Raw genomic sequence first — 113,916 nt, forward strand, 5'->3', positions numbered from 1 at the left:
GCCTTGTAGCCCCGAAACCTGACGATCGGAGGGGCGCCACGGCGGCCTCCGGACGCCGCCGCCGACTCCCTTGAGCCCTCCCCGGTCAGAGCTCATACGGCGCGTACGTGGACGCCGAACCCATTGGCGCAGCCCTCGGCAGCGGCAATGGCGGCTGCCGCCTCGGCCCGCCACAGCCGGCCCGCCACAGCCGGCGCGGCGCAGTACAGGCCGAACAAGCCGATCGCCGACCCGGTGCTGCCCGGTCTCCGTGGCCGTCGAGGCCGCGGCGCCGTCAGCCGCGATGGGCCGATCGCGGCTGGGGCGTGTCCCGGTCCGGTGCCGCGGGACCCGGACCGGCGAACCACCGGACCGGTCTCGTGGTGGACGCCCGCAGTGCCTCGGCCACGTGCGTCATCGGCCGGGCGCCCAGACGCACCACGGCGTATGCCACGGCGGCGCCGAGGAGCAGCCCCACGAGCACGTCGTGCGGATAGTGGACGCCCACGAAAACCCGTGAGTACGCCATCAGCAGCGCCATCGGGAAGGCGAGCCGGGCGAGACCGCGCCAGGCGAGCGTCAGTGCCACCGCCGCGGCGCCCGCGATCGACGCGTGGTTGCTCGGGAACGACCAGTCGCCGTGGGGCGGACAGGCCATGAGCGAGGCGGGGGCGCCGGCCACGGCGCGGCACGGACGCACCTCGTCCACCGCGGACTTGACCAACTCGCTGCACACAGACGCCACCGCGGTCGCGAGCGGCGCGAGAACCGCGACGGCCAGCGCGTAGGGCCCGCCGCGCCGCGCCCGCCACCACGCGGCGGCGAACAGCACGCCGAACAGCAGCAGTCCGGCCTCCGTCCATGCCTCGACGAGGTGCTGCACCCACACCGGGGTGTCATGCGCGAAGTCGCTGATGCCGCGGTACAGACCGGAGTCGATGTCCTGCATGAGCAAGGACAGTACGCAATAAGTCGGCACATCACATGATGCGATGGTTCAGTCCCGTATCTGCCGAAAGGCAGGGGCGGCGGAGCGGTGGAGGGGTGTGAACGGGCTGCGCGGCCGTGATGATGATCCGCAAAAGTTGCGGCGCGGGGCGGCGGGTGGGGCAGGATAACCCGCTGATCTCTCGTACAGTTTGCGCCGTGGGATCTCTGCGCAATCCTGTCGGGCCGCTTCCCTCCAGCATCTACTGGCGACGGAGGGCCGTTCTGCTGTCCATGGTCGCCCTGCTGGCACTGCTCGTCGTATGGGTCGTCAGTTCCGGTGGCGGCGGCAACAACAACGCCGGCGACTCCGACGGCAAGAACCCCGCGCCCTCGATCACGCCGGGTCCCTCCGGATCCGGGCCTGCGATCAGCGAAAACCCGGGCGGCCGCGACGAGTCGGGCGGCAGCGGCGACGGCTCTGGGGACGGTGACGGATCGGGGGACGGTGAGGGCTCCGGCGAGACGGGAAGCTCCGGCGGTTCGGGCGGCGAGGGCGGCACGGCTTCCCCGGACGGCGCCACGGGCGGCGGTGGCTCGGGCGACCGTGTTCCGGCCGGGTCCAGCCTGCCCAACTGCGCTGCCGGTGCGGTCAAGTTCACGGTACGCAGCGTCCGCAACACGTACGAGCCCGGTGAGAAGCCGGAGTTCGAGCTGATCGCGCAGAACACGTCGGGCACCGCCTGCAAGGTGGATCTCGGGCCGAAGGAGGCCGTGCTGACGATCACGCTGACCGGGAGTGACGACGCGTTCTGGACGTCGTCGGACTGCCCGGAGGGCAGCGGGAGCCTGCTGCTGCGGGTGCCGGCGGACGGGAGCGTCACGCAGACCGTGGTGTGGGATCGGCACGCGAGTGCACCTCAGTGCGCGACGCCGGCGGCCGGCTCGGCGAAGGCGGGTACGTACCTTGTCGAGGCGAAGGCCTCCGGCCTCGGAACGGCACGGACGTCCTTTGTCCTGGAGAACGATTAGCCCTTGGCGGGCCGACCGCGGGCACTCCAAGAACAGCGGGCACTCCAAGAACAGCGGGCACTGCAAGAACATGGGCACTGCAAGAACAACGGCGCCCGAGAACCGCAGCCCGCCGGAGGTTAGACGTAGCGCTCGAGGATCGAGGACTCCGCCAGCCGCGACAGCCCCTCCCGAACGCTGCGCGCCCGGGCCTCCCCGACCCCGTCCACCGTCTGCAGGTCGTCGACGCTCGCGGCGAGCAGCTTCTGCAGGCCGCCGAAGTGCTCCACGAGGCGGTCGATGATGGCGCCCGGCAGCCGCGGCACCTTCGCAAGGAGTCGGAACCCCCGCGGCGACACCGCCGAGTCCAGCGTCTCCGGTGACCCGGTGTAGCCCAAGGCTCTTGCCACCACGGGAAGTTCGAGAAGCTCGGTGTGCGTCAGAGAGTCGAGTTCGGCCAGCGCCTCCTCGACCGTACGGGACCGCTTCGCGGTCGGCTCCGGTACGTAGTCCCGGACGACGAGCTCCCGCTCCGGCTCCACGCCCGCGATCAACTCCTCGAGTTGGAGGGCGAGAAGCCGCCCGTCCGTGCCGAGCTCCACCACGTACTCGGCGATCTCGGTGGCGATGCGCCGCACCATCTCCAGGCGCTGGGCGACGGCCGAGACGTCCCGGACCGTCACCAGGTCCTCGATCTCCAGCGCCGACAGCGTGCCCGCGACCTCGTCGAGCCGCAGCTTGTACCGCTCCAGGGTCGCCAGGGCCTGGTTCGCCCGGGAGAGGATCGCGGCCGAGTCCTCCAGGACCCGCCGCTGTCCGTCCACGTACAACGCGATGAGCCGCATGGACTGGGACACCGACACGACCGGGAAGCCGACCTGCTTGCTCACGCGGTCCGCGGTGCGGTGCCGCGTGCCGGTCTCCTCGGTCGGGATCGTCGGGTCCGGCACGAGCTGGACACCCGCCCGAAGGATCTTGGTGAGGTCCTTGTCGAGGACGATGCCGCCGTCGAGCTTGCACAGCTCGCGCAGCCGCGTCGCCGTGAACTCGACATCAAGGACAAAACCGCCCGTACACATGGCCTCGACGGTCTTGTCGGAGCCGAGGACGATCAGTCCTCCGGTGTTGCCGCGGAGGACGCGCTCCAGGCCGTCACGCAGCGCCGTACCCGGCGCGACAGCGCTCAGAGAGGCGCGCATGAGCCCATCGGCACCGGAGCTCCCACCGGACTTTCCGGGAGCTGCTGCCCGGTCGTTGGCTGCCACTGCACTCCTCCGGTCGCAGGTTCTGGGGCGCCCTCGGTTCGTACGGATGGGCGAGACCGGGGCAAAGTCTACCGGCGGTCCTCCTCCTCCCGTGGGGCCTCTCGCCGACGCGACCTCGGCAGCACACGCAGAGCGTCCCCTATGTCGGCGACTTCCAGGACCTTCATACCGGCCGGGACCTTGCCGGGATCCGTCGGTACGAGGGCGTGCGTGAAGCCGAGGCGGTGGGCCTCCGCGAGCCTGCGCTGGACGCCGGTGACCCGTCTGACCTCGCCCGCGAGGCCCACCTCGCCGATCGCGACGAGGTTCTTCGGCAGCGGGGTGTCGCTCGCGGCGCTGGCGAGCGCGAGCGCGACGGCCAGGTCCGCCGCGGGCTCGGAGAGCTTCACGCCGCCGACCGTCGCGGAGTAGATGTCGCGCTTGCCGAGCGCGCTGATCCGGCCGCGCTGCTCGAGGACGGCGAGCATCATCGAGACGCGGGACGTCTCCAGGCCGGAGGTGGTGCGCCGGGGTGAGGGGATCTGCGAGTCGACGGTGAGCGCCTGGACCTCGGCGACGAGCGGGCGGCGGCCCTCCAGCGTCACGGTCAGGCACGTGCCCGGAACGGGCTCGGCACGGCGGGTGAGGAAGAGGCCGCTGGGGTCGGCGAGACCGGTGATGCCCTCGTCGTGCAGCTCGAAGCAGCCGACCTCGTCCGTCGTCCCGTACCGGTTCTTGACGCCGCGGACCAGCCGCAGGCGCGCGTGCCGGTCGCCCTCGAAATGCAGCACGACGTCCACGAGGTGCTCGAGCAGCCGCGGGCCCGCGATCGCGCCGTCCTTCGTGACATGGCCGACCAGGAGCGTCGCCATGCCGCGCTCCTTGGAGGCGCGGATGAGGGCCCCGGCGACCTCGCGGACCTGGGCCATGCCGCCGGGCGCCCCGTCGATCTCCGGCGAGGCCACGGTCTGTACGGAGTCGAGGATCAGCAGTGAGGGCTTGACCGCGTCCAGATGACCGAGGACGGCGGCCAGGTCGGTCTCGGCCGCCAGATACAGGTGGTCGTCGATGGCCTCGATGCGGTCCGCGCGCAGCCGCACCTGGCTCGCGGACTCCTCACCTGTCACATAGAGCGTGCGGTGCTCGTCGCTGGCCGACTTGGCCGCCACGTCCAGCAGGAGCGTGGACTTGCCGACGCCCGGCTCGCCCGCGACGAGGACCACGGCGCCGGGGACCAGCCCGCCGCCGAGCACGCGGTCCAGCTCGGGCACGCCGGTCGTGCGAGCCGTGGCCTGGCGGCCGTCGACCTGGCCGATCGGCACGGCCGTGGTGGTGACGCGGCCGGGCGTCGTCGTACGGACCGCGGGCGCGCCGTACTCCTCGACCGTGCCCCATGCCTGGCACTCGGGGCAGCGGCCGAGCCACTTGGCCGTCTGCCAGCCGCACTCGGTGCAGCGGTAGGACGGCCGGTCCTTGCCGGTTTTCGTACGGGCAGCCATGGACGAAACCGTAGCGGTGCCCACCGACAACCCGACCCCCGGCCGCCGACTGCGGCTGCTCGCCGGATATCGCGGCGCCCGGCTGTCGGCCGCCATCCGCGCCCGCCGGCGCCGAGCGACGCCCGAGCCCACGAGTGCCGAGCGCCATCCGCGCCCGCCGGGCGCCGCGCGCCACCCGAGCCCGCCCCGCGCCCCGGTCCCTGTAACGCTCGCATCGCGGAATGACGGGTTCCTGTCCCCTTTTGAGGGATCTGTTCACCCGTAAGGATTAAATGTGCGCGACGGTGAGGAGGGCCCCACCGCCACCCGCCTACGGTCGCACGGGTGACGAGCAGTAGGCCGCAGCACTCCAGACAGACCCCCGGAGCCCGCCGGGCGCATCGTGATGCGCGGCACCGCGGGGCGGCGCACCGCACGCTGGTCCAGCGGCCGCCCGCGCGCTACGAGCCGTATCTCGACGGCCTGTTCACGTACTGCCTGTCCGTGCTGTGCGACCACGACGCCGCGACCGCCGCACTGGGTGAAGCCCTCGCGTGTGCCGAGCGCCGCGGCTCGCGCGGGCCGGACTCCGAGAGCGACCGCAAGGCCTGGCTGTACGCGCTCGCACGCTGGTCGTGTCTGCGCAAGCTCGCCGAGGCCAAGCGGAAGCGGCAGAGCTCGCGTGCCGCCGGGCGGCATGCCGACCGGACGGCCGCCGCCCCGGTCTCGGCGGAGAGCGACCGGAGCCCCGCCCCCTCGGTCTCGGCGGAGAACGACCGGACCACCGGCCCCTCGGTCTCCGCGGAGATCGAGCAGGAGCGCCGGCGCGAACTGGCGCTGCTGGCCTGGCCGGAGGCCGCCGGGACGACCCCCGAACAGCGAGAGGCGCTCGAACTCGCCGTACGCCACCACCTCGCCGCCCACGAGGTCGCCGCGGTCCTCGGCATGGACCTCGCGTCGACCCGGGAACTCCTGGCCACCGCGGCCTGCGAGGTGGAGCGCACCCGTGCTGCGCTCGCCGTCGTCGAGACCGGCACCTGTCCTGCCGTCGCCCGCCTCACCGGCGACAACCAGCTGCTCCTCGGCGCGGCCCTGCGCAGCGAGCTCGTCCGGCACGTCGACGACTGCCCCCGCTGCCGCCGTACCGCCGAGCGCGCCGGGGCCGCGTGGCCCGGCACCAGCGTCACCCCGGCCGCGCTGCCCGTGATCGAGGCCCCGCGCCCCGCCCTGCATGCCGCGATGACGCATGCCCCCCGCGCGCGGGACAGCGCACCGCGCTTCGACCGGCGCGGCTTCCCGATGGACCCCAGGGACCGTGCCGCCCGCCGCGGTCGGCTACGCGCGCGTGCCGTGGCGACGACCGTCGTCGCCACGGTCGTCGCGGCCCCGGTGCTCGCCCTCTGGGCCGCCTACCGCGGCGCGCCTCTCACCGGCGAGGGCCAGGACGGCCGCTCCATCTCCGTCAGCGAGGCGGACGGCCCCGGCGGGCTCGGGGGCGACCACGCGGGCGGCTACGAGAACGCCGGCAACGCCAGCCCCGAGCCCGACGCGCGCTTCACCGCCGGCAGCCGCACACCCGACGTGTCCGTGGAGGTGATCAGCCCGGGAGCACCGCCGTCCCACAGCGCGGTCGGCCCCGGCAGGCTCACGGTGGAGGCGCAGCCGAGCGGCGGCGACACGACACTGATCACGCTGCGGGCATCGGGGGGCGCACCGGTGCACTGGTCGGCGCGCGCGGACGCCCCGTGGCTCTACTTCAGCCAGTCCTCGGGAACGCTCACGCCGGGCGAGTCGCTCACGATCGAGGTGTACGTCGATCACCATCGCGAGCCTCCCGGCCACTGGCGCGCACAGATCGTGATCGATCCGTCGGGTGCGGTGATCGCCCTCGAGGGGTACGGAGAGTCGTCCCCGCCACCCTCCAGCCCGCCTTCGTCCAGCCCGCCGTCGTCCTCGCCCGGTCACCCGTCCCCGTCCGATCCGGGGCCGGCGCCGAGCGACCCGCCCTCGTCGGATCCGCCCCCGTCGTCCGACCCACCGCCGTCGTCCGATCCGCCCCCGTCAGGGCAGGATCCCGCCCCGAGCGACCCGTCGCCCTCCGACCCGGACCCCGCGCCCAGCGACAGCGCCCCTTCCGACTCGCCGGCCCCGTCGGACCCGGGGGACTCGTCGCCGCCGCCGAGCGACGGGGGAGGGGCGAGCCCCAGCTGAGGGACGTAGGCGGGCGGCCCGCCCGCAGGACGACGACGCTCCTGCTGTCGACGGCGGGTGCTTCTGACAGTGACCGATGGGCCAAAGGCCGGGCGGGGCGTCGGCTCCGGAACGGCCCCGCCTCAGCCCGCGGGGTCGGCGGGGTGCGGCGCCACCAGAGGCAGCTGCGACGCCAGCCGGGCCTCGCACAGCTCGACCAGCCGGTCGTATCCCGCCTTGCCCATCAGCTCGGTGAGCTCCGGCCGGTACGAGACGTACACCGGCTCGCCCGCTCCGTGCGCCGAGGTCGCCGACGTACACCACCAGTGCAGATCGTGGCCGCCCGGACCCCAGCCCCGGCGGTCGTACTCGCCGATCGACACCTGCAGGACGCGGGTGTCGTCGGGCCGGTCGATCCACTCGTACGTCCGGCGGATCGGCAGCTGCCAGCAGACGTCCGGCTTGGTCTCCAGCGGCTCACGCCCCTCGCGCAGCGCCAGGATGTGCAGCGAGCAGCCTGCGCCGCCCCCGAAACCGGGCCGGTTCTGGAAGATGCAGGAGCCCTCGAAACGGCGGGTCTGGCGCTCGCCGTCCTCGTCCTCCTGGACCCAGCCGGTCTGCGTGCCCACGTCGTGGTGCTGCCAGATCTCGGGAGTGAGCCTCGCCACATGTCCGGCGACGCGCTTCTCGTCGTCCTCCTCGGAGAAGTGCGCGCCCAGCGTGCAGCACCCGTCGTCCGCGCGGCCGGCCTGGATGCCCTGGCAGCCGCTTCCGAAGATGCAGTTCCAACGGGAGGTAAGCCATGTCAGATCGCAGCGGAATACCTGTTCGTCGTCCGCCGGATCAGGGAACTCGACCCATGCGCGGGCGAAGTCCAGGCCCTTCTCGTCGGGTACCGGCTGCTGCTCCTGCACCGATCCCCTCGATCCCTTCGACTGCTTCGGCGGCTTCGACTGCCTCTGCTCCGACGGCCTCGGCTCCGGCTCCTGCGCCTTCGAGGAACCCTTGGCGGATTTGTCGGTCTTCGCCTTTTTCGTCTTTGGCACGCCTCCAGGGTATGCGGGTGGAACCCCGCCCCGGGACTTCCGTCCGGCCCACGCGCAGTAGCGTTCCGTATATGAGACTCGGTGTCCTCGACGTGGGTTCGAACACGGTGCATCTGCTCGTGGTGGATGCGCACCCGGGCGCACGCCCGCTGCCCGCGCACTCGCACAAGGCGGAACTGCGGCTTGCTGAACTCCTCGACGGCGACGGAGCCATCGGACCCGACGGCGTCGGCAAACTGATCGGCACCGTCCACGAAGCGCTGCAGGCGGCCGAGGACAAGGGCGTCGAGGACCTGCTGCCGTTCGCCACCTCCGCGGTCCGCGAGGCCAGCAACGCCGACGACGTACTGGCCCGCGTCAAGGACGAGACCGGTGTCGAGCTGCAGGTGCTGACCGGTGAGGAGGAGGCCCGTCTGACCTTCCTCGCCGCCCGCCGCTGGTTCGGCTGGTCGGCCGGAAAGCTGCTGGTCCTTGACATCGGCGGCGGTTCGCTGGAGATCGCGTACGGCATGGACGAGGAGCCGGACGCCGCCGTCTCGCTGCCGCTGGGCGCAGGACGTCTGACCGCGAGCTGGCTGCCGGGCGACCCGCCGGACCCGGCGGACGTGAAGGCGCTGCGGCGGCATGTGCGGGCGCAGATCGCGCGGACCGTCGGGGAGTTCAGCCGCCTCGGCACCCCGGACCATGTGGTCGCCACCTCCAAGACGTTCCGGCAGCTCGCCCGTATCGCGGGCGCCGCCCGCTCGGCCGACGGCCTCTACGTCCAGCGGGAGCTCAAGCGCAGGTCCCTGGAGGACTGGGTGCCGCGGCTCATCGAGATGACGGCCGAGGAGCGCGCCGAGCTCCCCGGCGTCTCCGAGGGCCGCTCCGGTCAGCTCCTCGCCGGCGCACTCGTCGCGGAGGGCGCGATGGACCTGTTCGGCGTGGAGTCGGTGGAGATCTGCCCCTGGGCGCTCCGCGAGGGCGTGATCCTGCGCAGGCTGGACCACATGTCGAGCACGTAGAGGTGCCGGGTCGCCCCCGCTGCGGAGGGTGGGCACTGGGGTATCTCCCAGCGTGCGACTGGGGGGAACCCCGACACCGGGACATCCCTCAGCCGGACGGCAACCACGTTGTACGTGGGGAGCGTCCCTGTTGGGGCGGCACCGCCGGGGGACGGCCCCGTCGCGGGGACCTTGCCCCGTACCCTGTCCCTCGTGGCAGAACCAGTGGTGCGCATCCCGGATGCGAAGGTCGCGCTGTCGACGGCCTCGGTCTATCCGGAGTCGACGGCGACGGCCTTCGAGATCGCCGCGCGCCTTGGGTACGACGGTCTCGAGATCATGGTCTGGAACGACCCCGTCAGCCAGGACATCGCGGCGCTGCGCCGCCTGAGCGACTACCACCGCATCCCGATCCTCGCCGTCCACGCCCCCTGTCTGCTGATCACGCAGCGGGTGTGGTCCACCGACCCCTGGGTCAAGCTCCAGCGCGCGAAGTCCGCCGCCGAGCAGCTGGGCGCCTCCACGGTCGTCGTGCATCCGCCCTTCCGCTGGCAGCGGCAGTACGCCCGGGACTTCGTCCGCGGCATCTGGCGCATGGCCGACGAGACGGACGTACGGTTCGCCGTCGAGAACATGTATCCGTGGCGCTACCGGGACCGCGAGATGCTCGCGTATGCCCCGGAGTGGGACGTCACCAAGGACGACTACCGGCACTACACGATCGACCTCTCGCACACGGCGACCGCCCGCACCGACGCGCTGCAGATGATCGACCGCATGGGCGACCGGCTCGGCCACGTCCACCTCGCCGACGGCAGCGGATCCGGAAAGGACGAGCACCTGGTCCCCGGCCGCGGCACACAGCCCTGCGCAGAGGTCCTGGAACGGCTGGCGCTGAACGGCTTCGACGGCCATGTCGTCCTGGAGGTCAACACACGGCGGGCCATGTCCAGCGCCGAGCGCGAGGCCGATCTGGCGGAGGCCCTGGCCTTCACCCGGCTCCATCTGGCGTCCGCGGTGAGGGTGCAGAGATCATGACCGACACGGCTCCGCGGCGCAGGGGACGCCCCTCGCGTACGCAGGCGGGGGAGGGCCCCGCGGCGCGCGAGCGCATTCTGCAGTCGGCCCGCGAGGAGTTCTCCGAGAGGGGCTACGACAAGACGTCCGTGCGCAGCATCGCCAAGGGAGCGGGCGTCGACCCGGCGCTGGTCCACCACTACTTCGGCACCAAGGAACAGGTCTTCGAGGCGGCGATCGAGGTCGTCTTCGCGCCGGCCCTGAAGGCGCCGGACACGATCATCGAGGGTCCGCTCGACGGGGTCGGTGAGCGGTTCTCCCGGTTCCTCTTCGGTGTCTGGGAGAACCCGGTCACCCGTACGCCCCTGCTTGCCGTGGTCCGGTCGGCCATGAACAACGAGGCGGCCGCCGCGGTCTTCCGCCGGCTCGTCACCACACAGCTGCTGCGCAGGGTCGCGGGCCATGTGGGCACGCCCGACGCAGAGCTGCGGGCCGAGCTGGCGGCGGCCCAGCTGGTCGGGGTCGCGATGCTGCGGTACGTGATCAAGCTGGAGCCGCTGGCCTCGGCGGACGTCGAGCAGATCATCGTCCGGGTGGCGCCGGTGGTGCAGGGTCATCTGACCGGGCCCTGATCCCGGTGCAGGTGCGGGTGCATGTGACCGGCCCTTGAGCCCGGTACAAGGTCACCTGACCGCCCCTGGGCCCGTTCGTGGCCCGGCCGGGTGCCGGTGACCGAGACGGGCGTCCCGCATTCCGGACGAGCTGTCCAGATCTTGGAGTAGCGGCGTAGGCTCGACTGCAGTCATCCCTGCCTGCGTCCGCCAGCCGTACGGACAACGCCGCGAGAGCCCGGCGACGACCGTGCCGCAGGCAGCCGTAGGCATCTGCCTGAAGGAGCGAGCGACGATGCCCGAGCTGAGGTCCCGCACTGTCACCCACGGCCGCAACATGGCGGGCGCCCGCGCCCTTATGCGCGCCTCCGGTGTAGCGAGCGAGGACATCGGCAAGCCGATCATCGCGGTTGCCAACTCCTTCACCGAGTTCGTGCCCGGCCACACGCACCTGCAGCCCGTCGGCCGGATCGTCAGCGAGGCGATCAAGGCCGCGGGCGCGGTGCCGCGCGAGTTCAACACGATCGCGGTCGACGACGGCATCGCGATGGGCCACGGCGGAATGCTGTACTCGCTGCCGTCCCGCGACCTGATCGCGGACTCGGTCGAGTACATGGTCGAGGCCCACTGCGCCGACGCCCTGATCTGCATCTCCAACTGCGACAAGATCACCCCGGGCATGCTGATGGCGGCCCTCCGCCTCAACATCCCCACGGTCTTCGTCTCCGGCGGCCCGATGGAGGCCGGCCGCGCGACGCTCGTCGACGGCACGGTCCGCACGCTCGACCTGATCGACGCGATCTCCGACGCCGTCAACGACAAGATCTCGGACGAGGACATCCTCCGCATCGAGGAGAACGCCTGCCCGACCTGCGGTTCCTGTTCCGGTATGTTCACCGCCAACTCGATGAACTGCCTGACCGAGGCGATCGGCCTCTCCCTGCCCGGCAACGGCTCGGTGCTCGCCACGCACACCGCGCGCAAGGCCCTCTACGAGAACGCGGGCGCCACGGTCGTCGAGCTGGCCAAGCGCTACTACGAGCAGGACGACGCCTCGGTCCTCCCGCGCAACATCGCCACCCACGCCGCCTTCGAGAACGCCATGGCCCTCGACATCGCCATGGGCGGCTCCACGAATACGATCCTGCACCTGCTGGCCGCCGCTCAGGAGGCCGAGGTCGGCTACGACCTGACCGACATCGACGCCGTCTCGCGCCGCGTCCCGTGCCTGGCCAAGGTCGCGCCCAACGTGGCGCCGACGCGGACGTACTACATGGAGGACGTGCACCGCGCGGGCGGCATCCCCGCGATCCTCGGCGAGCTGTACCGCGGCGGTCTGCTCAACGAGGACGTGCACACCGTCCACAGCCCCTCCATCAAGGAGTGGCTGGACGACTGGGACATCCGCAGCGGTTCGGCGATCGACGAGGCCGTCGAGCTGTGGCACGCGGCCCCCGGCTGCAAGCGCTCCGCCGAGGCCTTCTCGCAGTCCGAGCGCTGGGAGGAGCTGGACACCGACGCGGCGAACGGCTGCATCCGCGACGTCGCCCACGCGTACTCGAAGGACGGCGGCCTCGCGGTCCTCAAGGGCAACCTCGCCGAGGACGGCTGCGTCGTGAAGACGGCGGGCGTCGACGCGTCGATCTGGACCTTCGAGGGCCCGGCCGTCGTCTGCGAGTCGCAGGAAGAGGCGGTCGACAAGATCCTCACGAAGCAGGTCAAGGAGGGCGACGTCGTCGTCATCCGCTACGAGGGCCCCAAGGGCGGCCCCGGCATGCAGGAGATGCTCTACCCGACCTCGTTCCTGAAGGGCCGCGGCCTCGGCAAGGCCTGCGCCCTGGTGACGGACGGCCGCTTCTCCGGCGGCACGTCGGGCCTGTCCATCGGCCACGCCTCCCCCGAGGCGGCCTCCGGCGGCACGATCGCCCTGGTCGAGGACGGCGACCGCATCCGCATCGACATCCCGAACCGCACGATCGAACTCCTCGTCGACGACGCGACGCTGGAGGCCCGCCGCGAGGCCCTCGCCGGCGCGTACGCCCCGAAGTCCCGCGACCGCAAGGTCTCTGCGGCGCTGCGGGCTTACGCGGCGATGGCGACGAGCGCGGACAAGGGGGCTGTGCGGGACGTGACGAAGCTGGGCTGAGGCTTTCGCGTCCGTACTGCGCGTTGTGTGGGCCGTTCCTGCGGGGGCGGCCCTTTCGCGTACGTGCCTGCGCCCACTCGGTGCGTACTACCAGTCCGCAGGATCACGTCCGTCGACGGCGAACAGCGACCCGTCGGGAGCCCCGGAGTACACCTTGCCGTCGGCCGGGACCGGCGCGGACAGCCCGGAGACCAGCCACTGCTGTTCGCCGCCCAGCCGCGTCTTGGTCTCGCCCAGCAGCGTGCCCTCCACGGTGTCCATGGCGAGGAGTCGGCCGTCCGCCGCCGTGAAGTACAGCCGTCGCCCGGACACCACGGGCGGAGAGGAGAACGTGACGGAGGTTTCCAGTCGCCAGAGCTGCTTGGAGGTCCGGGTGTCGATGGCCATGACCGTGCCGCCCGTCGCCAGGAGATAGACCGTGTCCTTCTCGACGACGGCCTGGGTTCCCTCTGGGGAGAGGGGGAGCGCGATACGGCGGGTGGTGCGGCTCGCGGTGTCGTAGCGCACGACGGCGTCCGTGGACGAGTCGATGGCGGTCGAGGTGAACCAGAGCGTCCCGTCACGGGCGCCCACCAGGGTGAGCGCACCGTCCAGGCGCCGCTGCCAGCGCGTGGCGCCTGTCTCCGGGTCGACGGCGGTCACCCGCGTCCCTGATCCGGCCGTACCCACCGCGTAAGCGAGCCCGTCCCCGTACGACCAGAAGTTCGGAAGCGGCTGCCCCGGTATCGCGTGGTGCCACTTCTCCTCGCCGGTGGAGGCGTCCAGCGCGGTGACCTTCGAGTCGGCGCCGGTGAGCAGCACGACACCTCCGGCGTGGGTGACGAGGCCGCGGTACCGCTTGATGTCGTGGCTCCAGCGGGTCTTTCCGGTCGTGGGATCGAGCGCCGTCAGCCGCTCGCCGTCCTGGCTGACGACCTGCAGGAGTCCGCCCGACAGCACGGGCGCCGTCACAGCGTCGCTGCCGCGCTGCCCGGCGTATCCCCGCGACCACAGGACTTTGCCGTCGGCCGGATCGACGGCGGCGGCCAGGACACCGGAGCGGGCGCAGTACAACGTGTGGGGTGCGTACGAGCATTGAGGCATGCCGGAGGCGTTGGCGCCCTGTGCCCTAAGATCGATGGCCCACGGCTGGAAGCCACTCTTGGACGGCTTCCCGGCGGTGTGGTTGGCCGGGGACTCGGCGCCCGAGTCGAGGAGGACGAAGGCACCCGCGACGATCGCGGATGCGGTGAAGGCGACGACGGCGGGGAGCCACAGGCGGCGCGCAAGGCTCTTCGTGGCGGCGGCGTTCTTCTCGGCGCCGGGGATTTCCGGAGCGCTTCCGTCGACACCCGGGGTGCCGTCGGAGACGCCCTTCGGCCGCCGGGCGGCGCTGTGCGTGGCATCGTGGCCGTCGGCCGCGGCTCTTCGGCGCGCCGACTCCCCATCGCTCCCGCCGCGCTGTTCGGGGATGAATGCCTGGGTGTCGTAGGAGGCCGACACGGATCGCAGTGCCGTCATCAGCTCGTCCGGGGTGGGCCGGTCTGCCGGCTCCTTGGCGAGACAGCGGGCGACGAGCGGGGCCAGCTCCATCGGCACGCCTGTCAAGTCTGGTTCGTCATGAACGACTTGATATGCCACCAGGTACGGGCTGTCCGAGTCGAAGGGCCCGCTTCCGGTCGCCGCGTGGACGATGACGGACCCGAGCGCGAATATGTCGGCGGCCGGTCCGACCTCGCGTGGCCTGCGGAACTGCTCCGGAGCCATGAAGGGAGGGGTGCCGATCAACTTGCCGGTCTCGGTCCGCAGTTCGCTGTCAGATGGCCGGGATATGCCGAAGTCGATGACCTTCGGGCCGTCCTCGGCCAGGAGCACATTGCTCGGCTTGAGATCGCGGTGAACGACACCGGCGCGGTGAATGTCCCGCACCCCCTCCGCCAGCCCCGCCATCAGCTGTCGCACCCGTGCCGCGGGTAGCGCGCCATTCCGCTTCACGTGTTCGGCGAGGGTCGGGCCGGGGATGAACAGGGTTGCCATCCAAGGGCGTCCGGCGTCGGGATCGGCGTCGACGACGGGCGCGGTGAAGGCACCGCTGACCCGCCGCGCAGCGGCGATCTCCTGCCTGAATCGCCCCCGAAACTCGGGGTCTTGGGCAAACTCGGCGTGCACGACCTTGACAGCCAGCCGCAACCCGGAGGCGGACCGGGCCAGATGCACGACGCCCATTCCGCCAGAGCCGAGCTGCGCCTCCAGCAGGTACTGCCCGGCATACCGCGGACGTTCCGCTTCCGGGTCCGTACCGGCGCTGCGCTGTGGCGGCATCACTCACCCCCGTGCGTCCGTCCGCATGCGCGACGCGCAGAGCCTAGTCGATGATTCGTACGAAACCTCGGCGGCTTGCTAGCCTCGGCGCTCCGCACCTATTTGGCGTGAACTATTCAACGGGGGAGCCGGCATGGCTACGGAGGACATCGAAACCCCACCCGCGGGGGAGACGGCGGCGGCCGGGACAGGCGAGACCAGCACCACCCACCAAACCGCCACAAAGACCGGGAACGTCACCTCGCTGAGCGCGACGGCGACCCGCACGTACTCGGTGGCACCGGGCGTCCGCCTCAACGTCCGAAGCGGCCCGGGCACGACCTACGGCATCGTCCGCGTCCTGCCCGAGGGCGCGAGCGTGCCGATCTACTGTCAGCGCCCGGGAGAGACGATCAGCGGCCCGTACGGCACGACGAACCTGTGGGACTGCATCGCCAACGCCCAGTACGTCTCGGACGCGTACGTGTACACGGGCAGTGACGGGTACGTGGCACCGCGCTGCTCCTGATGCCGCACGAGGGCAGCACGGCCGAGCGGACGGCTGCCCGAGCCCGCAGCGGCCTGGCGCGACCTATCGCCTCATCCGCGTCCTCCCGGAAGGGGCACACGTGCAGATCTTCTGCCGGCGTCCGGGAGAGACGATCACTGGTCCGTACGGCACGAGGAACCTCTGGGACAACATCGCCGTCGGCGAGTACGTCTCCGGCGCCTACGTGTACACCGGCAGCGACGGCTTCATCAGGCCGCGCTGCGCCTGATGAAGGGGATGGGATCACCATGAAGCTCTTGGCCGGCAGACGCACCAGGATGGCGGCAGGCGCCACCGTCGCGGCCTTCGCACTGACGCTGGGTGCCGCGGCGGAGGCCTCGGCGCTCAGGTACTACTCGGTCGCGCCCGGCTACCGCGTGAACGTGCGCAGCGGCCCCAGCACCAGCTATGGCATCGTCCGCATCCTGCCCGATGGCGCCAAGGTGCCGATCTTCTGCCAGACGCCAGGCCAGACGATCACCGGCCCGTACGGCACGACGAACCTCTGGGACAACATCGCCGACGGCGAGTACATCTCGGACGCATACGTGTACACGGGCAGCGACGGGTACGTGGCACCGCGCTGCGGCTGACGCCTCGGGGGTGGCCTCGCCCGCACGACCGGTGGGGCCACCCCTAGGAGCGGAAGAGGAGTGCCAGCAGGGATCACGGCGGGCCGGACCGATAATCGACGCGTGAGCGACGAGAAGGACGACAAGACCGGCACCCCGGCCACCCCCGCGGGCCCCCGCCCCGAACCCATCCGATTCTTCGGCACGACCTGGGTGAACCACGACGGCGGCTACGCGGCGCGCCGCGCGGCCGTAGCCGCCGGTTCGCTCGCCGCGGCGGCCGTGTCGTGCCTCGTCCTGCGCTTCGCGTACGAGGGTCTCGAGATCGCTGCCATCGGAGGTCTGGCGACCGTCCTGGTCGTCGTGATGTTCGCGGTCTGCAGCGCGCTCGCGTTCCGTCACACCTGGGACGGCTTCAGCAAGCGTCCCGACCCCGACCGCCAGGCCTCCCTCCGAGGTCTCCTCGCCATCGGCTTCGTCGGCTCCCTCCTCGCCTACTTCCTCCGCACCCTCACCGAGGCCCCCGGCGAGAAGCTGTACCGCGAGGAGTACGAGGCGGCACGCGAGCAGTACGAACGCCGTGCGGCACGCCGCGCGGGCAACCCGTCGAAGCGGAAACGGAAAGGCTGAGGCCGCCGCCCACCGACCGACCGCACCTGACAGCCGCTCGCCAGGTACCTGTCTGCCGGCAACTGCTCGCCAGGTACCTGCCTGCCGGCAACTGCTCGCCAGGTACTGGTGGAACATCCCCGACCCGGACGTGCCCTGGTGCGCCGAGCAGGAGCGACGACTGCAGGCCCGCCTGCCCGGGTACCACGCGCACGGCATCACCGGCGAGGCGCCGCAGATCATCGACCGGCTGGTCCCCGGCCTGGGTCCGGCGCACCGCCGTCTCCACTGGACCCGCCGCGTCCCCGTCGACGTCCATCTCGCCCACTTCGGCAGCCGCTCGTACTTCGCAGCCCTGGGCCCTGAGGAGTCCGCACCCGTACTGGCCGACGAGCGGCGCCACCTGCTGCGGCACTTCCCGGACGGCCTGGTCGAGGAGGCGTACGCCGTGGATCTCACGGTCGTACGCAGGCCCGGCCGCCTCGCATGACAGCCGCGCATCACACCACCGGAAACCGCCCGTTCCTCCCGCGGGGGTTCACAGGGGTTCACCCACCTTGACGCCACTACCCACCACGCGCATTATTCACCGCATGATGAATTTCGCTTCCGGACCCCCCGTCCGGGAAGGGACCCCCGCCGAGCCCCCACCCGCCATCAAAGCCGCCGCTCTCACCGTCGTACGAGGCACGCGCACCGTCCTCCGCAGCCTCGACTTCGCCGTCCCCCGCGGCCAGATCACCGGCCTTCTCGGCCCCTCCGGCTGCGGCAAGTCGACCCTCATGCGGGCGGTCGTCGGTACGCAGGCCAAGGTCACCGGCACCCTCGACGTACTCGGCCGCCCCGCCGGCGACCCCACCCTCCGGTCCCGCGTCGGATACGTGACCCAGGCACCCTCCGTCTACGACGACCTGACGATCCGCCAGAACCTGGAGTACTTCGCGGCCGTCCTGGACCCCGGCCGCGCTGCCGCCGACCGCCGCCACGAACACGTCACCCGCGCAATCGCCGACGTCGACCTCACCTCGCACAGCGACGCCCTCGCCGGCAATCTCTCCGGCGGACAGCGCAGCCGCGTCTCCCTCGCCGTCGCCCTGCTCGGCGCCCCCGAACTCCTCGTACTCGACGAACCCACCGTCGGCCTCGATCCCGTACTCCGCCGCGACCTGTGGAACCTCTTCCACTCCATCGCCGCCGAGCGCGGAGCCACGATCCTCGTCTCCTCGCACGTCATGGACGAGGCCGAACGCTGCCACCGTCTGCTCCTTATGCGCGAGGGCGAGATCCTCGCGGACGACACTCCCGACGCCCTGCGCGAGCGCACGCACTCGGAGACCGTCGAAGCGGCCTTCCTCCACCTCGTCGACGAGGCCGTCGAAGCCGCCGCGGCAGATGCCCGCGCCGACACCCGCGGCAACGCCCGCAAGGAGACCGCCCGATGACCACGACGAGCACACACCCCGCACGCCCCGCGGCTGTCGCACCCCGCCCCACCGCGATCAACGCGTCCCGCACCCTCGCCACCGCCGCCCGCGTCCTGCGCCAGCTCCGCCACGACCCGCGATCCATCGCGCTGATGATCCTCGTCCCGTGCGTGATGCTCTTCCTGCTCCGCTACGTCTTCGACGGCAGCCCGCAGACCTTCGACGCGATCGGCGCCTCGCTGCTCGGCATCTTCCCGCTGATCACGATGTTCCTGGTCACCTCCATCGCCACCCTGCGCGAACGCACCTCCGGCACCCTCGAACGCCTCCTCGCCATGCCGCTCGGCAAGGCCGACCTGATCGCGGGCTACGCCCTCGCCTTCGGCACCCTGGCCATCGTCCAGTCGGCCCTGGCCACCGGCCTCGCCCTGTGGGTCCTGGGCCTCGACGTGACCGGCTCCCCCTGGCTGCTGCTCCTCGTCGCCCTGCTCGACGCCCTGCTCGGCACGGCCCTCGGCCTCTTCGTCTCGGCCTTCGCGGCCTCGGAGTTCCAGGCGGTGCAGTTCATGCCGGCGGTGATCTTCCCCCAGCTCCTCCTCTGCGGCCTCTTCACCGACCGCTCCAACATGCACCCGGTCCTCGAAGGGATCTCCAACGTCCTCCCCATGTCCTACGCCGTGGACGGCATGAACGAGGTCCTCAGGCACACGGACATGACGGCGAACTTCGTACGGGATGCGCTGGTCGTGGCCGGGTGCGCGCTGCTGGTGCTGAGCTTGGGCGCGGCGACGCTACGCCGCCGTACCGCGTGATCGACCCATTCAGCCCGTCTGGGGGCACCTCCCAGCGTTAGCTGGGGGAGCTTGAGGACGAGGCCGTCCAGGCCGAAAGGGGGTCTGGGGGCCCAGCCCCCAGGGACGGGAAGGGAAGGGGCGGCGGGGGCGAAAACCCCTGCAAGGCAAACCCGCCACCCGACGTCCGCCCACCGGACAACCAAGCCACCCCCACGCCCCCGGTGCGAGGATGAACCCGGACGACGCAACCCCCCGGAGGGCACCCCAGCCATGACCCAGAAAGTCGCAGTCCTCGGCACCGGCAAGATCGGCGAAGCCCTGCTCAGCGGAATGATCCGAGCCGGCTGGGCCCCGGCCGACCTCCTGGTCACCGCCCGCCGCCGCGAACGCGCCGAAGAGCTCCGGACCCGCTACGGGGTCACGCCCGTCTCGAACACCGAAGCGGCCAAGATCGCCGACACCCTCATCCTCACGGTCAAGCCGCAGGACATGGGCACCCTCCTCGACGAGCTCGCCCCGCACGTCCCCGCCGGCCGCCTGATCATCAGCGGCGCGGCGGGCATCCCCACGACGTACTTCGAGGACCGGCTGCCGACAGGCACCCCGGTCGTCCGCGTCATGACCAACACCCCCGCCCTCGTCGACGAGGCCATGTCCGTCATCTCCGCGGGCACCCACGCCACCGCCGAGCACCTCGCCCACGCCGAAGAGATCTTCGGCGCCGTCGGCAAGACGCTCCGCGTCCCCGAGTCGCAGCAGGACGCCTGCACCGCCCTCTCCGGCTCCGGCCCGGCGTACTTCTTCTACCTGGTCGAAGCCATGACCGACGCCGGCATCCTCCTCGGCCTGCCCCGCGACAAGGCCCACGACCTGATCGTCCAGTCCGCGATCGGCGCCGCCACCATGCTCCGCGACAGCGGCGAGCACCCGGTCAGGCTCCGCGAGAACGTGACATCGCCGGCCGGCACCACCATCAGCGCCATCCGTGAGCTCGAGAACCACGGCGTACGCGCGGCCCTCATCGCCGCCCTCGAAGCGGCACGCGACCGCAGCCGCGAACTGGCCTCCGGCAAGAACACCTGACGCGCCGCCCGGCGCGGCGGCCGGCCCGACCGACCGCCGCGCCCATCGGTCACGAAGGCGGCAGCAGCCCGATCGCCCGATAGGCCGCATCCACCGTCGGCCTGGCCATTCCCCTGGCCCTCTCCGCCCCCTCCTTCAACACCCCGTCCACATAGGCAGGATCGGCAACAAGCTCCCTGTGCCTTTCCTGCAGTGGCTTGAGCACCTCCACCACGGCGTCGGCGGTGTCCTTCTTCAAGGCCCCGTACGACGTGTACGCACCACTCAGCTTCTCGGGCTCCCCATCCGTACAAGCCGCGAGAATCTCGAGCAGATTCGAGATCCCCGGCTTGGCCTCCCGGTCGTACTCGACCTCCTGCCCACTGTCGGTCACCGCCCGCATGATCTTCTTCCGCACCACATCCGGCTCGTCGAGCAGATAGACGATCCCGGCTCCGGCATCGTGCGACTTCCCCATCTTCGACGTCGGCTCCTGCAGATCCATGACCCGAGCCGCCACCACGGGATGCGTCGCGCGAGGCGTCACGAACGTGTGGCCGTACCGCTGGTTGAACCGCACCGCCAGATCCCGCGTCAGCTCGACGTGCTGTCTCTGGTCATCCCCGACCGGCACCTCGTCGGCCCCGTACGCCAGGATGTCCGCCGCCATCAGCACGGGATACGTCAGCAGCGAGAGCCGCACACTCCCGCCACGCGCCCGCTCGCGCGCGGACTTCTCCTTGTACTGGATCATCCGCCGCATCTCGCCGTCGGTTGCGACGCACTCGAGCAGATACGACAGACGCGCGTGCTCGTCCACATGACTCTGTACGAACACGGTGCACTGGGCCGGCTCGAGTCCAGCCGCCAGCAGCAGCGTCGCCGCCTGGCGGCTGAGCCTGCACACGCGCCCCGGATCATGCTCCACCGTCAGGGCGTGCAGGTCGACGATGCAGAACAACGCATCAGCACGGTGCTGGTCGACTTCCGCCCACTGCCGTACGGCCCCTAGATAGTTCCCCAGCGTCAGATGCCCCGTCGGCTTGACCCCGCTGAAGATCCGCGTCATCTCTCCACCTCCTGGTCGCCGGCCGCCGCTGCCCGCCGGCCGGCTCAGGTTCCTCCAGGAGGGAGATACGCGAACGGCCGCCGGAGCGGCGGCCGTTGAGTGCATGCGTAAGTACGGCCGCCGTCAGGCGGCCCACCACTGCTGGGTGAACGCATGCTTGGACATGCCCACAAGAGTACGCCCCCCGGCGCCGAGTTGACATGACCGGCCGACATACGTAGTGTTCTCCGAGTTGTCCGACGTGAGCACCGACTCCGGTCGGCCCCGGACAGCCATTCCGCAAGAACCATCCAAACGAACGACGACTCGTCGTCGGCTCGTTTTCATGCGTGTTTGCGAAATGAGGAATCAGCGTTCGAAAGGGCGCGACCCCCGATTAGCTCGGGAGGCAGGATTCCGCTAAAGTCTCACTCGTCGGAACGGCCCAACAGCCGGGAAGACAAACCCGCCGACTGGGAATCAGGCCCGAAAGGATCTGATAGAGTCGGAACCGCCGGAAAGGGAAACGCGAAAGCGAGAACCTGGAAAGCACCGAGGAAATCGGATCGGAAAACGATCTGATAGAGTCGGAAACGCAAGACCGAAGGGAAGCGCCCGGAGGAAAGCCTGAGAGAGTCTTTCGGGTGAGTACAAAGGAAGCGTCCGTTCCTTGAGAACTCAACAGCGTGCCAAAAATCAACGCCAGATATGTTGATACCCCGTCTCCGGCCGGTTCGGCTGGGGCGAGGTTCCTTTGAAATAACACAGCGAGGACGCTGTGAACGGCCGGGCTTATTCCGCCTGGCTGTTCCGCTCTCGTGGTGTCGGCCCGCAGCCTTTAATTAGGCGCAGTCGGGAAAACATTCACGGAGAGTTTGATCCTGGCTCAGGACGAACGCTGGCGGCGTGCTTAACACATGCAAGTCGAACGATGAAGCCCTTCGGGGTGGATTAGTGGCGAACGGGTGAGTAACACGTGGGCAATCTGCCCTGCACTCTGGGACAAGCCCTGGAAACGGGGTCTAATACCGGATAACACTCTCACGGGCATCTGTGAGGGTTGAAAGCTCCGGCGGTGCAGGATGAGCCCGCGGCCTATCAGCTTGTTGGTGAGGTAGTGGCTCACCAAGGCGACGACGGGTAGCCGGCCTGAGAGGGCGACCGGCCACACTGGGACTGAGACACGGCCCAGACTCCTACGGGAGGCAGCAGTGGGGAATATTGCACAATGGGCGAAAGCCTGATGCAGCGACGCCGCGTGAGGGATGACGGCCTTCGGGTTGTAAACCTCTTTCAGCAGGGAAGAAGCGAAAGTGACGGTACCTGCAGAAGAAGCGCCGGCTAACTACGTGCCAGCAGCCGCGGTAATACGTAGGGCGCAAGCGTTGTCCGGAATTATTGGGCGTAAAGAGCTCGTAGGCGGTCTGTCACGTCGGATGTGAAAGCCCGGGGCTTAACCCCGGGTCTGCATTCGATACGGGCAGACTAGAGTGTGGTAGGGGAGATCGGAATTCCTGGTGTAGCGGTGAAATGCGCAGATATCAGGAGGAACACCGGTGGCGAAGGCGGATCTCTGGGCCATTACTGACGCTGAGGAGCGAAAGCGTGGGGAGCGAACAGGATTAGATACCCTGGTAGTCCACGCCGTAAACGGTGGGAACTAGGTGTTGGCGACATTCCACGTCGTCGGTGCCGCAGCTAACGCATTAAGTTCCCCGCCTGGGGAGTACGGCCGCAAGGCTAAAACTCAAAGGAATTGACGGGGGCCCGCACAAGCAGCGGAGCATGTGGCTTAATTCGACGCAACGCGAAGAACCTTACCAAGGCTTGACATATACCGGAAACGGCCAGAGATGGTCGCCCCCTTGTGGTCGGTATACAGGTGGTGCATGGCTGTCGTCAGCTCGTGTCGTGAGATGTTGGGTTAAGTCCCGCAACGAGCGCAACCCTTGTTCTGTGTTGCCAGCATGCCCTTCGGGGTGATGGGGACTCACAGGAGACTGCCGGGGTCAACTCGGAGGAAGGTGGGGACGACGTCAAGTCATCATGCCCCTTATGTCTTGGGCTGCACACGTGCTACAATGGCAGGTACAATGAGCTGCGAAACCGTGAGGTGGAGCGAATCTCAAAAAGCCTGTCTCAGTTCGGATTGGGGTCTGCAACTCGACCCCATGAAGTCGGAGTTGCTAGTAATCGCAGATCAGCATTGCTGCGGTGAATACGTTCCCGGGCCTTGTACACACCGCCCGTCACGTCACGAAAGTCGGTAACACCCGAAGCCGGTGGCCCAACCCCTTGTGGGAGGGAGCTGTCGAAGGTGGGACTGGCGATTGGGACGAAGTCGTAACAAGGTAGCCGTACCGGAAGGTGCGGCTGGATCACCTCCTTTCTAAGGAGCATCTAGGCCGCCAAGCTTGCTTGGTGGTCCAGAGCCACTACGTCGGCGAACGATCGACGGTGGTTAGCTCATGGGTGGAACGTTGATTATTCGGCACACTTGATCGTCTTCTCCTTCCAGTACTGCTCTTTTGAGCGTGGAACGTTGAGGGGAGCCGGGGAGTGTGTCGGGCACGCTGTTGGGTGTCTGAAGGTGCGGCCGTATGGCCGGGAAGCCTTCGATGCCGACCCCAGTGCACTCACTGGATCTCCAGTGGGGTGATGGGTGGTTGGTCGTTGTTTGAGAACTGCACAGTGGACGCGAGCATCTGTGGCCAAGTTTTTAAGGGCGCACGGTGGATGCCTTGGCACCAGGAACCGATGAAGGACGTGGGAGGCCACGATAGTCCCCGGGGAGTCGTCAACCAGACTTTGATCCGGGGGTTTCCGAATGGGGAAACCCGGCAGTCGTCATGGGCTGTCACCCATGCCTGAACACATAGGGCATGTGGAGGGAACGCGGGGAAGTGAAACATCTCAGTACCCGCAGGAAGAGAAAACAACCGTGATTCCGGGAGTAGTGGCGAGCGAAACTGGATGAGGCTAAACCTTGTATGTGTGAGACCCGGCAGGGGTTGCATGCAGGGGGTTGTGGGATCTCTTTTCTACGGTCTGCCGGCCGTGGGACGAGTCAGAAACCGTTGATGTAGGCGAAGGACATGCGAAAGGTCCGGCGTAGAGGGTAAGACCCCCGTAGTCGAAACATCAGCGGCTCGTTTAAGAGACACCCAAGTAGCACGGGGCCCGAGAAATCCCGTGTGAATCTGGCGGGACCACCCGCTAAGCCTAAATATTCCCTGGTGACCGATAGCGGATAGTACCGTGAGGGAATGGTGAAAAGTACCCCGGGAGGGGAGTGAAATAGTACCTGAAACCGTGTGCCTACAAGCCGTGGGAGCGTCGGGTAGGAACTTGTTCCTACCTCGTGACTGCGTGCCTTTTGAAGAATGAGCCTGCGAGTTTGCGGTGTGTTGCGAGGTTAACCCGTGTGGGGAAGCCGTAGCGAAAGCGAGTCCGAATAGGGCGGTTTAGTAGCGCGCTCAAGACCCGAAGCGGAGTGATCTAGCCATGGGCAGGTTGAAGCGGCTGTAAGAGGTCGTGGAGGACCGAACCCACCAGGGTTGAAAACCTGGGGGATGACCTGTGGTTAGGGGTGAAAGGCCAATCAAACTCCGTGATAGCTGGTTCTCCCCGAAATGCATTTAGGTGCAGCGTCGTGTGTTTCTTGCCGGAGGTAGAGCACTGGATAGGCGATGGGCCCTACCGGGTTACTGACCTTAGCCAAACTCCGAATGCCGGTAAGTGAGAGCGCGGCAGTGAGACTGTGGGGGATAAGCTCCATGGTCGAGAGGGAAACAGCCCAGAGCATCGACTAAGGCCCCTAAGCGTACGCTAAGTGGGAAAGGATGTGGAGTCGCAGAGACAACCAGGAGGTTGGCTTAGAAGCAGCCACCCTTGAAAGAGTGCGTAATAGCTCACTGGTCTAGTGATTCCGCGCCGACAATGTAGCGGGGCTCAAGCGTACCGCCGAAGTCGTGTCATTGCAGCATAAGGGCCAACGCCCGCTGTGATGGGTAGGGGAGCGTCGTGTGCCGGGTGAAGCCGCGCCGGAAGGCAGTGGTGGACGGTTCACGAGTGAGAATGCAGGCATGAGTAGCGATACACACGTGGGAAACGTGTGCGCCGATTGACTAAGGGTTCCTGGGTCAAGCTGATCTGCCCAGGGTAAGTCGGGACCTAAGGCGAGGCCGACAGGCGTAGTCGATGGATAACCGGTTGATATTCCGGTACCCGCTGTGAAGCGTCAAACATCGAATCCAGTGATGCTAAGCCCGTGAAGCCGCCCTGATCTCTTCGGAGTTGAGGGGAGTGGTGGAGCCGGTGACCCGAGCTGGTAGTAGGTGAGTGATGGGGTGACGCAGGAAGGTAGTCCATCCCGGGCGGTGGTTGTCCCGGGGTAAGGGTGTAGGACGTCAGGTAGGTAAATCCGCCTGGCACATAGTCTGAGACCTGATGCCGAGCCGATTGTGGTGAAGTGGATGATCCTATGCTGTCGAGAAAAGCCTCTAGCGAGTTTCATGGCGGCCCGTACCCTAAACCGACTCAGGTGGTCAGGTAGAGAATACCGAGGCGTTCGGGTGAACTATGGTTAAGGAACTCGGCAAAATGCCCCCGTAACTTCGGGAGAAGGGGGGCCACGCTTGGTGAGAGGACTTGCTCCTCGAGCTGGGGGTGGCCGCAGAGACCAGCGAGAAGCGACTGTTTACTAAAAACACAGGTCCGTGCGAAGCCGTAAGGCGATGTATACGGACTGACGCCTGCCCGGTGCTGGAACGTTAAGGGGACCGGTTAGTCATGATTCGTCATGGCGAAGCTGAGAACTTAAGCGCCAGTAAACGGCGGTGGTAACTATAACCATCCTAAGGTAGCGAAATTCCTTGTCGGGTAAGTTCCGACCTGCACGAATGGCGTAACGACTTCTCGACTGTCTCAACCATAGGCCCGGTGAAATTGCACTACGAGTAAAGATGCTCGTTTCGCGCAGCAGGACGGAAAGACCCCGGGACCTTTACTACAGTTTGATATTGGTGTTCGGTTCGGCTTGTGTAGGATAGCTGGGAGACTTTGAAGCGGCCACGCCAGTGGTTGTGGAGTCGTCGTTGAAATACCAGTCTGGTCGTGCTGGATGTCTAACCTGGGTCCGTGATCCGGATCAGGGACAGTGTCTGATGGGTAGTTTAACTGGGGCGGTTGCCTCCTAAAGAGTAACGGAGGCGCCCAAAGGTTCCCTCAGCCTGGTTGGCAATCAGGTGTTGAGTGTAAGTGCACAAGGGAGCTTGACTGTGAGACCGACGGGTCGAGCAGGGACGAAAGTCGGGACTAGTGATCCGGCGGTGGCTTGTGGAAGCGCCGTCGCTCAACGGATAAAAGGTACCCCGGGGATAACAGGCTGATCTTCCCCAAGAGTCCATATCGACGGGATGGTTTGGCACCTCGATGTCGGCTCGTCGCATCCTGGGGCTGGAGTCGGTCCCAAGGGTTGGGCTGTTCGCCCATTAAAGCGGTACGCGAGCTGGGTTTAGAACGTCGTGAGACAGTTCGGTCCCTATCCGCTGTGCGCGTAGGAGTCTTGAGAAGGGCTGTCCCTAGTACGAGAGGACCGGGACGGACGAACCTCTGGTGTGCCAGTTGTTCTGCCAAGGGCATGGCTGGTTGGCTACGTTCGGGAGGGATAACCGCTGAAAGCATCTAAGCGGGAAGCCTGCTTCGAGATGAGGACTCCCACCCACTTGATGGGGTAAGGCTCCCAGTAGACGACTGGGTTGATAGGCCAGATATGGAAGCCCAGTAATGGGTGGAGTTGACTGGTACTAATAGGCCGAGGGCTTGTCCTCAGTTGCTCGCGTCCACTGTGTTGGTTCTGAAACCACGAACAACCCCGCGTTGCGTTGCGCAGCGTGGTGCGGTTGAGAGTTTCATAGTGTTTCGGTGGTCATAGCGTGAGGGAAACGCCCGGTTACATTCCGAACCCGGAAGCTAAGCCTCACAGCGCCGATGGTACTGCAGGGGGGACCCTGTGGGAGAGTAGGACGCCGCCGAACAATTCTTGAGAAAAGCCCCACACCGTATGGTGTGGGGCTTTTCTGCGTTCGGCTCGTTTAGGCTCGGCGTTATGCGCTACGACCTCGTGATCTTCGACAATGACGGCGTCCTCGTCGACAGCGAGCCCCTGTCCAACACGGTTCTCGCCGCTTATCTCACCGAGTTGGGGCACCCCACGACGTACGAGGACTCCATACGCGACTACATGGGCGGCTCCATCCATCGCGTTCACGACACCATCCGTGAGCGGTACGGCAAGGAACTGCCCGGCGAATTCGATGGAGAGGTCCTGGCTCGGACTCTCGCCGCCTTTGAGAGGGATCTGAAGCCCGTGGCCGGCGTCGTCGACGTACTCGAATGGCTCCAGGTCGATGGTGTGCCGTACTGCGTAGCCTCCTCCGGGCGGCATGCACGGATCCGGTTCTCCCACCGGACGACCGGACTTGACGACTGGTTCGACGAGACGAGGCTCTTCAGCGCCGAGGACGTCGGACGGGGCAAGCCCGCACCCGACCTCTTCCTGCACGCCGCCGCCTCGATGGGGGTCGCCCCCGAGCGCTGCGTCGTGATCGAGGACAGTCCGCTCGGCGTACAGGCGGCTCTGGCGGCCGGCATGGACGTCTACGGTTACACCGCCATGACGCCCGCCCACCGGCTCACAGGCGCCACGCAACTCTTCCCGGACATGGGCGTCTTGGTCGACCTCCTCAAGAGCTGAGCGAAATTCATGTTCTGATCCGCTACCCACGGGTATCCCGGGGCCCTACGCTCCCGCCATGACAGAAGTGCTGCGGCGCGGTAGGGCGTCTCTGGCGTTCAGCTTCTTTGCACAGGGTGTCGCGTTCGCCCTGCTGGTGACGCGCATACCCGCGATCCAGGACCGCTACGGGATATCCGACGGGCTGCTGCCCGCATTCCTCGCCGCCGTGCCGATACTCGCCGGAGTCGGCAGCGTGGCCACAGAGTGGCTGGTGAAGCGGGTGCGGCCGAGCCGCGTGCTGCGCTGGTCGCAGCCTGTCGTGCTGCTCGCACTGCTCGGGGTCGCGGCCGGCGACAGTATGTGGGAACTGGCCCTGGCCCTCTCCGCGTTCGGGCTTGCCGTCGGGGCACTGGACGCGTCGATGAACATGCTGGGTGTGAGTCTGCAGCGGTCCTACGGACGCAGCATCATGCTCGGGTTTCACGCCGCGTACAGCCTGGGCGGGATCGCGGGAGCGTCTCTGGCCTGGGCGGGCGCGCACTGGGAGCTCGAGCTCTTGCTGTCATACCTGCCGGTGGTCGTCGTGCTGTTGCCGGCGGCGCTTGTCGGCAGTCGGTGGTACGTCGACTCGGGCGCCCTCGCAAGCCCGGTCGCCGAAGGCCCCTTGCCCGAAGGCCCCTTGTCCGAAGGCGCGGTGGAACCGACCGCCGAAGCCGGCCCCGTCGTTTTCAGAATGCTGCTGCCTCTGTGCCTGGTGATGACCTTCGCGTACATCGGTGACTCGACCGTCTCCAACTGGAGCGCGAAGTATCTGCAGGATGTGCTGGGGAGTTCGGAGCAGGTGGCGACCGTTCCGTACAACGTCTACATGGTGACCACTCTGATCGGGCGGTCGCTGGGGGATCTCGGGGTGCGGCGATTCGGTGCCGTCGCCGTCGTACGCGGCGGGGCGCTGGTGGCCGCGCTCGGGTTCGCCGTCGTGGCGGCCGCGCCGGGGGCGTGGGTCGGCATGCTCGGCTTCACGCTGGTCGGGCTGGGGCTGTGCGTGATCGTGCCGCAGACTTTCGCGGCGGCAGGGCGGCACGCTTTTGAAAGTCACAGCCCCGGGGCATCCGACACGGCGATCGCGCGGCTCAATGTTTTCAACTACGTGGGCTTCCTGATCGGCTCCCCGCTCGTCGGCGCGCTCGGGGACGCGTGGAACTACCGGGGGGCGATGCTCGTCCCCATGGTGCTCGTGCTTGTGACGTTGCTGTATGCCAAGTCGTTCAGCGCTGGACCACACCGATACGGTGACGGGCATGAGCGGCCGCGCACAGCTGATGTGGGACGAAGCAGTAACGGGCTATGACTTCGGTCCGGACCACCCCATGGATCCGGTCCGACTGGCGCTGACCAGGCGACTCGTCGCCGCGTTCGGGCTGGACAGCGCGGTGGACGTGGTGGCGGCCAAGCGGGCGGGTGACTCGACGCTGCGGCTCGTCCACCGTGAGGACTACATCGAGGCGGTGAAGGCCGCCTCCGCCGATCCGGATGCCGCGGACGGCACGTACGGGCTCGGGACGATGGACGATCCGGCGTTCGCCGGCATGCACGAGGTGTCGGCCCTGATCGCCGGGCAGTCGGTGGGCGCGGCCGAGGCGGTGTGGCGCGGCGATGCGCTGCACGCGGTGAACTTCGCGGGCGGGCTGCACCATGCCATGCCCGGGGGCGCCGCGGGATTCTGTATCTACAACGACGCGTCGCTGGCGATCGCGCGTCTGCTGGAGCTGGGCGCGGAGCGCGTCGCGTACGTCGATGTGGACGTGCACCACGGTGACGGCGTACAGGCGGCGTTCTGGGAGGACCCCCGGGTGCTCACGATCTCGCTGCACGAGCATCCGCGGATGCTGTTTCCGGGGACAGGGTGGCCGGAGGAGACGGGCGCCGACTCGGCGGAGGGATCGGCGGCCAATGTGGCGCTGCCGCCCGGAACCGGGGACGCGGGCTGGTTGCGGGCGTTCCACTCGGTCGTACCGGAACTGCTCGCGGACTTCCGGCCGCAGGTCCTGGTGACCCAGCACGGCGCGGACACGCACTTCGAGGACCCGCTGGCGCATCTCGCGGTGTCGCTGGACGCACAGCGGGCGGTGCAGGTCGCGTGCCATGACCTCGCCCATGAGTACGCCGGCGGGCGGTGGGTCGCGCTCGGCGGCGGCGGTTACGCGGTGGTGGACGTGGTGCCCCGGTCGTGGACGCATCTGGTGGCGATCGCGGCGGGACGGCCCATCGAGCCGGAGACCCAGATCCCCGAGGAGTGGCGGCAGGAAGTCTATGCGCGGACACGGCAGTTGGCGCCGGCGCGTATGACGGACGGGCGGTGGCCCGCCTCCTGGAAGGGATGGGAGGACGGATACGACCCGGCCGACCGCCTGGACCAGGCGGTCCTCGCCGCGCGTCGTGCCGTGTTCCCGCTGCGGGGACTCCTGCCCTAGGCCCGTGGCGCGGCGCCAACACGGGCCCTGATCCGCGCCCACGGCCGCGCCCTGGCTCGCGGGCCTTCACCGCGCAGCAGCCACGAGCTGGCCCGCAGCGGCGTCACAGGGTTCGCGTTAGCGGATCGCAGGGCTCGGACAAGTGGTGTTACGCCAACTGTGCGGTCTTTCCCCGGTTTTCGAGGTCCGGCCGGTGCCGGTGCGCCAGCATCGGGGCGTGTTGAGCACCGGAGCGTTGCGTGCGCATCTCCTGGCGGCCAGACTGGCCGGGCCCGTGGCCACCTCGCGCGAGGAGAGCCTGCGGAGTTACCGGCTCTTCGCCGCCCGGGATCCGCGGGTGCTGCTCGGACTCGACCCCGAGTGGAGCTGGGGCCAGCGGGATGTGATCGCGCTCATGGCCGACAAGTGCGGTGTATCGGCCGATCCCCTGCACACGACAGGGCATGACGTGATCGATCCCGAGCGGACTCTGGCGGGGCTCGACGCCTTCGCGAAGCGGCTCGGCGAGGCGGCGCGGCGCTGCGAACCCGTGCTCCTGGGGACGGGTCACCCGCATCGGCTCCTTGACTTCTACGCCGCTTTGGCCGGTGCGCTGTCAGCGGCCGGCTGTCCCGTTCTCACCCCGGCGCAGGGTCGTCGTGTCGACATAACGACCCGGTTCGGTCTACGTACGTACAACCTCGACTACGTACGAGGAGTCGCGTTGGTGCGGGAAGCAGGCGCCCAGGGCGCCGGTTGTGACACCGGCGCACACACTCACTCGCCACTCCCGGTTCGCACCGCCCTGGCGGCCGCCGCCGATGCCGGCGGCCCTCTGCCGGTGCTCGTTGTCGGAGACCACGGATGGGCCTGCGGGGCAGGTCAGCTCGGTATTGACACCATCGGGGTGGCCGACACGGACGATCCGGCGCTGTTCGTGGGGGAGGCGGAGGGGCGGGTGTCCGTCGTCGTTCCGCTTGATGACGCTGTGCGGTCTGATTACTACCGACCGCTTACTCGCTATGTACTCAATCGAGCGTGTCTGTCACAGTAAGCAGCCGATGGCTGCTCCTCTTCCCCACTCGCATCACCCGCCCCTAGTCTGGGGAGTGAGCGCACAGCGACGAGGAGTCACCGGAGGGGAAGCCGGTGCCCGTCATGTGTGGAAGGTTCAGGTGTGTCATGGCTGCTGGCGAGAGGCCTCTGAATGAGGTTCAGTTCCTGACCGTGGCGGAAGTCGCCTCGGTGATGCGAGTGTCGAAGATGACCGTGTACCGGCTGGTGCACAGCGGTCATCTGCCCGCGATCCGGGTGGGGAGGTCCTTCCGAGTCCCGGAGCAAGCGGTTCACGAGTACCTTCGCGAGTCGTATGTGGGGGTGGAAACGGCCTGACGGCGTCCTCCGGGACCCTCGATTACAGATGCGGAGCTCGGGCGGGGTAGGCTAACCCCTCGTAGGTCGTGTGGGCCCAAGTCAGCCCCGCACCGAGTGATTGTCCCCGCCCCCGCGGGGGTTGTCCGAGAAGTGAGCGAGGGTAGTCGTGGGCTCTGTTATCAAGAAGCGGCGTAAGCGGATGGCGAAGAAGAAGCACCGCAAGCTGCTGAAGCGCACCCGCGTGCAGCGCCGCAACAAGAAGTAGGCGGCCGCTGCATCAAGCGCGCTCTGTGGCCCTTCCACCGCACGGTGGGAGGGCCACAGTCCGTTCACCGGAAATCAGTCGCCTTTTCAGGGCATGCAGGGCGCAGGTCTTTTCCCCTGTCGCATGCGCGGTCGTACGCTGGCCCGGGAGAGCTTGGTCCCTGCGCGGATCTGTACGTAGGTCTGCGCAAGCTGTGCACATGGTCTGTACGTACATCTGTGGCTGTCGTCACTTCCTGCATCGAGTGGTCATCACAGCGCAACATCCAGCCGCTAACGTGGCGCGCAGGAGCGGCAGGACAGGGCGCGACGAGGGCTGGGAAGGTAGGCGCTGATCTTGGGCAAGGTCGTGCTCGTGACGGGGGTGGCCCGTCAGCTGGGAGGCCGGTTCGTACGGCGGATCCAGCGCGATCCCGAAGTGGAGCGGGTGGTCGCCGTGGACGCGGTGCCGCCCGAGCATCATCTGGGGGGCGCCGACTTCGTGCGGGCCGACATCCGGCAGCCGACGATCGCCCGCGTGCTCGCCGAGCACGCCGTCGACACGGTCGTCCACCTGGATGTCACGGGTTACCCGCTGGGCGGAGGCAGCCGGGCCTCGGTCAAGGAGACCAACGTCATCGGCACCATGCAGCTGCTCGGTGCCTGCCAGAAGTCGCCGAGCGTCAAGCGCCTGGTCGTGAAGTCCAGTACGAACGTGTACGGGTCGGCGCCGCGTGATCCCGCCGTCTTCACCGAGACGACGCCGCCCAAGTCGCTGCCCAGCGGTGGCTTCGCCAAGGACACCGTCGAGGTCGAGGGGTATGTGCGCGGCTTCGCGCGGCGCCGCCCCGATGTGGCCGTGTGCGTGCTGCGCTTCGCCAACATCCTCGGCCCCACCGCGGACTCGCCGCTCGCCGACTACTTCTCGCTGCCCATACTGCCGACCGTGTTCGGCTACGACCCCCGGCTGCAGTTCGTGCACGAGGACGATGTGATCGACGTGCTGCGGATCGCCTCGCACGAGCCGGCACGCGGCACGCTCAACAGCGGCACGTTCAACATCGCCGGTGACGGCGTGCTGCTGCTCTCGCAGTGCGCGCGCCGTCTGGGCCGCCCGACCGTGCCCGTGCTGCTGCCCGCCGTCAGCTGGGTCGGTACGGCGTTGCGCACGCTGGGCATGACCGACTTCTCGCCCGAGCAGCTCCGGCTGCTCACGCATGGCCGGGTCGTGTCGACCCATCAGATGCGCGAGACACTGGGGTTCCAGCCGAAGTACACGACCGCGGAGACGTTCGCGGACTTCGTACGCAGCCGCGGCCCGGGACTGCTGCCGCCGGAGGCCCTTGCAGGGGCCGTCGACCGGATCGCCGCGCTGCCCGTCCTGGGCAGCGGCCACCCCCCGACGCAGAGCGCCACATGAGGAGCGCATCAACGATGGCGGACGCCAAGGTCATTCCGTTCGACGACGATCGCTCGCGCGGGGGTGCGCAGCGCCCGCCACGCCGCCGGGCCCCGGCCCGGCGGAAGGCGGAGCCGGTGGGCGCCCGCGAGGTCCAGGTCCTGCCGGGACCGTATGCACAGGAGCAGGGCGGTGCGCCGATGACGCGTGAGCCTGAGGAACCGCACGAGCCCCGGCGGGAGCCGGCCACAGCCGGCTGGGACCGGCGGATCGCGGGCGGCCTGGCCTTCCTGCGGCGGCGGCTGACCGGCGACTACGAAATCGACGACTTCGGGTACGACCAGGAGCTCACCGACCAGGTCCTGATGTCGCTGCTGCGGCCGCTCTACGAGAATTACTTCCGCGTCGAGGTGAAGGGCATCGAGAACATCCCCTCGGACGGTGGGGCGCTGATCGTCGCCAACCACTCGGGGACGCTGCCGCTCGACGGCCTGATGATGCAGGTCGCCGTGCACGACAACCACCCCGAAGGCCGGCATCTGCGGCTGCTCGCCGCGGATCTGGTGTTCGTGCTGCCGGTCGTCAACGAGCTGGCGCGCAAGGCCGGGCACACCCTGGCGTGCGCGGAGGACGCCGAGCGGCTGCTGCAGCGGGGCGAGCTGGTCGGGGTGATGCCGGAGGGCTTCAAGGGCATCGGAAAGCCGTTCAGCGAGCGTTACAAGCTGCAGCGCTTCGGGCGGGGCGGCTTCGTCCAGACCGCGCTGCGGGCCGGGACCCCGATCGTGCCGTGCTCGATCGTCGGTGCTGAGGAGATCTACCCGATGATCGGCAACGCGAAGACGCTCGCGCGGCTGCTCGGGTTCCCGTACTTCCCGATCACGCCGACGTTCCCGTGGCTCGGCCCGCTGGGCGCGGTGCCGCTGCCCACGAAGTGGACGATCCAGTTCGGCGAGCCGATCCCGACGGACGGCTATCCGCCGGAGGCGGCCGAGGACCCGATGCTGATGTTCAACCTGACGGACCAGGTACGCGAACAGATCCAGCACACGCTGTACAAGTTGCTCGTGCAGCGGCGGTCTGTGTTCTTCTGACCTGTTCTTCTGTGGTCTTCTGACGTCGGAGGTCTTGTGGGTTCGTCTGACGTCGGACTCGCAGCTGCCGCGCATACGTTGATGGGGCGCCCCCCGATTGGGGGCGCCCCATCAACGTATGCCGGGGACGGGACGGGTTCCTACGTGTCCTCGCCGCCGATGCCCAGGCCCGGAAGGAAGGGCAGCAGCGGGGGGACCGTGATGTCCGGCTCCGGGGACGCGCTGGCCTCGCCGGACGGGTTCGGGCTGGTCTCTTCCACGGGCGGGTCGAACAGGCCGCCCGTATTGCCGCCGAGGAGGCCCTCGTCCTCGCTGGCGCCGGAGGTGGAGGGCTCCGGCGAGCCGGTGCCGCTCGTGCTGCCCGCCGACGACCCGGATGTCGTGGGCGACGGACGGTCGGAACCGGAGGAGCCGGTGGACTCCTGGCCGGTGCCCGGCTGGGTGGTTCCGTCTCCCGAGGAAGGGGATCCCGGCAGCATCGACCGCAGCGGATCGACCTCTTGGTCTATGGCGTCGAAGACCGAGCTGACCTCCTGGCTCACGTCGCCGAGCTGGACGGGCAGCCGCTCGCGCAGGGTCGTCCAGGTGTCGCGGTTCGACTGGGAGAACGACGACAGCGCCTGGATCGGGCCGAGCGAGCCGTCACGCTCGTATGCCGAGTGCAGCAGGCGGTGGCCCTCGCCGGCGTCGTGCCGCATGCCGGAGAGTGCGCGCCTCATCTCGGAGACGGACTCGTGGTCGAGATCGCCGGAGCGACCCCGCTCCATGAGCCGGCGGGCCTCGTTCAGCCGGGTCGCCGCCTGGTCCAGATAGAGCCGGCCGCGGTCCGATTCGCCGGCGGCCATGCCCAGCTTGAGATCCTCCATGCCGCGCTTGAGCCCGTACAGCGAATCGCCGGGCAGGGCGTCGGTGCTGGCGGCGGCCACTCCGCCCAGTGCCCCGGCGGCCACGCCGACGGTCAGCCCGCCCGCGGCGATGCTCTTGGACAGACGGGAGCGCGACCGCAGCTTGCGCAGCGGACTCGCCCGGTGCGCGCCGCGGCGGGACCGCTGTTCCGGCACCGGGGGACCCGCGCCCTCGCTGCCCGCCTCCGTGCCTTCGAGCACCATGGCTTCCATGGCTGCCACGAGCCGCGCCCGCTGGACGACCTTGACGTCGGCGTCCAGCTCCGGCTTCGGCATCCTGCCGAGACCGGCCGCCAGGGCCAACATCCTTTGCTTCTCGGCCTCTTCGGCCGACTCGCCGGGCTGCTCGGCCGCCGTGACCCTGTCGGAATGCTCCTCCAGGGTCTGGGCGAAGGCGTTCGCCCGCCGGTGCGCCGATACATTCGCGATCACTGGCGGCACCTCCTCTCGTCATGACGGTCGACTCCCCAGGGGTTCCTGAGGGTTGCACGCCTTGAGCACATCCACACGATCGAGTGAGCGGTGGCGGTCAGGGTGTGACCACAGGGAGCCTGTATCCCGCACAACGAGCGGCTCGGCACTTGGGTTACGGACGGAGCATGAGCAGACCGTGCAGCCAACGCGCTTTCACCGAACGTGAGTTGAAGGTCGCGCTGAGTGCATCCGGGTCTGTGGTCGCTCAGCGGGCATCGTCCGGGAGGAGACGGGCCAGGGTGCGCACGGCCCGGTACTGGAGGGTCTTGATGGCGCCTTCGTTCTTGTCCATCACGCGGGCGGTCTCGGCGACCGAGAGGCCCTGGAGGAAGCGCAGGGTCACGCACTCCTGCTGCTGGGGGTTGAGGCGGCGTACGGCGTCGAGGAGCGCGGCGTTCGAGAGGGACTCCAGAACGGAGTCCTCGGGGCTTCGCTCGACCTCGTTGGCGTCGAGCATTTCGCCGGTGGTCACTTCGAGACGGAAACGGCTCGACTTGAAGTGGTCGGCGACCAGATTGCGGGCGATCGTGACCAGCCAGGCGCCGAAGTCGCGGCCCTGCCAGGTGAACGTGCCGATACGGCGCAGGGCGCGGAGAAAGGTCTCGCTCGTGAGGTCCTCGGCCGTCGCCTTGCCGCCCACGCGGTAGTAGATGTACCGGTACACGGTGTCGCTGTACTGGTCGTAGAGCCGGCCGAACGCCTCGGCTTCGCCGCCCTGGGCGCGCTCCACGAGGTCCATCATCCGGGCGCTGTCGCTGTCCGCCGCGGGGCGCCGTGCAGTGGGGGTGGTCGCGCCCGCGCGACCCCGTCTCGCGACCCCCCGCCCGTCGCCCGACCGCCGCCCCTCGACGACGGAGCTCCGCGCCGGCCCCTTGTCGATGCCGTCCGTCAGGGCATAGCAGGGGCCCGCGGGGCCGCTGGTGGCGATGCGCGGCGCGGCGATAGCGGGGACGGGATACGCGGTGGGGACGAAGCCGCGCAAGTGGTCGACGACCACTGCGCGCAGCGTAGCCAGGCCCGAGGCGTCAACCCCGACGTATGGGTACACGGGACTCCCAGAGGCAGAGCTTCCATCACGTGCAGTACGGGACCGTTCACTCGTCGTGGCGACGCGTGGGTACCGATTTGCGTCTGAGGAGAATAACGCTTCGTACAGGCAGCGCTACACCCAGTTGCTCAAATCACCGATTCCGTCGCTTCTGTTACTGATCGACGGCCGATCAAGTACCAGGACGTGAACGGTTGTTGATCGGATTAGTTCGCGTTGCGTTCGAGCGGGGGGCGTGTTGTGCGCGTAGGCGTGGCCGACTCGTTGTGGGCAGGCGGTTCTCCCTCAGCTACCGCTGGGGGTGCCCCCAGGAGGTGCCCCCAGGCCATGGGGATCCCTTCCATGCCCGTGAGGCAATGGGGGGGGGAGGGTGGGCAAGCCACGGCGTGCGGTCCCTTGCACGTGTGGGTGCTCTGTACTGCAGAGGGTTGCCCCGCGTCGTGGTCGCCCGGGGGTGCGAGTGCGTTGCCCTGCGCGGAGGGGGCCGCTGTGCCCTACCCGTGCCGCCCTGGGCGCAGATCCCAGGCCCAATGAGGCACTGGAGGAGGCGCGACTGTCCACAGCGGCCAGGCGGCGCGTGTGTCAGCGGCGGCGGCGGTGGATGGCGATGGCGGCTGCTGTGCCGCCGGCCACGGCGCCGACGCCTGCCGCGGCCGGGATGCCGACCTTCGCGGCCTTGCGGCCCGTGCGGTAGTCCCGCAGGCGCCAGTCCCGGTCGCGTGCGTGCTTGCGTAGCTTGGTGTCCGGGTTGATCGCGTACGGGTGGCCGACGAGCGACAGCATCGGGATGTCGTTGTGCGAGTCGCTGTACGCCGCGCAGCGGGAGAGGTCCAGGCCCTCGGCCGCCGCAAGCGCGCGTACCGCCTCGGCCTTCGCGGGGCCGTGCAGCGGTTCGCCGACGAGCTTGCCGGTGTAGACGCCGTCGACGGACTCGGCGACCGTGCCGAGCGCGCCGGTCAGGCCGAGCCGGCGGGCGATGATCGTCGCTGTCTCCACGGGTGCGGCCGTGACCAGCCACACCTTCTGGCCCGCGTCCAGGTGGGCCTGCGCCAACGCGCGCGTGCCGGGCCAGATGCGCTCGGCCATGTACTCGTCGTAGATCTCCTCGCCGATGGACATGAGCTCGGCGACGCGGTGGCCCTTGACGATGGACAGGGCGGACTCGCGTACGTCCTGCATGTGATCCGGGTCCTCGACGCCCGCGATCCGGAACCATGTCTGCTGCCAGGCGAACTTCGCCAGCTCGCGGCGCTGGAAGAACTTCCGCTTGTAGAGGCCCCGGCCGAAGTGGAAGATCGCGGCGCCCTGCATCACGGTGTTGTCGAGGTCGAAGAACGCGGCGGCCTTGTGGTCACCGGCGACCGGGAACTCCGGCTCCTCCGCGACCTTCCCGGGCGCGGGGGCCGGGGCGAGCTCCTCCAGCTCCTGGGAGGTCTTGCGCGCTGCCTCCGCCGAGGCCTCGCCCGCCAGCACGCTGCGGGCCGTGGCGGAGCGCCTACGAGGGGTGAGCCATGCGAGAGCGGCCATGGCGTGAGCATAGCCAGTTCGCCCTGTGGTTCCGGAGTCAGGAGGATTCAGCGCTGTGAACTCTCTGCGACCGCGCAGTTAAAGGAGTGATCCGATGCCGGTCCCGTCCGCGCGTCGCGCAGGGGCGGCGGGCGCTGGGGAGGTCTGGTGCAGTGGGGTTCCGATGTCCGCCGGCCGGGCGAGAATGGCCCGTATGAGTCCCATTTTTCGGCGGGCCGACCGCCGTACGGAGAAGAAGGTGCCGCAGGACCGCCTCGTCACGCTGATCGGCAAGCCGGGTTGTCACCTGTGCGACGACGCCCGCGCGGTGATCGAGAAGGTCTGCGGTGAGCTGGGGGCCGCGTGGGAAGAGAGGGACATCACCCAGGACGAGGAGCTGCACCGCAAGTACTGGGAGCAGATCCCGGTGGTGCTCGTGGACGGCGCCCAGCACGACTTCTGGCGCGTGGACGAAGACCGTCTCCGCCGGGCCCTCACCGAGTGACCCCGGCAGCCGGGCGAAACTCCATGATCACTACAACGACACCCTCCGGCCAGGGACGAATGCGCTGCGGGGTCAGTTCCCGGAACACTCGCCGGAGCCGCGTGACCCCGGTCACTTTGGCCGGGCAAATCGGACACCATCTTTGTGCACGCGTTCACAAAGACATAGCCTGCTTCCGACGGGGCGGTCCTGGGACGTACGACCGCCCGCAGCCCCGCTCTACCCGCAGGAGCACCGTGGCAACTGGCCGAACTCACCGACCGGCGACCCGCAGCCGAGGGATTCCCGAGGCCACCGTCGCCCGTCTTCCGCTGTACCTCCGAGCACTCACCGCACTGTCCGAGCGCTCGGTACCCACGGTCTCCTCGGAGGAGCTCGCCGCGGCGGCGGGGGTCAACTCCGCGAAGCTCCGCAAGGACTTCTCGTACCTCGGTTCCTACGGGACGCGCGGCGTCGGCTACGACGTCGAGTACCTCGTCTACCAGATCTCCCGCGAACTCGGCCTCACCCAGGACTGGCCGGTCGTCATCGTCGGTATCGGTAACCTCGGCGCCGCCCTCGCCAACTACGGCGGATTCGCCTCGCGTGGCTTCCGTGTCGCGGCGCTCATCGACGCGGACCCGGCGATGGCCGGCAAGCCGGTCGCGGGGATCCCGGTGCAGCACACCGACGATCTCGAGAAGATCATCAAGGACAACGGCGTGTCGATCGGCGTCATCGCGACCCCGGCCGGTGCGGCCCAGCAGGTCTGCGACCGGCTCGTCGGCGCCGGTGTCACCTCCATCCTGAACTTCGCGCCGACGGTGCTGTCCGTGCCGGACGGCGTCGACGTACGCAAGGTCGACCTCTCCATCGAGCTGCAGATCCTCGCCTTCCACGAGCAGCGGAAGGCCGGCGAGGAGACTGCGGGCGAAGAGGCCGTCACCGCCTCCGTACCGAAGAACACGCCGAAGGGACCCGACGGGGACGTACCCGTCGTGATGCCGGCATGAGTCTTCTCGTCGTCGGGCTGAGTCACCGCACCGCTCCGGTGAGCGTCCTTGAGCGTGCCGCGCTGTCCGCGGACGCGCAGGCCAAGCTGCTCCAGGACACGCTGGCCGCGGAGCCGGCCGCCGAGGCCGCGGTGCTCGCCACCTGCAACCGGATCGAGCTCTACGCCGACGTGGACAAGTTCCACGCGGGTGTCGCCGAGCTCTCCACGCTGCTCGCGCAGCACAGCGGAGTCGGGCTCGAGGAGCTGACTCCGTACCTCTACGTGCACTACGAGGACCGGGCCGTCCACCACCTGTTCTCCGTGGCCTGCGGCCTGGAGTCCATGGTGGTCGGCGAGGGCCAGATCCTCGGTCAGATCAAGGACGCGCTGGCGACGGCGCAGGAGCTGCACACCGCGGGCCGCCTGCTGAACGACCTGTTCCAGCAGGCGCTGCGGGTCGGCAAGCGAGCGCACTCGGAGACGGGCATCGACCGTGCCGGGCAGTCCCTGGTCACCTTCGGCCTGGAGCAGCTCGCGGTCGGTACGCCGGTCGGGGAGTGGGCCCGGGGCAAGCGCGCGCTGGTCATCGGCGCCGGTTCGATGTCCTCGCTGGCCGCGGCGACGCTCGCGCGGGCCGGGGTGGCCGAGGTGGTCATCGCCAACCGCACGCTGGAGCGCGCCGAGCGGCTCGCCCAGATCCTCGCGGAGCAGGACGACACGGAGGTGACCGCCCGCGCGGTCCCGGTCGACGCGATGGCCCAGGAGCTGACACGTGCCGACGTGGTGGTGTCCTGTACCGGCGCGACCGGTCTGGTCCTGACCGCGGACGCGGTGGCGGACGCCATCTCGGGCCGGGCGCCAGAGGGCTTTGGCTCCGGCTTCGGAGCGGACGCTTCCGGTCCGCTCCCGGCCGGCCGTGCGGACCGGTCGGCCGCCGCGCACCGCGGCGAGGGCGCGGCCGTGCTCAAGGGCGACGACGTATGCCCGGTGGACCTGTCCCCCATGCAGGGGGCCACGGGCTTCTCCGTCATGGGCGAAGCAGCAGTGGCAGGGATGGACGCGGCCACGCTGGAGCAGCACGGAGCCTGGGTCGACAACGCCACGGCGGACCGTCGCGAGAGCCGCACCGCGGCGCCGGACCCGGGTGCCGACGCTGAGGCGATCGCCGCACTGGCCGCTGCCGCGGCCGCCGCGGGGCGGGTGCCCGAGCGTCGCGGACCTGCCGCCGTCGCCGCGCCCGCACACCCGGTCGTCCTGTCGCTTCTCGACCTCGCCATGCCCCGTGACATCGATGCCGCCTCGCACCGGATCGCCGGGGTGCGGCTCGTCGACATCGAGTCGCTCGCCGAGGCCTCGGCCGACGCTCCGATGGCGGCCGATGTGGACATGGTGCGCGGGATCGTCTCCGCCGAGGTGGCCGCGTTCGGTGCCGCCCAGCGGGCCGCGCACATCACGCCGACCGTGGTCGCCCTGCGCACCATGGCCGCCGATGTGGTGGCGAGCGAGATCGCGCGCCTCGAAGGGCGCCTGCCCGGCCTCGACGACAAGGAGCGCGGTGAGATCACGCAGACCGTGCGGCGCGTCGTCGACAAGCTGCTGCACGCGCCCACCGTGCGGGTCAAGCAGCTCGCGGCCGAGCCCGGCGGCGCCGGGTACGCGGACGCGCTGCGGACCCTCTTCGATCTCGACCCGGAGACGGTTGCCTCAGTCTCCCGGGCCGACATGAACGACGCCGACGTCACGAGCGTCAACAGCGTCCAGAACGTCAAGAACCGAGGGCTGTCATGACCGAGAAGGCACTACGACTCGGGACCAGGCGCAGCAAGCTCGCCATGGCCCAGTCCGGACAGGTGGCGGAGGCGGTGCGCCAGGTGACCGGACGGGACGTCGAGCTCGTCGAGATCACCACGTACGGCGACACCTCGCGCGAGAACCTGGCGCAGATCGGCGGCACCGGCGTGTTCGTCACCGCGCTGCGCGACGCCCTGCTGCGCGGCGAGATCGACTTCGCCGTGCACTCCCTCAAGGACCTGCCGACGGCGCAGCCGGACGACCTCGTCCTCGCGGCCGTACCGCAGCGCGAGGACCCCCGCGACGTGCTGGTCGCCCGCGACGGGCTCACCTTCACGCGGCTCCCGAAGGGAGCACGCATCGGCACCGGTTCGCCGCGCCGCATGGCGCAGCTCAACGCGTACGCCCGCGCGCACGGCATGGAGATCGAGACCGTCGCCATCCGCGGCAACGTCGACACCCGCATCGGATACGTCCGCAGCGGGGAGCTCGACGCCGTCGTGCTCGCCGCCGCCGGCCTCAACCGCATCGGCAGGATCGATGAGGTGACCGACTTCCTGTCGGTCGACACCGTTTTGCCCGCCCCCGGCCAGGGGGCACTGGCAGTCGAATGCGCCGCGGACAACGCGTCGCTGGCTGCCGCGCTCGCCGAGCTCGACGACCCGTACACCCGGGCCGCCGTGACCGCCGAGCGGTCCCTGCTCGCCGCCCTGGAGGCCGGCTGCAGCGCACCCGTGGGTGCACTCGCCGACCTTCTGGCCGACGGGCAGATTGTCAAGGAAATGCGCCTGCGCGGCGTCGTCGGGACCACCGACGGCTCAACGCTGGTGCAGCTGTCCACCACCGGTCCCGTGCCCGAGACAGACGACCAGGCAGTGGCGCTCGGTCGCGAACTCGCCACCGAGATGCTTGCCAAGGGCGCGGCCGGTCTGATGGGGGAGCGAGCACATTGAGCCCCACCACCTCGAACCACCCAGCCGTTCCCGCACACGGGCACGTCACCTTCCTCGGTGCCGGGCCCGGGGATCCCGGGCTGCTGACACTCCGCGCCGTTGAAGCGCTGGCCGGAGCGGACGTCCTGATCGCCGAGCCGGAAGTGCTCGACGTGGTCCGCACCCACGCCCAGCCGGGCGTGGCCGTCGTGGACACAGGCACGCCCCAGCTGACGGTAGTTGACGAGGCGTCAACAACCGTCGTACCCCCGGAACCGAGGGATGCGGCCAATCTTGTCATGGAGGCTGCGCGGGGCGGCAAGCGGGTCGTCCGTGCCGTCTCGGGCGATCCGGGGCTCGATGCGTACGCCGCCGGGGAGATGCTGAAGTGCGCCTCGGAAGGCATCACCTTCGAGGTGGTGCCGGGCATCGCCGCAGGCGTGGGCGTGCCCGCGTACGCGGGTGTGCCGCTGCGGGACGCGGAGGGCGCGGACGTGCGGTTCGTCGACGCCCGTACGGCGTCGGACCGCTGCTGGACCGAGGTCGGCACGTCCGACGGCACGGTCGTCGTCTCCACGACGCTCGACTCGGTGGCCGCGGCCGCGGCTGAACTGGTGTCCGCCGGACGTAAGCCGGACACCCCGCTGACGGTCACCGTCGCCGGTACGACGACGCGGCAGCGCACCTGGTCGGCGACGCTCGGCAGCATCGCGCAGACCCTGAAGCAGGCGAAGGTGCTGCCGTCGCCGGAGGGCCACCGACCCGTTATAGCCGTGGTCGGTGAGCGCTCCGCGGCTGCCCAGCGCGACCAGCTGTCGTGGTTCGAGTCCAAGCCGCTGTTCGGCTGGAAGGTCCTCGTGCCGCGCACGAAGGAGCAGGCGGCCTCGCTCTCCGACCAGCTGCGTTCGTACGGCGCCGTGCCGTCCGAGGTGCCGACCATCGCGGTCGAGCCGCCGCGTACGCCCCAGCAGATGGAGCGGGCGGTCAAGGGCCTGGTCACAGGACGGTACGAGTGGATCGCCTTCACCTCGGTGAACGCGGTCAAGGCCGTCCGGGAGAAGTTCGAGGAGTACGGGCTCGACGCGCGCGCGTTCGCCGGGATCAAGGTCGCGGCGGTGGGCGAGCAGACCGCCAAGGCGCTCATCGCCTTCGGCGTGAAGCCGGACCTCGTGCCGAGCGGCGAGCAGTCGGCCGCCGGTCTCCTCGAGGACTGGCCGCCGTACGACCCGGTCTTCGACCCGATCGACCGGGTGTTCCTGCCGCGTGCCGACATCGCCACGGAGACGCTGGTCGCGGGCCTGATCGAGCTCGGCTGGGAGGTCGACGACGTCACGGCCTACCGGACCGTGCGCGCCTCGCCTCCGCCGGCCGAGACCCGTGAGGCGATCAAGGGCGGCGGCTTCGACGCGGTGCTGTTCACGTCGTCGTCGACCGTGCGGAACCTGGTCGGCATCGCGGGCAAGCCGCACAACGTGACGGTGATCGCGTGTATCGGCCCTGCCACGGCGAAGACGGCCGAGGAGCACGGACTGCGCGTGGACGTGATGGCTCCGGAGCCGTCCGTGCACAAGCTGGCCGAGGCGCTGGCCGACTTCGGCGCGGCCCGCCGGACGGCGGCGCTCGACGCGGGCGATCCGGTGACGCGGCCGAGCGAGCGGCGTCCGGGCGCGCGGCGTCGCCGGACCACGACGTAGCGGCTCGGCACCATGGGAGGCGGTGCCCCACGACGTGGGGCACCGCACGTCCACCGGAGCACCCCGGCACCGGTGCACGACTGGGCCGTATCCGGCCGACAACGCGTCGGCAAAGGTGCCCTTGAGGCAGGCGTAGCGTATTCGGCATGACGAAGTACGGTTCCTTCCCCGGTACGCGTCCCCGTCGGCTGCGCACCACCCCCGCCATGCGCCGCATGGTCGCCGAGACCCGCCTGCACCCGGCCGACTTCATCCTGCCCGCCTTCGTGCGGGATGGCGTGAGCGAGCCCGTGCCGATCGGGGCGATGCCCGGGGTCGTGCAGCACACCCGCGACAGCCTGAAGAAGGCGGCCGCGGAGGCGGTGGAGGCCGGGATCTCCGGGATCATGCTCTTCGGCGTGCCGGAGGAGTCGAAGAAGGACGCCGTCGGGACGCCGGGAACGGACCCCGACGGGATCCTGCAGGTCGCCATCCGCGACGTACGGGCAGAGGTCGGGGACGACCTGCTCGTCATGTCGGACCTGTGCCTCGACGAGACGACGGACCACGGGCACTGCGGTGTGCTCGACGAGCAGGGCCGTGTCGACAATGACGCCACGCTCGAGCGCTACGCCGAGATGGCCCAGGTCCAGGCCGACGCGGGCGCCCATGTGGTCGGCCCCAGCGGCATGATGGACGGCCAGATCGGCGTCATCCGCGACGCGCTCGACCAGATCGGCCGCGAGGACGTCGCCATCCTCGCCTACACCGCCAAGTACTCCTCCGCCTTCTACGGTCCCTTCCGCGAGGCCGTCGCCTCGTCCCTGAAGGGCGACCGGAAGACGTACCAGCAGGACCCCGCCAACGTACGGGAGTCCCTGCGCGAGTTGGCCCTCGACCTGGAGGAGGGGGCCGACATGGTGATGGTGAAGCCGGCGGGACCGTACCTGGACATCCTGGCGCGCGTCGCGGACGCCGTGGACGTGCCGGTGGCCGCGTACCAGATCTCCGGTGAGTACTCGATGATCGAGGCAGCGGCGGAGAAGGGCTGGATCGACCGGGACAAGGCGATCCTGGAGAGCCTCACGGGCATCAAGCGGGCCGGGGCGCAGAACATCCTCACGTACTGGGCAGTCGAGGTGGCCCGGCAGCTGCGTTGAGTCGTACGACGTGCATGCCCCCGGCCGGAAGAGTCCCGGCCGGGGGCGTTTTCATGTCGTGACAGGTCAGAGGCGCTCGGGCGTCCTGATGCCCAGCAGCGCCATCCCCTGGTGCAGCGTGCGCGCCGTGATGTCGCACAGGAACAGGCGGTTCTCGACCTGGGCCGGGCTGTCCGCCTTGAGGACCGGGCACTTGTCGTAGAACGTCGTGTACAGGGACGCCAGCTGGTACAGGTACGCCGCCAGCTTGTGCGGTGCGTACTCCGCGGCGGTCTCCGCGACCGTCTCCGCGAACTGGTCCACGTGCAGGCCGAGGGACCGCTCCGCTTCGGTCAGTTCGAGCTCCGGGTGGGCGGCGGGGCGGGCGTCGCCGGCCTTGCGGATGATCGACCGGATACGGGCGTACGCGTACTGCAGGTAGACGCTCGTGTCGCCGTTCAGGGACACCATCTGGTCCAGGTCGAACTTGTAGTCGCGGTTCGCGGACGTCGACAGGTCCGCGTACTTCACCGCGCCGATACCGACCTGGGTGCCCCGCTCGGCGATCTCCTCCTCGGACAGGTCCTGGGCCTTCTCGCGGACCACCGCCGAGGCGCGGTCGATCGCCTCGTCCAGCAGGTCCACCAGCCGCACCGTCTCGCCCTCACGGGTCTTGAACGGCTTGCCGTCCTTGCCGAGGACCGTGCCGAAGGCGAGCTGCAGCGCCTTCGTGTCGCCGTTCAGCCAGCCGGCCCGCCGCGCCGTCTCGAAGACCATCTTGAAGTGCAGCGACTGCCGGGCGTCCACCACGTACAGCAGGGTGTTCGCCTTGAGGTTGAAGACGCGGTCGCGGATCGCGGAGAGGTCGGTCGCCGCGTAGCCGTAGCCGCCGTCCGACTTCCGCACGATCAGCGGCACCGGCTTGCCGTCCGGGCCCTTGATGTCGTCGAAGAAGACGCAGAGGGCGCCTTCGGAGCGGACCGCCACGCCCGACTCCTCGAGCAGGCGGCACGTCTCGTCCAGCATGTCGTTGTAGCCGGACTCGCCGACGATGTCCGGGTCCCGGATCTCCATGTCCAGCTTCTCGAAGACCGAGTAGAAGTAGATCTTCGACTCGTCGACGAACCGCTGCCACAGGGCGAGGGTCTCCGGGTCGCCCGCCTGGAGGTCGACCACCCGGCGCCGCGCCCGCGTCTTGAACTCCTCGTCGGAGTCGAAGAGCGTCCGGGAGGCCTTGTACAGCCGGTTGAGGTTCGACATGGCCTCTTCGCCGGACGTGGCGGTGTCCTCGGTGGCGGCCTTGTGGTCCAGCTCGTGCGGGTGCTCGATCAGGTACTGGATGAGCATGCCGAACTGGGTGCCCCAGTCGCCGATGTGGTGGCGCCGGACCACCGTCTCGCCGGTGAACTCCAGGATCTGGACGACCGCGTCGCCGATGACGGCGGACCGGAGGTGGCCGACGTGCATCTCCTTGGCCACGTTCGGCTGGGCGTAGTCGATCACCGTCGTGCCCGGCTCGTCCGCCAACGGCACGCCGAGGCGGCCCTCGGCGTCCGCGGCCCGCGCCGCCAGGTTCTCGGTGATCGCCTTGTCGGTGACCGTGATGTTCAGGAAGCCGGGCCCGGAGACCTCGATCTCCTTGATCACGTCACCCGTGGTGACCTCGGAAACCACCTGAGTGGCCAGCTCCCGCGGGTTGGCCTTCGCCTTCTTCGCGAGCGCCAGGATGCCGTTGGCCTGGAAGTCGGCCCGGTCGCTGCGTCGCAGCAGCGGGTCCGCGGTGCCCGCCTCCGGCAGGGCTGCCGAGAGGGCGTCCGCGAGGCGCTGGTGGACGGAAGCGGTGAGGGACGTGACCGAGGCCATGGAGTGGGAGCCGTTCTCCTCGAGGTTCTGATAGACCCGGCCAGTATCCCACGCGCGGAAATGCGGTTGAAAAGCGGTTTTCGCTCCAGCGGCCGGAGCTGGGAGAATGGAGCGGTCAGCTGTACTGGCTGTATCCCCGGTCAGCTTGTACTTGCGTATCAGGGCGTACGAGAAAGAAGGACGTGCCGATCGTGGCTCAGAGCACAGAGACCACCGACTGGGTCTCCCGTTTCGCGGATGAGGTCATCGCCGAGTCGGAGAGTCGCGCGCCTGGCAAAGCTGTCGTCGTCGCGTCCGGACTGTCCCCCTCCGGCCCGATCCACCTCGGCAACCTCCGCGAGGTCATGACCCCGCACCTGGTCGCCGACGAGATCCGCCGCCGCGGGTACACCGTGCGCCATCTGCTCTCCTGGGACGACTACGACCGCTACCGCAAGGTGCCGTTCGGCGTCCCCGGCGTCGACGAGTCCTGGGCCGAGCACATCGGCAAGCCGCTCACCTCGGTCCCGGCCCCCAAGGGCTCCGCGTACCCGAACTGGGCCGAGCACTTCAAGGCCGCGATGACCGCCTCGCTCGCCGAGCTGGGCGTGGAGTACGACGGGATCAGCCAGACGGAGCAGTACACGTCGGGTGTCTACCGTGAGCAGATCCTGTTCGCGATGAAGCACCGCGCCGACATCGACGCCGTGCTCGCCCAGTACCGGACCAAGAAGGCCCCCGCGAAGAAGTCCCAGAAGCCGGTCGACGAGGCCGAGCTCGAGGCCGCCGAGGGCTCGGGCGCCGCGGCCGAGGACGACGGCAGCAGCTCCGCCGGCTACTTCCCGTACAAGCCGTACTGCGGCCAGTGCGAGAAGGACTTCACCACGGTCACGGCGTACGACGACGAGACGACCGAGCTGACCTATGTGTGCCAGTGCGGGCACTCCGAGACGGTCCGGCTGTCCGAGTACAACCGCGGCAAGCTGGTCTGGAAGGTCGACTGGCCGATGCGCTGGGCGTACGAAGGGGTGATCTTCGAGCCGTCCGGCGTCGACCACTCGTCGCCCGGTTCGTCGTTCCAGGTCGGCGGGCAGATCGTCGGGATCTTCGGCGGCAAGCAGCCGATCGGCCCCATGTACGCGTTCGTGGGCATCAGCGGCATGGCCAAGATGTCGTCCAGCAAGGGTGGCGTGCCTACCCCGGCCGACGCGCTGCAGATCATGGAGCCCCAGCTGCTGCGCTGGCTGTACGCGCGCCGCCGCCCCAACCAGTCGTTCAAGATCGCCTTCGACCAGGAGATCCAGCGGCTGTACGACGAGTGGGACAAGCTCGCCGCGAAGGTCGCCGACGGCTCGGTGCTGCCCGCCGACGCCGCCGCGTACGCGCGTGCGGTCGGCACGGCGGCCGGTGAACTGCCGCGGACGCCGCGTCCGCTGCCGTACCGGACGCTGGCCTCTGTCGCGGACATCACCGCGGGCCACCAGGACCAGGCGCTGCGCATCCTGTCCGACCTGGACCCGGAGAACCCGCTGACGTCGCTCGACGAGGCGCGTCCGCGCTACGACAAGGCCGAGACGTGGATCAACACGCAGGTCCCGGCCGAGCAGCGCACGGTCGTCCGCGACGAGCCCGACAAGGAGCTGCTCGCCTCGCTCGACGACCAGGGGCGTGAGTCGCTGCGGCTGCTCATCGAGGGCCTCGACTCGCACTGGTCGCTGGACGGGCTCACCCACCTCGTCTACGGCGTGCCCAAGGTCCAGGCCGGCTTCTCCGCCGACGCCACGCCCAAGGAGCTGCCGCCGGAGATCAAGACCGCTCAGCGGACGTTCTTCGCTCTCCTGTACCACCTGCTCGTGGGGCGTGACACGGGGCCGCGGCTGCCGACGCTCCTGCTCGCGGTGGGGGCGGATCGGGTGCGGAAGCTTCTGGGCGCGTAAGGGTTGTACGAGGAAGGGGGTGCCCCGGTTTTCCGGGGCACCCCCTTCGTGCGTCTGCTCGGTGCGCTTACGCGATGTGCTCCGCGTCCAGTTCCTGCTGGTAGCGGGTGCGGAAGTCGCGGACGTACGGGCGGAGCGTGCTCTCCGTGAGCGGGCCGCCCGACTGGCCCGTCACGCCGTACAGGTCCATCAGGTACAGGCCGAACTGGCGGGTGTTGGGGAAGTCCATGTGCTCGTTGACGTACTTCCGGAAAGCGGCGAAGTACGCCTCCTCGCGCGACACGTCGTCCGGCAGGGCCGGGCCCTGGACGACCGCGTCCGCATCCGGGTCCGGGTTCGCGGAGTCCTCGTCCGTCTCCATCGGCTGCTGTTCGGCGCGGGGGGACGGGATCGCCACCTGGTGAGTGGCAGCGCCTGGTGCCGCGCCGCCCAGAGGGCGGGTGCGGTTGGGGCCCGACGGGATCTGGATGCCGGACTCCTGCGGGGGCGCCTCGGCGGCGGGCTGCCGCTGCTGGTCCTCGTACCACTCCTCGTACTGTTCCTCGGGGACGTACGGGGGGTCGTAGGAGCCGTTTGCGTACGTCGGGCCGTAGTCGCCCTGGTATGCGGCGTGTTGTGGGGGTGCGAACCAGGGGTTGTCCGCGTTCTCGGTCGCCAACTCTTCGAGGTGCTGTGCGTCGTGGCTGCCCGGGAGTTGGACCGGCTGCCCGCCGTCGTGGGGTGCCGCCGCTGTGCCCACCCTCCCCCGAGCTCTCGACTCCGCTCGAGCAGGGGGCACCCCCATCGCCCCAGCGGCACGATTGCCCACAGCGGGGGCGGCACCGCTGCCCACAGCGGGGGCTGCGCCGCCGGCCACAGCGGGGGGTTCCGGTGCGCCCGGCTCCAGCTCCCGGTAGTCCTGCACCGGGGCCGGGGCCGGGGCCGGGGCCGGGGTCGGTGCCGGAGGCAGCAACGCCGGTTCGATGCCTGCTGCGGCCAGGCCTGCCGGGGCCGTTTCCGCGAGTGGGACGCCGTAGCGGGCCAGGCGCAGTGGCATCAGGGACTCCACCGGTGCCTTGCGGCGCCAGGCGCGGCCGAAACGCGAGCGCAGCCGGGCCTGGTAGACCAGCCGCTCCTGCTCCAGCTTGATCACCTGCTCGTAGGAGCGCAGTTCCCACAGCTTCATCCGGCGCCAGAGGAGGAAGGTGGGGACGGGGGAGAGCAGCCAGCGGGTGATGCGGACGCCCTCCATGTGCTTGTCGGCGGTGATGTCCGCGATGCGGCCGATCGCATGCCGCGCCGCCTCGACCGAGACGACGAAGAGGATCGGGATGACGCCGTGCATGCCGACACCGAGCGGGTCGGGCCAGGCGGCCGCGCCGTTGAACGCGATCGTCGCCGCCGTCAGCAGCCACGCCGTCTGACGCAGCATGGGGAACGGGATACGAATCCAGGTCAGCAGCAGGTCCAGGGCCAGCAGGACGCAGATGCCCGCGTCGATGCCGATCGGGAAGACGTAGCTGAACTTCCCGAAGCCCTTCTCGATCGCGAGCTCGCGGACAGCCGCGTACGAGCCGGCGAAGCCGATACCGGCGATGATGACGGCACCGGTGACCACGACTGCGATCAGTATCCGGTGCGTACGTGTCAGCTGAATGGGCGCGGCCACCCGCACTCCCCTCCCTGCTCCACTCTTCGGCCTGTTGTGCGGAAGACTGTTCGGCCTCTTGCGCGGAACAGCCTGGCACATGGATGCGAACGGCGGGTTTCCGGTACGGCAGGAGCCCGGTCACCGCACGGTACCGGGCTCCGCCGAAGGCTCTGAATGAGCAAGTGTTTTCGGGCGCCGTCAGCTGCTGCTCTTGGACGCCTTGGGCGTCGCCGACTCCTTGGACGTGCCGGACGTGGCCTTGTCCGACGAGCCGTCACCGGGCTTCGCGGACGACGTGCCGTTGGCCGCGACCACGGCCTCCACGGCCTGCTCCGCGGCCTTCTGAGCGTCCTTCATCAGCTCGGTGGCGCTCGGCGTCTTCTCGCCCGCGAGCCCCGCACCGTTGTAGTCCAGCGTCACGACGACGTTCTCGACGCGGGCCACCACGGTCTGCTGCTTGAAGGTGCCCTCCTTCTTCTTCAGGTCGTAGCGCACGCCTGTCGCCTCGTCGCCCACGCCCTGCACCGGCGCCGACTTGACGTTCTTCGCGTCCTGCGTGCCCTGGGCTTCCTTCACCTGCTTGTCGAAGTACGCCTGCGCGAGCTTGTCGCCGCTGCCGCGGGTCGCGTCCGACTCGAAGCGCAGCAGCGACACATTGAGCCAGCGGAACTGCGAGCCCTTGACGCCGTTGTTGTCGAGGCTGGTCCACGCACACGTGCCGCGAAGGGAGGTGTCGTCCGACTTGCCTTCCTTGCCCGACTTGTCTTCCCGCTTCGGAACGAGCTCGTCGAGCGTCTTCTTCGTCAGCACCTTGCAGGGCTCGGGAAGGGAGTCGAACGCCGCCGCCTTCACGCTCGCTGCCGCGTCGCCCGCCGACGCCGACGCCGAGGCCTTCGCACCCGACTCCTTCGCCCCGTCGTCCCCGGAGCCGGAGTCGGAGGAGCAGCCGGAGGCGGCAAGGATCACCGGTACGGCGGCTGCGCAGGCAAGTATGCGGATGAGTCGCTGTGCTGGTCGGTGCATGGTTCCTTCACTCTGGAGATACCTCCCGGCGCGGGCCGGGGGAGCTCGATCGTGCTGTCGGGCAGTCGGTCCGGTGGGCCACGGTACGCCGAACGCGGCTGGGGGTGCTGCCCTTCACGTGAGCCGCGGCACCTGGCCCGGACGCCCGGAGCGGCCGTCAGTCGCTGAGCCGCTCGGCGAGCTTCTGCGCCAGTTTCTGTGCTCTGTCCTGCATTTCCCTGCTGTCCGGGACATCCATGATGGAGGCCGGCTGCTCGTCGTACTCGATCGTCACGATCACGTTCGACGTGCGGAATGCCACAGTCACGGTGCGGTGCCGGGCCGTCGAGGTGGACGCGGTGAGGACGTCGTCGAGGAACGCCTCGTCCCCCAGATCGTCGAGGAAGCGCGGCTCGAGCCCGTCGGTCGCGGAGCCGTCGTCGGAGGAAGAGGGCGCGGACGAGGGCGCGGACGAGGATGCGGAGCCCGAGGCCGAGTCGGACCCCGCGTCGGGCGAGGCGGAGTCGGCGTCCACCGTGGAGGCCGAGGGCGAGGAACTCGCCTTCTCCTCACGGGGATCGGCGGGCTCCGGAAGGTTCGCCGCATCCTCCTTCGTGGCGAAGACCGCCTGGGCGCGGGTGTCGTCGCTGACGGTCGCGTCGTACGACACGACACGCTCGAAGTCGACGTGGAGATGGTGGGTGGCGTCGGCCGACTCCACCTTCCAGCGGCAGCCCACGCGCCGGTCGGTGTCGTACGTCACCGTGGCCGTGCCGTCGTAGGCCTTCTCCTGCTGCTCCTCGTCCGTCATCTCCTTGATGCCGGGCAGCAGCGAGTCCAGCGTGCCGTGGTCGAGCGCACCGCATGGCTCGGGAAGCGTGCGGTACTTGCCGGGCCGGGCGGCCGAGGCCGAGGTGCCCGTCGCGCCCGGCTTCGAGTCGGTGGCCTCCTCGCCGCTGCCGGAGCTGCTGGTGCAGCCGGCGAGCAGTGCCGCGAGGAGCGCGGCGACACCCGGTACGTACGCCTTCCGCTGCACGTGGTGGCTCCTCTCGACACGGCTGTGAACCGGATATTGGGTTGCCGCCCCTGGGCGGCCGGTGAACACAATGTGTATCGCACGCACCGCCGTGAACGCCGGTCCGGTATCCCTTTTGCCGACCTTGGCTCCGGTATTTGCGATTAATGGACTTCTTTTGCTTTTGCTCAACTACGGGGGAATGAGGACGATATGTCGTATGTAGAGGTTCCGGGTGCGAAGGTACCCATTCGGATGTGGACGGACCCGGCCTCGGTCGAGGGTGTCGCACTCCAGCAGCTCCAGAACGTCGCCACGCTTCCGTGGATCAAGGGCCTCGCCGTCATGCCGGACGTCCACTACGGCAAGGGTGCGACCGTCGGCTCGGTCATCGCAATGCGCGACGCGGTGTGCCCGGCGGCGGTCGGTGTGGACATCGGCTGCGGGATGTCGGCGGTCCGTACCTCGCTGACGGCCAACGACCTGCCGGGCGACCTGTCGCGGCTGCGGTCGAAGATCGAGCAGGCGATTCCCGTCGGGCGGGGCATGCATGACGACCCGGTGGATCCGGGCCGGCTGCACGGGTTCGCCACCGCGGGGTGGGACGACTTCTGGGAGCGGTTCGGCGGGGTCGCCGAGGCGGTGAGGTTCCGCCAGGAGCGGGCGGCCAAGCAGATGGGTTCGCTTGGCTCGGGCAATCACTACATCGAACTTTTGCTCGATTCCAATGGTTCTGTGTGGCTCACGCTGCACTCCGGATCTCGGAACATCGGCAAGGAGCTCGCCGAGCACCACATCGGTGTGGCCCAGAAGCTGCCGCACAATCAGGGCCTGGTCGACCGCGACCTCGCCGTCTTCGTCGCGGACACCCCTCAGATGGCGGCTTACCGCAACGACCTGTTCTGGGCCCAGGAGTACGCGAAGTACAACCGCACGATCATGATGGCGCTCCTGAAAGACGTGGTCCGCAGGGAGTTCAAGAAGGCGAAGGTCACGTTCGAGCCGGAGATCTCCTGCCACCACAACTACGTGGCGGAGGAGCGGTACGACGGCATGGACCTGCTCGTGACCCGCAAGGGCGCGATCCGCGCCGGCTCCGGCGAATATGGGATCATTCCCGGCTCGATGGGCACCAGCTCCTACATCGTGAAGGGCCTTGGCAATGAGAAGGCTTTCAACTCGGCCTCGCACGGCGCAGGGCGGCGGATGAGCCGCAACGCGGCCAAGCGGCGCTTCTCGACGAAGGACCTGGAGGAGCAGACGCGGGGCGTCGAGTGCCGTAAGGACTCCGGCGTGGTGGACGAGATCCCGGGCGCGTACAAGCCGATCGAGCAGGTCATCGACCAGCAGAAGGACCTGGTGCAGGTCGTCGCGAAGCTCAAGCAGGTCATCTGCGTGAAGGGCTGACGTCCAGCACCACGTGACCGACGGGACCCGGACTCTGCAGTCCGGGGCCTTGCTGCGAGCTCGGGGTGTCAGAGCTGGTTGCAAAGCGGCACGGTAGGGATACGTGAGCGCTCTGGAGCTCGATCGAGTCAGCCCATGCCCAGGCGAGGCCGCGAGGCTATGGCCGGCTCAGGAGACGATGCCGGGGCTCAGGAGACGATGCCGGCCGTCCCGCCGCCGCCGGTGGCGACTCCGCCGCGCGGCCTGGGTGCGGAGAAGGGGAGCGCGTCCGGTCGGCATGTTGCTCCGGCCGGAGGGAGGGTGCCGTCGATGAAGTAGCGGCTTTCGTACTCGTTGACGCAGCTGCTGGGGTTGAGCAGTGCGGAATGCCCGTACCCGTTGTTGGTGAGCAGGCGGGCGTTGGCCAGTTCTCTGACCATGGCCTGCGCGCCCGAGTAGGGAGTTGCGGGGTCGTAGGTGGTGCCGACCACCAGGACGGGGTGCGCCGTCGGCTTGTTCCACGGGCCGCGGTAACGGTCGGCGGCGACCGCCGGCCAGGTGGCACACGGCTCCGCGGCCCAGGTCCAGAAGCGTCCGGTGTCGCCCGCGCGGATGGCGCCGGCCTCCTCCAGGGCGTGATAGACCCCTGGGTCACGCGGATTGGGGCTGTCGGAGCAGAGCACGGCACTCGCCTGTTCATCGCCGGTGTACGGATTCGGGACCGGCGGTTCCGGGAGGGGGGAGGGCTGCTGCGGGACGCGGCCCTGCCACAGGTCCTGCAGCCTGCCGGCGAGCTCCGTCCATCCCGGGTGGACGACGTCGAGGCCGCTCACTGCGTCGCCAACCGTCCTGCCGTAGGTCCACGCGCCGACCGGATGCTCCCGGAGGCGCTGCATCAGCTGGTCGAACTTGTCCCGGGTCGCTTTCGGGCTGCCGGCGGAGAAGGCGCAGCGGGCGGTGGTCGTGGAGCCGCACAGGGCGAGGAACTGGTCCAGGATCGCGGCGGCGCCGAGGTCTGCGCCCATGCGCAGGAATATCGGGAGCCGGGGGTCGTCGTTGGACGCGTGGTTCGTCCAGGCCTGCGGGTCGACGTTGCTGTCGAGGGTCATGGCGCGGACCTTGCCGGGGAAGAGGTTGGCGTAGGTGGCGCCGAGGAACGAGCCGTACGAGATCCCGAGGTAGGTGAGTTGTGCGTCGCCCACCGCCTGGCGGAGCTGGTCGAGGTCGCGAGCGGTGTCGGCGGTCGACACATGGCGCAGAAGCTCAGGGTCGCGTTGCCGGCAGAGGCGGGCCAGATCCTTGAATGCGGCGATCCAGGTCTTCCGCTCCTGTTCGCCGACCGGGAAGCCGGCCGGTTTGCCCGCAACCCAGGCGTCGGCATCCTCGGGACTCTCGAAGCAGTTCACCGCGGTGCTGTTGCCGACCCCGCGGGGGTCCCAGCTGACGATGTCGAACCGCTCCCGTACCTCCCGCGGGAAGAACTCGTAATTCTGCGGCATCTGGACCGTTCCCGGCCCGCCGGGTCCGCCGGGGTTGAAGAACAGGGTGCCGATACGCCGTCCGGGGCCGGTTGCCTTCCGTTTCACGACCGCCAGTTCGATGGTGCGGCCGCGGGGGTTGCGGTAGTCCAGCGGCACCTTCGCGGTCGCGCAGTCGAACTGTCTGCCCTGAACGCAGGGTTTCCAGTCCAGCTTCGAGGCGGGCACCGAAGGTGTCGGTGTACCGCCGGCCGCGGCGATGTGAGGCCCGGTCAGTGCCGTCGAGCACATCACCACTGCGGCGATGACCGCGGCACACCTCCGACGGCCCGCTATCGGACCAGGTATGTGCATGCCTTGTCCTTTCACGGCTGAGAGCCCGACGCCCCCCCCATGCGCTGGGCGTCGGCACGCATCCGTGTCAACAACACCGCGGTCCGGGAACGCGCGCGAGCCAACCGCAGCCGAATGGCAACAGAGAGGGTCCGGGGCGCCTTCTCAGCGACCGGCTGACGGTGGCATCGAAGGGCCCCGGAACGCTTGCCGTTCCGGGGGCCCTTTCGTCTGCGGAGCTCTGCGCGGGATCTACCAGGTCACGGGCAGCTCGATCGGGAAGCGCCGGATGGTCTCCGTGTCCCAGCGCACCTCCTCGGCGGGCACGGCAAGGCGCAGGTCCGGGAAGCGCTCCACCAGCCGTCCGATGGTCACCTCCAGCTCCGCCATCGCCAGTGGTGCGGCGATGCAGCGGTGGCCGCCCCAGCCGAAGGTCATGTGCGGTGTGGGCGGCCGGTTCGGGTCGATGGTGTCGGGGTCCGTGAACCGCTTGGGATCGCGGTTCGCCGTCAGATACGACACATGGACGAAGTCGCCCTTCCGGATCCGCACTCCGCCCATCTCGACGTCCTCCAGCGCCACCCGGGGAATGCCGACGCCCTTGCGGAACGGGATGTAGCGCAGCAGCTCGTCGAGGACGGCCGTCAGGGTCTCCGGCCGGCTCCTGAGCTGCTCCATCAGCTCGGGGCGGGTGAGGAGGAGATAGGAGATGTCGCTGATCTGGCAGGTGGCCGTGTCGTGCCCGCTGAGCATCAGCGTCAGCGCCATGACGGCCAGTTCCTGGTCGTCGAGTGCGTCCTCGCCGTCCTTGGCCGCGGCCAGCGCGCTGATCAGGTCGTCGCCCGGGTTCTTCCGCCGCTCGGCGACCAGCCCGCCGAAGTACTCGCGCAGCTCCGCCTTGGCGGTCGCCGCGGTCTCACGGCTGTCCGGACCGGTGGAGAGCAGCTGATGCGCGTACTCCTGCATCCGGGGCCGGTCCTCCGGAGCGATTCCGAGCACCTCGCAGATGGTGTGCTGGGGGAGCCGGTCCGAGAGATGGCGTACCAGATCCGCCGGCGGTCCCTGCTGGGCCATCTCGTCGAGCAGGGTGTCCACGAGCCCCAGGATCGACTGGCGCATCCGCTCCACATGCCGGTTGGTGAAGGCCTGTGAGGCGAGATGCCGCAGCCGGGTGCTGCGGGGTGGGTCGATCACGTTGATCGACTCCGGGGAGACGATCGGCTCCGGCGTCAGCCGCGGATAGTCGTACCCCATGATCCCCGCCCGGCTGAACCGGTTGTCGGTGGTCACCTGCCGCACGTCGTCGAACCCGGTGACCAGCCACGCATCGCCTTCGCCGTACGGCAGCCGGATACGGGCGATGGAATCGCGCTCCATGAGCGCGGCGAGGGAGGGGTCGAACTCCATGCCCTCGCTGAAGTCGAACGGACATTTGATTGCTTTGCCGGTTTCGGTCATCGCGTACTACTCCCGTTCCAGGACGACGAGCGCGGCTGACGCGCATATGGACGGGCGGAAGACAGCCGCCTTCGCCGTTTTCCCGCATATGCCTTGTACGCGCTGCCAGAGCGTCGGACACCTCCGGGCGCCCTGATTGACCCGGTGGGAGTAGCCGAACGGGGGACCGAAGCGAACTGGTCCGTCTGCCGGCCCTACCGGCTCTGCCGGCTTTACCGGCTCAGAGTTCCCGGTGGACCTTCGTGTTGGAGGCCTGGGCGCGGGGGCGGAGGACCAGGAGGTCGACGTTGACGTGGCTGGGGCGGGTGACCGTCCAGGTGATGGTGTCGGCGACGTCGTCGGCGGTGAGGGGCTCGGCCACGCCCTCGTAGACCTTGGCGGCCCGGTCGGCGTCGCCGCGGTAGCGGGTCACCGCGAACTCGTCGGTCTTGACCATGCCGGGCGCGATCTCGATGACGCGGACCGGCTGGCCGACGATCTCCAGCCGGAGCGTCTCGGCGAGCACGTGTTCGGCGTGCTTCGCGGCCACGTAGCCGGCACCGCCCTCGTACGTCCTGTGGCCCGCGGTGGAGGAGAGGACGACGACCGTGCCGTCCCCGCTGGCGACCAGGGCGGGGAGCAGGGCCTGGGTGATGTGGAGGGTGCCGATGACGTTCGTCTCGTACATCTGGCGCCATTCGGCCGGGTCGCCGGTGGCCACGGGGTCGGCGCCGAGTGCGCCGCCCGCGTTGTTGATCAGCACCTCGACGTGGTCGAGCGACGCGGCGAAGGCGTCCACGGCCGCGCGGTCCGTGATGTCCAGCGCGTACGCCGTCGCCTGGTGACCGGCCTCGGTGAGTTCCGCCGCCAGCGTCTCGATGCGGTCCTTGCGGCGTGCGGTGAGGACGACGTGGAAGCCGGCCGCGGCCAGTCGACGTGCGGTTGCGGCGCCGATTCCGCTGCTGGCACCGGTGACGACGGCGATGCGGACGGAGGCGTTCGCGGCGGTCATGGGGCTGCTCCTTGACGTCGGGACTGTGGTCCGCGAGCCAGGATAGGTGGGCAGCGCAAGCGCTCGCGCAGGCGTCCGATCCATGGGCTGTTACCTGTTGTGGGCGGCGTTCCGCGACCGTTGTGGGCAGGCGTTCCGCGGGGCGATGGGGGTACCTCCCAGGCCCTTAAGGCACTGGGGGAGGGCGGGCACAACCCCCACGACGGCGGGTGCGTCGAGGCCTTGGGGTGCCAAGACGTCCGGGGCGCGGGCCGTCACCCTGTTGGACGACGCCCGCCGCGGGCGCGAGGTGGCATATATCGGGGTGACGTAGGGCTGCGCGAGGCGGAGGATCGGGATGCGGATCGTGCGAGCACTGGCCGCGGCAGCCGCAGGCATGACGGCGGCCGCGGCGACAACCACGGTGGCGGCCGCCCCCGCAGCAGCAGCCACACCCGAGGCCGACGTCGCCTACCACGGATACGTCGCCATGGTCCACGGCCAGGTAGGCCTCTGGCTGACCCCCCAGAACCACGGCCCGACGAACGTGCCCGACGCCACCGTCCGGCTGCGCTGGTCGTCGCCGCTCGCGGACCTTCAGCAGTTGCCGGGGCAGTGCGCGCGTGCCGGGGCCAGTACGGTGCTGTGCCGCACCGGCGCGCTCGAGGCCGGCGGCTTGGGCCGGCGGATCGTGATCGCGGTACGACTCGCGGGTGCGCCCTCCGAGGTGACCCTGCAGATCGACACCGTGTGGAGCGGCGGGGCAAGGGACAGGAACCCGCAGAACGACCGGCACAAGGTGCTGGCGCTGGACACCGGGGACTCCTACTACTTCTGACCGCGCGGCCGGCACAATCGCGGCGTCAGCCCCGCGCGTACGCCGTGGGCGGCACCCCCACCGTGGCCGTGAAGTCGCGGACGAGGTGGGCCTGGTCGGCGTAGCCGAGGTCCGCGGCGAGGGCGGCCCAGTCCACGGCCTGTTCCGACTCGGCCCGTTCCGACTCGGCCCTTTCCAGTGCCTCGTGGATCCGGTACCGCAGGATGATCCACTTCGGTCCCACGCCGACGTACGACGCGAAGAGCCGCTGGAGCGCCCGTACCGACAGCCCCTCCGCCCGGGCGAAGGCGGAGACGCGCCGGATCGTGCGGTCGGTGCGGATACGGTCGACCAAGGTCATCGCCAGGTCGGCCTGGGGGTCGGGGTCCGGACCGAGCCGCAGCAGGAGCGCGTCGAGAGCGGCCACGCGCGCGTGCTCGTCGTCGGGCCCGAGGACGGCCTCCGGGGCCTTGTCCAGGGTCCCGGCGTCGCCGGCGTCCGCGAACACGTCTTCGAGGGGCAGCCGCAGCCCGGTCCAGTCCGCGACCGGCCGCTCCGGTGCGAAGGGCCGGAAGCCGCCTGGCCGGAACTGCACCCCGCACACCCGCCCCCGGCCCTCGAGCTTCTTGCTGAACAGATCGAGCCCTATGCCCGCGACCTCGCCGGACGGCTCGCGGTCCCCGTATCGCTGGAAGACGACGTTCACGGACGGATGCGGCACCACGTGCGTGGCGTAGGGCTCGGGGAGGTCCCAGTCGATCAGCCAGTAGTGCTCCAGATAGGGGCGCAGCGGCTCGGCGGGCAGGTGGCGTCGGAAACGTACGCGGGACATCAGGCCCGAGGCGTCGACGATGCCGCGGGTGTCGCGGCGTGGCGTGGCGGCCATGGCCGGATGGTACGTGGGGCGAGGCGCCGCCGAGCCGTTGTCGCGTTTCTTCAAGCCGCCGGGGTCCGCCCCCTCGTACCGTCAGGGCATGAGCGACATCGACAGCCCTGCGTCCACCGTGACCGGCACGCACCCCGTCGGCGAGCTCCTCGGCGTGGCCGCCGAACGAGCCGTCCCCGTCGTCCGGGCCATCCCCGACGACCAGCTCACCGCCCCTACCCCCTGCGCGGACTACGACGTCCGGGGGCTGGTCGATCACCTCTTCCATGTGGTCGTGCAGTTCCGGGCGCTGGCGGCGAAGAAGCCCGCGGACTTCAGCAGTACCCCCGACCACGTCGGCGCCGGCCCCGACTGGCGTGAGCGGTTCGCCGAGGAGACGGAGCGGCTGGTGGCGGCGTGGTCCGCGACCGGGGCCGAGGAGGGCACCACCGGCGCGATGGGCCTTCCGGCGCGGACCGTCGGCTGCATGGTGCTGCTCGACCTGACGGTGCACGCGTGGGATCTGGCGCGCGCCACCGGCCAGGAGTACCGGGCCGATCCCGCGGCCACAGGAGTCCTGCACGCGCTCGGCGAGGCCGTCGCCGAGCTGGCGCCGACCGCCCGGAAGATGGGTTTCTTCGCCGATCCGGTCCCGGTGCCGGAGGAGGCCTCCGACTTCGAGCGGCTGCTGGGAGACACGGGGCGCGATCCGTCCTGGAGCCGTCCGTAAGGCTCGCTCGGTATCCGTATGCCGGGTCGGGGAATAGCCCCGGCCCCCTCACCGTTTGGCAAGTGTAGTTGAATCGTCAACCACCTGCGAAGGGTGATCAGCCATGCAGTTCGGCATCTTCAGCGTCGGCGACGTCACGCCAGACCCGACCACCGGCCGGACACCGACCGAGCACGAGCGCATCAAGGCGATGGTCGCGATCGCGCTGAAGGCAGAGGAGGTCGGGCTCGACGTCTTCGCGACCGGCGAGCACCACAACCCGCCGTTCGTCCCGTCGTCCCCGACCACGATGCTCGGCTACATCGCCGCCCGGACGGAACGGCTGATCCTCTCCACCTCCACGACCCTGATCACCACCAACGACCCGGTGAAGATCGCCGAGGACTTCGCGATGCTCCAGCATCTGGCGGAGGGCCGGGTCGACGTGATGATGGGCCGCGGCAACACCGGCCCGGTCTATCCGTGGTTCGGACAGGACATCCGCCAGGGCATACCGCTCGCCATCGAGAACTACGCGCTGCTGCACCGCCTGTGGCGCGAGGACGTCGTGACGTGGGAGGGCCGCTTCCGTACGCCGCTGCAGTCCTTCACCTCGACGCCGCGGCCGCTCGACGGGGTCCCGCCCTTCGTCTGGCACGGCTCCATCCGCTCCCCGGAGATCGCCGAACAGGCCGCGTACTACGGCGACGGCTTCTTCCACAACAACATCTTCTGGCCGAAGGAGCACACCCAGAAGATGGTCGAGCTCTACCGCACGCGGTACGCGCACTACGGCCACGGCACCCCCGAGCAGGCCATCGTCGGCCTCGGCGGCCAGGTGTTCATGCGGAAGAACTCGCAGGACGCGGTGCGGGAGTTCCGGCCGTACTTCGACAACGCGCCGGTGTACGGGCACGGGCCCTCGCTCGAGGACTTCAGCGAGCAGACCCCGCTGACCGTGGGCTCCCCGCAGCAGGTCATCGAGCGGACCCTGTCCTTCCGCGACTACGTCGGCGACTACCAGCGCCAGCTGTTCCTGATGGACCACGCGGGCCTGCCGCTCAAGACCGTCCTCGAACAGCTCGACATGCTCGGCGAGGAGGTCGTGCCGGTACTGCGCGAGGAGTTCGCCAAGGGCCGCCCGGCCGAGGTGCCGGACGCGCCGACGCATGAGGCGCTCGTCGCCGCCGCCCGCGCCGCCGAGGCGGCTGAGGAGAACCAGGAGGTGACGAGGGTATGAAGCTCGTCGTCGTATCGGCCGGACTGAGCGTCCCGTCGTCCACCCGGCTGCTCGCCGACCGGCTGGCGGCCGCGACCGTGGAACGGCTTCCGGCGGACATGGACCTCCAGGTCGTCGAACTGCGCGACCTGGCCGTGGAGATCGCGCACAACTTCGTCACCGGCTTCCCCGGCCCGGCGCTGAGCCGCGCCATCGACGCGGTGACGGGTGCGGACGGCCTGATCGTCGTCACGCCGGTCTTCACCGCTTCGTACAGCGGCCTCTTCAAGTCGTTCTTCGACGTGATCGACAAGGACGCGCTCGACGGGAAGCCGGTCCTGATCGCGGCGACCGGCGGCACGCCACGCCACTCGCTCGTGCTCGAGCACGCGCTGCGCCCGCTCTTCGCCTATCTGCGGGCCGTCGTCGTGCCGACGGCGGTGTACGCCGCGTCCGAGGACTGGGGCGCGGACGGCCTCGCGGCCCGGATCGAACGGGCGGGTGCGGAGCTCGCGGTGCTGGTGGGGGCGGTGGGGCCGGTTCGGGGCCTGGCGGAGCCGGTGCCCGTGCCTCGTACGCGGCCGGCGGGCGAGGACATCGCTGGTACGCCCGGTCCGACGCTGGACGGATCGGCTGAGGAACCGGAACCGCGACCGGGACCGGAACCGGAAGCGGTCGATCGGCCCGTCAACGGTTCGGCGGACGACAAGCCGCTGGAAGTGATCCCCTTCGAGCAGCAATTGGCGGCGCTGCGGGTCGGCTGAACGGGCGCGGGCGGCGCGGTGGGCCGGGATGGCGCGGTCAGCTTGGCGACCAGCGCCGTCGCGGCCCTCACCGCTGCGACGGCTGCGACGGCTGCTACGGCCGCGACCGCTGCTACGGCTGCGACGGCGCGCGCCAAGCCGTCCAGCCGCCGGTGCCCGGCAGCGCGTGCGGGGTCCAGGCGAGGGCGTAGTGGGGAGGGCGATGGCCGCCGACAGTGAGTACGACGGCCGGCTGCCGACCTGCCCGTCGCAGCAGCTCCCGCGTGGTGACGGACTGGTTGTTGCCGCTCGTCTCCGCGGAGGCGCAGCCCGCGTCGTACGCCACCGGGAGCGCCCGCGGACCTGTGACCAGGCATGGCGCGTGCAGGCCGAGGGCGTGCAGGTCGTCGGCGGCCAGCCGGTAGCGGTGGTCGACGGCGGCCGTCTCGGCTGTCAGATGCTCCAGCAGGGCGTACTGGGAGCCGAGTTGCCCGGCGACGGCGAGGGCGACGACGGCTGCGACAGGGGTGCCGGCGCGCGCGGCCCGGAGCAGGAGTGCCGCGACGGGGAGGGCGAGCAGCGCGTACGACGGCAGCAGGAAACGCGGGGCGAAGTAGCCGAGCAGCAGGAGATACGGCACGGCGAGTGACGCGGCGCAGGCCACGGGGACGGCGGTGACCGCGAACGGACGGGCCGCGTCAGCGGGCCGGGGGAGCCGGCCCCCGGTGCGCTCGTCGGTGCCGCCCCTTGCGCGGCGGCGGTCTGCGAACGCGACCATGAGCGCCGCGGCGGTGAGCAGGGGCAACGCCAGCCACCAGACGGTGAGTTCGGGATGGCGGAGGGGGACCGTGCAGGGTCGGCACAACTCGGGGCCGTTGAGGGCGCGCCATGCGTTGCCGAGGTTGAGGTGCGGGCTCATACCGCCCTCGGTGGCGCCGGAGATGCGAAGCCGCTGCGGGATTCCGCCGAACCGGACGTACGCCTCGACCACCCACTGGACGCTGCCTGCGGCGAGCCCGCCGAGCACCCAGGGGAGCGTGCGGCGCCGTTCGCGTACGAGGACGGCGGTGCCGATAAGGGGGAGGGCGAGCCAGCCCGCGTCCGGCAGGCGTACGAGGGCGGTGGCGGCGAGGCAGCCGGCCATCCACCAGGGCGCATACCGCTGCCCGGGCACCGGCGTCCGGCCGGGCACCCGAATCCGGCCGGGCACCCCCGTCCGCAGGAACCAGCCGGTCGTGGCGACCGCGCCCAGCGCTACCCACAGGTTGGGCATGGCCTGCGGACCGTACAGGTCGGTCGTCCACAGGCCCGCGAACAACAGCGCGGCGAGCGCCGTCGTGCCCGGCCCGACGAGGGGCCGCCAGACCCGGAACGCCGCGTACAGCGCGGCCGCCGACAGCACCGCCAGCACGATCCGCAGGACGAAGGGGTCCGAGGTCACAGCGAGCACGGGGGCCACCAGCACGCTCGTGCCGCGCGAGCGCGGGGCGCTGAAGTACGCGGCAGGGGCGCGCGGGTCGACCTGGGAGACGTAGACGCCCTCGTCCCAGCCGAGCGCGTGCCCGATGTGCGGGACGACGGCGGTGAGCTGGACGGTGGCGTACGCGACGGCGACGAGGCCGAGCCAGGGGGCGGGCCGACGCCGGAGCGTGGCGGGGAACCGCCGACGGCGCGTTCCGCCCGAGGGGCCCGCGGGGTCGGCGGCCCTCGTGCCCTGACCTGCGGAGACCGTGACGATCGCGGTCCGGCCGGTGGCGGCTGGGTGGTCGACGCTTGAGGAGAGGCCGGTGGCGGCTGGGTGGTCGACACCCGTGGCCCGGCCTGCGCTCGCGCTGCCCCCGACTCGCGCGGTGTACCCCGTTTTCATCTCGCCCCTCCCCGCAGCGTCGACCGCATCCCGGCACACCCTGGCCCCCGCGGGTAAGCCGGCACACCGGCCCAGGTGAGAGCCCGGTGAGAAGAGGGCCACCGGGGCTCTCGTCAGGACGCAACGGCCGACCCTCTTGGCACACTGGGGCCGTGTCCCACACCGCGCCGGACCCCGTACCCGACCTCGTGCCCGACCCCGCACCGGAACTCGCGTCCGAGCCGGGGTCCGAACCCCCGCCCGCGCCGGCGTCCGAGCCCGCGCCCCACACCGTGCTGCTCGCCGAGGACGACCGCGCCATCCGGCATGCCCTCGAGCGGGCGCTGACGCTGGAGGGATACGAGGTCACCGCGGTCGCCGACGGCGTCGAGGCGCTCGCCCAAACGCATCGGAGGCAGCCGGACGTCCTTGTGCTGGACGTGATGATGCCGGGCATCGACGGCCTGCAGGTGTGCCGCGTACTGCGCGCGGAGGGCGACCGTACGCCGATCCTGATGCTCACCGCGCGCGTGGAGACCGCCGACCGCATAGCCGGCCTGGACGCGGGCGCCGACGACTACGTGGTCAAGCCCTTCGACGTGGAGGAGGTCTTCGCCCGGCTGCGGGCCCTGCTGCGACGCACCGGAAGCGGCACGCTCCCGCCCGGGCACGGCTCCCAGCCCCTCGCACCCGACGGCCGGCGCGTACCCGGACGCGTACACGACGGCCAGGCCGTGGTGGTGGCAGACCTCCGCATCGACCCGCCGGCCAGACGCGCGTGGCGTGGGGCGCGCGAACTCGAACTGACGAGGACCGAGTTCGACCTGCTGGAACTGCTCGCCCGCAACACGGGCATCGTCCTCGACCACTCGACGATCTACGACCGCATCTGGGGCTACGACTTCGGCCCCGGCTCCAAGAACCTCGCCGTGTACGTCGGATACCTGCGGCGCAAGATGGACGAACCGGGGCGGCCCCCGCTGATCCACACCGTGCGGGGAGTCGGCTACGTCCTCAGAGAGGACTGAGATGCTCCCCGGCAGCCGGTCGCCGTCCTCCCTGCGCACCACCTTCGCGGTGTCGTTCGCGGCCGTGGCCGCTGCCGTGACCGTGCTCATCGGTTTTCTCAGCTACGACGCGGCGGCCCGGCTGGTGCGCGTCGACCAGCAGGCGGTGTTCGACGAGGTCGTGCACGATCTGCGCGAGCAGGTGGGTCGGCGCACGCTCACACCCGACGACTTCATCTCCGGGGACCGGGACCACGACGGCCCGCGCGACGACCTGATCAGGCACACGCGCACCAACGTGCAGGTACTCGAGCCCGGCGGCCGGATCGTGGACAGGGGGAGTCCGCCCCTGCCCGTCGGCGCCGACGACCGGCGGACCGCCGAGGCCCGGAAGGCGGGCACGAGGAACGTGCACGACGAGGTGGAGGTCGGCGAGGACCGGTACCGCCTCGTGACTGTGGCGCTCGGCGGCGGCCGCGGCGCCGTGCAGGTCGCTCAGGAGTTCAGCGATACGGAGGACCTGCTGCGGGAGCTCCAGAAACGCACGGTCGCCCTCGTCGCCGCGATCGTCGTGGCCGCCGGGCTGTTCGGCTGGTGGCTGGCCCGGCGCATCACCGGCCGCCTCGTACGGCTGACCGACGTCGCCGAGGGCGTGGCGCGGACCGGGCGTCTCGACACCCAGGTGCCGGTCGCCGGACGGGACGAAGTGGCCCGGCTCGGCCGCGCCTTCGACCGCATGCTGGGGCGGCTCGCGCGGTCCGTCGACGACCAGCGGCGCCTCGTCCAGGACGCGGGCCACGAACTCCGTACGCCGCTCACCTCCCTGCGTACGAACATCTCGCTGCTGCGCCGTATCGAGGAGCTCCCGCCCGGCGCCCGCGAGGAGCTCGTCGCGGACCTGGCGGAGGAGTCCCGCGAACTCACCGACCTGGTCAACGAGTTGGTGGACCTCGCCGCCGGACAGCAGGACGACGAGCCGGTGGTGGAGGTGGCGCTCGGTGAGGTGGCGGAGGACGTCGCGGGGGCGGCCCGACGCCGTACCGGCCGGGTGGTCACCGTGCAGGTGGTCCCCGATGACATGGCGAGCACGGTCGTCGAGGGCCGGCCCGCCGCTCTCCAGCGGGCGGTCTCCAACCTCGTGGAGAACGCCGCCAAGTTCGACCCCGGTGGTACGGCTCCCATCGAGATCGTCGTCACCGGAGCGGCGGAGGCGGCCGGCAACGCACGCGTCGAGGTACGCGACCGCGGCCCCGGAATCGCCGAGGCGGACCTGACGCGCGTCTTCGACCGCTTCTACCGCGCCCCCGACGCCCGGGGCCTGCCCGGCTCCGGCCTGGGCCTCTCGATCGTCCGCGAGGTGGCCGCATCCCACGGCGGCACCCCGTTCGCCCGGCGTCGGGCGGGGGGTGGGGCGGTGATCGGGTTCACGGTGGGGAAGCCCGGCCGGCTTGCTGTGTGAGTACGGCATCCAGGCAGGTCGCGTACGCCCATGACCGAGGTGCGCTCAGGCCGAGCCGGCGCCCGCGTCGGCACGCGCGCCCGCGCCCCAGCGGCCGAGCACCGGTTCGCCGAGCCTGCGCGCCGGCCAGCACAGGGTCTGCCTGTGCCGCGCGAAGAGCTCGTCGCGGGAGCCGAAGTGCCCGAGGTCCACCAGCACCTGGGCCGACAGATCGCACCCGGCCCCCGACATACCGCAGCCGGGCGCCCCGTCCCAGTCCACCGCCGTGCGCGCCACGGCATCGAAGAGCGTCTCGCCACCCCGGTTGGTGAACTCGCCGCCCCCGGAGCCGCTGAGCTCCGCCAGGCTCCCGAACAGCTCGGCGATCGGCACCCACTCCTGCTCAAGCAGGAACTCGGGCCAGGCCAGCAGCACATGCTCCGGCACAAACGGCTTGAACCGGGGGAAGCGCGGATACCAGAACGCTCCGTCCACGAGCAGCCCGCGGACCCGCGTCGGTACGCCGACCGCGCGGGCGACCGATTCCAGTACGGCCATCCGCTGGCTGCACGAACCACGGCCCAGCCGCAGGGTATGTGAGGCCCGACGCCGCTCCTCGACCGAGTACACGGGACGCACGCGCCGCGCGATGATCCCGTGCGCGACCTGCAGCAGCGCGCGCGGGCTGGTCGCGCCCCGCGCCGCGGCCTCCCGCCGCACCGAGGTCACGAGGCCTGCGAGAGTCGGATGCTCCCAGTCCAGGATGGGAGTGGGCTGAACGGACCCGTCCGCGCCCACCGTTTCCTCGGCCATCCCCGCTTCTTCCGTACGCAGGTCCGCGCGCCCGCACGGCATAAGCAAGCGACTGGTCACGCCCCCACCCCCACCTTGTTCGGCGGCCGACCACGACCATCATCACACGCACGACCGACGGCGACCGTGACCGGAAACTCAGTTGAGACGAAGGGTCGGTTGACCCAAGCTGCCTGCAATGGGCGCTATCAAGATGCATGCCGACGAGATCCAAACCGATGTCGCTCTCGTACGTCGCCTGCTCGCAGGGCAGTTACCGCAGTGGGCCGATCTGCCGATCGAGCCGGTCGCGTCGTACGGCACCGACCACGACATCTACCGGCTCGGTGACCACCTGTCTGTTCGGCTGCCCCGTATCGGATGGGCCACCGAGCAGGCGGCGAGGGAGGCGGAGTGGCTGCCCAGGCTCGCACCGCACCTGCCGCTCGCCCTTCCGGTGCAACTGGCGCAGGGACACCCGGCGGAGGGCTACCCCTACGACTGGTCGGTGTACGAGTGGCTGCCCGGCGAGAACGCGAACGGCACGATCGACGACCTGGACCGGGCGGCGGTTGATCTGGCGGCCTTTGTGAAGGCGCTACGCCGGGTCGACACGACGGGAGCCCCTCCGCGGCCTCCCCGCGGGCGAGGCGGACCACTCGCCGAACACGACGAGCGGGTTCGCCGGTCGATCGAAGAGCTCGGCAACCGAATCGACGGCGCGGCCGCCCTCCGCTCCTGGGAGGAGTCGCTGGACGCCCCGGCATGGGACGGCGAGGAGACCTGGCTGCACGGCGACCTGCTGCCCGGCAACCTCCTCGTCGTCGACGGCCGCCTGTCGGCGGTGATCGACTTCGGCACCCTCAACGTAGGCGACCCCGCCTGCGACCTGCTGCCCGCATGGAACGTCTTCACAGCCAGCAGCCGCACGCGATACCGGTCCGAACTCGCCGTCGACGACGCGTCCTGGCTACGCGGCCGCGGCTGGGCCCTCTGCCAGGCCGTGGTGGCACTGCCGTACTACTGGGACACGAACCCGGGGATGATCCGCCAGGCGTCGCATGCGTTGGCGGAGGTTCTCGGGGCGGTTCGCAGTGAGGGACCGCGGTGATCACGCCGCGGGCGTGCTGAGCCGGCCGGACTTTATGCCGAGGATGAGGTGGGCGAGGGGGAGGGGGGTTGTGGTGAGGCGGGTGGCGGGGGTGTCGCTTTCGCGGAGGTGGATCAACTGGGCGCGGAATGCGGCCAGTTCGATGCAGTCATTGCCTTCACCTCCGCCGGAGAAGGACGACTTCTGCCACTCCGCGGGGGCGGTCATGGCTTCCCTCACAGTTCTTTGGCCAACCGGTGGATGAGGTCACGCGACTTCTCGGGGGTGAGCGATACTCCCTCTACCCTACGAAAGAGCTTTCGAAAGTGCTCCAGTTGGGCCTCGGAATCGAGAAACGCGGTGCCGTGTGGAGCGTCGCGCACCACGGTGTCCAGGCGAGGCACTGCTCCGCCCAGGTGCACCATCGTGCTTCCAGCTCCTGCGAAGTTGTCCAAGTCGAAGGGTACGACTCGCACGATCACGTGGTCGGCTTCGGACATCTCCAGGATGCGGGTGAGTTGAGCCCGTGACACGGTGCGGTCACCGACCCTGATGCGGAGCGCCGCTTCGTGGATCACGGTCTTGTACGGGATGGCACCGGGGTATTCGATGATCACCTTTCGCCTCATCCTGTGGCTCACCCGAGGCTCCAGCTCGCTCTCCGGGAACTCGGGGTTCATGTAGGAGAACAGGGCGCGTGCGTAGTCCTCGGTCTGGAGAAGCCCGGGTACGTGGGTGACCGCCACATCGCGACGAGACGTCGCATGATGATCCAGTTCGGAAAGGTCCAGGTACGACGTGGGCAGAATCCCCCGGTAATCCTCCCACCATCCTCGGGTTCGATCGGTGGCCATGGCCACCAGAGCTTCGATCAACTCGATGACAGAGCACGCGTAATTGGCGGCGAGGCGACGGACGCGTTCCTCGCTCACGCCGAAGGGCCCCGCGGCTCTACGCCTGTGCTGGCGGGACGGAGTCCTGCGCATCGGTACCTGGGATGCCGACCCCAAACCACCTTCGTCCGTGCCGGAGCCGGCGCACGGCGTCGACGCGGAGACGGGCCGCGGCCTCGAACTCGTCCGAGCTTGCGCCGACGACTGGGGCTGGCATCCGCTCGCCCAGGGCGGCGACCGGGGCAAGTACGTGTGTGTGACCTCGGTGCGGCGTGGTGCGTTGATCCCGTCGGACAGTAAGGAGAGTCGATGGTCAGCTCGTCGCATGAATCGCTGCATCAGTGCTTTCGCAAGGAGACAGCGGAGATGATCCGCAACTTCCAGCGTCTGTTCCATGTCCCGTTCCCCGAGCCGCGCGACATTGCGGTCCTGAACACGGACTTAACGGAGATCGAGCCGATCGAGCGCCGTGTGGACAGCCTGGTGAGGTTGGACACCGACGAGGGCAGCTTTCTGCTGGTGCTGGAGGCGCAGGGCAAGAAGGACGAGGCCAAACGGGGTAGCTGGGCCTACTACCTCAGCTACCTCTACGCGAAGTACCGCTGTGAACCGGTGCTGATCGTCATGTCTCAGAGCAGTTCTACCGCCCATTGGGCCGCCCGGCCCATCCGGCTCGGCTTGCCGGGCTGGACCTCGCTGATGGTGCGGCCTCTGGTCCTCGGGCCGGACAACGTGCCGGTGATCACGGACGAGAAGGAGGCAGCGCAGGATGTCTCACTCGCGGTGTTCTCGGCGATTACGCATGGTAGAGGGCCGGGTGTCGCTGCGATACTGAGACCACTTGCGGCGGCTCTGGAGACCGTTGACACCGACAGCGCGGCGGTGTTCGCGCAACTGGTCGAGTCAGGCCTGGTGGATGCCCAGGCGAAGAAGATCTGGAGGGAGCTGATGATGCCGGTGAACTACTTCTTCCGTCACCCGGTCGCCGAGAAGGTCCGGGAAGAGGGCATCGAACTGGGCGTGGAGAAGGAGCGCGCGTCGATGGTCCTCAGGATCCTTGACTGGCGTGGCATTGAAGTGCCCGAATCCGTCCGTGAGCGGGTGACCGCCTGCACCGATCTGGACCGTCTCGACGCCTGGGCGCAGCGGGCCGTCCACGCGACTTCCGCGACGGAGCTGTTCGATGGCGACGGAGCCTGACAAGTAGGGCGGCCGCCGCGAGCGCGACCGGACTCCATGGACGCTGCCTCCGCACTCCGACTCGCCAGTCGATGCACTTCCCGAAAGTAGTTTTGCAAAAATTCTTTTGGAAAATGCCCAGTTGGCTCTACGCTCCGGTCATGGCCAGCGAAGAGCACAAGCGCGTACTCGATCCTGAGCGGGACGCGGCAGCCCTGAAGGCTCTCACGCACCCGTTGCGTATCCGGCTGCTCGGGCTGCTGCGGCAGGACGGCCCAGCCACCGCAAGCGAACTCGCGGTCAGGACAGGGGAGTCGTCCGGTTCCACCAGTTATCACCTACGGGTGCTGGCGAAGTATGCGTTCGTCGCCGAGGCCGAACACCGTGACGGCCGGGAGCGTCGCTGGCAGGCAGTGCATTCCCTGACTGCATGGAGCAACACAGCAATGGAAGCCTCGCCCGACAGCCGCGCCTTCGTCGGCTTCGCGCGCAGGCGCCAGATCGAGCACCTGGAGGCGTCTCTCGCCCGGCATGAAGAGGACGTCGCCCACGGGCGGCTGGGCCAGGAGTGGGTGGAGCCGTCCGGGATCAGCGACCTGATGCCCAGCCTCACCCCGGAATCGCTCACCGAGCTCTGGGAGGCCTTCGAGCGGAAGTTGGAGGAACTGACGGCCCGTGATGCGCGAGATCTCCGTGCCGCGCAGGTCGTGCTGCTCACCGCTGGGTTGCCCCTCGCACCGCGTGACCGAGGCTCTGAGCCGGACGACTCCGAGCCGGACGACTCCGAGCCGGTTAACTCCGGTTCCGCGGGCGCAGCCGTCGAGGGTGCATCGTGATCCAGCCGTTGGACCTACGCACCACACGCCGCCGCTACGTGACGGTCTGTGCGCTCTTCTGGCTTCCGGTGGGCCTGGGCATCGCTCCCCTGATCCTGCTGTTCACCGAGCGCGGGATGCCCCTTGTCGCCGTCGCCGGGTTCTTCGCCGCGCACTCTCTGACCGCCGCAGCGCTGGAACTGCCCACCGGAGGACTGTCCGACGTCCTCGGACGCCGTACCGTCCTCGCCGCAGCCGGCCTGATGAACCTGACCGCCCTCACTCTCCTGGGACTGGGGACCACGCCCTGGGCGCTCACCCTCGGCATGATCCTCATGGGTGCGGGCCGTGCGCTGTCCAGCGGACCTGCCGAAGCCTGGTACGTCGACACCGTCCAGGCGCACTCCGGCCCCGACGCCGAACTGCGTACCGGACTTGCCCGCGGCAGCTCCGCGACATCGGCCTCGCTCGCAGTCGGCACCCTGCTCGGCGGCGCCGTTCCCTGGCTGTTGGGGCTCGGCCCCGACGTCGGCGCCCGACTGAGCGAAGCAACCTCTGAGCTGGTGCTTCCCCTTTCCGTCCCGATTCTGCTGGGCGCAGCAGTCGAGATCGCCTTCGTGGCGTATGTCCTGGCCGCGCTGCGCGAGCCGCCCCGGCCGACGGTGACCCTCCGTGACGTACTACGAGGCATCCCCGCCACCATTGCGGGCGGCCTGCGACTGGGCGGACGCGACGCGCTGGTCCGGCGGGTGCTCCTCACGGCGGGGGCAGCCGGCAGCGCGCTGGCGGCGATCGAACTGTTCACGCCGGGCCGTGCGGCAGCTCTCACGGGCGCACCGGAGTCGGGTGCGGTCCTCTACGCCTCACTCGCGTGCGCCGGATTCGTCTGCTCGGCCGTCGGGAGCCACCTCGGACCCCTCATCGCCCGGCTCGCCGGGAGCGGCGAGCGTGCGGTCCTGGTGAGCCTTGGCGCCGGCGCGAGCGGCCTACTTCTCCTCGGCGCCACCGCTACGTCCACGGGCGGGTTGTCCTTGGTTGCCGCGGCCATCGGCTACGGCCTCGTCTACCTCGGCCTCGGCGCGGCGGAACCGAGCGAAAAGGACCTCCTGCACCGCCGGGTCGCGTCTTCTGGCCGCTCCACCGTTCTGTCCGTCCAGTCCCTCGCCCTGCAGCTGGTGGGCGCCCTGACCGGTTTGGCGGTAGGTGCCCTGCCGCCTGGCCCGTTGCCCTGGCTGGTCGGGGGTGCCGTGCTGCTGGCAGGAGCCCTTCTGTGGATTCGCCGCAACGCGCGCACACCGCCGACCGTCGCGGCCGCGCCCCAGCCGCACAACGTGTCGTCATCCTGACCGGTACCCGGCGAGTTCAGCCCGGGGGCGGCCCGGATCAGGCGGCCAGACGGAGCAGGGTCTCCTGGAAGGTGACGGCGTCCTTGGGGGGACGGTTGTGGGGAAGCTTGGCCAGGAGGGCGGCCATGCCGCAGGTGTTGGTCACGCCGGAGAAGACCAGTCCTGCGCCGATGGCCCCGGACAGCCAGTGCGCGGGCGACCAGGCCAGTCCGGCCAGGAAGCCGACGGCAACCAGGGAGCCGGCGGCCAGCCGGACCTGGCGGTCCATGGGCCAGGTGGTGCGGGCCCCGGCCGGACGTTCGACGGCGTGCCCGGCCGCCGCCCAGGCGCTTGTGCCTCCCTCCAGGGTGGCCGCCTCGATGCCCAGCTGGGCCAACTGAGCACAGGCCGTGGCCGAGCGAGCCCCGGAGGCGCACACGACCAGCAGTGGCGCGCGCGAGGCAGCGATCTTCAGGGCGTCGGCGGCCTCCTCCAGGCGGTCCAGGGGGACGTTGTGGGCGCCCGGCAGGTGGCCGGAGGCGTACTCACCCGGAGAGCGCACGTCGACGATGGTGAACTCGCCGAAGCGTGCGGTGGCCTGGCCCGGAGTGAGGGCGGTGTGCGTGGTCACGAAACAATGCCTTTCGATGGTTGGCTCCCCTCCACGTTATGATACCCATGGGGGTATAGGGAGGAGGGTCTGTGCAACTCGACATGACGGCCGACGAGCTGAGGTCGGCGCTGAACCGGCTGCGGCGGGCGCAGGGACAGATCGCGGGGATCATCCGGATGATCGAGGAGGGCAGGGACTGCGAGGAGGTCATCACTCAGCTGGCCGCCGTTTCTCGCGCCCTGGACCGGGCCGGGTTCTCGATCATCGCGACGGGGCTGCAGCAGTGCATGAGCGAGAGCCCCGCGGAGCAGGACTCCGCACAGATGCGGGCCCGGCTGGAGAAACTCTTCTTGTCACTGGCCTGAGTCCCTGCCGTATGCCCAGGCCGCCTGACGGGCCCTTCCGGGGGCACGAAAAAGGCGGAGTCCGAAAACCCCGCCCACGCACCATGAAAACCCCAGGTCAGGGCCACACCAGGCAATACGGCTGATGCCCCGCCTCATGCAACCGATGGCTGAAGTCCTGCCACTCGTGCAGCAGTTGGTACACGTTGAACGCGTCGCGCGGGCCGCCGCGGTCCGGGACCGTCGACCAGATGAACGCCGCGGCGCCCACCGCTTCCTCGCCGACGCCGCGCAGAGGGTCGACGACCGTCATGGGGAGCTTCACGACCGCGTAGTCGGGGTGGAGGACGACCAGTTCGAGCGGGGGGACCTTGTGCAGGGGTATGCCCTCGATGCCGGTGAGGACCATCGCGGCCATCGTCTCCGGCTTGATCTTGGTGAACATGCCGCCCATGCCGAGTTCGTCGCCGCCGAGTTCCTCGGGGCGCATCGAGATCGGCACGCGGGCTGCCGTCGCGCCGTCCGGCGCGCCGAAGTACTTGTAGGTCACCCCCACCCGGCCACTCCTGCTTCCCCCCAGCGCTCGCTCCGTCTCGCCCCGAGCCGCTGCCCGGGGTGCCTGTGCTCCGGGTGTCCCGGTCGTCTCCGCCGGCCCGGACTCCGGGCGCCGCTGCGTGTCCCGCCGGTGTCGTCCCCTTCCCTGACCCGCGGCAGGGGGGCTTCCGGCACGCCGTGGACCGAGGTCACCGGTGTCCTCGCCCAGTCCGCCACCGCGATGCATATCTCCACCCGACTGCTTTTCTAGGCCGCACATCCCCCGCGGCGCAACCCGATCATCGTGACAGTGACCTCCCCCACGGCCGCTCGCCGAAACGTGCGGTGAAACACCTGTCCCATGCCACGGGCAGGCTTCCGGCATCCGAGACGTGCCGACGGCCGGCCGCTGAGGGCGGTGACTCTCCCTGAGTGCGGATCCTCCGGGGAGTCTAGGCAGGGCCTTCCCGCCATGACCACTGCAAAAGGGGACGAGCAGTGTGGCGGGCCGGTTCCGCACCGGTCACGGCACGGTACGGAGCCGGGGAGACCGGCGCTGTGCGCCGAGAACCGGGCCGTACGCTGAGGGGTATGGCAGAGGCGAACAACATCTCCGGCAGCGCGTCGTCCCCGGTGGCGACCACGCCGTACCCCTATGAGGCTCCGGTCTCGCAGGGGCTCTTCGACCGTGCGGGCCGTGTGACGCCCGGCGGCGTGAACTCTCCCGTGCGCGCGTTCCGCGCCGTGGGCGGTACGCCCCGGTTCATGGTGTCCGGCACGGGCCCGTATCTGACGGATGCCGACGGCCGTGAGTACGTCGACCTGGTGTGCTCGTGGGGGCCGATGATCCTCGGGCACTCGCACCCCGAGGTCATCGCCGCCGTGCAGGAGGCCGTCGCCCGTGGCACGTCCTTCGGTACGCCGGGTGAGGGCGAGGTCGCGCTGGCCGAGGAGATCGTCGCGCGGATCGAGCCCGTCGAGCAGGTGAGGCTCGTCTCGTCCGGCACCGAGGCCACGATGTCCGCGATCCGTCTCGCACGTGGATTCACCGGGCGCGCCAAGGTGATCAAGTTCGCCGGGTGTTACCACGGCCACGTCGACGCTCTGCTGGCCGCCGCCGGATCCGGCGTCGCGACCTTCGCGCTGCCCGACACGCCCGGCGTCACCGGCGCCCAGGCGGGCGACACGATCGTCCTGCCGTACAACGACCTGGACGCGGTGCACGCGGCCTTCGCCGCGCACCCCGGAGAGATCGCCTGTGTGATCACCGAGGCGTCGCCGGGCAACATGGGCGTCGTGCCGCCGCTGCCCGGCTTCAACGCGGGGCTCAAGGAGGCCTGCGCCGCGAACGGCGCCCTGTACATCTCCGACGAGGTCATGACCGGCTTCCGTACGTCGAAGGCCGGCTGGTACGGCGTCGACGGTGTGCGGCCCGACCTCATGACCTTCGGCAAGGTCATGGGCGGCGGCTTCCCCGCGGCGGCGTTCGGCGGCCGCGCCGACGTGATGGCGCACCTCGCCCCGGCCGGCCCCGTCTACCAGGCGGGCACGCTCTCCGGGAACCCGGTCGCGACCGCAGCGGGCCTCGCGCAGCTGCGGCTTCTGGACGAGGCCGCGTACGAGAAGCTTGACGCGGTGTCGCGTGAGATCCGCGGTCTGGTGGCCGACGCGCTCACCAAGGAGGGCGTCGCCCATCGGCTGCAGAACGCGTCGAACATGTTCTCCGTCTTCTTCACCGACGCAGACGTACGCACCTACGAGGACGCGAAGGCGCAGGACGCGTTCCGCTTCAACGCCTTCTTCCACTCGATGCTGGCGCAGGGCGTGTATCTGCCGCCGTCGGCCTTCGAGGCCTGGTTCGTCTCGACCGCCCATGACGAGCGGGCGATCGAGCGCATCGCCGCCGCTCTGCCCGCCGCCGCCCGTGCCGCCGCGGAGGCCACCGCATGAGCGCATCGCCTGAAGCCCGCGAGACCGGCGCGACTGCCGAGAGCGCCGAGACCCCGAAGTCTCCCGCCGACCGCGACGACATCACCGTCGTCCACCTGATGCGCCACGGCGAGGTGCACAACCCCGACGGCCTGCTCTACGGACGGCTGCCCGGGTACCACCTCTCCGAGCTCGGGCGGCAGATGGCCGAGCGGGTCGCAGAGCATCTGTCGGCGCGCGACATCACGTACGTCGTCTCGTCGCCGCTGGAGCGGGCGCAGGAGACCGCGACGCCGATCGCGAAGGCGCACGGTCTGGACATCGCCACGGACAGCCGGCTGATCGAGGCGGACAACGTCTTCCAGGGCAAGTCCTTCGGCGTCGGCGACGGTGCGCTGCGTCGGCCGGAGAACTGGAAGCACCTGGTCAACCCGTTCAAGCCGTCCTGGGGCGAGCCGTACATCGAGCAGGTCGTACGGATGATGAGCGCGCTGGAGGCGGCGCGCGACGCGGCCCGGGGTCATGAAGCGGTGTGCGTCAGCCACCAGTTGCCGATCTGGATCGTGCGCAGCTTCGTGGAGCGGCGGCGGCTGTGGCACGACCCGCGGAAGCGGCAGTGCACGCTCGCGTCGCTGACGAGCTTCACGTTCATGGGCGACAAGATCGTCTCCGTCGGCTACACGGAGCCGGCCCGTGATCTCGTGCCGGCCCATCTGCTGGCCGGGGCCAAGCCGGTGAAGGGCAACGGCAAGGCCTTCGGGGCCTGAGCGCTCCGCTGGTAGCGCGGTGATGAACCCGTGGGCCGGTGGGGGCTGGTCGCTGCCCCGAGTTCTCGGCTCCGCTCGAACAGGGGGGGACCCCCATCGCGGCGTAGCCGCACAATGTCACAGCCCCGCGCCCCTTATGGGGCGCGGTAGACCGCACCAGACATCGCCAGGCCGCTCCGGGGTGTCCCGGCATGGCCGTACGGCGGCAGGGTAATCGCCGCTGTGCGGCCATACCGGGGCGTCCGCACGGCTGTCTCGAGCCACTCGGCCGTAAAAGGCCCCGGAAAGCAGGTGATTGACGGGAACCTTCGTGTTCGTTGCGACCTCTAACGGGATGTCCATCTTTGGATATTCAGCGCAACGAACGGGGACGGAATGCGCGATATCACCCGAAGGGGACTTATCGGGCTGGGAGTCGGTGCGGCGGCCTCCCTCGGGCTGGCGGGCTGCGGAACCGACGGCGCCGGCGGCCGCCCCGGGGGTGACCACGGCGGTGGGGCGGGCGCCCCGGGAGCACCCGGTGGCCGGGGCGGCGACGGAAGGCCTCGTCGTCCGAAGAACCAGGTCCGCCCGATCGGTGACGGCTCCACCGCGTACACAGGAAAGCAGCCGAACCAGCCCGCCAGGCCGGTGCCGCTCGAAGCCGGAGAGAAGCCCCCGCAGTTCGTCGTCTTCTCCTGGGACGGCGCGGGCGAGGTCGGTAACGGCCTGTTCCCGCGCTTTCTGAAGGCCGCCGCCGACCACGGCGTGCACATGACGTTCTTCCTGTCCGGGCTGTATCTGCTGCCCGAGTCCAAGAAGCGCCTCTACCGCCCGCCGAACAATCCCGTCGGCGCCTCGGCCATCGGCTATCTCACCGACGAGCACGTCAAGGAGACGCTGAAGAACGTCCGCCGGGCCTGGCTCGAGGGCCACGAGATCGGGACGCACTTCAACGGGCACTTCTGCGACGGAGCGGGCAGTGTCGCCAACTGGACGCCCGCGCAGTGGCGCAGCGAGATCGCCCAGGCCAAGTCCTTCGTCAAGGAGTGGCGTACGAACACGGGCTGGGCCGATCTGCCCCCGCTGCCCTTCGACTACGACAAGGAACTCATCGGCGGCCGCACCCCCTGTCTGCTCGGCCAGGACAACCTGCTGCCCACCGCCCGCGAGCTCGGCTGGCGCTACGACGCGTCCTCGCCCGGCGGCCTTCAGTGCTGGCCCCGCAAGAGGCAGGGCGTGTGGGATCTGCCCCTGCAGGGCGTGCCGTTCCCGGGGCACACCTTCGAGGTCCTGTCGATGGACTACAACATGCTCGCCAACCAGTCCCTGAACTCGACCAGGGCGCCCGCCTACAACTACCCGGGCTGGCGCACCCAGGCGACCGAGGCCTATCTCGCAGGTTTCCATCGGGCGTACGAGACAAATCGGGCGCCCTTCTTCGTCGGCAACCACTTCGAGGAGTGGAACGGCGGCATCTACATGGACGCCGTAGAGGAGAGCCTCAAGCGCATCGCGGGCCGGAAGGATGTGCGCTGCGTCTCATTCCGGCAGTTCGTGGACTGGCTCGACGTGCAGGATCCGCGGATCCTCGCCGAGCTGCAGAGCCTGGGTGTCGGTGAAGTCCCGGGCGGTGGCTGGAAGACCCTCGGCAAGGGAAGCCGGAGCGCTGCCTGAAATGCGGTTCTCCGCCCCCGAGGGGGGTGCGGGAGATCCCCGGATCGGGCATGCGAAACTTTTCACATGAGTGCCGCCAGCCGAGACCCCCAGCGCTCGAACCGCACCAGCCGCAGCCGTGCCGCCCTGCTGACCGCCGTGGCCGCGGTCGCCGCGCTGACCCTGTCTGCGTGCGGCGAGTCGGGCGGCACCCAAGGCGGCTCCGGCAACACCAACTTCGTCACCGGCACCGACGGCATCGCCACCGTCGACAAGGGCGAGCGGAGCCCCGCCCCCAAGCTCGACGGCGAGACCCTCGAAGGGGACAAGCTCGATGTCTCCGACTACAAGGGCAAGGTGGTCGTCCTCAACGTCTGGGGCTCCTGGTGCCCGCCCTGCCGTGCCGAGGCGCCCGGCTTCGTGAAGGTCGCCAAGGACACCGAGGCGCAGGGTGTTCAGTTCGTCGGCATCAACACACGCGACACCAGCAAGAGTCCTGCGCTGGAGTTCGAGAAGAGCTACGGCGTGCCGTACCCGAGCCTGTACGACCCGACCGGCAAGCTGATGCTGCGCTTCCCCAAGGGCGCCCTCAACCCGCAGGCCATCCCCTCCACGGTCGTCATCGACCGGGAAGGGAACATCGCGGCCCGCTCGCTGTCACCGCTCAGCGAGGAGAAACTCCGCAAGATGCTCGAGCCGCTGATCGCGGAGAAGTGATGGACGTCACGACTCTCGCGGCCGTCACCGAACCGAACCAGACGGTCCTCAACGGCGCCCTGTTGCTGGCCCTGCCGGTCGCCGTCCTCGGCGGACTCGTCTCTTTCTTCTCTCCGTGCGTGCTACCGCTGGTGCCCGGCTATCTGTCGTACGTCACCGGGGTGAGCGGTACGGATCTGGCGGAGGCCCGGCGGGGTCGCATGGTTGCGGGGGCGAGCCTCTTCGTCCTCGGGTTCACCGTGGTGTTCGTGTCCAGTGGTGCCCTCTTCGGGTTCTTCGGCTCGACGCTCCAGCAGCACAAGGACGTCCTGTCCGACGTGCTCGGTGTGCTCATGATCCTCATGGGTGTCTTCTTCATGGGGCTGATGCCCTGGCTCACCCAGCGCGAGTTCCGCTTCCACATGAGGCCGACCACCGGGCTCGTGGGCGCGCCCCTCCTCGGAGCGCTCTTCGGGATCGGCTGGACGCCCTGCATCGGCCCGACCCTCGCCTCCGTGAACGCCCTCGCCCTCGACCAGGCGAACGCGGGTCGCGGGGCCCTTCTCACGGTCGCGTACTGCATCGGCCTCGGCGTGCCCTTCGTGCTCGCGGCCGTGGCCTTCCGTAAGGCGCTCGGCGCCTTCGGCTGGGTCAAGCGCCACTACGCATGGGTGATGCGGATCGGCGGCGGCATGATGATCGCGACCGGCCTTCTCCTGCTCACGGGCGCGTGGGACAGCATCGTGCAGGAGATGCAGGTCTGGTCCGACGGCTTCACGGTGGGGATCTGATCCATGAGCAAGACCAGCCAGAAACAGAGCACTGACGTGGAGACCCACCAGGAGACGGACCCCGTCGGCGAGCGCGCCCAGGGTGCGGCGCCGGACGAGGGCGATCTCGGCGAAGCCGGATCGCAGCTGTCCACCGCGCCCGTGGAGACGGTCGTGCCCGGCTCCTTCGGCGGAGCGCGCGCCCCCGGCGCCGCCGGATGGCTGGCCTGGGCCTGGCGGGAGACGGTCGGCTGGACCCGCTGGTTCTGGCGGCAGCTCACCTCCATGCGAGTCGCGCTGATCCTGCTGTTCCTGCTGTCGCTCGGCGCGATCCCGGGCTCGCTGATTCCGCAGACCGGCAGCGACGAACTCAAGGTCCAGGACTTCAAGGCCGCGCACACGACGCTCGGGCCGATCTACGAGAAGCTCGGTCTCTTCAACGTCTACAGCTCGGTGTGGTTCTCCGCGATCTACATTCTGCTGTTCGTCTCCCTCATCGGCTGCATCGTGCCGCGCACCTGGCAGTTCGTCGGCCAGCTGCGCGGCCGCCCGCCGGGTGCGCCCAGGCGCCTGACCCGGCTGCCCGCGTACGCGACCTGGCGCACCGAGGCCGAACCCGAGCAGGTCCGCACGGCCGCGCTCGCCCTGCTCAAGAAGCGCCGCTTCCGCGCCCACACGGCCGGAGACGCGGTCGCCGCCGAGAAGGGCTATCTGCGCGAGGCCGGCAACCTGGTCTTCCACATCGCGCTGATCGTGATGCTGATCGCCTTCGCGACCGGACAGCTGTTCAAGTCCGAGGGCGGCAAGCTGATTCTCGAGGGCGACGGCTTCTCCAACACGCTCACCCAGTACGACGACTTCAAGTCCGGCAGCCTCTTCAACAGCGACGACCTCGCACCGTTCAGCTTCCAGCTCGACGACTTCGTGGGGACGTTCGAGCGCACCGGGCCGAACAAGGGCACCGCCCGCACCTTCCGCGCGGACGTCACCTACAGCGAGGGCGCCGACGGCAAGCAGAAGAAGACCTCGATCGAGGTGAACAAGCCCCTCGAGATCGACGGTTCGAAGGTCTACCTCATCGGCCACGGCTACGCCCCTGTCGTCACCGTCCGCGACGGCCGCGGCAAGGTCGTCTTCCAGCAGGCCGTACCGCTCCTGCCGATCGACGCCAACATCACCTCGACCGGCGCCATCAAGGTCCTCGACGGCTACGCCGACAAGAACGGCAAGAAGGAGCAGCTCGGCTTCAACGCGTTCTTCGTGCCGACCTTCGCGGGCGCCGGCCACGGCGAGATGCTCTCCCAGTTCCCGGAGCTCGACTTCCCCGTGCTCGCGCTGTCCGCGTACCACGGCAGCCTCGGCGTCGACTCCGGCATCCCGCAGAACGTGTACCAGCTGGACACCTCCAAGATGAAGGAGTTCAAGGACGCCGACGGCGAGCTGCTGAAAAAGCGGCTGCTGCCCGGCGAGACCATGAAGCTCCCCGACGGCGCCGGCTCGATCACCTTCGAGAAGGACGTCAAGCAGTGGGCCACCTTCCAGATCTCGCAGCAGCCCGGCGACGGCTGGGCGCTCTTCGGCGCCATCGCCGCCATCGCGGGCCTGGCCGGTTCGCTGTTCATCCAGCGCCGCCGGGTGTGGATCCGCGCCACCCCCGGTGACGACGGAGTCACCGTCGTCGAGATGGCGGGCCTCGGCCGCAGCGAGTCCGCGAAGCTCCCCGAGGAACTGGGCGACCTCGCCGCGGTCCTCTACGACAAGACGCCGCCCGCACCCGACACGGGCGACCCCACCCCCGACCCCCAAGCCGTACCTGCCGAAGGGGCTGAGAAGTGAATCTCGCCGCCGCAACCAACGAGAATCTCGCGCAGATCAGCAATGTGCTGATCTACTCCGCGATGGCCGTCTACACCCTGGCCTTCTTCGCGCACATCGCCGAGTGGCTCTTCGGCAGCCGCAGCAAGGTCAGCCGCACGGCCGCCGCGCTCACCGACAAGGGCGCAGCCGCCGCGCGGCAGGCGCCCGCGGTGACGGTCAAGTCCAAGGGCGGCACCGCCGTCCTGGAACGCCCCCAGGTCGTCACCCGCTCCGCGTCCGGCACCCGCGACGTGCCGGACGGTCCCGGCGCACACGGCGGCGACGAAAAGGGCGACCTCTACGGCCGCATCGCCGTGTCCCTCACGGTTCTCGCGTTCCTCGTCGAGGCGAGCGGTGTGCTCACCCGCGCGTGGTCGGTGCAACGCGCGCCGTGGGGCAACATGTACGAGTTCAACATCACCTTCTCCACGGTCGCCGTCGGCGTGTACGTCACGCTGCTCGCGCTGAAGAAGAACGTCCGCTGGCTGGGCCTGCCCCTGGTCACCACGGTCCTGCTCGACCTCGGCCTCGCCGTCACGGTCCTCTACACCGCCAGCGACCAGCTGGTCCCGGCCCTCCACTCGTACTGGCTGTGGATCCACGTCTCCACCGCCATCCTCTGCGGCGCCGTCTTCTACGTGGGCGCGGTCGGCACGCTGCTCTACCTGTTCCGCGACTCGTACGAGAACAAGCTGGCGAGCGGCGGGCAGCCCGGCCGGTTCGCGACGTCCGTCCTGGAGCGCCTCCCGGCCGCCGCGACGCTCGACAAGTTCTCCTACCGCGTCAACGCCGCCGTCTTCCCGCTGTGGACGTTCACGATCATCGCGGGCGCCATCTGGGCCGGCGACGCCTGGGGCCGCTACTGGGGCTGGGACCCCAAGGAGACCTGGTCCTTCATCACCTGGGTCGCGTACGCCTGCTACCTGCACGCCCGCGCGACCGCCGGCTGGAAGGGCCGCAAGGCCGCCTACCTGGCGCTGATCGCCTTCGGCTGCTGGCTGTTCAACTACTACGGCGTGAACATCTTCGTCAGCGGCAAGCACTCGTACGCGGGCGTCTGACCTGTCGTTCGACCGAGGCCGGTTCCCTTGTGACGTGAGTCACGGGAGCCGGCCTTCGTCGTGCGGTGGGCCGCTGCCCGTAAGGAGCCGGTGGTGGCATGGGCAAGGGGTGCAGGCGCCGCCTTCGCGGGCCACGCTGGTGTCATGGACGAAACCATCGAGCACGGCACCAGCCGGACCGCGGGCGACACCCATACGCTCCACTTCCTGCTGCACCTCGCCCACCCCGTGGAGGAGGTCTGGACGGCGGTGGCCACGGCCGAGGGGCTGCGCGGATGGCTCGCCGCCGCCGATGTGCTCGAGCCGCGGCTCGGCGGCGCGATCACGCTGCGCTGGCTCACCACAGGCGAGGGTGAGGCGATCGTCGCCACGGGCCGGATCACCGCGTGGGACGTGGAACGGGTCGCCGAGTACACGATGACGTCGTTCCACGGCCGTATCCGCTTCCACCTGGAACCGGCGCGCCCTGCCGGCACCACGCTCCGCTTCACCAACGAGCTCCAGGGCGACGACGAGCTGCGCCTCGACTGCCTGGCCGCCTGGCACAACCACTTCGAATACCTGCTCGACGCGCTCGACGACCGGCCCGTGTACTGGTCGGCCTGGACGCCGGACCGGTGGCAGGAGCTGCGAGGCGCGTACGCCGAGCGGTAGCGCCACACAGAGGTGGCGCTCCGAAGTGGTACTCCTCGCCGTCAGCCGACCGTGATCGCGTCCAGTTGCGCACGCAGATAGGCGTGCGAGTCCACCGGCTCGTACGCGACCCGGCCCACGGGCGCGGGAACGGACTCCACCAGCGTGCCCGGCGTGCACTCGCCGAAGTACACGAGGGACATCAGCTCCTCGGCGGGAGCGTCCGCCGGCGGGGGCAGCACGCGGTGGCGGCCCGAGCGCCAGCGGTCGCCGGTCCAACGGGCCATGAGGTCACCGATGTTGATGGTGAAGGCCTCCGGGTCGTACGGCGCGTCCTCCCAGCCGCCCTCGTCCGTGAACACCTGGAGACCGCCCTTGCCGGCCTGCCGGTCGAGGATCGTGACCGTGCCGAAGTCGGTGTGCGGGCCGATGCGGAACTGGCCTTCCTGCGGTGCTCCGACGACCTCCGTGCCCGGATACCAGTTGATGTTGAAGCCGTACGTCGGGTGGTCCATGTGCCGCGTGAAGAAGTCGGGTTCGAGTCCGAGGGCCTCGCCGAGCAGGGCGAGGAGCTGGTTCTCCAGCTCGCCCATCCGCGCCAGGTACTCCCCGCACAGCTTCTGGAGTTCCGGCACCTCCGCCGGCCACACGTTGGGCGCGTACCACTCCGCGTTGATATCGGGGTCCTCGAAGGGCTCGTGCGTCGCGAAGGTCAGCGACTCCTTCAGGTCCGGCGGGGTCTCCGTACCCTCCGAGTAGCCGTTGGCCTCCGCGCCAGGCCCGAGCCAGCCGCGGCCGCCGACCTTCGCCGAGTACGGCTCCTTGACGGACGCAGGCAGCGTGAAGAACTCGCGGGCGGCCGCCCGGATCCGCGCCCGCAGCGACGGGTCCACGCCGTGTCCGGTCACCAGCAGGAACCCGGCGGTCTGCAGGGCCTCGTCGACGGTGCGGGCGATCTCCGCCCGAACCTCGGGCCCGCCGGTGAGCCAGGGCCTCAGATCGATGGTGGGGATACGTGGCTTGGGCTGCCGTCCAGCCGACTGCTCGGTCAAAGCCTCAGTCATCGCCGATGTCCTCGTTCCACAGAGCGGGGTTGTTCTTGATGAAGTCGCGCATCAGGGCGATGCACTCGGGGTCGTCGAGCTGCACGATCTCCACGCCGTGCCGAGCCAGCCAGTCGTGCCCGCCCTGGAAGGTCTCGGACTCGCCGATGACGACCCGCGAGATCCCGAACTGCCGGACCAGACCGCTGCAGTACCAGCAGGGGGACAGGGTCGTCACCATCGTCGTACCGCGGTATGTCCGCTGCCGCCCGGCGTTGCGGAACGCCGCCGTCTCCGCGTGCATCGACGGGTCGCCGTCCTGGACGCGGCGGTTGTGGCCGCGGCCGAGCAGCTGCCCGTCGGGGCCGTACAGCGCCGCGCCGATGGGGATGCCGCCCTCCGCAAGACCGGCCCGCGCCTCGGCGACGGCCGTGGCGAGCCACTGCCGCGCCTGCTCGAGATCGTCCGTGGGATCACCGGGCCTCATGGCTTCCATGCGCTCCATGCCTCCACTCTCCTGTGGCCGAAACACCAGGGCAACGTGCGGAAAGTACTCTCCGGGCAGCCCGCAGCCGGACGAACTGTCAGCGGCCCGCCCCAGGAGGTCCTCGTGCCCGCACTCACGCTCCGCGAGATCCTCGCCCTCGACGCCATCCGCGACACCGACCCGCAGCTGCTCGCGGGCGAGGGCGCGCTGGACCGGCCGGTGCGCTGGGTGCACTCCAGCGAGGTGTACGAGGGCGCCAACTTCCTCGACGGCGGCGAACTGCTGCTCACCAACGGCTTCGGCCTGACCGACGCGGACGAGGCGACCCGGCGGCGCTACGTCCGCGAGCTCGCCGCCCGCGACGCCGCCGGCCTCGCCGTCGAGGTCGGCCGGTCGCTGCCGCGGATGCCGGACGAGGTCGCCGACGAGGCCCGGTCGGTCGGGCTGCCGCTGCTGGCGCTGCGGCGCGTCGTCCCGTTCGTACGGCTCACCGAGGCCGCGAACCGCGCGATCGTCACGCGCGGGCTTTCGGGCCGTTCCGTACGGCCCTGGGGCGCCGACCACACTGCGGCGCTGCTGGCCGACCTCGCGGACGGGCAGGCGCTCAACCAGCCGGAGGTCGAGGCACGGGCCGCCCTCGCGGACTTCCATCCCGCGCCCGGCGCCCGGCTGGTCGGGGTGTCCCTGCACGGGCCGGGGCACCTGGGCCTGGCCGCCGTCGACCGGGCGGCCCGCGTCCTCGGCGGGGCCGGGGCCCTGCGGGCCGCGTTCCCCGGCGACGTACTGGCGCTGCTCGCGCTGCCCGCCGCGGCCGGTCGGCCGGGCGCGGGGACGCGGCCCGGGAGCGGGCGGGATCCGGTGCGCGCGGTGCAGGACGCGTTCCGCGCGGCCGCCGAGCCGGGGGTGACCGTCGCGGTCGGGCACGCCGTGGCGGCGGGCGCCGGGTGGCTGCGGTGGAGCGAGACGCTCCGGGCCGCCCGTACGGCGCTGGAACTGGCGCTCACCGTGCCGGCGGCCGAACCCGACGACGGACAGGGCCCCTTGGTGACGTCGTCCCGCGCGCTCGCCCTCGAACGGGAGCTCACCCGCGGCGGCGTCGACGCCAACCGCGACCGCCTCACCCGCCTGGTCCAGCACACCCTCGGCCCGCTCCTCGAATGGGAGGCCGCCCACCCCAGCGACCTGGTCCGCACCCTGGAGGTCCACCTCCGCCACGGCTGCTCCCCGACCCGCACGGCCGCCCTCCTGCACATCGGCCGCCAGTCCCTCTACCAGCGCCTGGAACGCATCGAGTCCCTACTCGGCCTGGAGGTCGACGACCCGGACCTGCTGGGGGAGCTGCTGGCGGCGACATGCGCGCATCGGGTGGTACGGGGGGTTCGGGCGGCGGCTGCGGGAGGGCTGCGGACGGTGGCCTGAAGCCATTGCTCCGTGGTGATTTTCAGCCCGTCCGGCGTTTGAGGACGAGCCCGAAGGGCGATTCGGGGGGTCTGGGGGGCGAAGCCCCCAGAGGGCAACACGACCCCGGTCACGGGAACGCGGCAGGCGACAGGTAAGCCCGATAGCCGGTCAGCCGACCGAGGTCGGGCAAGGCGTGCGGCCGCCACCCGCGGGCATACGCGGGGGCATTCCGGTCGCCCGAGACCAGGACAGCGACCGGCTCGCGCACCCCCAAGGCGGCGAGCGCGTCCGGCGTGATGCTGGCGTCATGCCCGCTGGGCTGCCGCGACGCGCACCCGGTGCGGAAGGCGACGCGGATCGCTTCCGTCCCGGTGACCACGCAGGGCGGCCGCACGCCCTGCACCCGCAGGTCCGCGGCGACCCGGCTGTAGTCGGCGGTGTCGCCGCGTACGCGGTCCGCAACGCCCTCGAGCACGCGGTACTGGATCGCCAGGTGCACGGCAACGGCGCCGGCGACAAGGGCCAGGACGACCGGCCGCCACCCCCGCCGGACACGGCTGAGGCGGGCAAAGCCGCACACCACGCAGAAGCGGACCAGGCCGTACGCCACGGGCAGGGCCAGCAGCGAGTACGCCGGAAGCAGGAAGCGCGGCGCCGCATAGCCGACGGTGAACAGATAGGGCGCGGCCAGCGCAGACCCGACCACCGTCGCCAGGACGACCGCGGCGCGGTGGCGGGTGCGGGCCGCCGCCCAGACGCCGCCCGCGACCAGCAGCGGCAGCGCCAAGAACCAGAGGGCGGTGACCGGATGCTTCCACTGCACGTCGCAGGGGCGGCACAGGGTGCGCCCGCCCAGCGCGCGTACGTGATCGTCGACCGCGAAGTACCAGCCCAGGCGGCCCTGGATCTCGCTGGCGCGCTCAAGCCTCGCGAACAGACCGCCGTACCGGACGTACGCCTCGATGACCCACTCCGCGCACCCCAGAGCCAGGCCGGCGGCGAGGACGGCGAGCAGCAGAAGCCGGCGGCGCGGACGGATCCGGCGCCTGCGCATGAGCAGGGCCGCCCCGGCGAGCGGCAGGGCCAGCCACACCGCGTCCGTCGGGCGCATCAGCGCGGCCAGCGCCACCCCGGCGCCCACTCCGGCCAGGGCCCAGCGGTCGCCGGGGTCCCTGACCGCGCGGAGAAAACAGCCGGTCGCGGCGAGGACGCCGTACGCGACCCAGAGATTCGGCATCACCTGCGGGCCGTAGAACAGCGTCACCCACAGGCTCGCGAACAGCGCCCCGGCGACCGCGAGCACCGGCGCGGGCAGCAGCCGCCGCCACACCCACAGCGCCGCGAACAGCCCTGCGCCGGACAGCAGGGCCAGGTACACGCGGAGCGCCCCGGTGGAGGTGGTCAGGGCCGCGACGGGGGCGACGAGGAAGGTGATGCCCCGCGCGCGGGGCGCGCTGAAGAACGCCGCCGGGGCCTGGTGGCTGACCTGACTGACGTACACGGTCTCGTCCCAGCCGAGCCCCAGACCGGGCACCACCAGGACGAGCTGGGCGAGCGTGAAGGCGGCGGCGACGGCCGCCAGCCAGGGAAGCGGAAGGGCGATCGTCCCGGTGGTCCGAAGCGCCCTCCGGCGCGCTCTCCGTTCCCGCGCGCCTTCACGTGCCTCGCGCGGCGCGCCACGGTCCCGCGAGCCGGAGATCAAGCGTGATTGCTGCATGGCCTGGTCTCCTCGCTCGACAGTGCGGAGTGTGGTGTCGGTCGGGTCGGTGATCCCGGCCTGGTGATCCCGGCCTGCTGATCCCAGCCCGGTGATCCCGTCGTGACCCCTCCACGCTGCGGGTGGCCGCCGCCGTCCACCACGTCGACGCGCCACTCGGTCGAACGACTCTCCCGAACGGCCGAGCCCATGGCCGCCCACGGCTCCCCGGGGCACGGACCGGCAGGCCGAGGCCGTGCCGAACGGTGCCGCGCGACGCCCTGCGGCCGAATGGGTGACGCGGAAATGGGACGGGCGCAGGGAGCGTCGCTAGCATCCGCGAAGGGGCAGTCCACGAATGGCACGGAGGCCGTCATGCAGAAAACATCCGCTTTGCGCCTGCGGACGAATCGTGCACGACTCGGACACAAGGCGCGTTACGCGCTGCAGCACCCGGAGCGCGTGGTGCCGTATCTGCGACGGGCGGGCCGGGACGGCTGGCTGCGGTTCAAGCACCGCGGCAGCCACATCGCGTACTACCGCGCCGTGATGGCGTCGGACACCGCGAGGAGCCCGGAGGCGGCGGTCGGCGGCGCCCCCTCGCACGACCGCTGGCTGGCCGTCGGACAGCTGCAGTACGACTACCTGGTGCAGCACGGGCTGAAGCCCGAGGACCGGATGCTGGAGATCGGGTGCGGCAACCTGCGCGCCGGATGGCGGTTCATCCAGTACCTCGAGCCCGGCCACTACTACGGCATCGACATCTCGCCCGACATCCTCATCGAGGCCAAGAAGACGCTGGTCCGTTACGGCCTCCAGGAGAAGGTGCCGCACCTGACGCCCGTCGACAACCTGAAGCTGGACTTCCTCCCCGACGCGTCCTTCACGGTCGTGCACGCGCACAGCGTGTTCTCGCACTCGCCGCTGGAGGTCATCGACGAGTGCCTGTCGCACGTCGGACGGGTCCTGGCGCCCGGCGGCTTCTTCGACTTCACCTTCGACCGCACCGAGGGCAACGAACACCAGGTGCTGCGCGAGGACTTCTACTACCGCACGGACACACTGATCCGGCTGGCCGAGAAGCACGGTCTCGTCGCCCGCTTCATGGACGACTGGGAGAGCACATGGCACCCCCAGTCGAAGCTGAGGGTCACTCACCCGACGGCCGACCCGTCCCCCCAGCAACCCGCCGATGTCGCGCGGGCCTAGCGGATCTGGTCCGCCACCCGGAGCAGCAGCTTCCCGGTGCTGGTGCGGGAGCCCATCAGGCGGTGGGCTTCCGCGGCCTCGGACAGCGGGAACTCCTCGGTCACGGGCACGGTGACGGTCCCGTCGACCACCGCGCCGAACGCGCGCTCGGCGACTTCCCGCAGTACGCCCGGGGCCGTCCGGGCCAGCATGAGGATCGAGAACCCGGCGACCGAGCGCCCGCCGGGGTAGAGCTCCGGCTGACCCACCTGCCAGGGCGCCGCCGAGCTCGCGTTACCGAAGGACACCAGCCGGCCGAAGACCGCCAGCGCGTCCAGGCTCCGGCGGAACGTGTCGCCGCCGACCGGATCCAGCGCGAGATCGACGCCCCGCCCGCCCGTGGCGGCCCGTACCTCGTCCGCCCATCTGTCGCCGACGAACACCTCGTCGTACCCGTGCTTGAGCGCGTACGCGGCCTTGGCGGCACCCGACACCACGCCATAAACGGCCCTGGCACCGGCCGCCTTCGCCAACTGCCCGGCCACCGTGCCGATTCCGCCCGCCGCACCCTGCACGAGCACCGTCTCGCCCGCGCGCAGCCGGCCCACCTCGTGGAGCAGGGCGTGCGCGGTCGGCAGCACGGTGGGGAGGGTGGCGCCCGTACGCAGGTCAACGCCCTCCGGCAGAGCGAAGACAGTGGTGGCGTCGGCGACGGCCACCTCCGCGTACGCACCGCCGTCGGCCAGCGCGGCAACCTCCTGGCCGACCGCGAGCCCCGTGACGTCCGCCCCGATGGCACGGATCCGCCCGGACACCTCCAGCCCGGGCGTGAACGGGAGCGACGGCACCCGATACCCCTCGGCACGCGCCTTGAGATCGGCGAAGTTCACCCCCGCATACGCCACGTCGATGCTCACCTGCCCGGGCCCCGGCTCGGGCACCTCCGCCTCCACCACCTTCAGGACCTCGGGACCGCCGTACTCCTGGATCCGGACAGCACGCATGACAGACACCCCTCGACCAGCACTCGACTGTTCAATGAAAAGCGAACACTCGGGACTGTATGGTTCTCATCGAACACTTCGCAAGCGCGCCGCTCCGCGGAGGTACGACTTCCGGGGCAGGGAGAGGGAGCCGAGAGGCATGGCAGACCGCACGAGCCACCGCGCCGCGCCCGTCCACTCCCACCCCGACGAGGTATCGCTCCTGACCGCGCTCACAGCGCTGGCGGATCCCGTACGCATCCAGCTCGTACGAGAGCTGGCGGGCTCCGCGGAATGGACACGGGCCTGCGGCAGCTTCGACGTACCCGTCGGCAAGGCAGCACTCAGCCACCACTTCGGCGTCCTGCGCGCGGCCGGCCTCGTGGAACAGCGCGACGAGGGCCCCAAACGCGTCAACCGCCTGCGACGGGAGGAGTTCGACGTCCGCTTCCCGGGGCTGCTGGACCTGGTGCTACGTGAGGACGCTTGTTGAACGCCGCAGCAGGTGACGCGGACGCCGCCGTTGCATGCAACGGCGGCTGCCTCGACGTGGGTTGCGGCGACGGTGCCGGTGTTCACACGCCGTCGTGCGAGTCCGGGAAGGCGTCGCAGCGCTGGACGCGCCTGTAGCTGCCGAAGGCGGGCTACTCAGCGTCAGCCCGCCTTCGACGGAGACGGTTAGACGGTCGGCCCGGACGAGGGCGCCTTCCTGGCCGCCCGCCGCAGCACCGCGTACAGCCCCGCGCTCACCGCGAACCCCACCAGGCACGTCACATCGCCGACGGACGGCCACTGCTCCGGCACCAACCCCACGTACTTCTCCTGATTCGAGAAGAGGGGGACGGACACGATGATGCCCGCGAACAGCGACGTGATCCCCGGCCAGTTGGTGTAGGCCCCTTCGGTGAGGCGGGCCGACAGTTCCTCGTCCGTGGCGGTGCGGGACTGCAGCCAACGCTCCACCAGTACGACGCCCAGCCAGGGCCCCACCCAGTACGCGATGACCAGCAGGAACGCCTCGTATGCATGCCCCGCGTCGGCCAGCGACGCCCACGCCGCCGCCGTACCCGCGAGACCGCACAGCACGACGATCGCGCTGCGGCCGAGCCACTTCGGCAGGTTCAGGCCCAGCGAGGTGATCGACATGGCGGAGGAGTAGACGTTGAGGGCGTTCGCGGAGATGGCGCCCAGGATGATCGCGAGGAGCACCAGGTTGCTGAGCCACGACGGGAGATGGCCGGTGAAGGCGGCTGTCGGCGTCGCGCCCTCCGGGGCCACGATCGTCGCCGACGCCGCGCCGATCAGGGAGACGACCGAGACGGAGACGAACAGGCCGAGCGCCGGGTACAGCGCCACCTTCCAGCGGGTCGCGGTCGGCGGCAGATAGCGGGAGTAGTCCGCCGCGCCGGGGTTCCAGCCAGCCGCGTACCCCCACGCCGCGCTGAACGCGAGCAGGAAGCCGCCGATCCCGCCGCCCGCGCCGGGCGCCCCCAGGTCCGCCTCGCGGAACGTCCAGACACCCGCCAGCAGGAAGACCACCGCCAGTACGGGCAGCGCGTAACGCTCAAAGGCGTGCACGAAGTTGTGGCCGATGAAGCCGATGACGATCTCCGCGACCACCACGAGCAACAGTGACGGCAACGGCCGCAGACCGGTGAGCGTGTTGAGCGCGAAGGCCGCGCTGACGCTGTTGACCGCGAACCAGCCGACGCCCGCGACAAGGGCGTTGACGCCCGACGGCAGGGCGTTGCCCTTGTAGCCGAAGGAGAACCGGCCGATCGCCATCTGCGGCACCCCGAACCGGGGCCCGTCCAGGCTCAGCACCCCGTGCGTGACCGCACCGAACGCCGTGCCGAGCAGCAGCGCCGCCGACGCCTGCCAGAAGTTCAGGCCGAAGAAGAGAACCGAGATGACGCCGATGTACACCGTCGCGAACTCGATGTTCGGCGAAGCCCACGTCCACAGCAGACCGCGCGGGGTGCCGTGCCGTTCGGCAAGCGGAATGGGCTCGGAGCCCGCCGTCTCTACGGCGATGACCTTGTCGCCGTACTCTGCGGCGACTGGTGCGGGCGTACTGGTGGGAGCGGTCGTCATGCCCCGTAAGTGTCCGCGTCCCCGGCCACCCGGCCCAGGGGCGCATTGTCCGCATCGGGAGCCGCGGCGGCGTACAGCTTGTACGCCGCAGCCGTGTGAACTCCTGTACGCCGCCCCTGACCTGCGAAGGCCGGACCTGCGAAGGTCGTGGGCAGCCTCACGACTCGTCGTCGGACTTGCGGCCCTCGGACTCGGGGTTCTCGGTCTTGGGCGCATCGCCCTCGCGCCGCTTGAGTTCCTCCTCGCGGCGGCGCAGGTCGGCCTCCCAGTCCTTCAGGAGCGACTCGTCCTTTACATCTTGAGAAGACGCAGCCTCTTCCTTGATGGACTTGAGGAAGTCCGGGTTGTCGTCCGGTGCGACCCATTCCGTGCGATGGCTGCGGTGCCACTCGGACGGTGTGGAGCCACCGGCGGGCCCCTTGCGCGCCTTGCCCGCGACGAGCCAGGCGACCGGGCCGATCAGCACCTCGCCGAAGAGCAGCACGATGATGACCCACACCACCTTCGGCAGATGCCTGACCTCTTCCTCGGGGGTGTTCAGGCAGTCGATGAAGGCGTAGATCCACAGCGCCAGCACCAGCAGGAAGGGCAGATACCTGAGCATGGTCGTGCGATCCCCCAGCAGACGTCGGACGTGAGTGCGGCAGCGGGGAGCGCGGCCCCGGTGACGGGGCCAGGGTAGCCGGTGTCCGATACTGGACGGCATGGCTTACGACGATCTTCGCTCCCTGCTCCGGGCGCTGGAGCGCGAGGGCGACCTCAAGCGCATCAAGGCCGAGGTCGATCCGTATCTGGAGGTCGGGGAGATCGTCGACCGGGTCCAGAAGTCCGGCGGCCCCGCGCTCCTCTTCGAGAACGTGCGCGGCTCCGCGATGCCGCTCGCGATGAACGTCTTCGGTACGGACCGCCGGCTGCTGAAGGCCCTCGGCCTGAAGTCGTACGGGGACATCTCCGAGAAGATCGGCGGACTGCTCAAGCCGGAGCTGCCGCACGGGTTCGTGGGGGTGCGCGAGGCCTTCGGGAAGCTCGGCGCCATGACCCACGTACCGCCGAAGAAGGTCAAGGACGCGCCGGTCCAGGAGGTCGTCCTGCGCGGCGACGACGTGGACCTCAACCAGCTCCCCGCCCTCTTCACCTGGCCCAAGGACGGCGGCTCCTTCTTCAACCTCGGCCTGACGCACACCAAGCACCCCGAGACCGGGATCAGGAACCTCGGGCTCTACCGCCTCCAGCGCCACGACAAGCGCACCATCGGCATGCACTGGCAGATCCACAAGGACAGCCGCAACCACTATCAGGTGGCCGCGCGGCGCGGTGAACGCCTGCCGGTCGCCATCGCGTTCGGCTGCCCGCCCTCGGTGACGTACGCCGCCACGGCACCGCTGCCCGGCGACATCGACGAGTACCTCTTCGCCGGTTTCGTCCAGGGCAAGCGGATCGAGATGGTCGACTGCAAGACGGTGCCGCTTCAAGTCCCGGCGCAGGCCGAGGTCGTACTGGAGGGCTGGCTCGAGCCCGGCGAGATGCTCCCCGAAGGACCCTTCGGCGACCACACCGGCTTCTACACACCGCAGGAGCCGTTCCCCGCACTGACCATCGACTGCGTCACGATGCGGAAGCGCCCGCTGCTCCAGTCGATCGTGGTCGGTCGGCCGCCCACGGAGGACGGGCCGCTCGGCCGCGCCACGGAGCGTTTCTTCCTGCCCCTGCTGAAGATCATCATCCCGGACATCGTGGACTACCACCTGCCGGAGGCGGGCGGCTTCCACAACTGCGCCATCGTCGCGATCGACAAGAAGTACCCCAAGCACGCCCAGAAGGTGATGCACGCGATCTGGGGCGCGCACATGATGTCCCTGACCAAACTCATCGTGGTCGTCGACTCCGACTGCGACGTCCACGATCTGCACGAGGTGGCGTGGCGCGCACTCGGCAACACCGACTACGCCCGCGACCTCACCGTCGTCGAAGGCCCGGTCGACCACCTCGACCACGCCTCGTACCAGCAGTTCTGGGGCGGCAAGGCGGGTATCGACGCGACGAAGAAGTGGCCCGAGGAGGGCTACACCCGGGACGGCGGCTGGCCGGACATGGTGGAGTCCGACCCGGAGACGGCGGCGAAGGTCGACCGCCGGTGGAAGGAGTATGGACTGTGAGGTCCGAGGCGATGGCGGGATGCGACAGCGCGGAGGCGGGGCTCGTCCGCCTCGCCGACCGCGAGCCGGGGTTCCCCCGTCGCGCAGAGGGTGGGCAGGGGTTCGCCCGTCGCGCCGATGGTGAGCCGGGGTACGCCCTGTGAGCAGTGCATCCGCAGCGATCCCGCAGCCGGGCAGGACCAAGGCGTTCCTGCGCCTCGTCATGATCGAGCACTCGGTCTTCGCCCTCCCCTTCGCCTACATCGCCTCCCTCACCGCGATGTTCCGGCTCGACGGCAACATCCACTGGGGGCGGCTGCTCCTGGTCACCGTCGCCATGGTCGGCCTGCGCACCTTCGCGATGGCCGCCAACCGGATCATCGACCGCGAGATCGACGCCCGTAACCCGCGCACCGCGCATCGCGAACTGGTCACCGGCGCCGTGTCGGTGAAGTCCGCCTGGACCGGCGCGCTGATCGCGCTGGTGTTCTTCCTGGGCGCGGCCGCCCTGCTGAACCCGCTGTGCCTGGCGCTCGCGCCGATCGCCGTCATCCCGATGGTGGTCTATCCGTACGGCAAGCGGTTCACGAACTTCCCGCAGGCCATCCTCGGACTCGCCCAGGCCATGGGCCCGGTCGGCGCCTGGATCGCGGTCACCGGGGAGTGGTCCTGGGACGCGGTGATCCTCGGCCTCGCGGTGGGCATCTGGATCGGCGGCTTCGACCTGATCTACGCCTGCCAGGACGTCGACACGGACCGGGAGATCGGCGTGATGTCGGTCCCCGCCCGCTTCGGCATCCCGGCCGCGATCTGGGGCGCGCGCGGCTGCCACCTCGTCACCACGGCGCTGTTCGTCTGGTACGCCCTGGCCACGGACGGCGGCGCCTTCCTGTGGCTCGGCCTGGTGATCGTCGCGGGTGCCTTCCTCTACGAACACACCATCGTCCGGCCGCACGACCTGTCCCGCCTGAACCGCGCGTTCTTCAGCGTCAACGGGTTCATCGGCATCGCCCTGTTCGTCTGCGCGCTGCTGGACCTGCTGGTGCGGGGTCTGACGGCGTGAGGCCGGGCGGGCCGTCGCTGTGCGCCCGGGGCTGTGCGGTGCGAGCTCGGCCTACGGTGTGAGGCGGCCGAGGCCCGCCTGTTCCGGGCGCTCCACCGCACGCGGGCGGCGGAACACGAACGCCGCGACGACGCCGCCCAGCAGGCCGAAGAAGTGGCCCTGCCAGCTCACACCCGTCGCCGTCGGCAGTACGCCCCACAGGATCGAGCCGTAGACCGCGGCGACCAGCAGGCCTATGAGGATGTCGCGGATGCGGCGGTCCACGAAGCCCCGAACCAGCAGATAGCCGAAGAGGCCGAACACGACGCCCGAGGCGCCCGCGGTCGTCGAGTACGACGGGGCCGTCAGCCAGACGCCCAGACCGCTGGCCACGATGATCAGGGCGGTGACGCCGACGAAGCGGCGTATGCCCGAGAGCGCGGCGAGGAAGCCGAGCACCAGCAGCGGCACGCTGTTGGCCGCGACGTGGTCGAAGCCGAAGTGCAGGAACGCGGCGGGCACGATGTCGCGCACCTCGCCGACGTATCGCGGGGTGATGCCGAAGGTGTCCAGGGCGTGGCCGGTCGCCACATCGACGATCTCCAGCAGCCACAGCAGCGCCACCCAGCCCAGAATCAGGGCCCCCGCGGCCTTGGCGCGGCCGCGCCGGGGAGGCACCGGCACCTGGGCCGGCTGTGTGAATCCGTACGACATCGGCGTCCCCCTCCTCTGCCCTGCACAACGCACGGCACCGCCGTCAGGGTTCCGCCCGGCCGCCCCACTCGGTTTGTGAGGCGCCGGATAGGCTCGGTGCGTGAGTTCCCGTCAGGATGGCCGGAAAGAACAGGCCGAGAGCGCGGTGAGCGCCCAGCGGCGGCCCTGGATCGTCGGAGTGTCCGGCGCGTCCGGTACGCCGTACGCCGCCGCCGTGCTGCGCGCGCTGCTGGCGGCGGGCGAGAGCGTGGACCTGGTGGTGTCGCGCGCGTCGCGGCTGACGCTGCTGGACGAGACCGGCATCGCGTTCCGGGATGCGCACTGGAGGGACGACCTGCGGGAGTGGCTGGCGCGCGGGGCCGACGGGAAGCCGTATCCCTTTCCGCCGGGCTCCGGCGGCGGACCGGGTTCGGGTGGCGGGCTGGGCTCCGGCGGCGGACCGGGTTCGGGTGGCGGGCTGGGCTCCGGCGGCGGATCGGTTTCGGGTGGCGGGCCGGGTTCGGACGGCGGATCGGGTTCGGCCGGTGGGCCCGCCCCAGGTCTCGGCGATGTGCGGTACTGGGCCGCCGGGGATCTCGCGGCCGGTCCGTCCTCGGGGTCGTATCCCGCGAAGGGCATGCTCATCGTGCCCGCGTCCACGGCGTGCGTGGCCGGTGTCGCGCTCGGTCTGTCGAAGGACCTGCTGCAGCGCGCGGCGAGCGTGACGCTCAAGGAAGGCCGCAGGCTGGTCGTCGCGGTGCGGGAGACGCCGCTGAACGGCCAGACGCTGAAGCATCTGGTGACGCTCGACGACGCCGGCGCGATCGTGCTGCCCGCCTCACCGGCGTTCTACGCCGGGGCGACGCACATCCAGGATCTGGTGGACTTCGTCGCGGGTCGGGTGCTGGACGCGGCGGGAGTGCCGCACCGGCTGTACCGCCGCTGGGAGGGGGAGCTCGGGGGAGGTGCCCGGGGCACGGGGGCCTAGCGGGAGGGGTTTTGGGGACTGTCCTGGCAGGTCGGGGACATGCTGTCGGGCAGTCGTTTCGTGTCCGGTGCCTTGAGGGGCCCTGACAGGTCCTGCAAGATCACCTTTGACCAACAGGGATACACACCGGCATCTCAAGGAGATGTGGAAAAAGGTTCACAGGGTGTCTGCCCTGCGGGCCTTAGATTTTGCACATAAACTTGCGGGACTGCTGAATAATGAAAGGCTTCGGACCTATGGACGCCGTGGATAGGCAGCTCATCCAGGCCCTGCGGGAGAACGGCAGGGCTTCCTACGCCGAGCTGGGGCGGCTCGTCGGGCTCTCCGGCCCGAGTGTCACCGACCGCATCAACCGCCTCGAAGCCGCGGGCGTCATCACCGGCTACCGTGCGACCGTCGACTCCGCCTCCCTCGGTCTGGGCGTGACGGCCCTCATCGGCATCTCGCTCTCCGACGCCGCCGACCACGAGGACGTGGCGCGCCGGCTGAAGGACCTTCCCGAGATCGAGGACTGCTGGTTCATCGCCGGCGACGACTCCTTCATGCTCAAGGTCCGGGCGTCCGACGTGGACGGCCTGGAGAAGACCATCCGCCGGCTGAGCGGCACCAAGGGCGTCTCCCGTACGCGTACCACCATCGTGCTCTCCACGAAGTGGGAGAACCGGGTGGGAGAGCTGCCGGGCGAGGAGGCCTGAGGCGCGGCGCAACGGGCGGTCCACCTGCCCGAAGGGCGGGGAAGCGCGGGGGAGTACGGTGGGGCACTGGTTGATTTCGGACTGACACGACTGACACATGGGAGGCGGCCGGAGCATGGACGTTGGGCTCAAGCGCGAGCTGGAGGAGAAGGTCAGGGCCGGTGAGCGGCTGACCCGCGAGGACGGCATCGCGCTGTACGAGTCGGACGACCTGGCCTGGCTCGGCGGTCTCGCTCACGAGGTGCGCACCGCAAGAACGGTGACGTCGTGCACTTCAACGTCAACCGTCACCTCAACATGACGAACGTGTGCACCGCTTCGTGCGCCTACTGCTCGTTCCAGCGCAAGCCGGGCGAGAAGGACGCGTACACGATGCGTATCGAGGAGGCCGTCCGCCTCGCCAAGGCGATGGAGAGCGAGAACCTCACCGAGCTGCACATCGTCAACGGCCTGCACCCGAACCTGCCCTGGCGGTACTACCCGCGTTCGCTCAGCGAGCTGAAGAAGGCCCTGCCGAACGTCTCCCTGAAGGCCTTCACGGCGACGGAGATCCACCACTTCGAGACGATCTCCGGTCTTTCGGCCTCGGAGATCCTCGACGAGCTGATCGACGCCGGTCTGGAGTCGCTGACCGGTGGCGGCGCGGAGATCTTCGACTGGGAGGTCCGGCAGCACATCGTCGACCACCGCACCCACTGGGAGGACTGGTCGCGCATCCACCGCCTCGCGCACGAGAAGGGTCTGAAGACCCCGTGCACGATGCTGTACGGGCACATCGAGGAGCCGCGCCACCGCGTCGACCACGTGCTGCGGCTGCGTGAGCTGCAGGACGAGACCGGCGGCTTCCAGGTGTTCATCCCGCTGCGCTACCAGCACGACTTCGTCGACATGAAGGACGGCAAGGTCCGCAACCGCCTTCAGGCCCGTACGACGATGGCGACGGGCGCCGAGGCGCTGAAGACCTTCGCGGTCTCGCGCCTCCTCTTCGACAACGTCCCGCACGTCAAGGTCTTCTGGGTCATGCACGGCGTCCAGACCGCGCAGCTCGCGCTCCAGCACGGCGCCGACGACATGGACGGCTCGGTCGTCGAGTACAAGATCACGCACGACGCGGACAACTACGGCACGCCGAACAAGCTGACGCGGGAGGATCTGCTGGATCTGATCCGCGATGCGGGGTTCCGGCCGGTGGAGCGGAACACGCGGTACGAGATCATTCGAGAGTACGACGGGCCGGATCCGGCGCGGCGGGAGTCGCCGCAGCCGATGCGGGTCTGAGGCGCCGCCCCCGGCTGCTGCGGCGCTGCCCCCTGGCTGTGGGCAGCCGCGCCGCCCCCGCCCGCTGTGGGCAGTCGTTCCTCCCCCCAGTGCCGTTAAGGGCCTGGGAGAGACCCGCCGCCGGGGTTAGCCCCCGTGGTCGGGGTACCCGACGGGCGTGAGTACCCGTACTCGTACCACCTCGGCCCCCGAGGACGCGTACACGGCGGAGCCGTTCGTGCCCGAGGGGGCGGGTCTGGCCGGCCTGCGGAAGGCCGCCGCCGAATGCCGCGGCTGCCCCCTGCACCGCGACGCCACCCAGACCGTCTTCGGCACCGGGGACACCGACGCGCGCGTGTTCCTCGTCGGTGAGCAGCCCGGCGACCAGGAGGACCGGCAGGGACAGCCGTTCGTCGGCCCCGCCGGCAGGGTTCTCGACCGGGCGCTGGCCGAGGCCGGGATCGACCCGACGCAGACGTACGTCACCAACGCCGTCAAGCACTTCAAGTGGACCCAGCCCCCCGGCGGCGGCAAGCGGCGCATCCACAAGGCGCCGAGCCTGCGCGAGATGACGGCGTGCGGGCCCTGGCTGGCCGCCGAACTGGCCCTCGTGGAGCCCGAGATCATCGTGGTGCTCGGTGCGACGGCGGGTAAGGCGCTCCTCGGCTCCTCGTTCAGGGTCACCAAGCAGCGCGGCATGCTGCTCGAGGAGGAGATCCACGGGCGGCACGCGCGCGTGGTTGCCACGATCCACCCCTCCGCGGTACTGCGCGCCGACGACCGCGAGGCGGTGTACCAGGGGCTGGTGTCGGACCTGAAGGTGGCGGCCAGGGCGCTGGGCTGAGACCCGCGCTGGGCTGAGACTCCCGCTGCTGCCGGCGGTGCCGCGCCCCGAATGCGCGGCGGTTCGCGTCACCGAGGGCCCCTGCGGGGTTGTCAGCGGTGCCGGTTAGGGTCGGCCGCATGCCGCTCGCCTTCGAACTCGACCCCGCGATCACGCCCCGGTTGCGCGACGGACTGCTCGCCCTCTGGGCGGACGTGTCCAACGCCGGCGGTGCCGTCGGCTTCGTGCCGCCCGTGAGCGCAGAGGCGATACGTCCGGAGCTCGTCAAGCACTTCGCCGCGATGAGCGAGGGGCGCACCCGGCTCCTGGTCGGCTACGACGAGGCGGGCGAGGCCGCCGCGACCGCGTTCCTCACCTACAACACGCACCGGCTGATGCGGCACTGGGTCTGGCTCTACACGGTGATGGTGCACCCGCGGCATCAGGGCAAGGGCTACGGACGGGACCTGCTGGCGGCCGCTGCCGAAGCGGCCCGCGGCTTCGAGGGCATCGAGGCGATACGGCTGACCTGCCGAGGCGGTCTGGGACTCGAGCGTTTCTACGCCTCCTGCGGCTACAAGGAAGTGGGACGCGTGCCCAGCGCCATCCGCGTGGCGCCCGGCGACGACCGCGACGACATCACGATGCTGCTGCCGCTCGGGACGGCCGGCCGACGGCCGGTCCTTTCCACGGCCGAGGCCCACGACGGCTGAGTCCCACGACGGCTGACCCCCGGGACAGGGCACGCCCGGCCGCGTGCTTCACTGGGAGGCGCGCCCATTTTCGGAACGTTCGAAACGGAAGAGTGAAATGACATGCTCCGCTACACACTGATGCGCCTCGGGATCTTCGTGGGCTGCCTCGTGGTCGTCTGGGGCCTCGTCTACTCGGGCGTCGCACCGCGCGGACTCGGCGGCGCCAACGATCTGTGGATCGTCCTGCTCGCCCTGGTGATCTCCGCGCCCATCAGCTACGTGGCCCTGCGCAAGCAGCGCGACCGCGCCTCCGAGCAGATCGTGGCGCGGGTCGACCGGGCCAAGGCCACCCTGGAGAACAACCGCAGCCAGGAGGACGTCGCGGACGACAGCGCCCGCGCGCAGGGGCAGGCGCAGGGCTAAGCGACCCCGGGGAAGTTCAGGCACGCCCCCACGCCGCCCGGCGCACGCTCCCCCACTGCCTTAAGGGCGTGGGAGGTGCCCCCACTCGCCGCACCGGCCAAAGGCCCAAGTAGCTCCGCTACGAGGGCCTTCGTCCGGCACGCCGAGAGCACGCACCGAACGACGCGGGAACGCACCCGCACTTCCCCGGCGCCGCTTAGGCTGCCCCGGTCCGGGCGCCACGGGCGCCCCGGCGCACGGCTTGCGCAGTACGCCTGGTGCCTAAAGTGCAGCTTTGAGGTTCTCAAAGTTGAAGTGTTACCGTTCTTCTCATGAAGACATCAGCTGCGCCCATCACTGCCATGAGCACCCCGCTCGTGGCGCGCCTGCATGTCGATCTTTGCCGCTGCCTGTCCGCGGCCTGTTGCCGCACCTGAGCGACACAGCAGCGGCGCACGCATCCTGCACCTCCTGCACCGTCCAATGCCTTGCCTTCGCGCGTTTGCGCGCGCCTGGCACGCCTGGCTTTGCAACCCCGCAGTCCTCGTCGGACGCCGCACCCCGTCCCGTCCCCTGCCTGACCCCACCACCACCGGAGTGTGTCCGTGTCCGCGAACACAAAGTTCAAGGTGCCCTTCTGGGCCCAGATACTCGGCGGCCTCGTCCTCGGCGTCCTGCTCGGCTGGCTCGCCCGCAGCCAGGACCTGTCCTGGCTCGTCACCACCCTCTCCAAGATCGGCGAAATCTTCGTCGGACTGCTGAAGCTGGCGGTCGCCCCGCTCGTCTTCTTCGCCATCCTGGTGTCGATCACCAATCTGCGTAAGGTCAACAACGCCGCCCGGCTGGCCTCCCGCACCCTCCTGTGGTTCATGGCCACCTCGCTGATCGCAGTCGCCATCGGCCTGGTCATCGGCCTCGTCACCAACCCGGGAGCGGGCACCGGCCTGACCCCGAAGGACGGTGCGAAGCCCGACCAGACGGGTTCCTGGATCGACTTCCTGACCGGCATCGTGCCGACGGACGTCATCACACCGTTCACCGAGCTCAACGTCCTGCAGATCGTCTTCATGGCGGCCGTCGCCGGCGTCGCGGCGCTCCAGCTCGGCGACAAGGCCAAGCCGATCCTCACGCTCAGCGAGTCCGTCCTCGAACTGCTGCAGAAGGCCCTGTGGTGGGTCATCCGGCTCGCCCCGCTGGGCACCGTCGGCCTCATCGGCAACGCCATCGCCACGTACGGCTGGGACCTGATCGGCAAGTACGCCACCTTCACCGCCGACATCTACATCGGCTGCGCGCTCGTGATGTTCGGCGTCTACCCGCTGCTGCTCGCCACCGTCGCCAAGGCCAACCCGCTCCAGTTCTTCAAGGGCGCCTGGCCCGCGATCCAGCTGGCCTTCGTCTCCCGCTCGTCCGTGGGCACCATGCCGCTGACCCAGAAGGTCACCGAGCGCCTCGGCGTGCCGAAGGAGTACGCCTCCTTCGCCGTGCCCTTCGGCGCCACGACCAAGATGGACGGCTGCGCCGCGATCTACCCGGCGATCGCCGCGATCTTCGTCGCCCAGATCTTCGACATCCAGCTGGGTCTCGGTGACTACCTGCTGATCGCCTTCGTCTCGGTCGTCGGCTCGGCCGCGACGGCGGGCCTCACGGGCGCGACGGTGATGCTCACGCTGACCCTGTCCACGCTCGGCCTCCCGATGGAGGGCGTCGGCCTGCTGCTCGCGATCGACCCGATCCTGGACATGATCCGGACGGCGACGAACGTGGCCGGACAGGCCCTCGTCCCGGTACTCGTCTCGGCCCGCGAGAAGATCCTCGACCGCGACGCCTACAACTCCGCCTCGGCGTCCCCGGTCGACGACCAGGACACGAGCGGTGTGAGCCACGCCGACCAGAAGGCGACGGTGCCTGTGACCGCGTAGCGCCTCCCGGCCTCAAGACGCCCGTGTCCCGTGTTAGGGGTGCGGGCGTCCGCGTACCCGAAGCGCTACGGGGCCCCGGCGCCGAGGCGTTACGCGAACCAGGTGCCGGAACGGACCGTACGCTGATCCGTATGGGTGCTGTGAAGAGCAAGCGGATGCCGCGTGCGGTGCGTGAGCAGCAGATGATGGACGCCGCCGTGCGGACCTTCGGGCAGCGCGGGTACCAGGCCGCGTCCATGGACGAGATCGCCGACCTGGCGGGCGTCTCCAAGCCGCTGGTGTACCTGTATCTGAACTCCAAGGAAGACCTCTTCACGGCATGCATCCGGCGTGAGGCACGGGCACTGATCGAGGCGGTCCGCGGTGGGGTGCGGCCCGACGATCCCGCTGACCGCCGGCTCTGGGGAGGGTTGCGCGCGTTCTTCACGCACACCGCGCAGAACCCGGACGGCTGGGCGGTGCTGCACCGCCAGGCACGCACCCACGGCGAGCCGTTCGCGGCCGAGGCCGCCGCGATGCGGGAGGAAATCGTCGCCCTCGTCACGCAGCTGATCGCGGTGGCCGCGCGCGAGGCTCACCGGGATCCGTCGCTGCCGGACCGCGAGGTCGCAGGCCTGGCCGAGGCGTTGGTCGGCGCCGCCGAGTCGCTTGCCGCGTGGGCCAACGCCACACCGGGTGTCTCGGCGAAGGAGGCCGCGGCGACGCTCATGAACTTCGCATGGGCGGGACTGGGCGGCCTCATGGAGGGACGGGCGTGGTCGCCGGCGGGCGGATCCGCTCAGCCGCCTGCTCCTGTTTCGGCTTCTGTTTGAACCACCTCGCCGATGAGATGGATCCGCTCCGCGCCGGTCCCGTCCCCGCCGCCGCGCAGCTCGAAAGCGGCTCCCTCGGCGGCGTACGTCACCGTGCCGGGCAGCAGCACCGGGGCCCTGAACTCGGCCCGGACGCGGGCCGCCTGGGGAACGCCGTGCCGCGCGAGGCAGCGCGCGACGGTCCACATGCCGTGGGCGATGGCCCGCGGGAAGCCGAAGAGGCGGGCGGTGAGCGGGTGGAGATGGATCGGGTTCCGGTCCCCGGAAGCGGCGCCGTAGCGACGGCCGACATCCCCGCCGAGCGTCCACTCGGCGACGGCGGGCAGAGGCTTCCGCGCCGGTACCGTCGGCCGATCGCGAGGAAGGGTGCCCGCCGCGGTCCTGTGCCGGGCCAGATACCTGCTCCTCGACTCCCACATGACCTCACCAGCCACTCGCAGCTCGGTGGCCACGATCGCCTCGGTGCCGCGCCGGTGCGGGGCGAAGCCGTCGACGTACACGGTGAGTTCGTACTCCTCGGCCGGACCGAGGCCACGCCGCTGATCGATCTCGATCGACGTGTGAACGAGCCCGAGCAGCGGCAGCGGAAAGTCCCGGGCAGCCATCAGCCGCATGGCGAGCGGAAACCCGAGGACATGCGGATACGTCACCGGCAGCGCCTGATCCGGCCCGGTACCGAAGCCGCACACCCGCTCATACGCAGCAAGCCGCCCACTGTCGACCCGCACTCCGGGCAGCACCAGCCGCGTACCTGGCACGACGGCACCCGTCGGCGCGCCCCGCTTGAACGGAGACAACAGCGCACCGCGGCCCAGCACGGCAGGCAGTGCCGGCGGCGCGCCAAGAGTCAGAGTCTGCAAATCAGTGGCCTCCTTGGAATAGCTGTTGTCCGTTGTGGCAGGCGTTCCGCCGGGCTGGGGGCCTCCCAGCGGCAGTTGGAGGAGGGGGCACAACCCCACAACCCCACGACGGCGGCAACCCCGCGCGAAAGGGTGCGCCCTGTACGGGGTAGGGACCGCAATGCCGGGCGCCCAAGCCCTTACGCTCCGAGCAGGCTCTGCCCACACACCCGCACAACCTGCCCGTTCACACCCCCGGACCCAGGATGGGCGAACCACGCCGTCGTCTCGGCGACATCGACCGGAAGCCCGCCCTGCCCAAGGGAGTTCATCCGCCGCCCCGCCTCCCGGATGAACAGCGGAACGGCGGCCGTCATCCGCGTCTCGATGAAGCCGGGCGCGACGGCGTTGACCGTCACCCCGTGCTCGGCCGCCGCCCGCGGCGCCAGCGCCCGTACCAGCCCCACGATGCCGGCCTTGCTCGCGGCGTAGTTGGTCTGGCCGACGTTGCCGGCGATCCCGGCGATGGACGCGGTGGCGACGATCCGTCCGCCCGCCCGCAGCGTCCCCGACTTCAGCAGCGAGTCCGTCGTACGCAGCACGCTCGCGAGGTTGACGTCCAGCACCGAACTCCACCGCTCGGCCGCCATGTTGGCCAGCTTGCGGTCGCGCGTGATCCCCGCGTTGTGGACGAGGATGTCGAGCCCGTCGGGGAGCGCCGCAGCGATCCGCTCGCCCGCGTCGTCCGCGGTGATGTCGAGCGGCAGCGCGCTCCCGCCGAGCCGGTCCGCGACCCTCGCCAGGTCGCTCTCCGCGGCGGGGATGTCGAGGCAGACGACTCGCGCTCCGTCCCGCGCCAGCGTCTCGGCGACCGCCTCGCCGATACCCCGCGCGGCGCCGGTGACCAGGGCGGTACGCCCCGCGAGGGGCCGCTCCCAGTCCTCCGGCGCCGTCACCTCGCCGCCCGCACCGCTCACTTCGATCACCTGACCGCTGACATACGCGGACTTGGGCGAGAGCAGAAACCGGAGCGTCGACTCGGCGGCCGGGGCCCCGGCCCCGTCCTGGGCCCCGGCTTCCGAGGCGATCCGTACCAGCGAAACCGTCCGCCCCCGCCCGATCTCCTTGCCGAGGGACCGTACGAATCCCTCGAGTCCCTGCTGGACGGCGGCCTGATGGTGGTCGGCCGGATCCAGCGGAGCCCCGAGCACCACCACCCGGCCGCTGTCGGCGACCGAGCGCACCACGGGGTGCAGCGCCGTATGCACTTCGGCGAGCGTGTCCACGTCGGCGACGCCCGTGGCGTCGAGCACGACGGCGGCGGGGCGGTCGGCAGTCGCCCGCACCTCGAGACCGGTCCGCGCAAGAACCTCACCGAGCGACCCCGAAGACCCGGCCGAGTCGGAAGACCCCGCCGGGCCCGCCGAGCCCGCCGAGTGCGAAGACCCCGCCGAGCCCCCGAGTCGCGAGGTCCCCGCCGTGAGGTGCAGCAACGCCCCCTCCAGTACGGGGCGTTCGGCCGACCAGCGGTGCAGCGCCGCAGGCTGGGGCAGGCCGAGGCGACGGGCGAGAAAACGACCGGGAGCGGTACGGGAGAACTGCAGATAGCGGTCGGCCATTGTCCAAGCTCCCAGCGTCATCATAAATTTACTTCAGAGTAAGGTTACTTAAGAGTCAGGTGGCGGCCAAGGCGCGATCGCGGTCCACGAACGCACTCGAACACCCCTGACCCGCCACCCGTACTTCCAGGCAGCGACAAGGAGCCACCCTGTGTCACGCCGAGAGACCACCAACCCCCCACCCCCGCTCACCCCGCCCGAGATCAGGCAGTTGAACGGCGCCGTGCGCGAGGCGTCCGTCCCTCCGCTCGCGACCCCCGTCACGCACGGCTCACTGGCGGACATCCCCTTCGACAACGCACAGCAGGCACCGGCCGAAGCCGTCCTCAGCCGCAAGGGGCAGGACGGCCGGTGGACGGACGTGACCGCCGCGGCCTTCGCCGACGAGGTCCTCGCCGTCGCCAAGGGGCTGATCGCGGAGGGCCTGGTGCCCGGCGACCGGCTCGCCATCATGGCCCGTACGACCTACGAATGGACGCTGCTGGACTTCGCCGCCTGGGCCGCCGGGCTGGTCACCGTGCCGGTGTATCCGACGTCGTCCGCCTTCCAGACGCGCTGGATCCTGCAGGACTCCGGAGCCGTGGCGATAGCCGTCGAGAGCGCGGCGCAGGCCGCGGCGCTCGGACCGGAGCGCGACCGGCTGCCGGATCTGCAGCATCTGTGGGCCTTTGAGAAGGGGCATGTTCAGCGCCTCGCCGAGTTGGGCCGGGACGTGCCGGACGAGGAGGTCACCGCACGGCGCGGCATGCTCGGCCCGGACTCCCTCGCCACCCTCATCTACACCTCCGGCACCACCGGCCGTCCCAAGGGCTGCGCCCTGACCCACGGCAACTTCTTCGCCGAGGTCGACAACGCCATCGAACTGCTGCACCCGGTCTTCAAGTCCGTCAGCAAGGAACCGGCGTCCACGCTCCTTTTCCTGCCCCTCTCGCACGTGTTCGGCCGCATGGTCGCCGTCGGCTGTCTGCGGGCCCGCGTACGGCTGGGGCATGGGCCGAGCATCCAGACCGAGGACCTGCTCGCGGACCTCGCCGGTTTCCGCCCGACGTTCCTGCTCGCCATCCCGTACGTCCTGGAGAAGGTCTTCAACACGGGCCGCGCCACCGCCGAGAAGATGGGCCGTGCCGCATCCTTCGACCGGGCGGCTTCCATCGCCCGGCGGTACGGCGAGGCGGTCGAGGCACAGCAGCACGGCACCGGGCCCGGCCCTGGCCCCGGTCTGCGGGCGGCGCGTGCGCTGTACGACCCGCTCGTATACCGCCGGATCCGCGCCGCGCTCGGCGGCAAGGTCCGGTACGCGATCTGCGGCGGCTCCCCGCTCGGACGCCGGCTCGCGGCCTTCTACGCGGGCGCCGGAATCGAGATCTTCGAGGGCTACGGCCTGACGGAGACCACGGCCGCCGCGACGGTCACCCCGCCGCTCAAACCCCGGCTGGGCACGGTGGGCTGGCCCCTGCCCGGTACGAAGGTGCGCATCGCGGGGGACGGCGAGGTCATGCTCCGGGGCGGACAGGTGTTCCGCGGCTACTGGGACCCGGGGGCCGGCGGGGTGACACCCGCAGTCCAGGACGGCTGGTTCCCGACCGGCGACCTCGGGCACCTCGACGCCGACGGCTACCTCACCATCACCGGCCGCAAGAAGGACATCCTCATCACCACCGGCGGCAAGAACGTCGCCCCCGCCCCGCTGGAGGACTGGCTCCGCGCCCACCCGCTCGTCGGCCAGTGCATGGTGGTCGGCGACAACCGCCCGTACATCACCGCCCTGATCACCCTCGAACCGGACGGCATCGCCCACTGGTGCCGGATGAAGCGCAAGGAGCACCTGCCTGTCGCCCAGTTGGTGAAGGACCCCGAACTGCTCGAGACGCTCCAGCGCGCCGTGGACGAGGCCAACAAGCTGGTCTCCCGTGCCGAGTCCATCCGCAGGTTCACCGTGCTGGCAACGGACTTCACGGAGGAGGCGGGCCACCTCACCCCGTCCCTGAAGATCCGCCGAGAGGCCGTTCTGGGGGACTTCGCGGAGGAGGTCGAGGCCCTGTACGACAGGCGGTGAGCAGGGCCGGCCCGCGGCTACACGCTGCCCAGATCGGCGGAGAGCCAGTGCTCGGGGCGCATCCGGATTGTCACCATGTCGTCCTCGGAGGACCGGAGCTGCTCCATGTACGCGGGCACCTTGTCGGCGGGCATGTAGCGGGCGGAGATCTCCGCGAGCTCCTCGTCCGTGGTCGCGGCGGTGGACGTGACCGGGCCCTCCGCGGTGACGTAGCGGTACGTGGGCGCGGTCCGGTCGACCAGGAGCGTGAACCGGCCGGCCGAGGCGATCAGCCGGGCCTTACGGGAGCCGCCCCCTGTCGTGATCATGAAGCCGGCGCCGGGGTGGTAGGCGTACCACACCGGCACGTTCAGCGGCCCGCGCCCGCCCTCGGCGGTCACGGCCAGGGCGGCAACGAGCGATTCAGCGAGGAGCGCGTCGCGCTCGGCGGTGGACAGGGCCATCGGAGTCTCCCGGGGCGCGGTGAGAGGACGCGGCGAACACTGGCACATCCCCGTGGCCGATCATGAGGATTCGGCCCCTTGTGGGCGTGGCCCGCGGCGTGGGGCGGGCGCCAGTGACGGTGTCGGCAAGCGCTCCGTGTGGCACTTCAGCTCTTCCGGTTCCCCTTGGGTGACAGCAACTGCTCGCGCAGCGCGTTCAGTTGGTGCGACGTGTCCACGGCCTGGGTTTCGTCCAGGGTCGTGAGCGCCAGGAGCAGCGCGTCGGCCACGACCAGGGCCGTGAGTGCCTCCGCGGTGATGCCGGTCGGGGTGTGCGGCGCCGTGAGGACCGCGTCCACGCGCGTGCCGTACCGCTGTCCGAGCTCGTCGGTGACCAGCACGACACGGGCGCCGACCGCTCGCGCCCGTTCGATGAGCACCGTCAGCTCGGTCAGAGCGCGGCCGGGCTGGAAGATCACCGCCGCGTCGCCCTGGCGCAGGGCGAGGAGATGGTCGGCGAGCGCGAACCCGGTCGCGCCCACGAAGCGGGCCCGGCGGCCGATGCGGCCCAGGGCCAGTGCCAGATGGCGGGCGGCCGGTTCGGAGGCGGCGATCCCATAGCAGTGGATCTCACCGGCCTCGGCGAGCGCCGTCACCGCGGTGCGCAGGGCGTCCGGCTCGGTGAGCCGCCGGGCGTGCTCGATGCGTTCCTGCGCTTCGTCGAACACGTCGTCCCAGATGCTCTCCAGATCCCGGCCGACGTGCGCGATGCGCTGCTTCAGCCGCACCTCGGGCGCCACGGCCGATGTGAAGTCGGAGGCCAGCTCGCGCTTCAGGGCGGGCAGGCCGGCGTAGCCGAGGCGCTGCAACGCGCGGACGACCGTGGCGTTGCTGGTGCCGCTCGCCGTGCCCAACTCCTGTGCGCTGGCGAAGAGAAGCCCCTCGACAGGGGCGCTCGCCAGATACCGGGCGACCGCGCGCTCGGACGTGGACAGCGTCTCCCACTGGTCGCGTACGGCCGTTCGGAGGCGGGTCACACCGCCCGCCTCCTCGTCTGAAATTTCCATTACAGCGATTGACTTTCCCGTGATGGTCGTTACTCTCCTGGGCAACGCATTCCAGAAGGAGTGCTTCTCGTAACCGACGTTACAGGGCGTCGGTGACACGGGGAGCCTCCGTCGCGAGGAGAAGAATGGCATCCCGCACCCTGCCCCTCATCGAGATCTCCGGCACTCCCGGCGACCGCGGCCGCCAGTACGGCGAGGCCGTACGCCCCCAACTGGGCGCCGCGCTCGCCTACTACGAGGAGGCCTTCGGCCGGTCCGCGGGCCTGACCTGGGACCAGGTCACCGCCCGGGCCGCCCGCTGGCAGGAGCCGGTGCGCTCGTACGCGCCGCATCTGCTGGAGGAGATGCAGGGCATCGCCGACGGGGCTGGGGTGGGACTCCTGGACGTTCTCGCTCTCAACGCGCGCGGCGAGGTGATCTACGACCGCTCGTTCGCGGACATGGGCGAGTCGGCCGAGGTGGTCGAGGAGGAGCCGGCCGAGGGCTGCACGTCGTTCGCCGTGTACGGCGAGGCCAGCGGCGACGGGCACGTCTGGGCCGGGCAGAACTGGGACTGGCGCGCCGGTGTCGCCGACACCGTCGTGATGCTGCGCATCGTCCAGCCGCCGGCGCCCACCCTGATCATGCAGGTCGAGGCCGGGCAGATCGGCCGTCAGGGCGCCAACTCGGCGGGCATCGCGCTCAACGCCAACGGCCTCGGCGGCCGTTTCAACGACGCGGTCGGCCTCCCGCAGACCGTCGTACGACGCAGTGTCCTGGACCAGCACACCATCACCGACGCGCTCGACGTCCTGTGCCGCACGCGCGCCCACATCGCCTCCAACGCGCTGCTGACCTGCCGCGAAGGATTCGCCGTCGACCTGGAGACCACGCCTGCCGGGCACGGCTGGCTGTACCCGGAGGACGGCCTGCTCGTGCACGGCAACCACTACCAGGCGGGCATTCCCGCCGCGATAGCCGCCGACTACCGGCCGCTGTCCTCGGACTCGCTCGTGCGCGTGCCCCGCGCCGAGCAGGGACTGCGCGCCCTGCGCTCCTCCACCGGCCCGGACGAGTCGCGCAAGCTGATCAAGCAGGCGATGTCCGACCACCTCGGCCTGCCCGAGTCGCTCTGCACCCACCCCGACACCCGCAAGCCCGCCCTGGAGCACTGGGCCACGCTCGTCTCCTCCTGCGTGGACCTGACCAGCGGCGACTACCACGTGACCGCGGGCACCCCCTGCGACCGCGACTACCAGCACCTGCCCTGGAACCTCTACGACGGCCCGGGCGCCGACGTCCCGACCGACTGTCCCAGCTGACACAGGAGTTCATCCGATGACGACGACGAACAAGCGGATGGCGGCGGCCGCCGGCCTGGTCGCCGCGACCGTGCTCACCACGGCGGGCTGCAGCGGCGCCGACACGGCCGCCACCACCGGCAAGCCCGCCGATGCCGCGAAGCTCACGCTGACCCCCACCACGCCCACCGCCAAGGGCCGGGTCACCAAGGTGAACTGGCTGCTGGAGGACGAACCGGACTCCCTCGACCTCGACTCGCAGGGCACCAGCGCCGGACGCGTCGTCCTCACCAACGTCTGCGAACGGCTCTACCAGCTGCAGCCCGACATGACGGTCAAGCCCTTCCTCGCGGAGAAGGCCGCGACCCCGGACGACAAGACCCTCGTCCTGACCGTCCGCGACGGCGTCACCTTCCACGACGGCTCCGAGCTCACCGCCGACGACGTGCTGTGGAGCCTGAAGCGGCACGCCGACCCGGACATGGAGCAGAGCGACGAGTTCACCAACGTCGTCTCGATGAAGAAGACCGGCGACAACGAGATCACCATCCGCTTCAAGGAACCCGACGCCCTGTTCACCAAGGCGCTCGCGGGCGACGCCGGCATCGTCTGGAACAAGGAGCAGGTGACGAAGGCCGGCAAGGACTTCGGCACGCCGGGTCAGGGCGACGCCTGCTCCGGCCCGTACGAACTGGGCAGCTGGAAGTCCGGCGACTCGATCACCATCCGGGCGTACGACGGGTACTGGGGCACCGAGCCGCTCACCCAGGAGGTCGTCTTCCGCTGGGCCGCCGACAGCGCGCTGGTCAATGCCCTGAAGACCGGGGCCGCCGACGGCACGTACGCCGAATCGCCCAACACCGCCTCAGCCCTGCGCGCCACCAAGGGCCTCAGCCAGTACTACGGCCCCTCGACCGCCTCCCTCGTCCTCATCCCCACCGATCGCGGCGGCCTGAAGGACCCGAAGATCCGGAAGGCGCTCTCGCTCTCCCTCGACCGGGCCGGCATCGCCAAGTCCGGCTACGGCGGGCTCGTCGAGCCCTGGGCGAGCCCGGTGGGATCCGGCGCCTGGGGCTACGAGAAGGCGGAGTTCGAGGCCGCGCAGAAGGAGCTGGACAAGGCGGCGCCCGCGTCGCCGGACGCCGACGACATCGCCGAGGCCAAGCAGCTGGTGAAGGACGCCGGTGCGCCCACCGAGCCCATCGTCATCGGCACCGACAGCAGCCAGGGCCGCACCGTCGTCGCCAACGCCGTACGCGCCGCGCTCCAGCGCATCGGCCTCAAGGGCGAGATCAAGACCGTGCCGACCGCGCAGTTCGAGGAGTTCTACAGCGACCCGGCAGCCCGCGCCGACATCGATGTGCTGGCCGGTGACTGGTACATCTCCAAGGCCGACCCGATCGGCTTCTACGACAACGGCCTGTCCGACTCCTCCAACAACTGGGTGGGCTTCAAGGACTCGACGTACGACGAGAAGGTGCACGAGGCCCTCGGCACGCTCGACGACGCAGAGCGGGCGAAGCTCGTGATCGACGTGGAGCAGCGGTTCTCGGACGCCGCCGTGTGGATCCCCGTGGCGCAGGTGCCGTCCGTGCTCGTGCTGAACAGCGAGCTGACAGGACCGCCCGCCTCGCAGGCGTACCTCTACTACCCGTGGGCGGCCGCACTGGGCGCCAAGAAGGGCTGACGCACCATGCCCGCCCGGATAGCGCGACGCGTGGCCGGATTCCTGGCCACGCTGTTCGCCGCCTCGTTCGTCATCTTCGCGGCCGTGTACGCGGCGCCCGGCGACCCCGCCGTGTTCCTCGCCGGCGGCCGCGACAAGCTCACGCCCGACCGGCTGGCGGCGGTCCGCGCGCAGTACCACCTCGACGAACCGCTGGTCGTCCAGTACGGCCGGTGGCTGTGGGACTGCCTGCACTTCGACCTGGGCCGCTCCTTCAAGTACGGCGACCAGGTGGCCGACCTGGTCGGGGCGCGCCTGCCGACGACGCTGCAGCTCGTCGCCTACGCGACGCTGCTGTTCGTGGTGTTCGGCGTCGGAGCGGGCATCCTCGCCGCGGTCAGGCAGTCCACCTGGGTGGACTCGGCGGTGGTCGGCGGCACGACGCTCGCCGCGTCCGTACCGTCCTTCGTCGCGGCGATCGCGCTCGTCTCGCTCTTCGGTGTGCAGCTCGGCTGGTTCCCGGTGACGGGCACCGGCGAGGGCTTCGCCGGGACGCTGCACCACCTCACGCTGCCCGCGCTGTCCCTGGCGCTCGGCGCGCTCGCGATCATCAGCCGGGTCACCCGGCAAGCCATGGCGGACGCGGCCGCCTCCGACCATGTCGAGGCGGCCCGCGCCTCCGGTGTCCCCGAGCGCGACATCGTCCGCCGTCACGTCCTGCGCAACGCGCTCGGTCCGATCATCACCATGTGCGGCCTGGTCATGGC

At 70.0% G+C, this 113,916-nt stretch carries 99 protein-coding genes, 3 rRNA genes and 2 pseudogenes (1 of these 104 running past the window's edge); 70 read left to right on the top strand and 34 right to left on the bottom strand.

Annotated features, from left to right (window positions below):
* Window positions 1–274: 274 nt before the first annotated feature.
* Window positions 275–928, bottom strand: coding sequence for a phosphatase PAP2 family protein (locus ACSMXV_RS23785; protein ID WP_473173317.1), 654 nt, complete (start codon window positions 926–928; stop codon window positions 275–277).
* A 197-nt stretch (window positions 929–1,125) separates the two neighbouring features.
* Between ACSMXV_RS23785 and ACSMXV_RS23790 the strand changes: the two genes are divergently transcribed.
* Window positions 1,126–1,938, top strand: coding sequence for a hypothetical protein (locus ACSMXV_RS23790; RefSeq protein ID WP_473173318.1), 813 nt, complete (start codon window positions 1,126–1,128; stop codon window positions 1,936–1,938).
* A 119-nt stretch (window positions 1,939–2,057) separates the two neighbouring features.
* On the opposite strand, the gene disA is transcribed toward ACSMXV_RS23790, so the two are convergent.
* Both disA and radA read right to left on the bottom strand, forming a co-directional pair.
* Complete coding sequence (disA, locus tag ACSMXV_RS23795) at window positions 2,058–3,182, bottom strand: DNA integrity scanning diadenylate cyclase DisA (RefSeq protein WP_181865619.1); 1,125 nt, start codon at window positions 3,180–3,182, stop codon at window positions 2,058–2,060.
* A 68-nt stretch (window positions 3,183–3,250) separates the two neighbouring features.
* A complete protein-coding gene (gene radA, locus ACSMXV_RS23800; RefSeq protein ID WP_473173319.1) occupies window positions 3,251–4,660 on the bottom strand; it encodes a DNA repair protein RadA in 1,410 nt (469 codons plus the stop codon).
* Window positions 4,661–4,984: 324 nt separating this feature from the next.
* Here radA and ACSMXV_RS23805 point away from each other — a divergent pair, with 324 nt between their 5' ends.
* The gene (locus ACSMXV_RS23805) at window positions 4,985–6,850 is read left to right on the top strand and encodes a BACON domain-containing protein (protein WP_473173320.1); all 1,866 of its coding nucleotides are present in this window, start codon (window positions 4,985–4,987) and stop codon (window positions 6,848–6,850) included.
* A 122-nt stretch (window positions 6,851–6,972) separates the two neighbouring features.
* On the opposite strand, the gene ACSMXV_RS23810 is transcribed toward ACSMXV_RS23805, so the two are convergent.
* Window positions 6,973–7,875, bottom strand: coding sequence for a DUF3109 family protein (locus ACSMXV_RS23810; protein WP_473173321.1), 903 nt, complete (start codon window positions 7,873–7,875; stop codon window positions 6,973–6,975).
* Window positions 7,876–7,946: 71 nt separating this feature from the next.
* Here ACSMXV_RS23810 and ACSMXV_RS23815 point away from each other — a divergent pair, with 71 nt between their 5' ends.
* The 4 genes from ACSMXV_RS23815 to ilvD all read left to right on the top strand — a co-directional run bounded on the left by ACSMXV_RS23815 (window position 7,947) and on the right by ilvD (window position 12,632).
* Window positions 7,947–8,879: a Ppx/GppA family phosphatase gene (locus ACSMXV_RS23815; RefSeq protein ID WP_181865623.1), complete on the top strand. Its 933-nt coding sequence runs from the start codon at window positions 7,947–7,949 to the stop codon at window positions 8,877–8,879.
* 192 nt (window positions 8,880–9,071) lie between these two features.
* Window positions 9,072–9,896 carry a sugar phosphate isomerase/epimerase family protein gene (locus tag ACSMXV_RS23820; RefSeq protein WP_473173322.1) on the top strand — a complete coding sequence of 275 codons (825 nt, stop codon included), beginning with the start codon at window positions 9,072–9,074 and terminating at the stop codon, window positions 9,894–9,896.
* Window positions 9,893–10,507 (top strand): TetR/AcrR family transcriptional regulator, encoded by a 615-nt coding sequence (locus ACSMXV_RS23825; protein WP_473173323.1) that lies wholly within the window; start codon window positions 9,893–9,895, stop codon window positions 10,505–10,507. The genes ACSMXV_RS23820 and ACSMXV_RS23825 overlap by 4 nt, the downstream gene beginning before the upstream one ends.
* Before the next feature lie 274 nt (window positions 10,508–10,781).
* Window positions 10,782–12,632, top strand: coding sequence for a dihydroxy-acid dehydratase (gene ilvD, locus ACSMXV_RS23830; protein WP_473173324.1), 1,851 nt, complete (start codon window positions 10,782–10,784; stop codon window positions 12,630–12,632).
* An 87-nt stretch (window positions 12,633–12,719) separates the two neighbouring features.
* On the opposite strand, the gene ACSMXV_RS23835 is transcribed toward ilvD, so the two are convergent.
* Window positions 12,720–14,933: a protein kinase domain-containing protein gene (locus ACSMXV_RS23835; protein WP_473173325.1), complete on the bottom strand. Its 2,214-nt coding sequence runs from the start codon at window positions 14,931–14,933 to the stop codon at window positions 12,720–12,722.
* Window positions 14,934–15,066: 133 nt separating this feature from the next.
* On the opposite strand from ACSMXV_RS23835, the gene ACSMXV_RS23840 reads away from it, so the two are divergent.
* From ACSMXV_RS23840 to proC, 8 genes and pseudogenes are all read left to right on the top strand, one after another.
* On the top strand, window positions 15,067–15,441 hold the full coding sequence (locus tag ACSMXV_RS23840) for a peptidase (RefSeq protein WP_473173326.1): 375 nt from the start codon (window positions 15,067–15,069) through the stop codon (window positions 15,439–15,441).
* 52 nt (window positions 15,442–15,493) lie between these two features.
* Window positions 15,494–15,691 (top strand): annotated as a pseudogene (locus ACSMXV_RS23845) (hypothetical protein); the annotation flags it as partial.
* Between the two features lie 19 nt (window positions 15,692–15,710).
* A complete protein-coding gene (locus tag ACSMXV_RS23850) occupies window positions 15,711–16,055 on the top strand; it encodes an SH3 domain-containing protein (protein ID WP_473173327.1) in 345 nt (114 codons plus the stop codon).
* Between the two features lie 102 nt (window positions 16,056–16,157).
* Window positions 16,158–16,664, top strand: a complete 507-nt coding sequence (locus ACSMXV_RS23855; RefSeq protein ID WP_473173328.1) for an EamA/RhaT family transporter — start codon at window positions 16,158–16,160, stop codon at window positions 16,662–16,664.
* Window positions 16,665–16,794: 130 nt separating this feature from the next.
* Window positions 16,795–17,133 (top strand): hypothetical protein, encoded by a 339-nt coding sequence (locus ACSMXV_RS23860; RefSeq protein WP_473173329.1) that lies wholly within the window; start codon window positions 16,795–16,797, stop codon window positions 17,131–17,133.
* Between the two features lie 103 nt (window positions 17,134–17,236).
* Window positions 17,237–18,085 (top strand): ABC transporter ATP-binding protein, encoded by an 849-nt coding sequence (locus ACSMXV_RS23865; protein ID WP_473173330.1) that lies wholly within the window; start codon window positions 17,237–17,239, stop codon window positions 18,083–18,085.
* A complete protein-coding gene (locus tag ACSMXV_RS23870; RefSeq protein WP_473173331.1) occupies window positions 18,082–18,879 on the top strand; it encodes an ABC transporter permease in 798 nt (265 codons plus the stop codon). Before ACSMXV_RS23865 ends, ACSMXV_RS23870 begins: the two co-directional genes overlap by 4 nt.
* Before the next feature lie 252 nt (window positions 18,880–19,131).
* Window positions 19,132–19,944, top strand: coding sequence for a pyrroline-5-carboxylate reductase (proC, locus tag ACSMXV_RS23875; RefSeq protein ID WP_473173332.1), 813 nt, complete (start codon window positions 19,132–19,134; stop codon window positions 19,942–19,944).
* Window positions 19,945–19,993: 49 nt separating this feature from the next.
* Here the strand turns inward: proC and trpS are convergent, their stop codons facing one another.
* Window positions 19,994–20,992, bottom strand: a complete 999-nt coding sequence (trpS, locus tag ACSMXV_RS23880; protein ID WP_473173333.1) for a tryptophan--tRNA ligase — start codon at window positions 20,990–20,992, stop codon at window positions 19,994–19,996.
* Window positions 20,993–21,834: 842 nt separating this feature from the next.
* Here trpS and ACSMXV_RS23885 point away from each other — a divergent pair.
* The 11 genes from ACSMXV_RS23885 to ACSMXV_RS23935 all read left to right on the top strand — a co-directional run bounded on the left by ACSMXV_RS23885 (window position 21,835) and on the right by ACSMXV_RS23935 (window position 34,270).
* A 16S ribosomal RNA gene (locus ACSMXV_RS23885) occupies window positions 21,835–23,360 on the top strand.
* A gap of 320 nt (window positions 23,361–23,680) precedes the next feature.
* Window positions 23,681–26,802: ribosomal RNA gene (locus ACSMXV_RS23890) — 23S ribosomal RNA — on the top strand.
* 90 nt (window positions 26,803–26,892) lie between these two features.
* A 5S ribosomal RNA gene (gene rrf / locus ACSMXV_RS23895) occupies window positions 26,893–27,009 on the top strand.
* Together the 16S, 23S and 5S rRNA genes form the textbook arrangement of a ribosomal RNA operon.
* A gap of 71 nt (window positions 27,010–27,080) precedes the next feature.
* Window positions 27,081–27,728: an HAD family hydrolase gene (locus ACSMXV_RS23900; protein ID WP_473173334.1), complete on the top strand. Its 648-nt coding sequence runs from the start codon at window positions 27,081–27,083 to the stop codon at window positions 27,726–27,728.
* Between the two features lie 58 nt (window positions 27,729–27,786).
* The gene (locus ACSMXV_RS23905; RefSeq protein ID WP_473173335.1) at window positions 27,787–29,061 is read left to right on the top strand and encodes an MFS transporter; all 1,275 of its coding nucleotides are present in this window, start codon (window positions 27,787–27,789) and stop codon (window positions 29,059–29,061) included.
* Window positions 29,012–30,184, top strand: coding sequence for an acetoin utilization protein AcuC (locus tag ACSMXV_RS23910; protein ID WP_473173336.1), 1,173 nt, complete (start codon window positions 29,012–29,014; stop codon window positions 30,182–30,184). Before ACSMXV_RS23905 ends, ACSMXV_RS23910 begins: the two co-directional genes overlap by 50 nt.
* A gap of 217 nt (window positions 30,185–30,401) precedes the next feature.
* Complete coding sequence (locus tag ACSMXV_RS23915; RefSeq protein ID WP_473173337.1) at window positions 30,402–31,217, top strand: phosphatase; 816 nt, start codon at window positions 30,402–30,404, stop codon at window positions 31,215–31,217.
* Between the two features lie 128 nt (window positions 31,218–31,345).
* Window positions 31,346–31,555 carry a helix-turn-helix domain-containing protein gene (locus tag ACSMXV_RS23920; RefSeq protein WP_093781815.1) on the top strand — a complete coding sequence of 70 codons (210 nt, stop codon included), beginning with the start codon at window positions 31,346–31,348 and terminating at the stop codon, window positions 31,553–31,555.
* A 148-nt stretch (window positions 31,556–31,703) separates the two neighbouring features.
* On the top strand, window positions 31,704–31,802 hold the full coding sequence (locus ACSMXV_RS23925) for a 30S ribosomal protein bS22 (RefSeq protein WP_003948845.1): 99 nt from the start codon (window positions 31,704–31,706) through the stop codon (window positions 31,800–31,802).
* A gap of 336 nt (window positions 31,803–32,138) precedes the next feature.
* Window positions 32,139–33,200 (top strand): NAD-dependent epimerase/dehydratase family protein, encoded by a 1,062-nt coding sequence (locus ACSMXV_RS23930; protein WP_181866103.1) that lies wholly within the window; start codon window positions 32,139–32,141, stop codon window positions 33,198–33,200.
* A gap of 14 nt (window positions 33,201–33,214) precedes the next feature.
* A complete protein-coding gene (locus ACSMXV_RS23935) occupies window positions 33,215–34,270 on the top strand; it encodes a lysophospholipid acyltransferase family protein (RefSeq protein WP_473173338.1) in 1,056 nt (351 codons plus the stop codon).
* 140 nt (window positions 34,271–34,410) lie between these two features.
* On the opposite strand, the gene ACSMXV_RS23940 is transcribed toward ACSMXV_RS23935, so the two are convergent.
* The 3 genes from ACSMXV_RS23940 to ACSMXV_RS23950 all read right to left on the bottom strand — a co-directional run bounded on the left by ACSMXV_RS23940 (window position 34,411) and on the right by ACSMXV_RS23950 (window position 38,224).
* Window positions 34,411–35,607 (bottom strand): DUF5667 domain-containing protein, encoded by a 1,197-nt coding sequence (locus tag ACSMXV_RS23940; protein WP_473173339.1) that lies wholly within the window; start codon window positions 35,605–35,607, stop codon window positions 34,411–34,413.
* Between the two features lie 247 nt (window positions 35,608–35,854).
* The gene (locus ACSMXV_RS23945) at window positions 35,855–36,697 is read right to left on the bottom strand and encodes an ECF subfamily RNA polymerase sigma factor, BldN family (RefSeq protein WP_473173340.1); all 843 of its coding nucleotides are present in this window, start codon (window positions 36,695–36,697) and stop codon (window positions 35,855–35,857) included.
* A gap of 582 nt (window positions 36,698–37,279) precedes the next feature.
* Entirely contained in the window at window positions 37,280–38,224 is a 945-nt protein-coding gene (locus ACSMXV_RS23950) for an HAD family hydrolase (protein ID WP_473173341.1), read from the bottom strand.
* A gap of 184 nt (window positions 38,225–38,408) precedes the next feature.
* Between ACSMXV_RS23950 and ACSMXV_RS23955 the strand changes: the two genes are divergently transcribed.
* From ACSMXV_RS23955 to hemB, 6 genes are all read left to right on the top strand, one after another.
* A complete protein-coding gene (locus ACSMXV_RS23955) occupies window positions 38,409–38,708 on the top strand; it encodes a glutaredoxin family protein (RefSeq protein ID WP_473179049.1) in 300 nt (99 codons plus the stop codon).
* 236 nt (window positions 38,709–38,944) lie between these two features.
* Complete coding sequence (locus tag ACSMXV_RS23960) at window positions 38,945–39,700, top strand: redox-sensing transcriptional repressor Rex (protein WP_181661558.1); 756 nt, start codon at window positions 38,945–38,947, stop codon at window positions 39,698–39,700.
* A complete protein-coding gene (locus tag ACSMXV_RS23965) occupies window positions 39,697–41,469 on the top strand; it encodes a glutamyl-tRNA reductase (protein ID WP_473173342.1) in 1,773 nt (590 codons plus the stop codon). The genes ACSMXV_RS23960 and ACSMXV_RS23965 overlap by 4 nt, the downstream gene beginning before the upstream one ends.
* Entirely contained in the window at window positions 41,466–42,425 is a 960-nt protein-coding gene (gene hemC / locus ACSMXV_RS23970) for a hydroxymethylbilane synthase (protein ID WP_473173343.1), read from the top strand. Before ACSMXV_RS23965 ends, hemC begins: the two co-directional genes overlap by 4 nt.
* Entirely contained in the window at window positions 42,422–44,098 is a 1,677-nt protein-coding gene (locus ACSMXV_RS23975) for a bifunctional uroporphyrinogen-III C-methyltransferase/uroporphyrinogen-III synthase (RefSeq protein ID WP_473173344.1), read from the top strand. The genes hemC and ACSMXV_RS23975 overlap by 4 nt, the downstream gene beginning before the upstream one ends.
* A 146-nt stretch (window positions 44,099–44,244) precedes the next feature.
* The gene (gene hemB, locus ACSMXV_RS23980) at window positions 44,245–45,237 is read left to right on the top strand and encodes a porphobilinogen synthase (protein WP_473173345.1); all 993 of its coding nucleotides are present in this window, start codon (window positions 44,245–44,247) and stop codon (window positions 45,235–45,237) included.
* A 66-nt stretch (window positions 45,238–45,303) separates the two neighbouring features.
* On the opposite strand, the gene argS is transcribed toward hemB, so the two are convergent.
* Window positions 45,304–47,079 (bottom strand): arginine--tRNA ligase, encoded by a 1,776-nt coding sequence (gene argS / locus ACSMXV_RS23985; protein WP_473173346.1) that lies wholly within the window; start codon window positions 47,077–47,079, stop codon window positions 45,304–45,306.
* A gap of 182 nt (window positions 47,080–47,261) precedes the next feature.
* Here argS and lysS point away from each other — a divergent pair, with 182 nt between their 5' ends.
* Window positions 47,262–48,995, top strand: a complete 1,734-nt coding sequence (gene lysS, locus ACSMXV_RS23990) for a lysine--tRNA ligase (RefSeq protein ID WP_473173347.1) — start codon at window positions 47,262–47,264, stop codon at window positions 48,993–48,995.
* A gap of 67 nt (window positions 48,996–49,062) precedes the next feature.
* Here lysS and ACSMXV_RS23995 read toward each other — a convergent pair whose 3' ends face one another.
* The 3 genes from ACSMXV_RS23995 to ACSMXV_RS24005 all read right to left on the bottom strand — a co-directional run bounded on the left by ACSMXV_RS23995 (window position 49,063) and on the right by ACSMXV_RS24005 (window position 52,663).
* Complete coding sequence (locus ACSMXV_RS23995) at window positions 49,063–50,643, bottom strand: DUF2637 domain-containing protein (protein WP_473173348.1); 1,581 nt, start codon at window positions 50,641–50,643, stop codon at window positions 49,063–49,065.
* 180 nt (window positions 50,644–50,823) lie between these two features.
* Window positions 50,824–51,648 carry a DUF3558 domain-containing protein gene (locus ACSMXV_RS24000; protein ID WP_473173349.1) on the bottom strand — a complete coding sequence of 275 codons (825 nt, stop codon included), beginning with the start codon at window positions 51,646–51,648 and terminating at the stop codon, window positions 50,824–50,826.
* A 157-nt stretch (window positions 51,649–51,805) separates the two neighbouring features.
* Complete coding sequence (locus ACSMXV_RS24005) at window positions 51,806–52,663, bottom strand: DUF3558 domain-containing protein (RefSeq protein ID WP_473173350.1); 858 nt, start codon at window positions 52,661–52,663, stop codon at window positions 51,806–51,808.
* A 192-nt stretch (window positions 52,664–52,855) separates the two neighbouring features.
* Between ACSMXV_RS24005 and ACSMXV_RS24010 the strand changes: the two genes are divergently transcribed.
* Window positions 52,856–54,049 carry an RtcB family protein gene (locus tag ACSMXV_RS24010; protein ID WP_473173351.1) on the top strand — a complete coding sequence of 398 codons (1,194 nt, stop codon included), beginning with the start codon at window positions 52,856–52,858 and terminating at the stop codon, window positions 54,047–54,049.
* 188 nt (window positions 54,050–54,237) lie between these two features.
* On the opposite strand, the gene ACSMXV_RS24015 is transcribed toward ACSMXV_RS24010, so the two are convergent.
* The 3 genes from ACSMXV_RS24015 to ACSMXV_RS24025 all read right to left on the bottom strand — a co-directional run bounded on the left by ACSMXV_RS24015 (window position 54,238) and on the right by ACSMXV_RS24025 (window position 58,288).
* Window positions 54,238–55,734 (bottom strand): alpha/beta hydrolase, encoded by a 1,497-nt coding sequence (locus ACSMXV_RS24015; RefSeq protein WP_473173352.1) that lies wholly within the window; start codon window positions 55,732–55,734, stop codon window positions 54,238–54,240.
* Between the two features lie 357 nt (window positions 55,735–56,091).
* Entirely contained in the window at window positions 56,092–57,297 is a 1,206-nt protein-coding gene (locus ACSMXV_RS24020) for a cytochrome P450 (protein WP_473173353.1), read from the bottom strand.
* A gap of 220 nt (window positions 57,298–57,517) precedes the next feature.
* Window positions 57,518–58,288 (bottom strand): SDR family NAD(P)-dependent oxidoreductase, encoded by a 771-nt coding sequence (locus ACSMXV_RS24025; protein WP_473173354.1) that lies wholly within the window; start codon window positions 58,286–58,288, stop codon window positions 57,518–57,520.
* A gap of 337 nt (window positions 58,289–58,625) precedes the next feature.
* Here ACSMXV_RS24025 and ACSMXV_RS24030 point away from each other — a divergent pair, with 337 nt between their 5' ends.
* Window positions 58,626–59,105: a hypothetical protein gene (locus ACSMXV_RS24030; RefSeq protein ID WP_473173355.1), complete on the top strand. Its 480-nt coding sequence runs from the start codon at window positions 58,626–58,628 to the stop codon at window positions 59,103–59,105.
* A gap of 25 nt (window positions 59,106–59,130) precedes the next feature.
* Here the strand turns inward: ACSMXV_RS24030 and ACSMXV_RS24035 are convergent, their stop codons facing one another.
* Window positions 59,131–59,970, bottom strand: coding sequence for a DUF6597 domain-containing transcriptional factor (locus ACSMXV_RS24035; RefSeq protein WP_473173356.1), 840 nt, complete (start codon window positions 59,968–59,970; stop codon window positions 59,131–59,133).
* Between the two features lie 88 nt (window positions 59,971–60,058).
* Here ACSMXV_RS24035 and ACSMXV_RS24040 point away from each other — a divergent pair, with 88 nt between their 5' ends.
* The 3 genes from ACSMXV_RS24040 (at window position 60,059) to ACSMXV_RS24050 (ending at window position 62,641) form a co-directional block, all read left to right on the top strand.
* On the top strand, window positions 60,059–60,679 hold the full coding sequence (locus ACSMXV_RS24040; RefSeq protein ID WP_473173357.1) for a TIGR03086 family metal-binding protein: 621 nt from the start codon (window positions 60,059–60,061) through the stop codon (window positions 60,677–60,679).
* A gap of 103 nt (window positions 60,680–60,782) precedes the next feature.
* A complete protein-coding gene (locus ACSMXV_RS24045; protein ID WP_473173358.1) occupies window positions 60,783–61,898 on the top strand; it encodes an LLM class flavin-dependent oxidoreductase in 1,116 nt (371 codons plus the stop codon).
* A complete protein-coding gene (locus tag ACSMXV_RS24050) occupies window positions 61,895–62,641 on the top strand; it encodes an FMN reductase (protein ID WP_473173359.1) in 747 nt (248 codons plus the stop codon). The genes ACSMXV_RS24045 and ACSMXV_RS24050 overlap by 4 nt, the downstream gene beginning before the upstream one ends.
* A 112-nt stretch (window positions 62,642–62,753) precedes the next feature.
* Here the strand turns inward: ACSMXV_RS24050 and ACSMXV_RS24055 are convergent, their stop codons facing one another.
* A complete protein-coding gene (locus tag ACSMXV_RS24055) occupies window positions 62,754–64,487 on the bottom strand; it encodes a hypothetical protein (RefSeq protein WP_473173360.1) in 1,734 nt (577 codons plus the stop codon).
* Between the two features lie 272 nt (window positions 64,488–64,759).
* Here ACSMXV_RS24055 and ACSMXV_RS24060 point away from each other — a divergent pair, with 272 nt between their 5' ends.
* On the top strand, window positions 64,760–65,494 hold the full coding sequence (locus ACSMXV_RS24060) for a response regulator transcription factor (RefSeq protein WP_473179050.1): 735 nt from the start codon (window positions 64,760–64,762) through the stop codon (window positions 65,492–65,494).
* A 1-nt stretch (window position 65,495) separates the two neighbouring features.
* Entirely contained in the window at window positions 65,496–66,932 is a 1,437-nt protein-coding gene (locus ACSMXV_RS24065; protein ID WP_473173361.1) for a HAMP domain-containing sensor histidine kinase, read from the top strand.
* A gap of 45 nt (window positions 66,933–66,977) precedes the next feature.
* Here the strand turns inward: ACSMXV_RS24065 and ACSMXV_RS24070 are convergent, their stop codons facing one another.
* Entirely contained in the window at window positions 66,978–67,784 is an 807-nt protein-coding gene (locus ACSMXV_RS24070; RefSeq protein ID WP_473173362.1) for a transglutaminase domain-containing protein, read from the bottom strand.
* A gap of 118 nt (window positions 67,785–67,902) precedes the next feature.
* Between ACSMXV_RS24070 and ACSMXV_RS24075 the strand changes: the two genes are divergently transcribed.
* Window positions 67,903–68,814 carry an aminoglycoside phosphotransferase family protein gene (locus ACSMXV_RS24075; RefSeq protein ID WP_473173363.1) on the top strand — a complete coding sequence of 304 codons (912 nt, stop codon included), beginning with the start codon at window positions 67,903–67,905 and terminating at the stop codon, window positions 68,812–68,814.
* On the opposite strand, the gene ACSMXV_RS24080 is transcribed toward ACSMXV_RS24075, so the two are convergent.
* Both ACSMXV_RS24080 and ACSMXV_RS24085 read right to left on the bottom strand, forming a co-directional pair.
* Complete coding sequence (locus tag ACSMXV_RS24080) at window positions 68,815–69,021, bottom strand: DUF397 domain-containing protein (RefSeq protein WP_473173364.1); 207 nt, start codon at window positions 69,019–69,021, stop codon at window positions 68,815–68,817. It abuts the gene before it with no gap.
* Between the two features lie 8 nt (window positions 69,022–69,029).
* Entirely contained in the window at window positions 69,030–69,779 is a 750-nt protein-coding gene (locus ACSMXV_RS24085) for a DUF5753 domain-containing protein (protein WP_473173365.1), read from the bottom strand.
* Between the two features lie 216 nt (window positions 69,780–69,995).
* Between ACSMXV_RS24085 and ACSMXV_RS24090 the strand changes: the two genes are divergently transcribed.
* From ACSMXV_RS24090 to ACSMXV_RS24100, 3 genes are all read left to right on the top strand, one after another.
* Window positions 69,996–70,886, top strand: a complete 891-nt coding sequence (locus ACSMXV_RS24090) for a hypothetical protein (RefSeq protein ID WP_473173366.1) — start codon at window positions 69,996–69,998, stop codon at window positions 70,884–70,886.
* A 140-nt stretch (window positions 70,887–71,026) separates the two neighbouring features.
* Window positions 71,027–71,701, top strand: coding sequence for a helix-turn-helix domain-containing protein (locus tag ACSMXV_RS24095; RefSeq protein WP_473173367.1), 675 nt, complete (start codon window positions 71,027–71,029; stop codon window positions 71,699–71,701).
* Window positions 71,701–73,026: an MFS transporter gene (locus ACSMXV_RS24100; protein WP_473179051.1), complete on the top strand. Its 1,326-nt coding sequence runs from the start codon at window positions 71,701–71,703 to the stop codon at window positions 73,024–73,026. Before ACSMXV_RS24095 ends, ACSMXV_RS24100 begins: the two co-directional genes overlap by 1 nt.
* A gap of 37 nt (window positions 73,027–73,063) precedes the next feature.
* On the opposite strand, the gene ACSMXV_RS24105 is transcribed toward ACSMXV_RS24100, so the two are convergent.
* Window positions 73,064–73,636: a rhodanese-like domain-containing protein gene (locus ACSMXV_RS24105; protein WP_473173368.1), complete on the bottom strand. Its 573-nt coding sequence runs from the start codon at window positions 73,634–73,636 to the stop codon at window positions 73,064–73,066.
* Window positions 73,637–73,707: 71 nt separating this feature from the next.
* Here ACSMXV_RS24105 and ACSMXV_RS24110 point away from each other — a divergent pair, with 71 nt between their 5' ends.
* Complete coding sequence (locus ACSMXV_RS24110; protein ID WP_473173369.1) at window positions 73,708–73,983, top strand: metal-sensitive transcriptional regulator; 276 nt, start codon at window positions 73,708–73,710, stop codon at window positions 73,981–73,983.
* A gap of 97 nt (window positions 73,984–74,080) precedes the next feature.
* On the opposite strand, the gene ACSMXV_RS24115 is transcribed toward ACSMXV_RS24110, so the two are convergent.
* Window positions 74,081–74,743 (bottom strand): hypothetical protein, encoded by a 663-nt coding sequence (locus ACSMXV_RS24115; RefSeq protein ID WP_181661584.1) that lies wholly within the window; start codon window positions 74,741–74,743, stop codon window positions 74,081–74,083.
* Window positions 74,744–75,087: 344 nt separating this feature from the next.
* On the opposite strand from ACSMXV_RS24115, the gene hemL reads away from it, so the two are divergent.
* The 8 genes from hemL to ACSMXV_RS24155 all read left to right on the top strand — a co-directional run bounded on the left by hemL (window position 75,088) and on the right by ACSMXV_RS24155 (window position 83,865).
* A complete protein-coding gene (gene hemL, locus ACSMXV_RS24120; protein WP_473173370.1) occupies window positions 75,088–76,446 on the top strand; it encodes a glutamate-1-semialdehyde 2,1-aminomutase in 1,359 nt (452 codons plus the stop codon).
* A gap of 98 nt (window positions 76,447–76,544) precedes the next feature.
* The gene (locus tag ACSMXV_RS24125; RefSeq protein ID WP_473179052.1) at window positions 76,545–77,192 is read left to right on the top strand and encodes a histidine phosphatase family protein; all 648 of its coding nucleotides are present in this window, start codon (window positions 76,545–76,547) and stop codon (window positions 77,190–77,192) included.
* 375 nt (window positions 77,193–77,567) lie between these two features.
* Complete coding sequence (locus ACSMXV_RS24130) at window positions 77,568–78,848, top strand: polysaccharide deacetylase family protein (protein WP_473173371.1); 1,281 nt, start codon at window positions 77,568–77,570, stop codon at window positions 78,846–78,848.
* Between the two features lie 66 nt (window positions 78,849–78,914).
* Window positions 78,915–79,544, top strand: a complete 630-nt coding sequence (locus ACSMXV_RS24135) for a TlpA family protein disulfide reductase (RefSeq protein ID WP_473173372.1) — start codon at window positions 78,915–78,917, stop codon at window positions 79,542–79,544.
* Entirely contained in the window at window positions 79,544–80,314 is a 771-nt protein-coding gene (locus ACSMXV_RS24140) for a cytochrome c biogenesis CcdA family protein (protein WP_473173373.1), read from the top strand. The genes ACSMXV_RS24135 and ACSMXV_RS24140 overlap by 1 nt, the downstream gene beginning before the upstream one ends.
* Window positions 80,315–80,317: 3 nt before the next feature.
* Window positions 80,318–82,129, top strand: a complete 1,812-nt coding sequence (resB, locus tag ACSMXV_RS24145) for a cytochrome c biogenesis protein ResB (RefSeq protein ID WP_473173374.1) — start codon at window positions 80,318–80,320, stop codon at window positions 82,127–82,129.
* A complete protein-coding gene (gene ccsB, locus ACSMXV_RS24150) occupies window positions 82,126–83,211 on the top strand; it encodes a c-type cytochrome biogenesis protein CcsB (protein ID WP_473173375.1) in 1,086 nt (361 codons plus the stop codon). The genes resB and ccsB overlap by 4 nt, the downstream gene beginning before the upstream one ends.
* A gap of 144 nt (window positions 83,212–83,355) precedes the next feature.
* Window positions 83,356–83,865: an SRPBCC domain-containing protein gene (locus tag ACSMXV_RS24155; protein ID WP_473173376.1), complete on the top strand. Its 510-nt coding sequence runs from the start codon at window positions 83,356–83,358 to the stop codon at window positions 83,863–83,865.
* A gap of 41 nt (window positions 83,866–83,906) precedes the next feature.
* Here ACSMXV_RS24155 and ACSMXV_RS24160 read toward each other — a convergent pair whose 3' ends face one another.
* Together ACSMXV_RS24160 and ACSMXV_RS24165 are read right to left on the bottom strand one after the other, a co-directional pair.
* Window positions 83,907–84,908 carry an isopenicillin N synthase family dioxygenase gene (locus ACSMXV_RS24160; RefSeq protein ID WP_473173377.1) on the bottom strand — a complete coding sequence of 334 codons (1,002 nt, stop codon included), beginning with the start codon at window positions 84,906–84,908 and terminating at the stop codon, window positions 83,907–83,909.
* Entirely contained in the window at window positions 84,901–85,392 is a 492-nt protein-coding gene (locus tag ACSMXV_RS24165; protein ID WP_473173378.1) for a nucleoside deaminase, read from the bottom strand. Before ACSMXV_RS24165 ends, ACSMXV_RS24160 begins: the two co-directional genes overlap by 8 nt.
* A gap of 105 nt (window positions 85,393–85,497) precedes the next feature.
* On the opposite strand from ACSMXV_RS24165, the gene ACSMXV_RS24170 reads away from it, so the two are divergent.
* The gene (locus ACSMXV_RS24170; RefSeq protein WP_473173379.1) at window positions 85,498–86,793 is read left to right on the top strand and encodes a PucR family transcriptional regulator; all 1,296 of its coding nucleotides are present in this window, start codon (window positions 85,498–85,500) and stop codon (window positions 86,791–86,793) included.
* 109 nt (window positions 86,794–86,902) lie between these two features.
* Here ACSMXV_RS24170 and ACSMXV_RS24175 read toward each other — a convergent pair whose 3' ends face one another.
* Complete coding sequence (locus tag ACSMXV_RS24175; RefSeq protein WP_473173380.1) at window positions 86,903–88,492, bottom strand: hypothetical protein; 1,590 nt, start codon at window positions 88,490–88,492, stop codon at window positions 86,903–86,905.
* Window positions 88,493–88,846: 354 nt separating this feature from the next.
* Here ACSMXV_RS24175 and ACSMXV_RS24180 point away from each other — a divergent pair, with 354 nt between their 5' ends.
* On the top strand, window positions 88,847–89,680 hold the full coding sequence (locus ACSMXV_RS24180) for a class I SAM-dependent methyltransferase (protein WP_473173381.1): 834 nt from the start codon (window positions 88,847–88,849) through the stop codon (window positions 89,678–89,680).
* Here ACSMXV_RS24180 and ACSMXV_RS24185 read toward each other — a convergent pair.
* On the bottom strand, window positions 89,677–90,663 hold the full coding sequence (locus tag ACSMXV_RS24185) for a quinone oxidoreductase family protein (protein ID WP_473173382.1): 987 nt from the start codon (window positions 90,661–90,663) through the stop codon (window positions 89,677–89,679). The genes ACSMXV_RS24180 and ACSMXV_RS24185 overlap by 4 nt on opposite strands.
* Window positions 90,664–90,802: 139 nt before the next feature.
* Between ACSMXV_RS24185 and ACSMXV_RS24190 the strand changes: the two genes are divergently transcribed.
* Window positions 90,803–91,135 (top strand): ArsR/SmtB family transcription factor, encoded by a 333-nt coding sequence (locus ACSMXV_RS24190; RefSeq protein ID WP_473173383.1) that lies wholly within the window; start codon window positions 90,803–90,805, stop codon window positions 91,133–91,135.
* Between the two features lie 185 nt (window positions 91,136–91,320).
* On the opposite strand, the gene ACSMXV_RS24195 is transcribed toward ACSMXV_RS24190, so the two are convergent.
* Window positions 91,321–92,736 (bottom strand): purine-cytosine permease family protein, encoded by a 1,416-nt coding sequence (locus tag ACSMXV_RS24195; RefSeq protein WP_473173384.1) that lies wholly within the window; start codon window positions 92,734–92,736, stop codon window positions 91,321–91,323.
* Between the two features lie 157 nt (window positions 92,737–92,893).
* Complete coding sequence (locus ACSMXV_RS24200; RefSeq protein WP_473173385.1) at window positions 92,894–93,340, bottom strand: PLD nuclease N-terminal domain-containing protein; 447 nt, start codon at window positions 93,338–93,340, stop codon at window positions 92,894–92,896.
* 100 nt (window positions 93,341–93,440) lie between these two features.
* On the opposite strand from ACSMXV_RS24200, the gene ACSMXV_RS24205 reads away from it, so the two are divergent.
* From ACSMXV_RS24205 to mqnP, 3 genes are read left to right on the top strand one after another with little or no spacing between them, the layout of a single operon-like run.
* Complete coding sequence (locus ACSMXV_RS24205; protein ID WP_473173386.1) at window positions 93,441–94,892, top strand: menaquinone biosynthesis decarboxylase; 1,452 nt, start codon at window positions 93,441–93,443, stop codon at window positions 94,890–94,892.
* Complete coding sequence (locus tag ACSMXV_RS24210; protein WP_473173387.1) at window positions 94,889–95,035, top strand: hypothetical protein; 147 nt, start codon at window positions 94,889–94,891, stop codon at window positions 95,033–95,035. Before ACSMXV_RS24205 ends, ACSMXV_RS24210 begins: the two co-directional genes overlap by 4 nt.
* On the top strand, window positions 95,032–95,934 hold the full coding sequence (mqnP, locus tag ACSMXV_RS24215) for a menaquinone biosynthesis prenyltransferase MqnP (protein WP_473173388.1): 903 nt from the start codon (window positions 95,032–95,034) through the stop codon (window positions 95,932–95,934). The genes ACSMXV_RS24210 and mqnP overlap by 4 nt, the downstream gene beginning before the upstream one ends.
* Before the next feature lie 51 nt (window positions 95,935–95,985).
* Here mqnP and ACSMXV_RS24220 read toward each other — a convergent pair whose 3' ends face one another.
* On the bottom strand, window positions 95,986–96,627 hold the full coding sequence (locus tag ACSMXV_RS24220; protein ID WP_473173389.1) for a rhomboid family intramembrane serine protease: 642 nt from the start codon (window positions 96,625–96,627) through the stop codon (window positions 95,986–95,988).
* 100 nt (window positions 96,628–96,727) lie between these two features.
* Between ACSMXV_RS24220 and ACSMXV_RS24225 the strand changes: the two genes are divergently transcribed.
* From ACSMXV_RS24225 to ACSMXV_RS24260, 8 genes and pseudogenes are all read left to right on the top strand, one after another.
* Entirely contained in the window at window positions 96,728–97,594 is an 867-nt protein-coding gene (locus ACSMXV_RS24225; RefSeq protein WP_473173390.1) for a UbiX family flavin prenyltransferase, read from the top strand.
* Window positions 97,595–97,830: 236 nt separating this feature from the next.
* Window positions 97,831–98,289 carry an Lrp/AsnC family transcriptional regulator gene (locus tag ACSMXV_RS24230; RefSeq protein WP_181661604.1) on the top strand — a complete coding sequence of 153 codons (459 nt, stop codon included), beginning with the start codon at window positions 97,831–97,833 and terminating at the stop codon, window positions 98,287–98,289.
* Between the two features lie 115 nt (window positions 98,290–98,404).
* A pseudogene (mqnE, locus tag ACSMXV_RS24235) lies at window positions 98,405–99,567 on the top strand (aminofutalosine synthase MqnE).
* 157 nt (window positions 99,568–99,724) lie between these two features.
* Window positions 99,725–100,390 carry a UdgX family uracil-DNA binding protein gene (locus tag ACSMXV_RS24240; protein ID WP_181661606.1) on the top strand — a complete coding sequence of 222 codons (666 nt, stop codon included), beginning with the start codon at window positions 99,725–99,727 and terminating at the stop codon, window positions 100,388–100,390.
* A 119-nt stretch (window positions 100,391–100,509) separates the two neighbouring features.
* The gene (locus ACSMXV_RS24245) at window positions 100,510–101,082 is read left to right on the top strand and encodes a GNAT family N-acetyltransferase (RefSeq protein WP_473173391.1); all 573 of its coding nucleotides are present in this window, start codon (window positions 100,510–100,512) and stop codon (window positions 101,080–101,082) included.
* A gap of 102 nt (window positions 101,083–101,184) precedes the next feature.
* A complete protein-coding gene (locus tag ACSMXV_RS24250) occupies window positions 101,185–101,487 on the top strand; it encodes a DUF4229 domain-containing protein (RefSeq protein WP_181661608.1) in 303 nt (100 codons plus the stop codon).
* Between the two features lie 578 nt (window positions 101,488–102,065).
* Complete coding sequence (locus ACSMXV_RS24255; RefSeq protein ID WP_473173392.1) at window positions 102,066–103,388, top strand: dicarboxylate/amino acid:cation symporter; 1,323 nt, start codon at window positions 102,066–102,068, stop codon at window positions 103,386–103,388.
* Between the two features lie 131 nt (window positions 103,389–103,519).
* Window positions 103,520–104,200, top strand: coding sequence for a TetR/AcrR family transcriptional regulator (locus tag ACSMXV_RS24260; protein ID WP_473173393.1), 681 nt, complete (start codon window positions 103,520–103,522; stop codon window positions 104,198–104,200).
* Here ACSMXV_RS24260 and ACSMXV_RS24265 read toward each other — a convergent pair.
* Together ACSMXV_RS24265 and ACSMXV_RS24270 are read right to left on the bottom strand one after the other, a co-directional pair.
* Entirely contained in the window at window positions 104,167–105,060 is an 894-nt protein-coding gene (locus tag ACSMXV_RS24265; protein ID WP_473173394.1) for a MaoC family dehydratase, read from the bottom strand. The two genes, ACSMXV_RS24260 and ACSMXV_RS24265, sit on opposite strands and share 34 nt — an antisense overlap.
* A 179-nt stretch (window positions 105,061–105,239) precedes the next feature.
* The gene (locus ACSMXV_RS24270) at window positions 105,240–106,658 is read right to left on the bottom strand and encodes a 3-oxoacyl-ACP reductase (RefSeq protein ID WP_473173395.1); all 1,419 of its coding nucleotides are present in this window, start codon (window positions 106,656–106,658) and stop codon (window positions 105,240–105,242) included.
* A gap of 202 nt (window positions 106,659–106,860) precedes the next feature.
* Here ACSMXV_RS24270 and ACSMXV_RS24275 point away from each other — a divergent pair, with 202 nt between their 5' ends.
* Window positions 106,861–108,714 carry an AMP-dependent synthetase/ligase gene (locus tag ACSMXV_RS24275; RefSeq protein WP_473179053.1) on the top strand — a complete coding sequence of 618 codons (1,854 nt, stop codon included), beginning with the start codon at window positions 106,861–106,863 and terminating at the stop codon, window positions 108,712–108,714.
* Between the two features lie 17 nt (window positions 108,715–108,731).
* On the opposite strand, the gene ACSMXV_RS24280 is transcribed toward ACSMXV_RS24275, so the two are convergent.
* Both ACSMXV_RS24280 and ACSMXV_RS24285 read right to left on the bottom strand, forming a co-directional pair.
* The gene (locus ACSMXV_RS24280; protein ID WP_473173396.1) at window positions 108,732–109,157 is read right to left on the bottom strand and encodes a pyridoxamine 5'-phosphate oxidase family protein; all 426 of its coding nucleotides are present in this window, start codon (window positions 109,155–109,157) and stop codon (window positions 108,732–108,734) included.
* A 146-nt stretch (window positions 109,158–109,303) separates the two neighbouring features.
* The gene (locus ACSMXV_RS24285; protein WP_473173397.1) at window positions 109,304–110,203 is read right to left on the bottom strand and encodes a MurR/RpiR family transcriptional regulator; all 900 of its coding nucleotides are present in this window, start codon (window positions 110,201–110,203) and stop codon (window positions 109,304–109,306) included.
* Window positions 110,204–110,328: 125 nt separating this feature from the next.
* Here ACSMXV_RS24285 and ACSMXV_RS24290 point away from each other — a divergent pair, with 125 nt between their 5' ends.
* The 3 genes in view from ACSMXV_RS24290 to ACSMXV_RS24300 are tightly spaced (at most 16 nt apart) and all read left to right on the top strand, a layout consistent with a single transcriptional unit that may run on beyond the window.
* The gene (locus ACSMXV_RS24290; protein ID WP_473173398.1) at window positions 110,329–111,504 is read left to right on the top strand and encodes a C45 family autoproteolytic acyltransferase/hydolase; all 1,176 of its coding nucleotides are present in this window, start codon (window positions 110,329–110,331) and stop codon (window positions 111,502–111,504) included.
* Window positions 111,505–111,520: 16 nt separating this feature from the next.
* Entirely contained in the window at window positions 111,521–113,170 is a 1,650-nt protein-coding gene (locus tag ACSMXV_RS24295) for an ABC transporter substrate-binding protein (RefSeq protein WP_473173399.1), read from the top strand.
* 6 nt (window positions 113,171–113,176) lie between these two features.
* Window positions 113,177–113,916, top strand: the 5' portion of a protein-coding gene (locus ACSMXV_RS24300) for an ABC transporter permease (RefSeq protein WP_473173400.1). It continues 211 nt past the right edge of the window; the window shows 740 of its 951 coding nt (coding positions 1–740); its start codon is at window positions 113,177–113,179; its stop codon lies off the right edge, out of view.

The sequence above is a fragment of the Streptomyces sp. DSM 42067 genome, from assembly GCF_055792885.1.

What these genes read in the sequence shown, in the direction of transcription:
- ACSMXV_RS24195 (WP_473173384.1), bottom strand. Translation starts at nt 92,736, where the DNA reads ATGACGACCGCTCCCACCAGTACGCCCGCACCAGTCGCCGCAGAGTAC.
- hemC (WP_473173343.1), top strand. Translation starts at nt 41,466, where the DNA reads ATGACCGAGAAGGCACTACGACTCGGGACCAGGCGCAGCAAGCTCGCC.
- ACSMXV_RS23825 (WP_473173323.1), top strand. Translation starts at nt 9,893, where the DNA reads ATGACCGACACGGCTCCGCGGCGCAGGGGACGCCCCTCGCGTACGCAG.
- ACSMXV_RS23815 (WP_181865623.1), top strand. Translation starts at nt 7,947, where the DNA reads ATGAGACTCGGTGTCCTCGACGTGGGTTCGAACACGGTGCATCTGCTC.
- ACSMXV_RS23910 (WP_473173336.1), top strand. Translation starts at nt 29,012, where the DNA reads ATGAGCGGCCGCGCACAGCTGATGTGGGACGAAGCAGTAACGGGCTAT.
- ACSMXV_RS24130 (WP_473173371.1), top strand. Translation starts at nt 77,568, where the DNA reads ATGCGCGATATCACCCGAAGGGGACTTATCGGGCTGGGAGTCGGTGCG.
- ACSMXV_RS24190 (WP_473173383.1), top strand. Translation starts at nt 90,803, where the DNA reads ATGGCAGACCGCACGAGCCACCGCGCCGCGCCCGTCCACTCCCACCCC.
- ACSMXV_RS24230 (WP_181661604.1), top strand. Translation starts at nt 97,831, where the DNA reads ATGGACGCCGTGGATAGGCAGCTCATCCAGGCCCTGCGGGAGAACGGC.
- ACSMXV_RS24115 (WP_181661584.1), bottom strand. Translation starts at nt 74,743, where the DNA reads ATGCATCGCGGTGGCGGACTGGGCGAGGACACCGGTGACCTCGGTCCA.
- ACSMXV_RS24280 (WP_473173396.1), bottom strand. Translation starts at nt 109,157, where the DNA reads ATGGCCCTGTCCACCGCCGAGCGCGACGCGCTCCTCGCTGAATCGCTC.
- ACSMXV_RS24175 (WP_473173380.1), bottom strand. Translation starts at nt 88,492, where the DNA reads ATGCAGCAATCACGCTTGATCTCCGGCTCGCGGGACCGTGGCGCGCCG.
- ACSMXV_RS24290 (WP_473173398.1), top strand. Translation starts at nt 110,329, where the DNA reads ATGGCATCCCGCACCCTGCCCCTCATCGAGATCTCCGGCACTCCCGGC.
- ACSMXV_RS24250 (WP_181661608.1), top strand. Translation starts at nt 101,185, where the DNA reads ATGCTCCGCTACACACTGATGCGCCTCGGGATCTTCGTGGGCTGCCTC.
- ACSMXV_RS24155 (WP_473173376.1), top strand. Translation starts at nt 83,356, where the DNA reads ATGGACGAAACCATCGAGCACGGCACCAGCCGGACCGCGGGCGACACC.
- ACSMXV_RS23905 (WP_473173335.1), top strand. Translation starts at nt 27,787, where the DNA reads ATGACAGAAGTGCTGCGGCGCGGTAGGGCGTCTCTGGCGTTCAGCTTC.
- ACSMXV_RS23835 (WP_473173325.1), bottom strand. Translation starts at nt 14,933, where the DNA reads ATGCCGCCACAGCGCAGCGCCGGTACGGACCCGGAAGCGGAACGTCCG.
- ACSMXV_RS23950 (WP_473173341.1), bottom strand. Translation starts at nt 38,224, where the DNA reads ATGGCCGCTCTCGCATGGCTCACCCCTCGTAGGCGCTCCGCCACGGCC.
- ACSMXV_RS24075 (WP_473173363.1), top strand. Translation starts at nt 67,903, where the DNA reads ATGGGCGCTATCAAGATGCATGCCGACGAGATCCAAACCGATGTCGCT.
- ACSMXV_RS24020 (WP_473173353.1), bottom strand. Translation starts at nt 57,297, where the DNA reads ATGACCGAAACCGGCAAAGCAATCAAATGTCCGTTCGACTTCAGCGAG.
- ACSMXV_RS24140 (WP_473173373.1), top strand. Translation starts at nt 79,544, where the DNA reads ATGGACGTCACGACTCTCGCGGCCGTCACCGAACCGAACCAGACGGTC.
- ACSMXV_RS23965 (WP_473173342.1), top strand. Translation starts at nt 39,697, where the DNA reads ATGAGTCTTCTCGTCGTCGGGCTGAGTCACCGCACCGCTCCGGTGAGC.
- resB (WP_473173374.1), top strand. Translation starts at nt 80,318, where the DNA reads ATGAGCAAGACCAGCCAGAAACAGAGCACTGACGTGGAGACCCACCAG.
- ACSMXV_RS23850 (WP_473173327.1), top strand. Translation starts at nt 15,711, where the DNA reads ATGAAGCTCTTGGCCGGCAGACGCACCAGGATGGCGGCAGGCGCCACC.
- hemL (WP_473173370.1), top strand. Translation starts at nt 75,088, where the DNA reads ATGGCAGAGGCGAACAACATCTCCGGCAGCGCGTCGTCCCCGGTGGCG.
- argS (WP_473173346.1), bottom strand. Translation starts at nt 47,079, where the DNA reads ATGGCCTCGGTCACGTCCCTCACCGCTTCCGTCCACCAGCGCCTCGCG.
- ACSMXV_RS24185 (WP_473173382.1), bottom strand. Translation starts at nt 90,663, where the DNA reads ATGCGTGCTGTCCGGATCCAGGAGTACGGCGGTCCCGAGGTCCTGAAG.
- ACSMXV_RS23785 (WP_473173317.1), bottom strand. Translation starts at nt 928, where the DNA reads ATGCAGGACATCGACTCCGGTCTGTACCGCGGCATCAGCGACTTCGCG.
- ACSMXV_RS23900 (WP_473173334.1), top strand. Translation starts at nt 27,081, where the DNA reads ATGCGCTACGACCTCGTGATCTTCGACAATGACGGCGTCCTCGTCGAC.
- ACSMXV_RS24010 (WP_473173351.1), top strand. Translation starts at nt 52,856, where the DNA reads ATGTCGTATGTAGAGGTTCCGGGTGCGAAGGTACCCATTCGGATGTGG.
- ACSMXV_RS24045 (WP_473173358.1), top strand. Translation starts at nt 60,783, where the DNA reads ATGCAGTTCGGCATCTTCAGCGTCGGCGACGTCACGCCAGACCCGACC.
- ACSMXV_RS24050 (WP_473173359.1), top strand. Translation starts at nt 61,895, where the DNA reads ATGAAGCTCGTCGTCGTATCGGCCGGACTGAGCGTCCCGTCGTCCACC.
- ACSMXV_RS24200 (WP_473173385.1), bottom strand. Translation starts at nt 93,340, where the DNA reads ATGCTCAGGTATCTGCCCTTCCTGCTGGTGCTGGCGCTGTGGATCTAC.
- hemB (WP_473173345.1), top strand. Translation starts at nt 44,245, where the DNA reads ATGACGAAGTACGGTTCCTTCCCCGGTACGCGTCCCCGTCGGCTGCGC.
- ACSMXV_RS24295 (WP_473173399.1), top strand. Translation starts at nt 111,521, where the DNA reads ATGACGACGACGAACAAGCGGATGGCGGCGGCCGCCGGCCTGGTCGCC.
- ACSMXV_RS24135 (WP_473173372.1), top strand. Translation starts at nt 78,915, where the DNA reads ATGAGTGCCGCCAGCCGAGACCCCCAGCGCTCGAACCGCACCAGCCGC.
- ACSMXV_RS24220 (WP_473173389.1), bottom strand. Translation starts at nt 96,627, where the DNA reads ATGTCGTACGGATTCACACAGCCGGCCCAGGTGCCGGTGCCTCCCCGG.
- ACSMXV_RS24285 (WP_473173397.1), bottom strand. Translation starts at nt 110,203, where the DNA reads ATGGAAATTTCAGACGAGGAGGCGGGCGGTGTGACCCGCCTCCGAACG.
- ACSMXV_RS23920 (WP_093781815.1), top strand. Translation starts at nt 31,346, where the DNA reads ATGGCTGCTGGCGAGAGGCCTCTGAATGAGGTTCAGTTCCTGACCGTG.
- ACSMXV_RS24260 (WP_473173393.1), top strand. Translation starts at nt 103,520, where the DNA reads ATGGGTGCTGTGAAGAGCAAGCGGATGCCGCGTGCGGTGCGTGAGCAG.
- ACSMXV_RS24090 (WP_473173366.1), top strand. Translation starts at nt 69,996, where the DNA reads ATGGTCAGCTCGTCGCATGAATCGCTGCATCAGTGCTTTCGCAAGGAG.
- ACSMXV_RS23865 (WP_473173330.1), top strand. Translation starts at nt 17,237, where the DNA reads ATGATGAATTTCGCTTCCGGACCCCCCGTCCGGGAAGGGACCCCCGCC.
- ACSMXV_RS24040 (WP_473173357.1), top strand. Translation starts at nt 60,059, where the DNA reads ATGAGCGACATCGACAGCCCTGCGTCCACCGTGACCGGCACGCACCCC.
- ACSMXV_RS24065 (WP_473173361.1), top strand. Translation starts at nt 65,496, where the DNA reads ATGCTCCCCGGCAGCCGGTCGCCGTCCTCCCTGCGCACCACCTTCGCG.
- ACSMXV_RS24035 (WP_473173356.1), bottom strand. Translation starts at nt 59,970, where the DNA reads ATGGCCGCCACGCCACGCCGCGACACCCGCGGCATCGTCGACGCCTCG.
- trpS (WP_473173333.1), bottom strand. Translation starts at nt 20,992, where the DNA reads ATGACGCGGATCTTCAGCGGGGTCAAGCCGACGGGGCATCTGACGCTG.
- ACSMXV_RS23840 (WP_473173326.1), top strand. Translation starts at nt 15,067, where the DNA reads ATGGCTACGGAGGACATCGAAACCCCACCCGCGGGGGAGACGGCGGCG.
- ACSMXV_RS23935 (WP_473173338.1), top strand. Translation starts at nt 33,215, where the DNA reads ATGGCGGACGCCAAGGTCATTCCGTTCGACGACGATCGCTCGCGCGGG.
- ilvD (WP_473173324.1), top strand. Translation starts at nt 10,782, where the DNA reads ATGCCCGAGCTGAGGTCCCGCACTGTCACCCACGGCCGCAACATGGCG.
- ACSMXV_RS24025 (WP_473173354.1), bottom strand. Translation starts at nt 58,288, where the DNA reads ATGACCGCCGCGAACGCCTCCGTCCGCATCGCCGTCGTCACCGGTGCC.
- proC (WP_473173332.1), top strand. Translation starts at nt 19,132, where the DNA reads ATGACCCAGAAAGTCGCAGTCCTCGGCACCGGCAAGATCGGCGAAGCC.
- ACSMXV_RS24030 (WP_473173355.1), top strand. Translation starts at nt 58,626, where the DNA reads ATGCGGATCGTGCGAGCACTGGCCGCGGCAGCCGCAGGCATGACGGCG.
- ACSMXV_RS24055 (WP_473173360.1), bottom strand. Translation starts at nt 64,487, where the DNA reads ATGAAAACGGGGTACACCGCGCGAGTCGGGGGCAGCGCGAGCGCAGGC.
- ACSMXV_RS23955 (WP_473179049.1), top strand. Translation starts at nt 38,409, where the DNA reads ATGGCCCGTATGAGTCCCATTTTTCGGCGGGCCGACCGCCGTACGGAG.
- ACSMXV_RS24125 (WP_473179052.1), top strand. Translation starts at nt 76,545, where the DNA reads ATGCGCCACGGCGAGGTGCACAACCCCGACGGCCTGCTCTACGGACGG.
- ACSMXV_RS24245 (WP_473173391.1), top strand. Translation starts at nt 100,510, where the DNA reads ATGCCGCTCGCCTTCGAACTCGACCCCGCGATCACGCCCCGGTTGCGC.
- ACSMXV_RS24000 (WP_473173349.1), bottom strand. Translation starts at nt 51,648, where the DNA reads ATGCACCGACCAGCACAGCGACTCATCCGCATACTTGCCTGCGCAGCC.
- ACSMXV_RS24080 (WP_473173364.1), bottom strand. Translation starts at nt 69,021, where the DNA reads ATGACCGCCCCCGCGGAGTGGCAGAAGTCGTCCTTCTCCGGCGGAGGT.
- ACSMXV_RS24085 (WP_473173365.1), bottom strand. Translation starts at nt 69,779, where the DNA reads ATGCGCAGGACTCCGTCCCGCCAGCACAGGCGTAGAGCCGCGGGGCCC.
- ACSMXV_RS24095 (WP_473173367.1), top strand. Translation starts at nt 71,027, where the DNA reads ATGGCCAGCGAAGAGCACAAGCGCGTACTCGATCCTGAGCGGGACGCG.
- ACSMXV_RS24205 (WP_473173386.1), top strand. Translation starts at nt 93,441, where the DNA reads ATGGCTTACGACGATCTTCGCTCCCTGCTCCGGGCGCTGGAGCGCGAG.
- radA (WP_473173319.1), bottom strand. Translation starts at nt 4,660, where the DNA reads ATGGCTGCCCGTACGAAAACCGGCAAGGACCGGCCGTCCTACCGCTGC.
- ACSMXV_RS24165 (WP_473173378.1), bottom strand. Translation starts at nt 85,392, where the DNA reads ATGGAGCGCATGGAAGCCATGAGGCCCGGTGATCCCACGGACGATCTC.
- ACSMXV_RS23870 (WP_473173331.1), top strand. Translation starts at nt 18,082, where the DNA reads ATGACCACGACGAGCACACACCCCGCACGCCCCGCGGCTGTCGCACCC.
- ACSMXV_RS24270 (WP_473173395.1), bottom strand. Translation starts at nt 106,658, where the DNA reads ATGGCCGACCGCTATCTGCAGTTCTCCCGTACCGCTCCCGGTCGTTTT.
- ACSMXV_RS24180 (WP_473173381.1), top strand. Translation starts at nt 88,847, where the DNA reads ATGCAGAAAACATCCGCTTTGCGCCTGCGGACGAATCGTGCACGACTC.
- ACSMXV_RS24160 (WP_473173377.1), bottom strand. Translation starts at nt 84,908, where the DNA reads ATGACTGAGGCTTTGACCGAGCAGTCGGCTGGACGGCAGCCCAAGCCA.